General features: G+C 70.2%; 113 protein-coding genes and 1 pseudogene (1 of these 114 cut by a window edge). 51 read left to right on the top strand and 63 right to left on the bottom strand.

Annotated features, from left to right (window positions below):
* Together ISU10_RS09490 and cobA are read right to left on the bottom strand one after the other, a co-directional pair.
* On the bottom strand, positions 1–520 hold the 5' portion of the coding sequence (locus tag ISU10_RS09490; RefSeq protein ID WP_194696138.1) for a TrmH family RNA methyltransferase. The gene continues 284 nt to the left of window position 1, outside the view; the window shows 520 of its 804 coding nt (coding positions 1–520); its start codon is at positions 518–520; the stop codon falls past the left edge of the window.
* The gene (cobA, locus tag ISU10_RS09485; RefSeq protein WP_194696137.1) at positions 513–1,757 is read right to left on the bottom strand and encodes a uroporphyrinogen-III C-methyltransferase; all 1,245 of its coding nucleotides are present in this window, start codon (positions 1,755–1,757) and stop codon (positions 513–515) included. Before cobA ends, ISU10_RS09490 begins: the two co-directional genes overlap by 8 nt.
* 69 nt (positions 1,758–1,826) lie before the next feature.
* Here cobA and ISU10_RS09480 point away from each other — a divergent pair, with 69 nt between their 5' ends.
* From ISU10_RS09480 to ISU10_RS09465, 4 genes are read left to right on the top strand one after another with little or no spacing between them, the layout of a single operon-like run.
* Positions 1,827–2,354 carry a YbhB/YbcL family Raf kinase inhibitor-like protein gene (locus tag ISU10_RS09480; RefSeq protein ID WP_194696136.1) on the top strand — a complete coding sequence of 176 codons (528 nt, stop codon included), beginning with the start codon at positions 1,827–1,829 and terminating at the stop codon, positions 2,352–2,354.
* 9 nt (positions 2,355–2,363) lie between these two features.
* Positions 2,364–3,167, top strand: coding sequence for an ABC transporter permease (locus ISU10_RS09475; RefSeq protein ID WP_370865059.1), 804 nt, complete (start codon positions 2,364–2,366; stop codon positions 3,165–3,167).
* Positions 3,160–3,981 carry an ABC transporter permease gene (locus tag ISU10_RS09470; protein ID WP_370865057.1) on the top strand — a complete coding sequence of 274 codons (822 nt, stop codon included), beginning with the start codon at positions 3,160–3,162 and terminating at the stop codon, positions 3,979–3,981. The genes ISU10_RS09475 and ISU10_RS09470 overlap by 8 nt, the downstream gene beginning before the upstream one ends.
* On the top strand, positions 3,981–4,952 hold the full coding sequence (locus tag ISU10_RS09465) for an ABC transporter ATP-binding protein (RefSeq protein ID WP_194696135.1): 972 nt from the start codon (positions 3,981–3,983) through the stop codon (positions 4,950–4,952). The genes ISU10_RS09470 and ISU10_RS09465 overlap by 1 nt, the downstream gene beginning before the upstream one ends.
* Before the next feature lie 325 nt (positions 4,953–5,277).
* Here the strand turns inward: ISU10_RS09465 and ISU10_RS09460 are convergent, their stop codons facing one another.
* The 8 genes from ISU10_RS09460 to ISU10_RS09425 all read right to left on the bottom strand — a co-directional run bounded on the left by ISU10_RS09460 (position 5,278) and on the right by ISU10_RS09425 (position 17,646).
* Positions 5,278–6,462, bottom strand: coding sequence for a VWA domain-containing protein (locus ISU10_RS09460; protein ID WP_194696134.1), 1,185 nt, complete (start codon positions 6,460–6,462; stop codon positions 5,278–5,280).
* The gene (locus ISU10_RS09455; protein ID WP_194696133.1) at positions 6,455–8,725 is read right to left on the bottom strand and encodes a DUF5682 family protein; all 2,271 of its coding nucleotides are present in this window, start codon (positions 8,723–8,725) and stop codon (positions 6,455–6,457) included. The genes ISU10_RS09460 and ISU10_RS09455 overlap by 8 nt, the downstream gene beginning before the upstream one ends.
* 3 nt (positions 8,726–8,728) lie before the next feature.
* Positions 8,729–9,832, bottom strand: a complete 1,104-nt coding sequence (locus ISU10_RS09450) for an ATP-binding protein (RefSeq protein ID WP_194696132.1) — start codon at positions 9,830–9,832, stop codon at positions 8,729–8,731.
* A complete protein-coding gene (locus tag ISU10_RS09445; protein WP_194696131.1) occupies positions 9,829–11,235 on the bottom strand; it encodes a DUF5691 domain-containing protein in 1,407 nt (468 codons plus the stop codon). Before ISU10_RS09445 ends, ISU10_RS09450 begins: the two co-directional genes overlap by 4 nt.
* Positions 11,232–12,548, bottom strand: a complete 1,317-nt coding sequence (locus ISU10_RS09440; RefSeq protein ID WP_194696130.1) for an SWIM zinc finger family protein — start codon at positions 12,546–12,548, stop codon at positions 11,232–11,234. The genes ISU10_RS09445 and ISU10_RS09440 overlap by 4 nt, the downstream gene beginning before the upstream one ends.
* Positions 12,549–12,642: 94 nt before the next feature.
* Positions 12,643–15,102, bottom strand: a complete 2,460-nt coding sequence (locus ISU10_RS09435; protein ID WP_194696129.1) for a GcvT family protein — start codon at positions 15,100–15,102, stop codon at positions 12,643–12,645.
* Positions 15,095–16,033, bottom strand: a complete 939-nt coding sequence (locus ISU10_RS09430) for a choline kinase family protein (RefSeq protein WP_194696128.1) — start codon at positions 16,031–16,033, stop codon at positions 15,095–15,097. Before ISU10_RS09430 ends, ISU10_RS09435 begins: the two co-directional genes overlap by 8 nt.
* Entirely contained in the window at positions 16,030–17,646 is a 1,617-nt protein-coding gene (locus ISU10_RS09425; protein ID WP_194696127.1) for an amino acid permease, read from the bottom strand. The genes ISU10_RS09430 and ISU10_RS09425 overlap by 4 nt, the downstream gene beginning before the upstream one ends.
* Positions 17,647–17,809: 163 nt before the next feature.
* Here ISU10_RS09425 and ISU10_RS09420 point away from each other — a divergent pair, with 163 nt between their 5' ends.
* The 7 genes from ISU10_RS09420 (at position 17,810) to ISU10_RS09390 (ending at position 24,507) form a co-directional block, all read left to right on the top strand.
* Positions 17,810–18,562 carry a FadR/GntR family transcriptional regulator gene (locus ISU10_RS09420; protein WP_370865056.1) on the top strand — a complete coding sequence of 251 codons (753 nt, stop codon included), beginning with the start codon at positions 17,810–17,812 and terminating at the stop codon, positions 18,560–18,562.
* A 7-nt stretch (positions 18,563–18,569) separates the two neighbouring features.
* Positions 18,570–19,931, top strand: coding sequence for a glutamine synthetase family protein (locus ISU10_RS09415; RefSeq protein ID WP_194696126.1), 1,362 nt, complete (start codon positions 18,570–18,572; stop codon positions 19,929–19,931).
* Between the two features lies 1 nt (position 19,932).
* Positions 19,933–21,285: an aldehyde dehydrogenase family protein gene (locus ISU10_RS09410; RefSeq protein WP_194696125.1), complete on the top strand. Its 1,353-nt coding sequence runs from the start codon at positions 19,933–19,935 to the stop codon at positions 21,283–21,285.
* 45 nt (positions 21,286–21,330) lie between these two features.
* Positions 21,331–22,110 (top strand): 3-oxoacyl-ACP reductase, encoded by a 780-nt coding sequence (locus tag ISU10_RS09405; protein WP_194696124.1) that lies wholly within the window; start codon positions 21,331–21,333, stop codon positions 22,108–22,110.
* The gene (locus ISU10_RS09400; RefSeq protein ID WP_194696123.1) at positions 22,094–22,849 is read left to right on the top strand and encodes a gamma-glutamyl-gamma-aminobutyrate hydrolase family protein; all 756 of its coding nucleotides are present in this window, start codon (positions 22,094–22,096) and stop codon (positions 22,847–22,849) included. The genes ISU10_RS09405 and ISU10_RS09400 overlap by 17 nt, the downstream gene beginning before the upstream one ends.
* Positions 22,850–22,917: 68 nt before the next feature.
* Positions 22,918–23,508: a GNAT family N-acetyltransferase gene (locus ISU10_RS09395; RefSeq protein WP_194696122.1), complete on the top strand. Its 591-nt coding sequence runs from the start codon at positions 22,918–22,920 to the stop codon at positions 23,506–23,508.
* A 30-nt stretch (positions 23,509–23,538) separates the two neighbouring features.
* Positions 23,539–24,507 (top strand): alpha/beta hydrolase, encoded by a 969-nt coding sequence (locus tag ISU10_RS09390; protein ID WP_194696121.1) that lies wholly within the window; start codon positions 23,539–23,541, stop codon positions 24,505–24,507.
* Here the strand turns inward: ISU10_RS09390 and ISU10_RS09385 are convergent.
* From ISU10_RS09385 to ISU10_RS09365, 5 genes are all read right to left on the bottom strand, one after another.
* Positions 24,489–24,674, bottom strand: a complete 186-nt coding sequence (locus ISU10_RS09385) for a hypothetical protein (protein ID WP_194696120.1) — start codon at positions 24,672–24,674, stop codon at positions 24,489–24,491. The two genes, ISU10_RS09390 and ISU10_RS09385, sit on opposite strands and share 19 nt — an antisense overlap.
* 93 nt (positions 24,675–24,767) lie before the next feature.
* On the bottom strand, positions 24,768–25,532 hold the full coding sequence (locus ISU10_RS09380) for a sulfite exporter TauE/SafE family protein (protein ID WP_194696119.1): 765 nt from the start codon (positions 25,530–25,532) through the stop codon (positions 24,768–24,770).
* A 49-nt stretch (positions 25,533–25,581) separates the two neighbouring features.
* Entirely contained in the window at positions 25,582–26,721 is a 1,140-nt protein-coding gene (locus tag ISU10_RS09375; RefSeq protein WP_194696118.1) for an SPFH domain-containing protein, read from the bottom strand.
* Positions 26,718–27,191, bottom strand: a complete 474-nt coding sequence (locus tag ISU10_RS09370; protein WP_194696117.1) for an NfeD family protein — start codon at positions 27,189–27,191, stop codon at positions 26,718–26,720. Before ISU10_RS09370 ends, ISU10_RS09375 begins: the two co-directional genes overlap by 4 nt.
* Before the next feature lie 24 nt (positions 27,192–27,215).
* Complete coding sequence (locus tag ISU10_RS09365; RefSeq protein ID WP_194696116.1) at positions 27,216–28,019, bottom strand: ABC transporter ATP-binding protein; 804 nt, start codon at positions 28,017–28,019, stop codon at positions 27,216–27,218.
* Positions 28,020–28,071: 52 nt separating this feature from the next.
* On the opposite strand from ISU10_RS09365, the gene ISU10_RS09360 reads away from it, so the two are divergent.
* Positions 28,072–28,815 carry an Rv1486c family protein gene (locus ISU10_RS09360; protein WP_194696115.1) on the top strand — a complete coding sequence of 248 codons (744 nt, stop codon included), beginning with the start codon at positions 28,072–28,074 and terminating at the stop codon, positions 28,813–28,815.
* Positions 28,816–28,862: 47 nt separating this feature from the next.
* Positions 28,863–30,095, top strand: coding sequence for a phosphoserine phosphatase SerB (serB, locus tag ISU10_RS09355; RefSeq protein ID WP_194696114.1), 1,233 nt, complete (start codon positions 28,863–28,865; stop codon positions 30,093–30,095).
* A gap of 12 nt (positions 30,096–30,107) precedes the next feature.
* Here the strand turns inward: serB and ISU10_RS09350 are convergent, their stop codons facing one another.
* The gene (locus ISU10_RS09350; protein WP_370865055.1) at positions 30,108–30,656 is read right to left on the bottom strand and encodes a SixA phosphatase family protein; all 549 of its coding nucleotides are present in this window, start codon (positions 30,654–30,656) and stop codon (positions 30,108–30,110) included.
* A 34-nt stretch (positions 30,657–30,690) separates the two neighbouring features.
* Here ISU10_RS09350 and ISU10_RS09345 point away from each other — a divergent pair, with 34 nt between their 5' ends.
* Genes ISU10_RS09345 through ISU10_RS09330 form a run of 4 tightly spaced genes read left to right on the top strand, consistent with a single transcriptional unit; the run spans position 30,691 to position 36,843 of the window.
* On the top strand, positions 30,691–31,752 hold the full coding sequence (locus tag ISU10_RS09345; RefSeq protein WP_194696113.1) for a cyanophycinase: 1,062 nt from the start codon (positions 30,691–30,693) through the stop codon (positions 31,750–31,752).
* Complete coding sequence (gene cphA, locus ISU10_RS09340; protein WP_370865054.1) at positions 31,749–34,520, top strand: cyanophycin synthetase; 2,772 nt, start codon at positions 31,749–31,751, stop codon at positions 34,518–34,520. Before ISU10_RS09345 ends, cphA begins: the two co-directional genes overlap by 4 nt.
* The gene (locus tag ISU10_RS09335; protein ID WP_194696112.1) at positions 34,517–35,857 is read left to right on the top strand and encodes a serine hydrolase domain-containing protein; all 1,341 of its coding nucleotides are present in this window, start codon (positions 34,517–34,519) and stop codon (positions 35,855–35,857) included. The genes cphA and ISU10_RS09335 overlap by 4 nt, the downstream gene beginning before the upstream one ends.
* Positions 35,858–35,898: 41 nt before the next feature.
* Positions 35,899–36,843, top strand: a complete 945-nt coding sequence (locus ISU10_RS09330; protein WP_194696111.1) for a metallophosphoesterase family protein — start codon at positions 35,899–35,901, stop codon at positions 36,841–36,843.
* Positions 36,844–36,885: 42 nt separating this feature from the next.
* On the opposite strand, the pseudogene ISU10_RS24090 reads toward ISU10_RS09330, so the two are convergent.
* The 5 genes and pseudogenes from ISU10_RS24090 to ISU10_RS09310 form a co-directional block, all read right to left on the bottom strand.
* Positions 36,886–37,128: pseudogene (locus ISU10_RS24090) on the bottom strand (cyclic nucleotide-binding domain-containing protein); the annotation flags it as partial.
* Between the two features lie 25 nt (positions 37,129–37,153).
* Entirely contained in the window at positions 37,154–38,854 is a 1,701-nt protein-coding gene (locus tag ISU10_RS09325) for a Mur ligase family protein (RefSeq protein WP_194696110.1), read from the bottom strand.
* A 50-nt stretch (positions 38,855–38,904) separates the two neighbouring features.
* Positions 38,905–39,675, bottom strand: coding sequence for an enoyl-ACP reductase FabI (gene fabI, locus ISU10_RS09320; RefSeq protein WP_194696109.1), 771 nt, complete (start codon positions 39,673–39,675; stop codon positions 38,905–38,907).
* A gap of 3 nt (positions 39,676–39,678) precedes the next feature.
* The gene (fabG, locus tag ISU10_RS09315; protein ID WP_194696108.1) at positions 39,679–40,404 is read right to left on the bottom strand and encodes a 3-oxoacyl-ACP reductase FabG; all 726 of its coding nucleotides are present in this window, start codon (positions 40,402–40,404) and stop codon (positions 39,679–39,681) included.
* 16 nt (positions 40,405–40,420) lie between these two features.
* Positions 40,421–40,633, bottom strand: coding sequence for a dodecin (locus ISU10_RS09310; protein ID WP_194696107.1), 213 nt, complete (start codon positions 40,631–40,633; stop codon positions 40,421–40,423).
* A gap of 73 nt (positions 40,634–40,706) precedes the next feature.
* Here ISU10_RS09310 and ISU10_RS09305 point away from each other — a divergent pair, with 73 nt between their 5' ends.
* Positions 40,707–41,060: a DUF3099 domain-containing protein gene (locus ISU10_RS09305; protein WP_194696106.1), complete on the top strand. Its 354-nt coding sequence runs from the start codon at positions 40,707–40,709 to the stop codon at positions 41,058–41,060.
* 98 nt (positions 41,061–41,158) lie between these two features.
* The gene (locus ISU10_RS09300; RefSeq protein WP_370865053.1) at positions 41,159–41,374 is read left to right on the top strand and encodes an acetone carboxylase; all 216 of its coding nucleotides are present in this window, start codon (positions 41,159–41,161) and stop codon (positions 41,372–41,374) included.
* Between the two features lie 30 nt (positions 41,375–41,404).
* Here the strand turns inward: ISU10_RS09300 and moaA are convergent, their stop codons facing one another.
* On the bottom strand, positions 41,405–42,400 hold the full coding sequence (gene moaA / locus ISU10_RS09295; RefSeq protein WP_194696105.1) for a GTP 3',8-cyclase MoaA: 996 nt from the start codon (positions 42,398–42,400) through the stop codon (positions 41,405–41,407).
* Positions 42,401–42,439: 39 nt separating this feature from the next.
* Here moaA and ISU10_RS09290 point away from each other — a divergent pair, with 39 nt between their 5' ends.
* The gene (locus ISU10_RS09290; protein ID WP_194696104.1) at positions 42,440–43,300 is read left to right on the top strand and encodes an SURF1 family cytochrome oxidase biogenesis protein; all 861 of its coding nucleotides are present in this window, start codon (positions 42,440–42,442) and stop codon (positions 43,298–43,300) included.
* Here the strand turns inward: ISU10_RS09290 and ISU10_RS09285 are convergent.
* The 4 genes from ISU10_RS09285 to ISU10_RS09270 all read right to left on the bottom strand — a co-directional run bounded on the left by ISU10_RS09285 (position 43,186) and on the right by ISU10_RS09270 (position 47,369).
* On the bottom strand, positions 43,186–43,941 hold the full coding sequence (locus tag ISU10_RS09285; protein ID WP_194696103.1) for an SDR family oxidoreductase: 756 nt from the start codon (positions 43,939–43,941) through the stop codon (positions 43,186–43,188). The genes ISU10_RS09290 and ISU10_RS09285 overlap by 115 nt on opposite strands.
* A 31-nt stretch (positions 43,942–43,972) precedes the next feature.
* Positions 43,973–45,808 carry an ABC transporter ATP-binding protein gene (locus tag ISU10_RS09280; protein WP_194696169.1) on the bottom strand — a complete coding sequence of 612 codons (1,836 nt, stop codon included), beginning with the start codon at positions 45,806–45,808 and terminating at the stop codon, positions 43,973–43,975.
* Between the two features lie 127 nt (positions 45,809–45,935).
* Positions 45,936–46,181: a hypothetical protein gene (locus ISU10_RS09275; RefSeq protein WP_194696102.1), complete on the bottom strand. Its 246-nt coding sequence runs from the start codon at positions 46,179–46,181 to the stop codon at positions 45,936–45,938.
* Between the two features lie 123 nt (positions 46,182–46,304).
* Positions 46,305–47,369: a VanZ family protein gene (locus tag ISU10_RS09270; RefSeq protein ID WP_194696101.1), complete on the bottom strand. Its 1,065-nt coding sequence runs from the start codon at positions 47,367–47,369 to the stop codon at positions 46,305–46,307.
* A gap of 129 nt (positions 47,370–47,498) precedes the next feature.
* On the opposite strand from ISU10_RS09270, the gene ISU10_RS09265 reads away from it, so the two are divergent.
* Together ISU10_RS09265 and ISU10_RS09260 are read left to right on the top strand one after the other, a co-directional pair.
* Positions 47,499–48,116 carry a dihydrofolate reductase family protein gene (locus ISU10_RS09265; RefSeq protein ID WP_194696100.1) on the top strand — a complete coding sequence of 206 codons (618 nt, stop codon included), beginning with the start codon at positions 47,499–47,501 and terminating at the stop codon, positions 48,114–48,116.
* 100 nt (positions 48,117–48,216) lie between these two features.
* Positions 48,217–48,909: a DUF5995 family protein gene (locus ISU10_RS09260; protein WP_194696099.1), complete on the top strand. Its 693-nt coding sequence runs from the start codon at positions 48,217–48,219 to the stop codon at positions 48,907–48,909.
* On the opposite strand, the gene ISU10_RS09255 is transcribed toward ISU10_RS09260, so the two are convergent.
* Both ISU10_RS09255 and ISU10_RS09250 read right to left on the bottom strand, forming a co-directional pair.
* Positions 48,906–49,691, bottom strand: a complete 786-nt coding sequence (locus tag ISU10_RS09255) for an enoyl-CoA hydratase/isomerase family protein (protein WP_194696098.1) — start codon at positions 49,689–49,691, stop codon at positions 48,906–48,908. The genes ISU10_RS09260 and ISU10_RS09255 overlap by 4 nt on opposite strands.
* Before the next feature lie 74 nt (positions 49,692–49,765).
* A complete protein-coding gene (locus tag ISU10_RS09250) occupies positions 49,766–51,364 on the bottom strand; it encodes an ABC-F family ATP-binding cassette domain-containing protein (protein WP_194696097.1) in 1,599 nt (532 codons plus the stop codon).
* 82 nt (positions 51,365–51,446) lie between these two features.
* Between ISU10_RS09250 and ypfJ the strand changes: the two genes are divergently transcribed.
* Positions 51,447–52,406: a KPN_02809 family neutral zinc metallopeptidase gene (gene ypfJ / locus ISU10_RS09245; protein WP_194696096.1), complete on the top strand. Its 960-nt coding sequence runs from the start codon at positions 51,447–51,449 to the stop codon at positions 52,404–52,406.
* A 4-nt stretch (positions 52,407–52,410) separates the two neighbouring features.
* Here ypfJ and ISU10_RS09240 read toward each other — a convergent pair whose 3' ends face one another.
* The 3 genes from ISU10_RS09240 to ISU10_RS09230 are packed head-to-tail and all read right to left on the bottom strand — an operon-like array spanning position 52,411 to position 55,824.
* Positions 52,411–53,325, bottom strand: a complete 915-nt coding sequence (locus ISU10_RS09240) for a phosphotransferase (RefSeq protein WP_194696095.1) — start codon at positions 53,323–53,325, stop codon at positions 52,411–52,413.
* A gap of 10 nt (positions 53,326–53,335) precedes the next feature.
* Positions 53,336–54,922 carry an ABC transporter permease gene (locus tag ISU10_RS09235; protein ID WP_194696094.1) on the bottom strand — a complete coding sequence of 529 codons (1,587 nt, stop codon included), beginning with the start codon at positions 54,920–54,922 and terminating at the stop codon, positions 53,336–53,338.
* Complete coding sequence (locus ISU10_RS09230; protein ID WP_194696093.1) at positions 54,919–55,824, bottom strand: ABC transporter ATP-binding protein; 906 nt, start codon at positions 55,822–55,824, stop codon at positions 54,919–54,921. The genes ISU10_RS09235 and ISU10_RS09230 overlap by 4 nt, the downstream gene beginning before the upstream one ends.
* Positions 55,825–55,878: 54 nt before the next feature.
* Here ISU10_RS09230 and ISU10_RS09225 point away from each other — a divergent pair, with 54 nt between their 5' ends.
* Both ISU10_RS09225 and ISU10_RS09220 read left to right on the top strand, forming a co-directional pair.
* Positions 55,879–56,400, top strand: a complete 522-nt coding sequence (locus tag ISU10_RS09225; RefSeq protein WP_370865052.1) for a GbsR/MarR family transcriptional regulator — start codon at positions 55,879–55,881, stop codon at positions 56,398–56,400.
* Between the two features lie 78 nt (positions 56,401–56,478).
* Positions 56,479–57,507, top strand: coding sequence for a glycosyltransferase domain-containing protein (locus ISU10_RS09220; RefSeq protein WP_194696092.1), 1,029 nt, complete (start codon positions 56,479–56,481; stop codon positions 57,505–57,507).
* Between the two features lie 186 nt (positions 57,508–57,693).
* Here ISU10_RS09220 and ISU10_RS09215 read toward each other — a convergent pair whose 3' ends face one another.
* Complete coding sequence (locus tag ISU10_RS09215) at positions 57,694–58,302, bottom strand: acVLRF1 family peptidyl-tRNA hydrolase (RefSeq protein WP_370865051.1); 609 nt, start codon at positions 58,300–58,302, stop codon at positions 57,694–57,696.
* Between the two features lie 71 nt (positions 58,303–58,373).
* Between ISU10_RS09215 and ISU10_RS09210 the strand changes: the two genes are divergently transcribed.
* Positions 58,374–59,195: an HAD-IIA family hydrolase gene (locus tag ISU10_RS09210; protein WP_194696091.1), complete on the top strand. Its 822-nt coding sequence runs from the start codon at positions 58,374–58,376 to the stop codon at positions 59,193–59,195.
* A 33-nt stretch (positions 59,196–59,228) separates the two neighbouring features.
* Here ISU10_RS09210 and ISU10_RS09205 read toward each other — a convergent pair whose 3' ends face one another.
* From ISU10_RS09205 to ISU10_RS09170, 8 genes are read right to left on the bottom strand one after another with little or no spacing between them, the layout of a single operon-like run.
* Positions 59,229–59,609: a metal-sulfur cluster assembly factor gene (locus ISU10_RS09205; protein WP_194696090.1), complete on the bottom strand. Its 381-nt coding sequence runs from the start codon at positions 59,607–59,609 to the stop codon at positions 59,229–59,231.
* On the bottom strand, positions 59,606–60,076 hold the full coding sequence (gene sufU / locus ISU10_RS09200) for a Fe-S cluster assembly sulfur transfer protein SufU (RefSeq protein WP_194696089.1): 471 nt from the start codon (positions 60,074–60,076) through the stop codon (positions 59,606–59,608). The genes ISU10_RS09205 and sufU overlap by 4 nt, the downstream gene beginning before the upstream one ends.
* Before the next feature lie 3 nt (positions 60,077–60,079).
* Positions 60,080–61,336: a cysteine desulfurase gene (locus tag ISU10_RS09195; RefSeq protein WP_194696088.1), complete on the bottom strand. Its 1,257-nt coding sequence runs from the start codon at positions 61,334–61,336 to the stop codon at positions 60,080–60,082.
* Positions 61,337–61,389: 53 nt separating this feature from the next.
* Positions 61,390–62,157 (bottom strand): Fe-S cluster assembly ATPase SufC, encoded by a 768-nt coding sequence (gene sufC, locus ISU10_RS09190; protein WP_194696087.1) that lies wholly within the window; start codon positions 62,155–62,157, stop codon positions 61,390–61,392.
* Positions 62,154–62,516, bottom strand: coding sequence for a non-heme iron oxygenase ferredoxin subunit (locus tag ISU10_RS09185; RefSeq protein WP_194696086.1), 363 nt, complete (start codon positions 62,514–62,516; stop codon positions 62,154–62,156). Before ISU10_RS09185 ends, sufC begins: the two co-directional genes overlap by 4 nt.
* Positions 62,516–63,655: a Fe-S cluster assembly protein SufD gene (gene sufD, locus ISU10_RS09180; protein WP_194696085.1), complete on the bottom strand. Its 1,140-nt coding sequence runs from the start codon at positions 63,653–63,655 to the stop codon at positions 62,516–62,518. The genes ISU10_RS09185 and sufD overlap by 1 nt, the downstream gene beginning before the upstream one ends.
* Positions 63,655–65,073 carry a Fe-S cluster assembly protein SufB gene (sufB, locus tag ISU10_RS09175; RefSeq protein WP_194696084.1) on the bottom strand — a complete coding sequence of 473 codons (1,419 nt, stop codon included), beginning with the start codon at positions 65,071–65,073 and terminating at the stop codon, positions 63,655–63,657. Before sufB ends, sufD begins: the two co-directional genes overlap by 1 nt.
* Positions 65,070–65,819: a helix-turn-helix transcriptional regulator gene (locus tag ISU10_RS09170; protein ID WP_194696083.1), complete on the bottom strand. Its 750-nt coding sequence runs from the start codon at positions 65,817–65,819 to the stop codon at positions 65,070–65,072. Before ISU10_RS09170 ends, sufB begins: the two co-directional genes overlap by 4 nt.
* A gap of 156 nt (positions 65,820–65,975) precedes the next feature.
* Here ISU10_RS09170 and ISU10_RS09165 point away from each other — a divergent pair, with 156 nt between their 5' ends.
* Positions 65,976–66,623 carry a collagen-like protein gene (locus ISU10_RS09165; protein WP_194696082.1) on the top strand — a complete coding sequence of 216 codons (648 nt, stop codon included), beginning with the start codon at positions 65,976–65,978 and terminating at the stop codon, positions 66,621–66,623.
* A 42-nt stretch (positions 66,624–66,665) separates the two neighbouring features.
* Here ISU10_RS09165 and ISU10_RS09160 read toward each other — a convergent pair whose 3' ends face one another.
* Positions 66,666–67,514, bottom strand: coding sequence for an ABC transporter permease (locus ISU10_RS09160; RefSeq protein ID WP_194696081.1), 849 nt, complete (start codon positions 67,512–67,514; stop codon positions 66,666–66,668).
* Positions 67,511–68,518 carry an ATP-binding cassette domain-containing protein gene (locus tag ISU10_RS09155; protein WP_194696080.1) on the bottom strand — a complete coding sequence of 336 codons (1,008 nt, stop codon included), beginning with the start codon at positions 68,516–68,518 and terminating at the stop codon, positions 67,511–67,513. The genes ISU10_RS09160 and ISU10_RS09155 overlap by 4 nt, the downstream gene beginning before the upstream one ends.
* 95 nt (positions 68,519–68,613) lie before the next feature.
* Between ISU10_RS09155 and ISU10_RS09150 the strand changes: the two genes are divergently transcribed.
* Genes ISU10_RS09150 through ISU10_RS09130 form a run of 5 tightly spaced genes read left to right on the top strand, consistent with a single transcriptional unit; the run spans position 68,614 to position 73,522 of the window.
* Positions 68,614–70,968 carry a xanthine dehydrogenase family protein molybdopterin-binding subunit gene (locus ISU10_RS09150; protein WP_194696079.1) on the top strand — a complete coding sequence of 785 codons (2,355 nt, stop codon included), beginning with the start codon at positions 68,614–68,616 and terminating at the stop codon, positions 70,966–70,968.
* A 12-nt stretch (positions 70,969–70,980) separates the two neighbouring features.
* On the top strand, positions 70,981–71,139 hold the full coding sequence (locus tag ISU10_RS09145; protein WP_194696078.1) for a hypothetical protein: 159 nt from the start codon (positions 70,981–70,983) through the stop codon (positions 71,137–71,139).
* 51 nt (positions 71,140–71,190) lie between these two features.
* A complete protein-coding gene (locus ISU10_RS09140; RefSeq protein ID WP_194696166.1) occupies positions 71,191–71,874 on the top strand; it encodes an ABC transporter ATP-binding protein in 684 nt (227 codons plus the stop codon).
* On the top strand, positions 71,871–72,656 hold the full coding sequence (locus ISU10_RS09135; RefSeq protein WP_194696077.1) for an ABC transporter permease: 786 nt from the start codon (positions 71,871–71,873) through the stop codon (positions 72,654–72,656). The genes ISU10_RS09140 and ISU10_RS09135 overlap by 4 nt, the downstream gene beginning before the upstream one ends.
* Positions 72,647–73,522 (top strand): COX15/CtaA family protein, encoded by an 876-nt coding sequence (locus ISU10_RS09130; protein ID WP_194696076.1) that lies wholly within the window; start codon positions 72,647–72,649, stop codon positions 73,520–73,522. Before ISU10_RS09135 ends, ISU10_RS09130 begins: the two co-directional genes overlap by 10 nt.
* Here ISU10_RS09130 and ISU10_RS09125 read toward each other — a convergent pair.
* Both ISU10_RS09125 and ISU10_RS09120 read right to left on the bottom strand, forming a co-directional pair.
* Positions 73,497–74,333, bottom strand: coding sequence for a class I SAM-dependent methyltransferase (locus ISU10_RS09125; RefSeq protein ID WP_194696075.1), 837 nt, complete (start codon positions 74,331–74,333; stop codon positions 73,497–73,499). The genes ISU10_RS09130 and ISU10_RS09125 overlap by 26 nt on opposite strands.
* 35 nt (positions 74,334–74,368) lie before the next feature.
* Entirely contained in the window at positions 74,369–75,160 is a 792-nt protein-coding gene (locus tag ISU10_RS09120) for a glycosyltransferase family 2 protein (RefSeq protein WP_194696074.1), read from the bottom strand.
* A 70-nt stretch (positions 75,161–75,230) separates the two neighbouring features.
* On the opposite strand from ISU10_RS09120, the gene ISU10_RS09115 reads away from it, so the two are divergent.
* Positions 75,231–76,718, top strand: coding sequence for a hypothetical protein (locus tag ISU10_RS09115; RefSeq protein WP_194696073.1), 1,488 nt, complete (start codon positions 75,231–75,233; stop codon positions 76,716–76,718).
* On the opposite strand, the gene ISU10_RS09110 is transcribed toward ISU10_RS09115, so the two are convergent.
* The gene (locus ISU10_RS09110; protein ID WP_194696072.1) at positions 76,715–77,671 is read right to left on the bottom strand and encodes a heme o synthase; all 957 of its coding nucleotides are present in this window, start codon (positions 77,669–77,671) and stop codon (positions 76,715–76,717) included. The two genes, ISU10_RS09115 and ISU10_RS09110, sit on opposite strands and share 4 nt — an antisense overlap.
* Positions 77,672–77,822: 151 nt before the next feature.
* Here ISU10_RS09110 and tkt point away from each other — a divergent pair, with 151 nt between their 5' ends.
* The 6 genes from tkt (at position 77,823) to pgl (ending at position 86,043) form a co-directional block, all read left to right on the top strand.
* Positions 77,823–79,946: a transketolase gene (gene tkt, locus ISU10_RS09105; RefSeq protein WP_194696071.1), complete on the top strand. Its 2,124-nt coding sequence runs from the start codon at positions 77,823–77,825 to the stop codon at positions 79,944–79,946.
* Between the two features lie 24 nt (positions 79,947–79,970).
* Complete coding sequence (tal, locus tag ISU10_RS09100; RefSeq protein WP_194696070.1) at positions 79,971–81,077, top strand: transaldolase; 1,107 nt, start codon at positions 79,971–79,973, stop codon at positions 81,075–81,077.
* On the top strand, positions 81,074–82,765 hold the full coding sequence (locus ISU10_RS09095) for a phosphoglucose isomerase-related protein (RefSeq protein WP_370865044.1): 1,692 nt from the start codon (positions 81,074–81,076) through the stop codon (positions 82,763–82,765). Before tal ends, ISU10_RS09095 begins: the two co-directional genes overlap by 4 nt.
* Positions 82,762–84,309 (top strand): glucose-6-phosphate dehydrogenase, encoded by a 1,548-nt coding sequence (zwf, locus tag ISU10_RS09090; RefSeq protein ID WP_194696069.1) that lies wholly within the window; start codon positions 82,762–82,764, stop codon positions 84,307–84,309. Before ISU10_RS09095 ends, zwf begins: the two co-directional genes overlap by 4 nt.
* A 76-nt stretch (positions 84,310–84,385) precedes the next feature.
* Positions 84,386–85,294 (top strand): glucose-6-phosphate dehydrogenase assembly protein OpcA, encoded by a 909-nt coding sequence (locus ISU10_RS09085; RefSeq protein WP_194696068.1) that lies wholly within the window; start codon positions 84,386–84,388, stop codon positions 85,292–85,294.
* Positions 85,291–86,043: a 6-phosphogluconolactonase gene (pgl, locus tag ISU10_RS09080; protein ID WP_194696067.1), complete on the top strand. Its 753-nt coding sequence runs from the start codon at positions 85,291–85,293 to the stop codon at positions 86,041–86,043. Before ISU10_RS09085 ends, pgl begins: the two co-directional genes overlap by 4 nt.
* Positions 86,044–86,508: 465 nt before the next feature.
* Here the strand turns inward: pgl and ISU10_RS09075 are convergent, their stop codons facing one another.
* The 11 genes from ISU10_RS09075 to uvrA all read right to left on the bottom strand — a co-directional run bounded on the left by ISU10_RS09075 (position 86,509) and on the right by uvrA (position 98,955).
* Positions 86,509–86,868, bottom strand: a complete 360-nt coding sequence (locus ISU10_RS09075; protein ID WP_194696066.1) for an RNA polymerase-binding protein RbpA — start codon at positions 86,866–86,868, stop codon at positions 86,509–86,511.
* A gap of 54 nt (positions 86,869–86,922) precedes the next feature.
* On the bottom strand, positions 86,923–87,159 hold the full coding sequence (gene secG, locus ISU10_RS09070; RefSeq protein WP_194696065.1) for a preprotein translocase subunit SecG: 237 nt from the start codon (positions 87,157–87,159) through the stop codon (positions 86,923–86,925).
* A gap of 93 nt (positions 87,160–87,252) precedes the next feature.
* The gene (gene tpiA, locus ISU10_RS09065) at positions 87,253–88,041 is read right to left on the bottom strand and encodes a triose-phosphate isomerase (protein ID WP_194696064.1); all 789 of its coding nucleotides are present in this window, start codon (positions 88,039–88,041) and stop codon (positions 87,253–87,255) included.
* A 4-nt stretch (positions 88,042–88,045) separates the two neighbouring features.
* Entirely contained in the window at positions 88,046–89,257 is a 1,212-nt protein-coding gene (locus tag ISU10_RS09060; protein WP_370865040.1) for a phosphoglycerate kinase, read from the bottom strand.
* Positions 89,258–89,259: 2 nt separating this feature from the next.
* Positions 89,260–90,255: a type I glyceraldehyde-3-phosphate dehydrogenase gene (gene gap / locus ISU10_RS09055; protein ID WP_194696063.1), complete on the bottom strand. Its 996-nt coding sequence runs from the start codon at positions 90,253–90,255 to the stop codon at positions 89,260–89,262.
* Positions 90,256–90,357: 102 nt separating this feature from the next.
* Positions 90,358–91,344, bottom strand: coding sequence for a DNA-binding protein WhiA (gene whiA, locus ISU10_RS09050; RefSeq protein ID WP_194696062.1), 987 nt, complete (start codon positions 91,342–91,344; stop codon positions 90,358–90,360).
* A gap of 26 nt (positions 91,345–91,370) precedes the next feature.
* Complete coding sequence (locus ISU10_RS09045; RefSeq protein WP_370865037.1) at positions 91,371–92,351, bottom strand: gluconeogenesis factor YvcK family protein; 981 nt, start codon at positions 92,349–92,351, stop codon at positions 91,371–91,373.
* A gap of 7 nt (positions 92,352–92,358) precedes the next feature.
* A complete protein-coding gene (gene rapZ / locus ISU10_RS09040) occupies positions 92,359–93,258 on the bottom strand; it encodes an RNase adapter RapZ (RefSeq protein WP_370865035.1) in 900 nt (299 codons plus the stop codon).
* A 2-nt stretch (positions 93,259–93,260) separates the two neighbouring features.
* Complete coding sequence (gene uvrC / locus ISU10_RS09035) at positions 93,261–95,267, bottom strand: excinuclease ABC subunit UvrC (protein WP_370865033.1); 2,007 nt, start codon at positions 95,265–95,267, stop codon at positions 93,261–93,263.
* A 44-nt stretch (positions 95,268–95,311) separates the two neighbouring features.
* Positions 95,312–95,770: a QcrA and Rieske domain-containing protein gene (locus tag ISU10_RS09030; protein WP_194696061.1), complete on the bottom strand. Its 459-nt coding sequence runs from the start codon at positions 95,768–95,770 to the stop codon at positions 95,312–95,314.
* Positions 95,771–95,967: 197 nt separating this feature from the next.
* Positions 95,968–98,955, bottom strand: a complete 2,988-nt coding sequence (uvrA, locus tag ISU10_RS09025) for an excinuclease ABC subunit UvrA (RefSeq protein ID WP_194696060.1) — start codon at positions 98,953–98,955, stop codon at positions 95,968–95,970.
* A gap of 67 nt (positions 98,956–99,022) precedes the next feature.
* On the opposite strand from uvrA, the gene ISU10_RS09020 reads away from it, so the two are divergent.
* From ISU10_RS09020 to ISU10_RS09000, 5 genes are all read left to right on the top strand, one after another.
* Positions 99,023–99,739, top strand: coding sequence for a maleylpyruvate isomerase family mycothiol-dependent enzyme (locus ISU10_RS09020; RefSeq protein WP_194696059.1), 717 nt, complete (start codon positions 99,023–99,025; stop codon positions 99,737–99,739).
* A 2-nt stretch (positions 99,740–99,741) separates the two neighbouring features.
* Positions 99,742–100,413 carry an MBL fold metallo-hydrolase gene (locus ISU10_RS09015; protein WP_194696058.1) on the top strand — a complete coding sequence of 224 codons (672 nt, stop codon included), beginning with the start codon at positions 99,742–99,744 and terminating at the stop codon, positions 100,411–100,413.
* Between the two features lie 64 nt (positions 100,414–100,477).
* On the top strand, positions 100,478–100,717 hold the full coding sequence (locus ISU10_RS09010; protein ID WP_194696057.1) for a ribbon-helix-helix protein, CopG family: 240 nt from the start codon (positions 100,478–100,480) through the stop codon (positions 100,715–100,717).
* 3 nt (positions 100,718–100,720) lie between these two features.
* Positions 100,721–101,104, top strand: a complete 384-nt coding sequence (locus ISU10_RS09005) for a type II toxin-antitoxin system VapC family toxin (RefSeq protein WP_194696056.1) — start codon at positions 100,721–100,723, stop codon at positions 101,102–101,104.
* Between the two features lie 4 nt (positions 101,105–101,108).
* Positions 101,109–101,597 (top strand): GyrI-like domain-containing protein, encoded by a 489-nt coding sequence (locus tag ISU10_RS09000; protein WP_194696055.1) that lies wholly within the window; start codon positions 101,109–101,111, stop codon positions 101,595–101,597.
* Positions 101,598–101,601: 4 nt separating this feature from the next.
* Here the strand turns inward: ISU10_RS09000 and ISU10_RS08995 are convergent, their stop codons facing one another.
* Positions 101,602–101,955, bottom strand: a complete 354-nt coding sequence (locus ISU10_RS08995; protein WP_194696054.1) for an SRPBCC family protein — start codon at positions 101,953–101,955, stop codon at positions 101,602–101,604.
* A gap of 87 nt (positions 101,956–102,042) precedes the next feature.
* Between ISU10_RS08995 and ISU10_RS08990 the strand changes: the two genes are divergently transcribed.
* Genes ISU10_RS08990 through ISU10_RS08970 form a run of 5 tightly spaced genes read left to right on the top strand, consistent with a single transcriptional unit; the run spans position 102,043 to position 107,028 of the window.
* The gene (locus ISU10_RS08990; protein WP_370865029.1) at positions 102,043–103,878 is read left to right on the top strand and encodes an amylosucrase; all 1,836 of its coding nucleotides are present in this window, start codon (positions 102,043–102,045) and stop codon (positions 103,876–103,878) included.
* A 22-nt stretch (positions 103,879–103,900) separates the two neighbouring features.
* Entirely contained in the window at positions 103,901–104,599 is a 699-nt protein-coding gene (locus ISU10_RS08985; RefSeq protein ID WP_194696053.1) for a hypothetical protein, read from the top strand.
* Positions 104,596–105,150: a LemA family protein gene (locus tag ISU10_RS08980; protein WP_370865027.1), complete on the top strand. Its 555-nt coding sequence runs from the start codon at positions 104,596–104,598 to the stop codon at positions 105,148–105,150. The genes ISU10_RS08985 and ISU10_RS08980 overlap by 4 nt, the downstream gene beginning before the upstream one ends.
* 4 nt (positions 105,151–105,154) lie before the next feature.
* Positions 105,155–106,366: an NAD(P)/FAD-dependent oxidoreductase gene (locus ISU10_RS08975; RefSeq protein ID WP_194696052.1), complete on the top strand. Its 1,212-nt coding sequence runs from the start codon at positions 105,155–105,157 to the stop codon at positions 106,364–106,366.
* On the top strand, positions 106,363–107,028 hold the full coding sequence (locus tag ISU10_RS08970; protein ID WP_370865026.1) for a class I SAM-dependent methyltransferase: 666 nt from the start codon (positions 106,363–106,365) through the stop codon (positions 107,026–107,028). Before ISU10_RS08975 ends, ISU10_RS08970 begins: the two co-directional genes overlap by 4 nt.
* On the opposite strand, the gene ISU10_RS08965 is transcribed toward ISU10_RS08970, so the two are convergent.
* The 3 genes from ISU10_RS08965 to ISU10_RS08955 are packed head-to-tail and all read right to left on the bottom strand — an operon-like array spanning position 106,975 to position 110,072.
* Complete coding sequence (locus tag ISU10_RS08965) at positions 106,975–108,099, bottom strand: prenyltransferase (protein ID WP_194696051.1); 1,125 nt, start codon at positions 108,097–108,099, stop codon at positions 106,975–106,977. The two genes, ISU10_RS08970 and ISU10_RS08965, sit on opposite strands and share 54 nt — an antisense overlap.
* Before the next feature lies 1 nt (position 108,100).
* A complete protein-coding gene (locus tag ISU10_RS08960) occupies positions 108,101–108,817 on the bottom strand; it encodes a class I SAM-dependent methyltransferase (protein WP_194696050.1) in 717 nt (238 codons plus the stop codon).
* Positions 108,804–110,072, bottom strand: a complete 1,269-nt coding sequence (locus ISU10_RS08955) for a glycosyltransferase family 4 protein (protein WP_228500279.1) — start codon at positions 110,070–110,072, stop codon at positions 108,804–108,806. Before ISU10_RS08955 ends, ISU10_RS08960 begins: the two co-directional genes overlap by 14 nt.
* A 25-nt stretch (positions 110,073–110,097) precedes the next feature.
* On the opposite strand from ISU10_RS08955, the gene ISU10_RS08950 reads away from it, so the two are divergent.
* Positions 110,098–110,703: a TetR family transcriptional regulator gene (locus ISU10_RS08950; RefSeq protein WP_370865025.1), complete on the top strand. Its 606-nt coding sequence runs from the start codon at positions 110,098–110,100 to the stop codon at positions 110,701–110,703.
* 28 nt (positions 110,704–110,731) lie between these two features.
* Here ISU10_RS08950 and ISU10_RS08945 read toward each other — a convergent pair whose 3' ends face one another.
* The 3 genes from ISU10_RS08945 to ISU10_RS08935 form a co-directional block, all read right to left on the bottom strand.
* Complete coding sequence (locus tag ISU10_RS08945; RefSeq protein WP_194696048.1) at positions 110,732–111,718, bottom strand: NAD(P)/FAD-dependent oxidoreductase; 987 nt, start codon at positions 111,716–111,718, stop codon at positions 110,732–110,734.
* Positions 111,719–111,780: 62 nt separating this feature from the next.
* Positions 111,781–112,275 carry a hypothetical protein gene (locus ISU10_RS08940; RefSeq protein ID WP_194696047.1) on the bottom strand — a complete coding sequence of 165 codons (495 nt, stop codon included), beginning with the start codon at positions 112,273–112,275 and terminating at the stop codon, positions 111,781–111,783.
* Complete coding sequence (locus tag ISU10_RS08935; protein ID WP_194696046.1) at positions 112,275–112,781, bottom strand: Rv1363c family protein; 507 nt, start codon at positions 112,779–112,781, stop codon at positions 112,275–112,277. Before ISU10_RS08935 ends, ISU10_RS08940 begins: the two co-directional genes overlap by 1 nt.
* A 51-nt stretch (positions 112,782–112,832) precedes the next feature.
* Between ISU10_RS08935 and ISU10_RS08930 the strand changes: the two genes are divergently transcribed.
* On the top strand, positions 112,833–113,519 hold the full coding sequence (locus ISU10_RS08930; RefSeq protein WP_370865024.1) for an ion channel: 687 nt from the start codon (positions 112,833–112,835) through the stop codon (positions 113,517–113,519).
* Positions 113,520–113,662 lie beyond the last annotated feature (143 nt).

Here is a 113,662-nt window from a genome sequence, read left to right as displayed (position 1 = left end):
GCAGCGCGAACACCGCGCCCATGGCGACCTTGATCGAGCGCCGGTAGAGCGGGTCCGCACACCGTGGCGAGAGCAGCACGGCGTCGAAGCCCAGGGCCGCACCCGAACGAAAGATCGCACCGACGTTGGTGTGGTCGACGATGTCCTCGAGCACCAGCACCGAACGCGCGCCGGCGAGCACCTCCTCGACGGTACGCAGCGGCGTACGTCGCAGCGAGGCGAGCGCGCCGCGGTGCACGTGGAACCCGGTCACTCGCTCGGCGAGCTCCTCGCTCACCACGTAGCAGGGGGCGTCCGAGGCGGCCAGCACGTCGGCGAGTCCGTCGAGCCATCGGGGTGCCATCAGGAACGAGCGCGGCGCGAAGCCGGCCTCGACCGCACGGCGTACGACCTTCTCCCCCTCCGCCAGGAACAGGCCGTGCTCGGCCTCGAGGTGCTTGCGCAGGTTGACGTCGCGCAGGTCGCGGTAGTCGGCCAGCCGCGGGTCGGTGGGGTCGGAGACCTCGACCAGGTCAGCCATGCGGCGCGAAGTACTCGGGATGGGCCACCCGCACCACCTCGCCGACGACGATGATGGCGGGCGCTCGGACGCGTTCGGCCGCGATCTGCTCGCCGAGCGTGCCGAGCGTGGCGAGCACGGTCCGCTCCGCGGGCATCGAGCCGTCGCACACGACGGCCACCGGGGTCGCGGTGTCGCGGCCACCCCTGACCAGCGCCTCGGCGATGGCGGCGGCGTTCTCGACGGCCATCATCAGCACCAAGGTGCCGGTCAGCCTCGCGACTGCCTCGTAGTCGACCAGGGAGTCGTGGTGATCCGGCGGCACGTGCCCCGAGACCACCGTGAACTCGTGGGTGATGCCCCGGTGGGTGATGGGGATGCCGGCCAGGGCGGGTACGGCGACAGGGCTGGTCAGCCCGGGCACCACCGTCACCGGCACCCCGGCCGCGCGACAGGCCAGCACCTCCTCGTAGCCGCGGCCGAACACGAAGCTGTCACCACCCTTGAAGCGCACCACGCGCTTGCCCTCGAGGGCCCGCGCCACGATCAGCTCGTTGATCGCCTCCTGGGCGGTGAAGCGTCCGCGAGGGATCTTCGCCACGTCGACCAGCTCGGTCGTCGACGGCAGCTCACCCAGCAGCTCACGTGGCGCTAGGCGGTCGGCCACGACGACATCGGCCTGCATGAGGGCCTTCCTGCCCGCCACCGACACCAGCTCCGGGTCGCCCGGTCCGCCGCCGACCAGCACCACGCCGGGCGTCCTGTCGCGATGGTGGGGCGCCGCGATGGCACCCTCGCGCAGGCCCTCGAGGATCTCGTCGCGGATCGCCGCGGATCGCTGGGGATCGCGGTTGCTCTCCTCGTTGCTCAGCACTGCGACGGTCACCCCGGAGGACCGCCCGACCGCAGGCGTCCACGCCGACGCGGCAGTCGCGTCGTCGGCACGCACGCAGAAGACGCGTCGGGACTCGGAGGCCATGCTCACCGCTTGGTTCGCGTCGTGGTCGTCGGTCGCCGCGATGACGTACCAGGTGCCGTCGACGTCGGAGTCCTCGAACGCGCGCTGCTGCCAGGCGATCTCGCCGGAGTCGGCCAGCGCCTCGATGGCCGGCGTCACCTCGGGGGACACCACCGTCACGACCGCACCCGAGGCCAGCAGCGCCGGCACCCGGCGCTGGGCGACGTGCCCGCCACCGACCATCAGCACTCGCCGACCGGTCAGCCTCAGGCCCGAGGGGTACGGGGGATGCGCGTCCACGGGCCTATCGTCGCCGATGCGTCGGCGGGACCCGCGCGTCGGGACCAACCGCCGGACTAGGTTGACCGGGTGAGCCTAGATCGACCCGTCACCCCAGACCCCTATCCCCTGCTCCCGACCGTCGGCACCTTCCCCGTCAGCAGCGACGACGTCAGCGACGGTGCGCCCCTCAAGGACGACCAGGTCGCCGACAAGGGCAACACCTCGCCCCACCTGTCGTGGAGCGATGCACCTGAGGGCACCAAGAGCTTCACCGTCACCTGCTTCGACCCCGACGCCCCCACACCGTGCGGCTTCTGGCACTGGGTGCTGGTGGACCTGCCGGCTGACATCACGTCACTCGAGGCGGGGGCTGGCGCCGAGGGCGCGAGCCTGCCGGGCAACGCGTTCATGCTGCGCAACGACGGCGGCCAGCACGCGTTCATGGGCGCAGCGCCGCCGCAAGGCGACCAGGTGCACCGCTACTACTTCGTCGTCCACGCCGTCGGCGAGGACTCCCTCGGTGTCGACGCCGACGCGACGCCGGCACAGGTCTCCTTCAACCTCGCGTTCAAGACGCTGGGCCGCGCCATCGTGCACGGCACCTACCGGCACTGACGCGCCCCCGTGGCCGGCCTCTACCTCTCGGTGGCGACGCGCGCCTTCCGGCGCTACTCGACCTACACCGCGGCGACGCTGGCCGGGATGTTCACCAACTGCGTCTTCGGCATCATCTTGTGCTTCGTCTACCAGGAGCTCTGGAGCCTCAAGCCGCATGCCGGCGGGTACGACGTCAAGGAGGCCATCACCTACGTGTGGCTCGGCCAGGCGATGATCATGACCGTCCTGGTGTGGGGCGGTGGGCCCACCAACGACCTCGCCAACCGGATCCGCACCGGCGACGTCGCCCTGGACCTCTACCGTCCGGTGCCGCTGATCGGCTGGTACGCCGCGCAGGACCTGGGCCGGGCCGCCTACCACCTGCTGGCCCGTGGGATCGGCCCGACGCTTCTCGGGGCGCTGCTGTTCGACATCCGGTGGCCCGGATCCCTCGGCGCTTGGCTGGCGTTCGCCGTCAGCCTCCCGCTGGCCGTGCTGGTCAGCTTCGCGATCCGCTTCCTCGTGGCCAGCACGGCGTTCTGGCTGCTCGACTCCTCGGGCCCGGCCACGGTCGCCTGGATCACCGCCGCCTTCCTCAGTGGTCTCACCGTCCCGCTCGTGCTGTTCCCGGGCTGGACCCGCGACGTGGTGCTGACGCTGCCGTGGGCGACCTTCATCCAGATCCCCGCCGACATCTGGCTGGGCCAACGCAGCGGCTGGCACGCCGTCGAAGGTCTGGTCCTGGGCGCTGCCTGGGCCGGCGTACTGCTGCTGGTGTGTGCCTTCGTACTCCGACGGGCCACAGCCAAGGTGGTGGTGCAAGGTGGCTGAGACGCTCGCCGGTGCCGCGGCTGCCAACGTGCGCGCCTACCGCGACATCGGCCTGATGTGGACGCGGGCCGCCATGGCCTACCCGGCGTCGTTCTGGATGATGGCGTTCAGCGGCTTCGTCGTCGGCGGGCTCGACTTCGTCGGGATCTGGATCATGTTCCACACCGTCGACTCGCTCGGTGAGTGGAACCTGCGCGAGATCGCGTTCCTCTACGGCGCCAGCGGCTTCGGTCTGGCGTTCGCCGACATGCTCGTCGGACGCGTCGAGCGCCTCGGCGACCTGATCCGCACGGGCCGTCTCGACGCGATGTTCCTCAAGCCGTTGCCCCTCCTGCTGCAGGTGTGCGCCGACGAGTTCGCCCTGCGGCGCCTGTCGCGGATCCTGCAGAGCGTGGTCGTGCTCGGCGTCGCCTGCACCTTCGTGGCCTGGTCGCCGGTCAAGGTCCTGGTGACGCTCTCGATGATCGCGTCCAGCTCGGTGATCTACCTGGCGATCTTCGTCGCGTTCGCGTGCATCCAGTTCTGGACGATCGACGCCAACGAGGTCGCCAACGCCTTCACCTACGGCGGCAACGCGGTCACGCAGTACCCGCTGAGCATCTACCCTCGCGAGGTCGTGACCGGGCTGACGCTCGTGGTGCCGCTCGCGTTCGTGAACTGGTACCCAGCGCTCTACGTGATCGGCAAACCGGATCCCTACGGATTCCCGGACTGGCTGCGGTTCGCATCGCCGCTCGCCGCCGTGGTGCTGATGGCACTGGCTCTGCTGGTCTGGCGGACCGGCGTTCGCCACTACACCTCGACAGGAAGCTGATGACCTCGACGAGCTCGGCCGACGGCAGCCTGATCCAGGTCCGCGACCTCCACCGCACGTTCACGGTGCGCCGCAAGACCAGCCGGTTCCGAGGCGTGCGCGACGAGGTCGTCGCGGTGCACGACCTGACCTTCTCGGTCGAGGTGGGCGAGATGGTCGGCTACATCGGCCCCAACGGCGCGGGCAAGTCGACGACCATCAAGATGCTGACCGGGATCCTGGTGCCGACCGATGGCTCGCTGAGCGTCGCCGGCCTGGACCCCAGCAGGCAGCGCACCGAGCTGGCCCGGCACCTCGGCGTCGTCTTCGGACAGCGCACGACCCTGTGGTGGGACCTGCCGCTGCGCGACTCGTTCGCGGTGCTGCAGAAGATCTACCGGACCTCCCCCGAGCGGCACCGCGCCAACCTCGCCGAGTACGTCGAGCTGCTCGACCTCGGCGACCTGCTCGACACCCCCGTGCGCCAGCTCAGCCTGGGCCAGCGGATGCGCGGCGACATCGTCGCGGCCCTCCTGCACGACCCCGAGATCCTCTTCCTCGACGAGCCGACCATCGGGCTCGACGTGATCAGCAAAGGCCGCCTGCGGGAGTTCCTGCGCACCCTCAACGCCGAGCGGCGGACCACCCTGATGCTCACCACCCACGACCTGCAGGACATCGAGGCCCTCTGCGACCGCGTGATCGTGATCGACCACGGCACCGCGGTCTTCGACGGCCCGCTCGCCGACCTGCACACCCAGGGTGGCTCCACGCGCACCCTCGTCGTCGACCTCGTCGACGAGGCCCCCGCCATCTCCGTGCCCGGAGCCGTCACCCGCCGCGTCGAGGGCCCGCGTCAGTGGCTCTCCTTCCCCGCCGACGCCAGTGCCGCACCGATCGTCGCCGCCGTCGCCGCGGCGTACGACGTCGCGGACCTCTCCATCCAAGAACCCGACATCGAGGACGTCATCCGAGAGATATATCAGCGGTGAGCGATGGATCCGTCCGGGTCATAGCGCGCAGACATGCGAGCGGAGCGAGCCAAGATCACGTGATCAGGCAGCTCTGCGGACGGTGACCACAGGTTCCGTCTGCGCGCGTCCCTTGGTCTGCACGACGACGCGCAGACATGCGAGCGGAGCGAGCCAAGATCACGTGATCAGGCAGCTCTACGGACGGTAACCACAGGTTCCGTCTGCGCGCGTCCCTTGGTCTGCACGACGATCGAACGAGCGAAGCGATGTGAGGAGGAGGAAGACCAAGGGTCATAGCACGCAGACATGCGAGCGGAGCGAGCCAAATGGCACCGTGCCGCGATCACCCGACAACCAGATCGTTTGATGCGGCCCAGGCCGAGATGTCGCGGCGTTCGATGGCGGCGGCCATCAGGTCGGGGAAGAGGTCGGGGGTGCAGGCGAACGCGGGGATGCCGATGCCGGCCAGGGCGGCCGCGTGCTCGGCGTCGTAGGCCGGCCGTCCGGAGTCGCTCAACGCCAGCAGCGCCACCATCGTCACGCCGGAGTCGGCGAGCGACGCCGAGCGCCGCAGCATCTCCTCGGCGATGCCGCCCTCGAACAGGTCGCTGATCAGGACCAGCACGGTGTCGGCGGGACGCTCGACGAGAGACTCGCAGTAGGCCAGGGCGCGGTTGATGTCCGTACCTCCCCCGAGCTGCACCCCGAACAGCACGTCGACCGGGTCCTCGATCTCGTCGGTCAGGTCGACCACCTCGGTGTCGAAGACCACCAGCCGCGTGCGCACCGACCTCAGCGAGGCGAGCACCGCTCCGAACACGCTGGAGAACACCACCGACTCGGCCATCGAGCCGGACTGGTCGATGCACAAGATGATGTCGCGCTCGACCTGATGCGTGCGGCGGGCGTACCCGACGAGCCGCTCGGGTACGACGGTGCGGTGCTCGGGCTGGTAGTGCCGCAGGTTGGCCGCGATCGTGCGCCGCCAGTCCACGTCGCGCAGCTTGGGCCGGCTGGTGCGCGCCGACCGGTCGAGCGCGCCGGTCACGGCCTGAACCGTGCGCGACCGGAGTCGCTCCTCGAGCTGGTCGGTGACGGCGCGCACGACCTGGCGCGCAGTCTCACGCGACCGCTCGGGGATCGCGCGACCCAGTCCGACGAGGGTCGTGACCATGGCGACGTCGGGCACCACCGACCGCATCATCTCGGGCTCGAGCAGCAGCTGTCGCAACCCGAGCCGCTCCATGGCGTCGACCTGCATCACCTGCACCACGCTGGTCGGGAAGTAGCCGCGGATGTCACCGAGCCAGCGCGAGACCCTGGGCGCGGACCCGCCGAGCCCGGCCCGACGCTCCCCGTCGTAGAGCGCCTCGAGCGCGGCATCACGCTTCTGGTCGTCACCGCTGAGGCCCGAGCCGCGGCCCGCCTCCGCCGACCCGAGCTGCTCCTCGACCTGGCTGCCGAGCACCAGCCGCCAGCGGGTGAGCCGGTCGCGCGACGCGTCGTCCTCGCGCGCATCCTCAGTCACGCGTCACCCCCCACCCCAGCAGGGCAGCGACGCGCTCGACGGCCGGCATCGCCAGCTCCAGGTCGTAGGCGCTCTCCTCTGCTCGAACCGGACCCGAGCCGCCACTGAGGCGGCGTACCTGCTCGGCGATCGAGCGGCGCTCGGGCGGCTGGTGGCGCGAGAACGTGCGGCGCAGCAGCGGCAGCAGGTCCTCGAAGACGTGCTCGGCGATGCCGGCCACCCAGGCATCGACGATCGGCAGCAGCGCCGGGTCGTGGATCAGCAGCACGGACTCGCCGGCGAGGAACCCGTCCAGCCACGCCGCGCCGTCGGCGGCAGGGGCGCCGACGGAGAGCCTTCGGCTCATCCGCGCCGCTGCATCTGACTGGTCGAGGCGACCGGCGTCGAGCAGCAGGCGGTCGACCCGGCCGGCGACCGAGCCGTGCACACCGTCGCGCGCGGCCACCGCCACCAGCCCCGCGGTCCAGCGCTCTCGCAGCTGCTCGTCGTCGAGCAGCGACACCCCGCGGTCGGCGCCCTCGATGCCCGTGCGTACGGCGCTCGCGGCGTCGTCGTCGAGCGCGTTGCAGGCTGCGGGCAGGCCAACTGCGGCTCGCACGACCAGCGCCCTGAGCACCGACGCCACTCCGGCGACGTCTACGCCGCGCACGTCGCCGTAGCGGATCGTGCGAGCCAGCGGCTCGACCGCGTTGAGCATCGCGAGCACGTCGTGCTGCTGAGCCGTGCGCTCCTCGAGGCTCGCGACGACCGGCACCAGACCATCGGGCAGATCGGCCACCAGGCAGGCTCCGACCAGCCGGGCCAATGTGGCCAGGTCCTCGGACCTCTCCGCCTGCTCGGCGACCTTGGCCGACGCAGCACTCTGGATGGTCGTGCCGTACAGCCCCGCCTCGATCACCGACACGGCCAGCTCCGGCCTCCACTCGAGGTCCCAGGCCTCCTTGAACGTGCCGGTCGTGCCGCCGGCATCGGCCCCCGCCCCCCAGTCGACCCCGAGCAATCGCAGCCGGTGCAGCAGCACCGAGCGCGCGAGCTGGCCGGGTCGACGCAGGTCGAGCACCACCATCTGGCTGCTGGCCTCGGGCTTGAGGCGGACGGAGCGCTGCTGGCGCGCCAGGTCAGCGGCCAGCGGCACCATCGGCGCCCCGTCGGGGACGGCGCCCAGCTCGTGTCCGACGACCAGCGAGTCGTGGACCAGTCGCAGGGGCACACGCGACCCCTCGCACAACACGGACTCCGCGGCGTCATCGAGCTCGGAGAGTCCCACCGAGGGCCGACCGCGGACGGCCGCCAGGGTCGTGGCCAGCCGCGATGCCTCGACGATCGATGCGGTCGACGCGTCGAGCTGCTGGCCGCGTAGCTCGCGCGCGACCCGCACCAGCCAGGTCGTCGCCAGGGAGTCGTCGGGCGATCCGGGGTCCTCGTCACGGCTCCAGTGGTCGAAGAGATGCTGGTACCAGCCTGGTGAGGTCACCCCGGCGCCGTACCCGCTGCTCAGCGCCAGCCGTCCGGAGGTCCACGGCGCCCAGGTCGCGGCGACCTTGGTGCGTGGCAGGTTCTTGAGCAGGTCGGTGTCGCGGGCCACGGGAGGGTACGTCGCGGGGTCGAGCGCCGGCGCATGGTAGGCCCCGCACACGAAGGCGACCCGCTCGAAGCCCTCCTTGAGTGCCGTGCGTACGGCGCGACGCATCGCGGCCTCGCGCCGGGCGTTCTCGACCACGTCGCCGTCGTCGGGCGGTCGGTCATCGGTCTCACGCACGGCGGCCATCGCCTCGCTCACTGCAGCGAAGCGCTCGAGCGAGGACGAGCTGCGGTGCTCGACGGCGTCCTCCCACCACCGCTCGGGGTCGTCGTAGCCGGCCGCTGCGGCCAGCAGCCCGATCGGGTCGGGGCGCGGGCCGTGACCGGGTGCGGTCTGGTCCCCCTCGGGCGGATCAGCGAGCTGGTGGGTCACCGGCAGGTCGGCGAACCGGACCGGTACGTCGTGCGCCAGCGCCCAGCGCACCGCGACCCACTCGGGCGAGAAGGAGGCCAGCGGGTAGAACAGCGAGCGCCTCGGCTCGTCGACGGCGTACACCAGCCCCGCGACGGGCGGTCGCATCTCCGGGTCGCCGAGCAGGCCGACGACCTGGTCCAGCTCGGGTGCCCCCTCCACGAGCACCAGGTCAGGACCCAGCTCGTCGAGCGCGTGCGCCACCGACCGGGCCGAGCCGGGCCCGTGATGGCGGATGCCGAGTGGCCACACCGACTGCTGGACGGGCATGGGTCAGCCGAGCTCGCGGCACGCCCGGTAGAGGTCGTTCCACTCGCGCCGGTCGCGGACCACCGTCTCGAGGTACTCCTGCCAGACGATGCGGTCCTGCACGGGGTCCTTCACGACTGCCCCGAGCAGCCCTGCGGCCACATCGGCGGCCCGGACCGTGCCGTCCCCGAAGTGGGCGGCCAGTGCCACGCCGTTGGTCAGCACCGAGATCGCCTCGGCAGTCGACAACGTCGCGGTGGGCGACTTGACGGTGGTGCGCCGGTCGGTCGTGACACCGCTGCGCAGCTCGCGGAAGACCTGCACCACTCGCTGCACCTCGGAGAGCGACTCGAGATCAGGGGGCAGCGACAGGCTCGCGCCGATCGCCGAGACCCGGCCGCGCACGATCTCGACCTCCTCCTCCAACGTGTCCGGCAGCGGCAGCACGACGGTGTTGACGCGCCGCCGCAGGGCGGACGAGAGCTCGTTGACGCCCTTGTCGCGGTTGTTGGCGGTGGCGATCACGTTGAAGCCGGGCTTGGCCTGGACCTGCTCGTCGAGCTCGGGAACCGACAGGCTCTTCTCGGAGAGGATGGAGATCAGCGCGTCCTGCACGTCGGCGGGGATGCGGGTCAGCTCCTCGACCCGGACCAGCGCGCCGGTCTCCATCGCGCGCATCACCGGGCTCGGCACCATCGCCGCACGGCTGGGGCCATCGGCCAGCAGGCGCGCGTAGTTCCACCCGTAGCGGAGCGCCTCCTCGGCGGTGCCGGCCGTGCCCTGCACGACCAGGGTCGAGGACCCGCTGATGGCGGCAGCGAGGTGCTCGCCCAACCAGGTCTTGGCCGTACCCGGCACCCCGAGCAGGAGCAGTGCACGGTCGGTGGCGAGCGTCGCGATCGCGATCTCGACGAGCCGGCGCGACCCGATGTACTTCGGCTCGATGGCCGTGCCGTCGGGCAGCTGTCCGCCGAGCACGTAGAGCGACACCGCCCACGGGGACAGCCGCCAGCTGGGCGGACGCGGCCGGTCGTCAGCGACGTCGAGTGCGGCCAGCTCGGCGGCGTACTGCTGCTCCGCATGCGCCCGGAGTACGTCGGGGCTGGTCGCGGTGGACGGGTCGCTCATCGGAGGGCCTCGCTGATCGATCGGTGGAGGGAGTGGTACTGGAGCACGTCGCGCAGGGCGGTGTGCAGCTGCCTGTCGTCACCCTGCTTCATGGTGCGCTCGACGGCCGGCATCGAGTCGGGGTGGAGCGCGACCGGCAGGGTGTCGCGGAGCATCCGGACGGCATGGCCTGCGTCCTTCTCGCGACCCATGGCGGCGAGCACCGCGCTGCTCGTGCGCGGGCCCCATGGCCGCGGCAGCTGCTGGACCTCGTGCGCCGTCGTCACCAGCGACCTGTGGCCCAGGCGAGCCGCCATCCGCTCGTCGCGCTCGACCTCGGGCAGCACCGCCATCAGCCGCGTGTCGTGCCGGAGGTCGAGCAGTGCCCGCGCCCACTCGACGTTGCCGCGACCGGCCGCAGCATCGCTCAAGGCGATCACGAGCGACTCCTCGAAGCCCTTGAGCAGCGAGACGACCTTGGCCGGGCCGCCTCCCACGATCTCGGTCCACACACTCAAGGGGGCACCCCTGACGACCTGGTCGCGCCAGCGGGCGCGCTTCGACCCCTGCCCGCGCAGCTCCACGAGTCCGTCGCGGACCGCCGCAGGGTCGGGATCGTCAGGCAGGAGGATGTCGAGGCGCTTGCGCAGACCTCCGGAGTACGTCAGCAGGGGGCGAAGCCGCTCACCCATCCGCGCAGCACGGGCAGACCCGGGCAGCCGGTCAAGCAGTCGCTGGGCCTCCTCCCGCACCGCCTTGGCCCGGTCGTCGAGGCACCGTTCCAAGAACGGCTCGTCGTCGGGTCCGAGCCCGACGACCAGTCGAGAGACGGCAGCCGCGCGGTCCTGCGCACCGTCGGTGTCCCAGGTCTCGGCGATACGAGCCCGAATGCCGTCGGGTCCCTCCCGCCGCTCCGGCCCGGCCCCCAGCCACCGCCAGTCCGGGTTCCGCACGGCCAGCCAGGCACCGCGCTCCCCCACGGCCCCGGCGATGGCGAGACGTACGGCCGACGGGCGGGCACCGCCCACCTCCAAGAGCGCGGGCAGCAGGCGTGGGGGCACCACCCGGTCGACCTTCGCAGCCGCTTCGAGCCAGTGGACCAGCAGCAGGTCACGCGCGGCAGCACCCACAGGCACCTGCGTCAGCAGCAGCTCCAGGATCTGCACAGCCGGCGACGGGGCGGGCGCCAAGGTCTCCTCCGGCGCGGGCTCGTCCACCTCCGGTTCGTGCACCGCCACCGCACCCGCGCGGCGTACGGCGTCACCCAGGGCGGCGGCCTCGAGCAGGCCCTGCTCACGGCCGGTGCGAGGAGCGGAGAAGGCTGCCAGCTCGGCGGGGAGGGCGGGGACCTCCCGGCGCGCGGTGCCGACCAGGGCGGCCGCGCGCACGGTCTCCCACCACTGCTCGACGCCCGGCGCGCTCACAAGGCGACCAGCCGGTCGTCGACGCGCAAGGTCAGCGGCCGGAACCGCCCGCCCGACAGCTCCCCGAAAACGTCTGCCGGGTGGCCGCCGGTGATCGCGAGGAGCGGCCAGAGCGAGGTGTCGTCGTCCACCAGGTCGAGTCGGTGTCCGGTGCGGTCGACGACGCAGGGCCGGTCCCCGGCCATCGCAGCGATGTCCGCCAGGACGACGGGGACATGGTCGATCCACGGCGTGCCGGCCAGCCGCTCGGCACGCGACGCCTGGGCTGCCTGGACGGCAACCGGGTCAGGCAGCACTGAGTCGGACCTGGTCACGACGGGGTCCTCGGCGAACAGGGCCCGACGCGGCGTCGTGCCCGGGTATCGACTGACCGTTGCCGACACGACGGTGCCCGCCAGCTGGGGCGTCGCCATCGGGGTCGGCCCGGCCGCGAAGTCGAGTACCACCAGCAGCTCTCCACTCGCCTCGTCGCGCAGCCAGGTGCGCTGCTGGCGGAGCCTGCCATCGTCGGTGCGGTGCCCGCCGAGGACCAAGAAGGTGCCCGAGAGGCTGTCGGCCGCCCTCACCTCCGCCGTCGGCTGCGCCCACCCGAGGTAGGCGCGGAGGTCGGCCATCGCGTCGGCATCGAGCGAGTCGCGGATCGTCCAGGCCCGGGTGGCGGTCCACCACCGTCCACAGGCGGCCAGCAGGTGGTCTGCCCAGTCGCCGCGACGGTGCACCTCCGAGCCCATGTCGCGCACCTGCTGCGCCAGCCCGGGCAGCTGGGCGTCGACCAGGCGCGCGGCAGCCGTGTCCCACCAGGAGTAGGGCTGCTGCCTCGCTGCCGCCGTCCCTGCCCGGACGAGGTCGAGCAGCCAGCGTCCGAAGTCGTCGAGCCCGGCGGTCATCAGGGCAAGTCGCTCGTCGAGGCGCTTGGCCCGGGCCACCGGGTCGGGGGATCTCTCCTCGCTCGCCTTGCGGGTCTCGGTGCGCTCGGCGCGGGCAGCGCGCTCTTCGACCCACTCCTGTGCGAACCCGGCCGCCTTGCCGACCTCGGCGACGTCACCCGAGCCCCTGACCCACAGCAGCAGCAGCGCCAGCGCGTGCTTGCACGGGAACTTCCTGCTGGGGCACGAGCACCGGTATGCGGGCCCGGCGAGGTCCACGCTGACCTGGTAGGGCGACTTGCCGCTCCCCTGGCACTTGCCCCACACCAGGATGTCCGTGCTCCCGGTCTCCGACCACAGTGCCGGGTTGAGCAGCTTGCGGGCAGCCGTCATCGAGGAGTCGTCCGGCGCGACCTTCGTCACCTGCGCCTCGGTCCAGCGGGCCATCGCGGCCCTATCCAAACATCCCTGCCGGCGTACTCCCGTGCGTTTGACGGGTCTCTCGGCGACTTTGACCCGTCAACTGCACGGGAGTACACCGCTAGAGCGGCGCCTTGAGGGTCGCGGAGATGGGCAGACGTACGCCCGCGAGGTCGACCTCGAAGCCGCCTTCGGCGAGCCAGGAGGCGGTGACGGGCTCGTCGCGGCGGAGGTAGGCCAGGCCGACGCAGGAGCCGACGGTGGCGCCGTACGCCGCGCTGGTGACCTGGCCGACCGGCTCGCCGTGGCGGAGCACCAGCTCGCCGCCCCACAGCATGGCCTCCGGGTCCGCGACGACGAACGAGACGAGGCGGCGCCGTGGACCGGGCCGGCGGAGGCGCTCGCGGCGCTCCTCCAGGGCCGCGCGGCCCAAGAAGTCCTGGGGGCGTCCGTGCCGGTCGAGCCTGTCGAGACCCGTGGCGAACAGCAGCCCGGCCTCGATCGGCGTGTAGTCGGGGGTCAGCTCCCGGCCGAAGGCGCGGAATCCCTTCTCCAGACGCAGCGACTCGATGGCCGAGTAGCCCGCATCGGCGAGCCCGAGCGCGGCGCCGTGCTGGTGCAGCGCGTCGTACACCCCCACCGCGTCGTCGTTGCGGACCAGCAGCTCCCAGCCGAGCTCGCCGACATAGGTCATCCGCGTACCGCGGACCCGGGCGCCGGCGAGACGGAACGTCTGGCTCGTCGCGAAGCCGAACCCGTCCTCCGAGAGGTCTGCGTCGGTGAGTCGGCCCAGCAGCTCACGGGAGCGCGGACCCATCACGCCCAGCACGGCGAAGTCACCCGACAGGTCGTCGACATGCACCTCGGCGCCGTCCTCGACGTGCTCCTCGAGCCACGCCAGGTCGCGGACGGTCGTCGCGGCACTCGAGACGACCAGGAACTCGTCGTCCGCTGTCCTGGTCACCGTCACGTCCGACTCGTAACTGCCCCTCTCGTTGAGCCATGGTGTGTAGACGGCCTGGCCCACAGCCACGTCCACGTCGTTCGCGCAGATCCGCTGGAGCGTGCTCAACGCGCCTGCGCCGCTGACGGCGTACTTGCTGAACGAGGTCTGGTCGAAGACCGCGACAGCCGTGCGGCAGGCGACCTGCTCGGCGTTGCTCTGCTCGACCCACGCCGGCTTCGACCAGCTGTAGTCGAGCGGCGGGCCGAAGTAGAGCGGTCGCTCCCAGCCGTTCCGCGTGCCGAAGGTCGCCCCCGCGGCGGTGGTCCGCTCGTGGAGCGGGGAGAGCCGCACGTCGCGTGCGGTCTCGGGCTCGCGGTTGGGCCACGGCACGGCGTAGTGGAGGCCGAGGATCTCAGCGACCCGGCTCCGCAGCCAGGTCTCGTCGGAGGCGTACGGCGAGAAGCGGCGTACGTCGACGCTCGTCAGGTCCATCGACGGGGCGCCCTCGACGATCCACTCGGCGAGGGCGCGACCGGCACCGCCTGCGCTCGCGATGCCGACGGAGTTGAAGCCTGCCCCGACGAAGTACCCGCGCAGGCCGGGCGCCTCACCGAGCAGGAACTGGTTGTCGGGCGTGAAGCTCTCGGGTCCGTTGTAGAACTTCCGGACGCCGGTGTGCTCGAGGGCCGGGATCCGCTCGAGGGCCGAGTCCATCAGCACCGAGAAGTGCTCCCAGTCCTCCTCCAGCAGCTGGAACTCGAAGGGGTACGGGATCTGCGAAGGGGACACCCACGGCTTGGCGACGGGCTCGAACCCGCCCACGACGAGCCCGCCCACCTCCTCCTTGACGTAGATGTAGCCGTCGGGGTCGCGCAGGATCGGCAGGTCCGGATGCACGCCGTCGACCTGGTCGGTGACGACGTAGAAGTGCTCGGCTGAGTGCAGCGGCACGGTCACACCGACCTGGTCGCCCAGCGCCTTGGCCCACTGGCCCGCGCAGTTGACGACGACGTCCGCCCGGATGTCGCCGGCGTCGGTGCGCACGCCAGTCACCCGACGCCCACGGGCGGTCTCCTCGATGTCGACGCCAAGCACGCGCACGTGCTCGCGGATACGCACCCCGGCCGACCGGGCTCCCTTGGCCAGGGCGAGGGTCAGGTCGGTCGGGTTCGCCCGGCCGTCCTGGGGAAGCCAGATCGCGCCCCGCAGGTCGTCGATCGCGATGGCCGGCCACTTCTCCTGGGCCTGCTCGGGCGTGAGCATCTCGGCTTCCAGGTCGAAGGCAGCAGCAGTCGCGACCGTGCGCCTCAGCTGCACCATCCGGTCCTCGGTGCGCGCCACGATCAGGCCGCCGCACTGCCGGTACCCGGTCGAGAGTCCCGTCTCGGCCTCGAGTCCTGCATAGAGCTCGGTCGAGTACTGCACCAGCTTGGTGCCACTCTCGCTGGCACGCAGCAGCCCCACCAGGCCGGCGGCATGCCAGGTCGTGCCGCACGACAAGGTGCCCTGCTCCAGCAGCACGACGTCGGTCCAGCCGAGCTTGGCCAGGTGGTAGGCCGTCGAGCAGCCGATCACCCCGCCGCCGATGATCACGACCTGCGCGCGGTCCGCGAGGCCGGTCGAGCCCTCACTCATCAGAGGCCTCGACAAGCTCGACCGGCGAGGGTTCGGCCACCCTGTCGAGCAGGACTTCGAAGCCGTCGCTGGTGAACCGGCGCGCGGCCTTCTCGAACCTCTCCATGCCCCAGCCGTGGAAGTCGAAGTCGAGAGGGCTGGTAGCCGACTGGATGAAGCCCCACAGCGCCCAGCCGTACTCCGAGCACAGCGACTGCGCGTCGACCCGGGCGCGCAGCGCGGGATCGGGATCCTCCCCTGCCCAGGCGGCGACCAGCTCGTCGATCTGCTCGCGCGCAAGGTCGCACTCGGTAGCCGTGTTGCCGAGCTCGAAGGCGGGGTCGTTGTTGCCGGAGTACTCGTAGTCGATGAGCCACACCTGCTCACCGTCGTCGATGTAGTTGCCGGCGAGCAGGTCGTTGTTGCAGGGCACCGTGACCGCGGGACGTGCGGCGAGCGCGCGGCGTACGCGATCCCACTGCGGCGCGAACGCGTCGTACTCGTCCGGCAGCGCGAACCCGTGCTGGCGCACCAGCGCCAGGTACCCGGCCTGCCGCGTGAACATGTCGAAGTCGTTGACGAACCTCGGCCCTGCCTGGAGACGACGGATCGCATCGGCCGCCCGGGCGATGACGCCGGGTCCGCAGATCGTCTCGTTGGTCAGCGCGCCCCCCGGCAGGAACGTGATGACCAGCATGCCCAGGTCAGGCCGGTAGTCCACGACCTGCGCGCCGACGCCGGCCTCCGCGGCCGACCGGGTGTTCGCATGCTCTGCGTCGCGGTCGATGCCGAGGAGCCCGGCGTCGCTCTGGGTGAGCCTGACGACGTAGTCCCCTGTACTCGTCGTCACGCGCACGTTCCGGTTGGTCAGCCCGCCCGGCAGGTCCACGACGGTGCGCGGACCTGCCAGGACGGGGACCTGGTCGAGCAGGCTCTCGACGTCGTCCGTCACTCGATCGAGTCGAGGACGGCCTGGTCGACCGTCTGCTTGGGACCGGTGAACCAGTTCTTGGCAGAGACGTTCCACCAGATGACCAGTGCGATCAGGGCACCGACGGTGACGATCGGGGCGTAGTTGACGAACTTCCACGAGAAGTCGTCGCTGAACGGCACCGCTCCGGGCACGAACGGCATCATCAGGTAGAGGGAGACGATGATGATCTCGGCCACCGCGATGGGGTTCATCCACCTGTACTTGGCCCCGTTGTTCCACGAGCCGACCTCGAACTTCTCGCCGTGGGTGAAGCGCAGCCAGATCGGGATCGCGAAGGCCAGGTAGAGGCCGATCACCGCGATCGAGGTGACGGCGTAGAACGCGATCGGGATGATCAGCGGTGCGTCCGCGGTGCCGATGTTCACCTCGATGAGCGCCGGCAGGGTCACGATCGCCGCCCAGACGGCCACGAACATCACCGCGTTGGCCGGCGTGCGGTTGGCGTTCAGCGCCGCCCACCGCTTCGAGCCCGGGATGGCCCCGTCCCGGCTGAAGGCGTAGGTCATCCGCGAGGCCGACGTCATGCACGAGGTCGCGCAGAAGAACTGCGCCGACGCCGAGATGAACAGCACGAAGCCGCCCCAGTTGGTGCCCATCGCGGTGTTGAAGATGTACGCCACGCCGCCCGCACCGACTCCGGCGTTGTCCGGGTTCCCGCTGCCGTCGTTCGGGATCGCGAAGACCACGCAGAGCAGCAGGATGTAGCCGCCGACCACGGAGTAGAGGATCGAGCGCCAGATGCCCTTGGCCGCGGCCTTGGACGCCGACGCGGTCTCCTCGGACAGGTGGGCCGAGGCGTCGAACCCGGTGATCGTGTACTGGGTCAGCAGGAAGCCGAAGGGCACGATCGCGAACCAGAACGCGAAGTTGTTCGTTGCGCCGTCGCTGAATCCCGAGTTGTTGAAGCGCTCGGTGAAGACGTAGCTGAACGACTGGTGCTGGTCGGGGATGAAGATCAGGATCAGCACGATGACGCTCGCGCCGACGACGTGCCACCACACCGAGACGTTGTTCATGATCGCCATCAGGTGGCTGCTGAAGATGTTCAGCACGGCGGCGCCGGCGAGCACCAGCAGGAAGATCCAGAAGACCCGCTGCAGTGAGTAGCCGTCGGCCCAGCCGGTCGACCAGGTGCTGATGGTGAGGTCGATGAATGTCGCGCAGCCGTAGGACACACCGGCGGTCACCGCGATCAGGCCGATGAGGTTCAGCCATCCGGTGAAGAAGCCGGCACGGGGCCCGCCCAGCTTGGCCGCCCACCAGTAGATGCCACCGGATGTCGGGTAGGCCGAGACGAGCTCGGACATGGTGAACCCGATGATCAGGATGAAGACACCGAGGATCGGCCACGACCACGAGATCGAGATCGGGCCGCCGTTGTTGAATCCGGCCCCGAAGTTGGTGAAGCAGCCGGCGAGGATCGAGATGATCGAGAACGAGATCGCGAAGTTGGAGAATCCTGACCACGAGCGGTGCAGGTCCTGGCTGTAGCCGAGCTTGGCGAGGTGTTTCTCGTCCTCGGTCAGCACCCGGGCATCCGGGTGATCGAGCGGTTCGTGGGCTTCTGGCATCGGGCACCTTCTCTGCGCGCACAAGACGGACGGACCGAGACGTTGGGAGGCTAGACCTGCGGTCCTCTGCTTGTGAAGATCCCCGGGCAAGTTCCGGCGAATTGGTATGAACTCAGACCTTTACCCACTGTCGCATGCTTCGGCGTAGTGCCAGACTCGCCCCGTGCTGCCCTCGCCGGGGGCCGGTCCCACGACCGGTCACGACCTCACCGAGGCCGTCTTGCGTCCGGCTCGCGGCTATCACGCGTTCGAGGCCTGCGTCGAGCAGCTGGCCGCGACGATCCGCCTCGGCGTCTACCCCTTGGGAAGCACCCTGCCCAGCGAGCGCGAGCTCTCCGAGCGGCTCAAGGTGTCCCGCTCGACCTTGCGCGAGGCGATGGCCGCGCTGCGGGAGGCCGGCCTCGTCGAGACGCGGCGTGGTCGCGGCGGGGGCACGGTCGTCACGTTGAAGCCGCGCACGCCGTCTGCCCGCGCCGCCGCCCGCATCACCGAGGGCAAGCGCCAGGACTGGCTGGACTCCCTGGTGTTCCGTCGCATCGTCGAGCCGGGAGCAGCGAGCCTGGCTGCCCGGGCCACGCTCGACGAGGGCGCGCTTGCCCAGCTGGACGAGGCACACGAGGACGTGGCACGCGCCCGACGGCCCGCGGAACACCGGCAGGCCGACTCCCGCTTCCACCTCACGATCGCCGCCCTCACCGGCTCTCATCGGATGGTCGAGGCCGTCACCAGTGTCCAGGCGACGCTGCACGAGATGCTGCTGGCGATCCCGGTGCTGGAGGCCAACATCCACCACTCCGACCGACAGCACGCCTCGCTCGTGCGGGCGATCAGGAGGGGGAACCACGACCGTGCTCGCGCGGTCATGGAGGAGCACTGCGACGACACCGCCGCGCTGTTGCGCGGCCTGCTGGGCTAGGAGAGAGATGACCCCACCCAACGACCGCTTCCTGACGCTCGAGCGACTCCGCCGGATGATCGACGAAGACGACATCGACACCGTGATCATGGCCTTCACCGACATGCAGGGGCGACTGCAGGGCAAGAGGTTGCACGGCCGCTACTTCCTCGACGTCGCGCTCGAAAGCGGCACCGAGGGCTGCAACTACCTGCTGGCCGTCGACATCGACATGAACACCGTCGGCGGCTACGCCATCTCGTCGTGGGAGCGCGGGTACGGCGACTTCGAGTTCGTGCCGGACTGGGCGACCCTGCGGCAGCTGACCCACCACCCGAAGACCGCCATGGTGCAGTGCGACCTGGTGTGGCTCGACCACGCCCCGGTGCTCCAGTCCCCGCGCACGGTGCTCAAGCACCAGCTCGAGCGCGTCGCCGGCAGAGGCCTGGTCGCGCTCGCCGGTACGGAGCTGGAGTTCATCGCCTTCGACACCTCCTACGAGGAGGCGCACGACCTCGGCTGGCGCGACCTCACGCCCGCCAACCAGTACAACATCGACTACTCCATCCTCGGCACCAGTCGCGTCGAGCCACTGCTGCGCGACATCCGCAACCACATGTACGCCGCCGGGCTGGATGTCGAGGGCGCCAAGGGTGAGTGCAACCTCGGCCAGCACGAGATCGGCTTCCTCTACGCCGACGCCCTGACGACCGCCGACAACCACAGCGTCTACAAGACCGCCGCCAAGGAGATAGCCGCCCAACGCGGGCAGTCGATCACCTTCATGGCCAAGTACAACCAGCGTGAGGGCAACTCCTGCCACATCCACCTCTCCCTGCGCGGCGAGAACGGCGACGTGGTCTTCTGGGAAGACGGCAAGCGCACCCCGCTCTACGACCAGTTCATCGCCGGCGTGCTCGCGACCTTGGAGGACTTCACGCTCCTCTACGCGCCCAACATCAACTCTTACAAGCGCTTCGCCGCCGGCTCCTTCGCCCCCACCGCCGTGGCGTGGGGTCTGGACAACCGCAGTTGCGCGGTCCGGCTCGTCGGCCACGGCAAGAGTGCCCGGATGGAGAACCGGCTGCCCGGCGGAGACGTCAACCCCTACCTCGCACTTGCCGCGATGCTCGCGGGCGGACTGCACGGCATCGAGAACGAGCTGCCACTCGAGGACGCTCTCGTCGGCAACGCCTACGAGTCCGACAAGCCGCACGTCCCGCACACCCTGCGCCACGCTCGCGACCGGTTCGCGGCGTCCGATGTCGCCCGTTCGGCGTTCGGCGACGAGGTCGTCGACCACTACGTCAACATGGCCGACGTCGAGCTCGCGGCCTTCGACGCGCACGTGACGGACTGGGAGCTGGCCCGCACCTTCGAGCGGATGTGACATGACGACACTGATCAACCCGACGACCGGAGCCGCACTGCGGGAGGTCCCGTCCGCGTCTCTCGACGACACCGACACAGCCATCGAGCGGGCCCAGGAGGCGTTCGTCTCCTGGCGAGCGCTCGCGCCGGGCGAGCGTGCGCGGCTGCTCCGCTCGTTCGCCGCGATCGTCGACGCCCACAACGAGGAGCTGGCCAGGCTCGAGGTCGAGAACTCCGGCCACACCATCGGCAACGCCCGCTGGGAGGCCGGCAACGTCCGCGACTGCCTCAACTACTACTCGGCCGCACCCGAGCGGCTGTTCGGCCGACAGATCCCGGTCGCCGGCGGCGTCGACGTGACGTTCCGCGAGCCGCTGGGTGTCGTGGGGATCATCGTGCCCTGGAACTTCCCGATGCCCATCGCCGGCTGGGGTTTCGCACCCGCGCTGGCCGCCGGCAACACGGTCGTGCTCAAGCCAGCCGAGATCACGCCGCTCACCGCCATGCGGATCGCTGAGCTCGCGATCGAGGCCGGGATCCCCCAGGGCGTCTTCACCGTGCTGCCCGGCCAGGGCTCCGTCGTGGGCCAGCGCTTCGTGAGCCACCCGCTCGTGCGCAAGGTGTGCTTCACCGGCTCGACCGAGGTCGGCAAGCAGATCATGGCCGGCTGTGCCGACCAGGTGAAGCGGGTGACGCTCGAGCTCGGCGGCAAGAGCGCCAACGTCGTCTTCGCCGACGCCGACATCGCCAAGGCGGCTGCCACGGCGCCGTACGCCGTGTTCGACAACGCCGGTCAGGACTGCTGCGCCCGCTCGCGGATCCTGGTCGAGCGTTCGGCGTACGACGAGTTCGTCGGCCGTCTGGAGACGGCCGTCCAGCAGATGAAGGTCGTCGACCCCTCGCTCGACGAGAGCGAGATGGGACCGATGGTCTCGGCCCGGCAGCGCGACGCCGTGCAGGGCTACATCGACGGCGCGACGATCGCCTTCCAGGGCACCTCGCCCGGGGGCGACGGGTTCTGGCTGCCGCCGACGGTGGTCGAGTCGAAGGCCACCGACGAGCCGGTCTGGCGCGAGGAGGTCTTCGGGCCAGTCGTGGCCGTGATGGCCTTCGACGACGAGGAGCAGGCGGTCGCGCTGGCCAACGACACCGAGTACGGGCTGTCCGGCTCGATCTACACCCGCGACCTCGGGCGGGCCCTGCGCGTCTCGCGGGCGATCGAGTCCGGCAACCTCAGCGTGAACTCCCACTCGAGCGTCCGCTACTGGACGCCGTTCGGCGGGTTCAAGCAGTCGGGCCTCGGACGCGAGCTCGGCCCCGACGCCCCCAACGCCTTCACCGAGGAGAAGAACGTCTTCTTCAGCGATGACTGACCGTCGGTCGAGCTTGTCGAGACCCAGGAACTGAAAGAGGAACAGATGGCAGGACGTATCGAGGGCAAGGTTGCCGTCGTCACCGGAGGCTGCTCCGGGATCGGGCTGGCGACCTCACGCCGCTTCGTCGAGGAGGGCGCGAAGGTCGTCATCGGCGACATCAACACCGACCGGGGCGCCGAGGTCGTCGACGAGCTCGGCGGGCCGGACGTGGCGACCTTCGTGCAGGTCGACGTCACCGACAAGGACCAGGTCGACGCGCTGTTCAAGACGGCCAAGGACACCTATGGCTCGGTCGACATCGCCTTCAACAACGCCGGCATCAGCCCGCCGCAGGACGACTCCATCCTCGACACCGACCTCGACGCGTGGGACCTCGTGCAGCGCGTCAACCTCACCAGCGTCTACCTGTGCTGCAAGGCGGCCCTGCCCTACATGCTCGAGCAGAAGTCCGGCTCGATCATCAACACCGCTTCCTTCGTGGCAGTGATGGGCGCGGCCACCTCCCAGATCTCCTACTCCGCCTCCAAGGGCGGCGTCTTGTCGATGACGCGCGAGCTCGGCGTGCAGTTCGCGCGCGAAGGCATCAGGGTCAACGCGCTCTGCCCCGGACCCGTGAACACTCCCCTGCTCAAGGAGCTGTTCGCCAAGGACGCGGAGCGCGCGGCGCGACGGCTCGTGCACGTCCCGATGGGGCGCTTCGGCGAGCCGGAGGAGATGGCGAACGCCGTGCTGTTCCTGGCCTCCGACGAGTCGTCGTTCATGACGGCCAGCACCTTCCTCGTCGACGGTGGGATCTCCGGGGCCTATGTCACTCCACTCTGACCCCGGCGCCCCGGGCACCCGCCCCGTCATCGGGCTGAGCACCTATCGCGAGGAGGCCGCCTGGGGCGTGTGGCGCCAGCGCGCCGACGTGCTGCACGCCGAGTACGCCGATGCGATCGTCGCCGCAGGCGGTGTTCCCGTCCTGCTCCCGCCCGCGTCCGGTTCGTTGGCGTCGGCTCGCGCCGTCGTCTCGCGGCTCGACGGCCTGGTCATCTCGGGCGGTGCCGACGTGGACCCCTTGAGGTACGGCGACGAGCCGCACGAGCGCACGACGGCGTGGCGCGAGGACCGCGACGCGTGGGAGCTCGCCCTGCTGTCGGCCGCCGACGAGATCCAGCTTCCCGTGCTGGGCGTGTGCCGGGGCATGCAGCTGATGGCCGTGGCAGCCGGCGGAGCGCTCGACCAGCACACCCCCGACGTCGTCGGTCACGAGGAGCACTCCCCCGGCGCCGACGTGTTCGGGCGGCTGAAGGTCCGCACGCTCGAGGGATCGCGCGTGCGCGACGCCGAGGGCGAGTCGGTGGAGGCACTGTGCCACCACCACCAGTCGGTGCGCTCCCACCCCGGGTTCCGGGCCACGGCGTGGTCACCCGACGAGATCGTGGAGGCCATGGAGGCGCCGGGCGACCGGTTCTACATGGGCGTCCAGTGGCACCCGGAGATGGGTCGCGACATCGCCTTGTTCAGCGCGTTGGTGGACGCCGCTTCCTCGGGTCGTGTGCCCCAAGGAGCGCTCTAGCGCTCCCTCAGGCACACGACCCAGCCGGCGCTCGGTTCATCGGCACGAGCGAGCGACACAATGTCGGCATGCTTCGCCAGGCCTTGCGCAGGGACTTGCCGATCGTGGTCGACATCTGGGTCGACGCCTTCGGGAGCGACCCGTTCTTCCGCTGGATCGCACCCGACGAGGCCGACTGGCGCGCCTTCGGTCCAGGTTGGATGACCTTGGTGAGCGACCTGTGCTTCGAGCGCGGTCACACCTATCTCGGCGGCGACGTAGCCATCGCGTGGATCCCGCCCGACATCACCCTGGCCGGGCCGGACGCCTTCGAGCGGGGGCGATCGCTCATCGCCTCCCACGCAGGAGAGGAGGTTGCCGACCTGGCACTCGCCGCCATCGTCGACTCCCGGACCTACGAGCCGGAGGCCCCCCACTGGACGCTGCAGTACGTCGGCATCCGCGGCCGCGCGACTGGTCGCGGTCTCGGCGCGGCCGCACTGGCCCCGCAGCTGGCGGCAGCCGACCGTGACGGCCTCCCCTGCGCGCTGACCTCCACCAACGGACGCAACGTCAGCTTCTACGAGCGGCACGGATTCAGCGTCGTCGCCGAGGTGGCGACCCCTCGCGACGAAGCCGTGCTGCGGCCGATGCAGCGGTCGCCGCGAGGCCTGCTCTGAATCGTGGCGCCCCGGCGGCAGACTGGGGACATGAGCCGTCGAGACGAGACCGCACCCGTCGACGAGCTCCTCGGGCCGCCGTACACGGCCGAGACGATTGCCTTCGCCGACGACGACCAGGGTCCGGTCGTCACCACCCTGGTGCGCCGTGCCGCCGGATCTGCGACGTCGAAGGCCGTCGTCTACGTCCATGGCTTCAACGACTACTTCTTCAACAAGGAGTACGCCGACTGGTGGGTGGCTCGCGGCTACGACTTCTACGCGATCGACCTGCGTCGCTACGGCAGGAGCCTGCGCGAGTGGCAGACGCCCAACTTCGTCACCGACATCCGCGAGTACTTCGACGACCTCGACGCGGCCTGGGCCCGGATCACCGAGCGCGACGCCCACGACCACGTGGTCGCGACGGCCCACTCGACCGGCGGGCTGACCCTGGCGCTGTGGGCGGACGAGGGGGCGCCGCATCTCGCGGGCGTCGCGCTCAACGCCCCCTGGCTCGACATGCGCGGCTCCCTCTGGCTGCGCACCGCCGCTACGGTCCTGGTCAAGCAGCTGGGCGGGCGCCAGCCGATGCGCGAGATCCGGCGTGAGATCACGACGATCTACGGCGAGAGCCTGCACCGCGACCATGCCGGTGAGTGGGACTACGACCTCAAGCTCAAGACCCTCGAGTCGTGGCCGGTGTACGCCGGATGGCTGCGAGCCATTCGCAACGCCCACGCCGAGGTGCACGCCGGCCTCGACATCGACTGCCCGGTGCTCGTGCAGAGCTCGGGCGCCACTGTCGACGTCCGGGCGCTGGGCGAGGAGGTGCACGGCAACGACATCGTGGTCGACGTCGCCCAGATCCGGCGTTGGTCCACCGCGCTCGGCCGACATGTCACCTACACCGGCATCGACGGCGCCATGCACGACGTCTTCCTCTCGCGTCCCCCCATCCGCGCGCGTGCGTACAGCGAGCTCGGACGTTGGCTGGATGCCTACGTCGACCACCCGTGAAGCACTACGTCCTGCTCGACCACGACGGCGTGCTCGTGGACACCGAGCTCTAGTACTTCAGAGCCGGCCAGCGCGCCCTGGCCGACATCGGTCTGACCCTGGACCAGGAGCAGTACGGTCTGGCCTCCGCCGTGGCGGCGGGCATCGACTGCGCAATCGTCCGTCACGAGTTCACCCGGACGCAGGACTTCTCCCGGGCGAGGCATCGGATCGAGGCCCTGACGGACCTGAAGGACATCGTTCGCGGCGCGGAGTGACGCTCAGGGCCAGAGCAGGGTGACCAGGGCGGTGAGGCCGACCGCGACGATGACACCCCGCAAGACGGTGGCCGGCAGTCGTCGCCCCACGGTCGCACCGAGCTGACCACCGATCACCGAACCGACGGCGATCAGCCCGGCGACCGCCCAGTCGACATCGGCGACCGCGATGAACACCACGGCGGCAACGGTGTTGACCACCAGTGAGAGCGCGTTCTTGGTGGCGTTGTGCCGCTGCAGGGTGTCGACCACCCCGATCCCCAGCACCGCCACGAGCAGCACGCCCTGCGCGGCGCCGAAGTAGCCGCCGTACACGCCCAGCAGCAGGATCGCCGGCCACAGCCACGCCGCGCCGTGGTCGGGCAGCCCGCCGCGGTCCTCGGCTCGCGCCGCGACCCAGCGCTGGACCCGCGGCCCGATGATGACCAGCAGCACGCCGAGCCCGACCAGCGCCGGGACGATGGCGTCGAAGGCCTCGCTGGGCAGCCACAGCAACAACCCGGCGCCGACGGCCGCACCGATCAACGACGCCGAGGACAGCCGCACCACCCGGGAGCGCTGCCCGGCGAGCTCGGCTCGGTATCCCAGGACGCCCGACAACGTGCCGGGCACCAAGCCGATGGTGTTGGACACGTTGGCGGTCACCGGGGGTACGCCGAAGGCCAGCAGCGTCGGGAAGGTGATCAGCGTGCCCGACCCGACGACGGCGTTGATGCCGCCCGCGGCGACCCCTGCGAGCAGGATCGCCACGATCTCGAACGGGGTCACTGGCGACCTTCGCCGGGCGAGCTGCGAGCTTGCGAGCCTCGGGACTGCGTCACTGGGCAGGCGGCGCCGGCGGCGGTGGTGGCTGCTCCGGGGACTCGCTGTCGACGATGTCGCCCGGCGCAGGAGTCGAGCCCGGGTGCGCGGCGTGCTCTGCCTCGGCGATGGCCTCCTCGACGGCCTTGTTGGTGCCGGCCAGCTCGCGGTCAGCGCCGGTGGCGAGCCGCTCTTCGGAGCCGTAGTCGGCCACCCGGTGGCGCACGCCCTCGGACTTGAGCGGGATGCCGGCGACCTCGTGAACCGCGGAGCCCAGCCCCTCGAGAGCCTTGGTGATCTCGCTGGGGATCACCCACACCTTGTTGGCGTCGCCCTCCGCGATCTTCGGCAGCATCTGGAGGTACTGGTAGGCCAGCAGTGACTGGTCGGGCTGTCCGTCGTGGATCGCCTGGAACACGTTGGTGATGGCCTGCGCCTCGCCTTGGGCCCGCAGGATCGCCGACTCCCGGTTGGCCTGGGCTCGGAGGATCACCGACTCGCGGTCGCCCTCGGCGTTGAGGATCATGGACTGCTTGTTGCCCTCGGCGGTGAGGATCGCGGCCTGCCGCTGGCCCTCGGCGGTCAGGATGACGGCGCGCTTCTCACGGTCGGCGCGCATCTGCTTCTCCATCGAGTCCTTGATCGACGGCGGCGGGTCGATGCCCTTGAGCTCGACCCGGTTGACGCGGATGCCCCACTTCCCGGTGGCCTCGTCGAGCACGCCGCGAAGGCCGGAGTTGATCTGGTCACGACTGGTCAGCGTCTCCTCGAGGTCCATGCCACCCACGATGTTGCGCAGGGTGGTCATGGTGAGCTGCTCGATGGCCTGGATGTAGTTGGCGATCTCGTAGGTCGCTGCGATCGGGTCGGTCACCTGGAAGTAGATGACGGTGTCGATCGAGACCACCAGGTTGTCCTCGGTGATCACCGGCTGCGGCGGGAAGCTGACCACCTGCTCGCGCAGGTCGATGAGGTAGCGGACCTTGTCGACGAACGGCACCACGATGTTGAGGCCGGCGTTGAGCGTCTCCTTGTACTTGCCGAAGCGCTCCACGACACCCGCGCGCGCCTGCGGGACGATCCGCACCGTCCTGGCCAGCACCAAGATGACGAACAGGACGAAGACGACGAGAAAGCCCAGCAGGATCGGGTTCATGTGAGGCTCCCTGGTAGCTCGGGGTTCACCGGATGGACGAAGACGGTCGCGCCCTTGATGGCGTAGACCTCCACAGTCTCCCCGGCCTTGATGGTCAACGAGTCGTCGTAGGGCTGGGCCGTCCAGATCTCACCGGCGAGCTTGACCCGTCCGGGCGCCAGGCTGGTGACGTCCTCGGTGACCATGGCCTGGCGACCGACCAGCTTGCCGTGGCCGAGCTGGAGGTCGGGACCGCCGTGCAGCTTCTTGACGAGGTTGGGCCGCACGAGGGCCAGCATCGCGACGGACGCGCCGCCCGCGATGAGGATCTGGAGCACGATCGGGAGGCCGATCCCGGCGGTGATCGCGCCGGTGATCGCGCCCACGGCGAGCATCAGGAGGATCAGGTCGAGGCTGGCGAGCTCCGCCGCGCCCAGAGCGATCGCCAGCGCGAGCCATCCGGCCCACAGGTGGTCTCCCAGCCACTCCATGCGGCAACCCTATCCGGCGGGGGGCTAGGCACGATGGCGTCGGGCGCGGCGCCGGGCGGCGTACCGACCGGCCTCGTGGGTGAGCACGAGTGGCATCCGGAACGTGGCGGTCAGGTTGGCCTCGGTGATCACCTCGTCCATCGGGCCGGCGGCGACCACCTGCCCGTCACGCAGCAGCATGGCGTGGGAGAAGTTGGGCGGGATCTCCTCGACGTGGTGGGAGACCAGCACCGTCGCCGGCGACGACCGGGCACTGGCCAGCAGCGAGAGCGTCGAGACCAGGTCCTCTCGTCCGCCGAGGTCGAGTCCGGCCGCCGGCTCGTCGAGGAGCAGCAGCTCCGGGTCGGTCATCAGCGCGCGCGCGATCTGCACGCGTTTGCGCTCGCCCTCGCTCAACGTCCCGAACGTGCGGTCGCCCAGCCGCTGGGCCCCCACCTCGTGCAGCAGCTCGTCAGCGCGCTCGTAGTCGAGGTCGTCGTAGGTCTCTCGCCAGCGACCCACGATGCCGTAGCCGGCCGACACCACGACGTCGAGCACCTTCTCGTGGCGAGGGATGCGTTCGGCGAGGGCTGCGCTGGTCACGCCGATGCGCGGTCGCAGCTCGAAGACGTCGACGGTGCCGAGCACCTCTCCCAAGATGCCGACCACCCCGTCGGTCGGATGGATCATGGCGGACGCGACCTGGAGCAGCGTCGTCTTGCCGGCGCCGTTGGGACCAAGGATCACCCAGCGATCCGGCTCCTCGACCCGCCAGGAGATCGAGTCGAGCAGAGTGGCCTGTCCCCGCCTCACCGTCACATCGGCGAACTCGAGGACGGCGGCGGACATGCGGCCAACCGTAGCGAAGGCGACGTCCGGCAACGGCGTATCCTCGCCGCCCGTGACCACCACCCCTCACCCGACGACTCTGCCTGCATCCGGGCGACTCGCGTGGTGGGGCACCGCGTGGCTGCGCGGCAAGGTCGTCGCCGACCTGGCCGTGGACGCGATCATCGGGGACGACGCCACGCACCGCGTCGTCGGACACGGCGGCGACCAGAGCCCCGAAGGCCTCGCGACGGCCCTCGGCGGGCTTCGGTCCTCCGGGGTCGAGCACCTCGGCCTCGCCCTGCCCTCCGAGGGTGACCTGGCAGGCCTCGGCGGTCCGCGCGAGCTGAACCACGCCGCCCTGGAGGCCGGAGAGGCCGTCGTGGCCGGCGAGCGCGCACTCGTGCCCCGCCGAGAGGGCGCCGTCATCTTCTGGCTGGAGTACGACGCCCGCCCGCGCCAGCTCGACGACGTCGGCGAGGCCGACCGCCGTCTGCGCCGTGACCTGCTCGCGGCGGCCGAGCGGCTCGCCGCCCTCGACGTGGCCCGCTGGCGGCCCGAGGTCGCCGACGAGCTGATGAACCTGCGCCACACACCCCGGCTCGACGCGCCACCAGGCACACCACCGCGGTGCGTCGAGCTCGCGGCCCGCGCCCTCCAGGCTGCCGCGATCGTCGAGCTCGCCCTCGACGACGACGGCGGCTCGGTGAGCGCCGCGGACGCAACAGCACGACGTACGGCGTTGCGCGACCTCGCCAGAGCCGCGCGGCACGCCCTGGTCGCGGCGTGCTCGCCCGAGGTCTGGCCTCCTGGCTGAGACACCACCGGGGCCGCGCACCCGGCGGGCACTAGCCTCGTGCCGAGATGACCGACGTACCTCCCGCGGAGACACAGCTACCCGAGACCCTGCTGATCACGCTCGTCGGCAAGGACCGTCCGGGCGTGACCTCGGCGATCTTCTCGGTGCTGGCCGAGTCCGGGGTCGAGGTCGTCGACATCGAGCAGATCGTGCTGCGTCGCCGGCTGATCCTCGGAGTCCTGGTGACCGCCCCGCGGGACTGGAAGAGGTTGCGCGACAAGGTGGAGGCCACCGCGAGCGCGCTCGGCATGACCGTCGACGTCGACCGCGGCACCGGCGACAACCGGCAACGTCTCGACGGGCGTTCACACGTGACCGTGATCGGGGCGCCGCTCAAGGCCCGCGCGTTCTCCGCCGTGGCCGGCAGGATCGCCGACACGGGCGCCAACATCGACCGCATCGAGCGGATGGCTCGATACCCGGTGACCGCGATCGACCTCCACGTCTCGGGCGCCCACACCGAGACCCTGCGCTCGGTGCTGTCGGTGGAGGCCGCCACCCACGGTCTCGACATCGCCGTGCAGCCGGCCAACCTCAGCCGGCACGGCATGCGGCTGATCGTGCTCGACGTCGACTCCACCCTGATCCAGGGCGAGGTGATCGAGATGATCGCCGCTCACGCCGGGGTCGAGCGCGAGGTCGCGGCCGTGACGGATGCGGCGATGCGCGGCGACCTCGACTTCGAGGCTGCCCTCGTCGAGCGCGTCGCCAAGCTGGCGGGCCTCGAGGCGACGGTCCTCGACGAGGTCTACGAGTCGATCGTGCTCACCCCGGGGGTGCGCACGATGGTGCGGACCTTGCGCCGGCTCGGCTACCGGTTCGCGATCGTGTCCGGTGGCTTCACCCAGATCACCGACCGGTTGGCCGACGACCTCGGGATCCACTACTCACGGGCCAACGAGCTCGAGATCGTCGACGGGCGACTCACCGGTCGCATCGTGGGCGACGTCGTCGATCGTGCGGGCAAGGCGGCCGCGCTGCGCCAGTTTGCCGCCGACGTCGGCGTGCCCCTCTCGGCCGTCGTGGCGATCGGCGACGGTGCCAACGACCTCGACATGCTCAACGCCGCGGGCCTCGGCATCGCCTACAACGCCAAGCCCGTCCTCCAGCAGGCCGCCGACACGGCGGTCAACGTCCCCTACCTCGACGCGATCATGTACATCCTCGGCATCTCCCGCGAGGAGATCGAGGCCGCCGACGCCGCCGATGGCGTCGTGACTCCGGCCCCGCCCGTCTGAGCGGGGGTCGCGTCAGCCGCGCCCGACGTAGTAGCCGACCAATGTCGCGCTGGCCTCGTCGAGGTCGCGCCACTGTCCCTCGTAGGCGAAGAGCGCGACGGCGCTGGTCGGGTAGCCGGACATCATCTCCGAGGCGACCTCGGGATCGCCCTCTCCGTTGTCGAGCAGAGAGGCGAGGTAGGCCATCGTCGGGTTGTGGCCGACGACGAGGATCGCGCTCGCCTCGGCGGCCGACTCCCGCAGCAGGTCGAGGGCGGTCTCCGGCCCGGCTCCGTAGAGGACCTGGGACAGTCGCGGCTCGAGGTCGTAGCCGCCGGCCGCCGCCACGCTGCGCCAGGTGCCGACCGTGCGATGCGCGGCCGACACCAGCGCCAGGTCGGGCACGAACCCCTGCTCGGCCAGCCAGGAGCCGGTGTCGGCGGAGTCGTGGCGGCCGCGCTCTGCGATCTCGCGCTCGAAGTCGGTGCGACCGGAGGGTTCGGCCTTGCCGTGGCGCATCACCGCGATGCGACGGCGCCTCGGCGCTCCGGCGGGACCGTCCGCACTCCCCTCGTCCTGCACCCGTCCACTCTCGCACCGGCTAGCCTGCGGTGTCATGCCGCCGACCGACAGCCGGGCCGACAACCGGGCCGACAACCGGGCCTTTGGCGCGTCCAGCCACTCGTCCGGGCCCGGACCGCTCCTCGTCATCGGCGGAGCCGAGGACAAGCTGCGCAAGCGAACCATCCTCAAGGAGTTCGTCGCCGCCTCCGGGGGCGCGGACGCACGGATCGCCCTGATCCCGACCGCGTCGTCGCTCGGCGACGAGGTCGTCGAGGTCTACGACGCGTTGTTCCGGCGGCTGGGTGCCGGCGAGGTGGTTCCGGTGCGGCCGGACAGCCGCGAGGAGGCCCACGATCCCGACCTGGTCAAGGCCGTGGGCGAGGCGACCGGGATCTTCATGACCGGCGGCAACCAGCTCAAGCTGTCGGCCGTCATCTGCGGCACCCCGCTCGGCGAAGCGATCGTGGAGGCACACCTCAGGGGCGCGGTGGTGGCGGGCACGTCCGCGGGAGCCAGCATCCAGTCCTCGCACATGGTCGCGTTCGGTGTCGGTGGTGCCACCCCCAAGCAGCGGATGACCCAGGTCGCCGCCGGGCTCGGGCTGGTGCAGAACGCCGTCATCGACCAGCACTTCGACCAGCGCAACCGCTACGGCCGCCTCTTGATGATCGTGGCCCAGTCGCCGCAGCTGCTGGGCATCGGCGTCGACGAGGACACCTGCGCGGTGATCAGACACGACGACATCGACGGCTCGCCACGTGAGGTGCTCAGCGTCATCGGCCGCGGCTGCGTGACGATCCTCGACCCTGCTCGCATCGTCTCCAACGCCTACGAGGCCAAGCGCTCCTCGCCGCTGCTGGCGAGCGGCGTCGTGCTCCACGTGCTGCCGGCCGGATCGTCGTTCGACCTGAGCAGCCGCAACCTCGTCCCCCAGGCCCCCATGATCGACCCGGAGGACGCCGCCGAGATCGCCGAGGCCCAGCACGACATGCGCCAGCTGGCGCGCGACATCGCCGCCGGCGACGCGAGTCCGGCTGCTCTGCGTAGACGACTGGCCCGCACTCGCACCAAGATCGGACCCAACGCCGACCCCCTGGAGGGACCCGCCTCGTGACCGAACGCCCCACGCCGGACCTGACCATCCTCGAGACGCGGGTCTACCGCGGGGCCAACATCTGGTCCTACGAGCAGGCCATCCACCTCGTGGTCGACCTCGGTCGGCTGGAGGACCACCCGACCAACACGCTGCCCGGCTTCACCGAGCACCTGCTGGAGATGCTCCCGGGACTGACCAACCACTCCTGCTCGCGCGGTCGCAGGGGAGGCTTCGTCGAGCGTCTCAACGAGGGCACCTGGCTGGGCCACGTCGCCGAGCACTGTGCTCTGGCACTCCAGCAGGTCGTGGGCCACGACATCCGCCGCGGCAAGACCCGGCAGGTCAAGGGACGCACGGGCGTCTACAACGTCGTCTACGGCTACGCCGACGAGCAGGTGGGTCTCGCGGCCGGGCGCCTCGCCGTACGCCTGCTCAACCATCTCGTGCAGTCCGACCCGGAGTTCGACTGGGAAGCCGAGCTCGAGAGCTTCATCCTGCGTGCCGAGCGCACGGCGTTCGGGCCCTCGACCCAGGCGATCCTCGACGAGGCCGTGTCGCGCGACATCCCTTGGATCCGGCTCAACCAGTACTCCCTGGTCCAGCTCGGCCAGGGCGTCCATGCCAAGCGGATCCGGGCCACCATGACGAGCGCGACCTCGGCGATCGCCGTCGACGTCGCCTCCGACAAGGACCTCACCACGCGGCTGCTCGGCGCCGCTGGGCTCCCCGTGCCCAAGCAGGAGTCCGTGCGCAGCGTTGAGGGCGCCGTGGCTGCGGCGAAGCGGATCGGGTTCCCCGTCGTGGTCAAGCCCCTCGACGGCAACCACGGTCGTGGCGTGTGCCTGGACCTGCGAGATGAGGACGCCGTCCGCGAGGCCTACCTCGTCGCCAAGGAGCAGAGCCGGCGCGGCACCGTGATCGTCGAGACGTTCGTGACGGGCAAGGACTACCGCTGCCTGATCGTCGACGGCCGCATGGTCGCGATCGCCGAGCGCGTCCCCGCCCATGTCGTGGGCGACGGTACGTCGAATGTCGAGCAGCTCGTCGAGCTCACCAACGCCGACCCGCGACGTGGTGTGGGCCACGAGAAGGTGCTCACCCGCATCAAGGTCGACGCTGGTGCCAAGGAGGTGCTCGCCGCCCAGGGCCACACCCTCGAGTCGGTGCCCGACAACGGCGAGATGGTCAAGCTCGCCCTGACCGGCAACATGTCGACCGGTGGCATCTCGATCGACCGCACCTTCGAGGCGCACCCCGAGAACGTCGAGATCGCCGAGGAGGCCGCCCGCATGGTCGGCCTCGACATCGCGGGCATCGACTTCATCTGCCCCGACATCACCGAGCCCGTGCGCGAGACCGGTGGTGCGATCTGCGAGGTCAACGCCGCGCCCGGCTTCCGGATGCACACCCACCCGACCATCGGCGAGCCGCAGTTCATCGCCAAGCCCGTGGTCGACATGCTCTTCCCGCCTGGGGCGCCGAGCAGGATCCCGATCATCGCGGTCACCGGCACCAACGGGAAGACCACGACCAGCCGGATGGTCGCCCACATCTTCAAGGGCATGGGCCGCAAGGTCGGGATGACCTCGACCGACGGCGTGGTCATCGACGAGCGCCTGCTGATCCGCGCCGACGCCTCCGGGCCGCGCAGCGCCAAGATGGTCCTGCAGAACCCACGCGTCGACTTCGCGGTCTTCGAGGTCGCGCGTGGCGGCATCCTGCGCGAGGGTCTCGGCTACGAGCGCAACGACGTCGCCGTCGTGCTCAACGTGCAGCCCGACCACCTCGGCCTGCGCGGCATCGACACCGTCGAGCAGCTCGCCGATGTGAAGGCGGTGCTGGTCGAGGCGGTCCCACGTGACGGGCACGCCGTGCTCAACGCCGACGATCCGCTCGTGCGCGAGATGCGTCGTCGCTGCTCGGGCCAGGTCGTCTGGTTCTCGATGGAGGAGCCGGGCTCGCCGGCCCGCGAGATGATCGAGGCCCACTGCCGCCGAGGCGGGAAGGCGCTGGTCCTCAACCCTTCGGACCGCGGCGAGATGATCGTGGTCAAGCACGGCCGGCGCGAGATGCAGTTGGCGTGGACACACCTGCTCCCCGCGACGTTCAGCGGGCGGGCCCGGATGAACGTCCAGAACGCCTTGGCCGCCGCGGCAGCCGCCTTTGCCGCAGGTGCGCCGCTCCACGACATCCGCCAGGGCCTGCGCACCTTCTCCACCAACTACTACCTGGCCCCCGGACGCCTCAACGAGGTCGATGTCAACGGCGTCAACGTGATCGTCGACTACTGCCACAACGCCCCGGGCATGAAGATGCTGGGCGACTTCGTGGACCGCGTCGGCGAGTCTCTCTCGCACGACCTGGCCCGGCCCTCCCGCATCGGCGTCATCGCCACCGCGGGCGACCGTCGCGACGAGGACATGCGCGAGCTCGGCGACATCGCCTCGCGCCACTTCGACGTCGTGATCGTGCGCGAGGACCAGAACCGCCGCGGCCGCAAGGCCGGCGAGGTTGCCGGCCTGGTCGTCGAGGGCGTCAAGAGGGGCATGGTCGACGGCGCCCGGTGCAAGCAGGTCGAGGAGGTGCACGACGAGATCAAGGCCGTGCGTCATGCGATGGCCCGCGCCAACGTCGGGGACCTCGTCGTCTTCTGCGTCGACAAGCACCCAGCGGTGATGGCGGAGCTGGAGAACTGGTCGCAGCAGGCCTACGCCGGCGCCGGCGCCTCTCCCGACGCACCCACCGCCGACCCCGACTACGTGCCGGCGGAGACGACCTCGTCGTGATCGAGCAGCGCCTCGGGGAGCTCGCGCAGGAAGCGTCGGTCCCCGGCGCCGTGCTCGGCGTCTGGGACGGCAGCGAAGCGACCATCACGCCGTACGGCGTGGTCAGCACGCGCACCGGCCAGCCGACGTCGGCCGACAGCGTCTTCCAGATCGGGTCGATCACCAAGACCTGGACCGCCACGATGGTGGCCCAGCTCGTGGAAGAGGGGTGGCTGTCCTACGACGCGCCGGTCGCGGACCTGCTTCCTGGTGTGCGCACCGGGAGGGACGACGCCTCGGACCGCATCACGATCCGGCACCTGCTCACCCACAGCAGTGGGCTGGACGGCGACGTGTTCGACGACACCGGGCGCGGCGACGACGCCGTGGAGCGCTACGTCGAGCTGCTGGCCGACGTGGAGCGGACCTTCGAGCCGGGTGCGGCCTACTCCTACTGCAACAGCGGCTTCGTGCTGCTCGGCCGGATCATCGAGGTGCTCGACGGACGCACGTGGGAGGAGTCCCTGCGCGAGCGGCTGGTGAGGCCGCTCGGCCTGACCAACACCGTGACCCTCCCGGAGGAAGCGATCCTCCGATCCGCTGCGATCGGGCACCACGGACCGCCAGACGTCGTGCCGCACAGCACCTGGACCCTCCCGAGGGCGATCGGCCCCGCCGGCCTGATCACCTGCTCGGCCGCCGACCTGCTGGCCTATGCCCGTCTGCACCTCGACCGTGGTGCCGGCCTGCTCAGCGAGACCGCCGTCCTCCAGATGTGGGAGCAGCAGCTGCCGATCCCCGAGCAGCTCGGTGGGATCGGGCTCTCGTGGCGCGTCGCATCCTGGAACGGCGAGCGCGTGTTGGCTCACGACGGCGGCACGGTCGGCCAGATCGCCAAGCTGCGGCTGCTCCCGGACCGCGGCTTCGCCCTCTGCCTGCTGACCAACTCCGACAACGGCGAGGCCCTGGCCGAGCGGCTGCTCCCCGAGGTCCTTGCCGAGCTGGCCGGCGTCACGGCGCCAGACCTGCCGGTCCCGGACCCCGCCATCGAGGTGAGTGGCCTGGAGCGGCACGTAGGTCGCTACTCGCGGCGAGGTGTCGACTTCGACGTCGAGCAGGACGCCGAGCGGGGTGACGCCGAGCAGGGCGCCGGGCTGCGGGTCACCATCCGGCCGCACTTCGGGATCGGCGGCCTCGACGAGGTCGAGACGGTGACCATGCTGCCGACCGACGCGTCCGGCGACCGGTTCGCCGGGCGTCCTGCCCCGACCGAGGCCTGGTGGCGGATCGCCTTCGCGACCCTGCCCGACGGACGTCCTCAGCTGTTCTCCTCAGGACGAGTGGCTCCCCGGGTATGAAACCCGTCCTACCCGCGCGACGCGTGAGGGAGGATCGGCGCATGCGCATCCTGGTCGTGTCGGACCTCCACTACCGGCTGCCCCACTTCGACTGGCTCGTGGACAACGCAGCCCGGGCCGACGTGGTCGTGATCGCGGGCGACCTCGCCGACGTGGTCAGCCCGGTGCCCCACGACGTGCAGACCGTCGTGATCGCCAAGTACCTGCGGCGGATCGCGGAGCACACGACCTTGCTGGTGGCCTCGGGCAACCACGACCTCGACGGCCCCGGCTGGCACGGCGAGCAGATGGCCACGTGGCTGCGCCGCATCGGTCACGGCGACCTCCACGTCGACGGCGCCTCGGTCGACGTCGGCGACACCAGGTTCACGGTGTGCCCCTGGTGGGACGGCCCGATCACCCGCGACGAGGTCGGCGTCCAGCTGGCCGAGGCGGCCCGCACACGCCCGGCCCACTGGGTCTGGATCTACCACGCACCTCCCGCCGGCACCCCGCTCTGCCACGACGGCCGACGTACGTTCCCCGACCACGAGCTTGCCGAGTGGATCGGGCAGCACCAGCCCGACTACGTGATGTGCGGGCACATCCACCAGTCTCCCTGGGCGACGGACGGCTCCTGGAACGCGCAGATCGGGAGGACCTGGGTCTTCAACCCCGGCAAGATGATCGGCAACACGCCGGCTCACATCACCCTCGACACCGACGCCGGCACGGCCGACTGGTTCGGCATCACCGACCGCGACAGCCTGGTCCTCGCCTCAGGCTGCGCCCCGGCCGGGTCAGTGGGTGTGGTCGCCCTCGGGGTCGCGAGCCGAGCCCGTCTGTGGCTTGGGCCCCTGGTGGTGCACCAGCTGGTCGAGGATCGCGTCGACCATGGCCAGGTGACCGCCGGCATCGGCGAACTGCTGCTTCACGTCGACCAGGTACTGCGTCAGGCCGTCCAGCCTCGAGGCCGTCGTGCGCAGCACGGCCAGCGCCGCACCTGACTGCTGGGTGAGGAAGGTGAGAGGGTCGGCTATCCGCCGCACGGTGACCTCACCGATGGCGCGCACGGTCGCCGTCGCAGGTCGCTGGAGAACCGCTGACATCTCGCCGAAGACCGCCCCAGGCGAGTCGACCCGGGCGAAGGGGACGCCGTCGTGCTCGATCTGGAGCTCGCCCGACACCAGCACGAAGATGGGTCCCGGCGCCGCACCCTCCTCGACGAGGACCTCGCCTTGGGCCAACGTGGTCTCGGGGTAGCCGGTGCTGAGCTCGAGCAGGTCGGTCATGGGCTCCAGTGTGTCTCTCCCGGGATCAGTCGCCGCGCGCCGCCCGAACTTTGGCAGCCAGTGTCGCCGGGTCGTCGGCCGTGCCACCTCGGGCGGCGATCCAGTCGTAGGCCTCCTGACGCTCGGCGTGACACATCAGGCCGACGACGTCGCCGGACCGTGCCTGCTCGACCAGTGCCGCCAGCGACTCGACCTCGGTGTCGTAGGACGCCACGTCGGTCATGCCCACCCGCTCCAGGCCAGCCCGGAACAGGCCGTCCATCTCCTGCTGGTCGCGGCCCCGCAGGTACTTCTGCTTGTGGCCGATGGCCACGACGTCGGCGCCCATGCCCGCGATCTCGCCGAGCCGCTCGAGCAGCTCGTCCTGCCGGTCTCCCACGGCACCCAGGCCGAGCAGGATGCGCGCACCGGGCCGACGTACGCCGTTCATGATCTCGAACATCGCCTCGAGCCCAGCCTCGTTGTGGGCCAGGTCCATCACCACGGAGAACGTGCCGGCGGGGTTGTTCACGGAGAAGAAGTTCATCCGGCCCGGGTTGTGCTCGGCATCCGGCCTGAACGTCCTCAGCCCCTCCACCACCGCCTCGACCGGGATGCCGATGGCCAGGGCCGCGGACGTCGCGGCGAGCGTGTTCTCGACGTTGAACCGCGAGAGCCCCGCGAGTGTCATCGGTACGTCGACCAGCTCGACGACCGGCAGTGCGTCGGAATGCGGGGTGAGCACCGAGACCCAGCCGTCGATGACGCTGGTGGCCCGGCCGCCATGATTGAGGATCTCTCGGACGGCCGGTGAGTCGGGGTCACGGGAGAACACCCACGGGCGGGCGCGGATCACCTGGCGCATCGCGAAGACCCGCGGGTCGTCGGCGTTGAGCACGGCCCAGCCGCTCTTGCGGGTGATGTGGGGCACGACCGCCTTGACCTCCGCGAGCTGGTCGAGGGTGTCGATCCCCTGCAGCCCGAGGTGGTCGGCGCTGACGTTGGTGACGACCGAGACGTCGTTGCGGGTCAGGCCGATGCCCTTGAGCAGGATCCCGCCCCGCGCCGTCTCGGTGACGGCGAGCTCGATGCCGGGATGGGCCAGCACCCGCCCGGCGCCGCTCGGACCGGAGTAGTCGCCGGCCTCGACCTGCACGCCGTCGATGTAGATGCCGTCAGTGTTGGACCAGCCCACGTGCTTGCCCCACGTGCGCGCGATGTGCGCGATCATCCGGCTCGTCGTGGTCTTGCCGTTGGTGCCGGTGACCGCGACGACGGGGATCTTGGGGGTGATCGTCGTCGGGCCCGAGCCGTCGGGGCTGTCGGCCACCCGCTGGGCCGCTCGCCCGACGACCTCGTCCACCTCGGCGCCGGGAAGCTCGTCGAGGACCTCCGCCACCGCCCGCCCCATCTCCTGGGCCCGCTCGCGGTGACGCCAGGGGTAGGCGACGACGAGCTGGTGCGGGTCGCTCGTTGTCCGCACGCGTACGGCGAGCCGGCTGGTCCCCGACTCATGAGCCACCGAACGCACCAGCCGGGACACGGCACGGGCAGCGAACCGCTGGCGGAATCCGCTGCCCGGCTCCCCCGGCCGAGCGTTGCGCAGCCCGATCCGAGCGGCGAACCGTCTCGCCTTGTCGGTCGGCACGTCGGCCAGGCCCGAGATGTCGAGGGTCAGCTTGATCGCCGCTCGCGGGAAGTACAGGTTGGGCCCTTCGAGGACCCGCAGCTCGACGAGGGACGTCACGCCCGGCACGCTAGCGGAGCCTCCGGACGGGCGGCGAGGCCGAACGGACCTCAGGCACCCATCGCGTGGAAGCCGCCGTCCACGTGCACGATCTCGCCCGTCGTGGCGGGGAAGAAGTCGGAGAGCAGGGCCACGACCGCCCGGGCGGTGGGTGTCTGGTCCGTCTCGTCCCACCCCAGTGGCGCGCGCTCCTTCCACATCGACTCGAGGTTCTCGAAGCCGGGGATGGCCTTGGCGGCCAGGCTCTTGATGGGGCCGGCCGACACAAGGTTCGCGCGGATCCCCTCGGGGCCGAGGTCGCGGGCCAGGTAGCGGTTGGTCGACTCCAGCGCCGCCTTGGCCACGCCCATCCAGTCGTAGGCCGGCCACGCGATCGTCGCGTCGAAGGTCAGCCCCACGATCGAGGACCCGCTCGACATCAGCGGACGGCACGCGGTGGCCAGCGACTTCAACGAGTACGCCGAGACCTGCACCGCCTGGGCGACGTCGGGCCAGGGTCCGTCGAGGAACTTGCCGCCCAAGATCGTCTCGGGGTTGCCGTAGGCGATCGAGTGGACGACGCCGTCGAGGCCGTCGACGTGCTCGCGCACGGCGTCGGCGAGGCCGGCCAGATGCTCGTCGTCGGTGACGTCGAGCTCGAGCACCGGGGGCTCGCTCGGCAGCCTCTTGGCGATCCGCTTGGTGATCCCGAGTGCTCGGCCGAAGTTGGAGATCAGCACCGTCGCGCCCTCCTCCTGCGCGACGCGTGCGACCGAGAACCCGATCGAGCTGTCCATCGTGACGCCCGTGACGAGGATCCGCTTGCCTTCGAGAATGCCCATGGTTCAGTGCCCCATTCCGAGTCCACCGTCGACCGGGATCACTGCCCCGGTGATGTAGGCCGCGCCGTCTGACGCCAGCCAGGTGACCGTCGCAGCGATCTCGTCGGTCGAGCCGTAACGACCCAGCGGGACCTGCGCCTTGTACTGCGCCTTGAGCTCCTCGCTCAGCGCATCGGTCATGTCCGTCTCCACGAAGCCCGGGGCGACGACGTTGGCGGTGATACCGCGGCCGCCGTACTCGCGGGCGATCGAGCGTGCCATCCCGACCAGGCCGGCCTTGGATGCCGCGTAGTTGACCTGGCCCCCCGAGCCGAGCAGGCCCACGACCGAGGAGATGAAGACGATCCGCCCGCGCCGGGCGCGCATCATCTTCGACACCGCACGCTTGGCCAGTCGGTAGGAACCGGTCAGGTTCGTGTCGATCACCGAGGACCAGTCGTCCTCCGACATCCGGACCAGCAGCGTGTCGGCGGTGATCCCGGCGTTGGCGACGAGCACCTCGACGGGACCATGGGCCGCCTCCACCTCCGCGAACGCCGCCTCGACGGCCTCGGGGTCGGTGATGTCGCAACGTACGTCGAGACAGCCGTCGGGAGCTCCCCCACTGCGGGTCGTCACGGCGACCCGGTCGCCGAGGGCCACAAACGCCTCGGCGATGGCCCGGCCGATGCCCCGGTTTCCGCCGGTGACGAGGACCGAACGTCCGGACGTCTCCTCTGGGTCGCTCACGCGCCTGACGCTAGCGTCAGTCGTCCTCGAGCCGGAAGCCGACCTTCATGCCGACCTGGAAGTGCTCGACCGCGCCGTCCTTGACCTGGCCACGCACCTGGGTCACCTCGAACCAGTCGACATGCCTCAGGGTGCGTGCGGCCCGCTCGATGGCGTTGCGCACCGCCTGGTCGATCCCATCGGGTGAGGTGCCGACGATCTCGGTCACGCGGTAGGTGCGGTTGGACAAGGGACCTCCCGGGGCAGGCCCGGCCGCTCGGGCCAGGCGTGGAGCGCCCAGGCTACCGACGTACAGTGGAGGAATGGCCCGGCACCCAGGCCGGCATCCCGTGGCTCGGCACCACACCGGTGAGGCAGTTCGCATCACCACGGTCGGCGCGAGCCGTGCGGAGGACATCGCAGCCCGACAGAAGCGCTACCTCCTCGCGATGGGCATTCGCACGGTGTGCTTCGTGGCCGCCATCGTCGTGACGATCACCTGGCTGCGCGTGCTCCTCATCGTCGCCGCATTGGTGCTGCCCTACATCGCCGTGGTGATGGCCAACGCCGGCGCTTCGAAATCCGAGGAGATCGGGCTGGTCCACGGCGCATCGACTGCGCGCGAGCTCCCAGAAGGGCCGGGATCGGCCGCCGATTCCGGTCCGGACCACCTTTGACAAGTGGCCAAAGCGTGCGAGACTTCTCCCGAAGTGCCGGACAGCTTCCCCCGTGGCTGTCCGGCACTTCTTGCTCTCTTGCCAGGAGGTCAGACCGCGTGAGCACCCCCGTCTGCTCCGCGAAGGGCTGCCAGGAAAGCGCCGTCTGGGCGCTGGTCTGGAACAACCCCAAGCTGCACACCGCCGACCGACGCAAGTCCTGGCTCGCGTGCGACGGGCACCGCGAGCAGCTGGCGTCCTTCCTCGGTGCCCGGCAGTTCTTGCGCGAGGTCGTGCCGGTCGCTGAGGCACCCGACGACCCCGGGCCTTCCTGACCGACGAGTCAGTGTCCGAGGCGACCGGGGTCAGCCGCCGATGGCAGACATGGGCCGGTCGGGCTGGAGGAACGTCGGGTCGTCGATGCCGTGGCCCGCGCGCTTGGTCGCCATCGCCGCCACCCAACGATCGGCGATCTCCTCGTCGGTGGCGCCGGCGCGCAGCGCCCCGCGCAGGTCGGACTCCTCCCGCGCGAACAAGCAGTTGCGCACCTGCCCGTCGGCCGTGAGACGCACCCGGTCGCAGTCGCCGCAGAAGGGTCGCGTCACCGAGGCGATGACGCCGACGGTCGCCGGACCGCCGTCGACCAGGAACAGCTCGGCTGGCGCACTCCCACGGGGCTCGACCGCCGGCGACAGCACGAACTCCTTCTCGAGGCTGGTGAGGATCTCCTCGGCGGTGACCATCTCGAGCCTGCTCCAGCTGTGCTGCGCATCGAGGGGCATCTGCTCGATGAAGCGCAGCTCGTAGCCGTGGTCGAGGCACCAGCGCAGCAGCTCGGGGCCCTCCGCGTCGTTGAGCCCGCGCAGCAACACGGCGTTGATCTTGATCGGGCCCAGGCCCGCCTCGGCGGCGGCCGCCAGACCCTCGACGACGTCGTGCAGCCTGTCGCGGCGGGTCACGGCGTGGAACGACTCGGGCCGGACGCTGTCGAGGCTGACGTTGATCCGGTCGAGTCCGGCCTGCCTGAGCGCGTGAGCGGTGCGGGCCAGGCCCAGCGCGTTGGTGGTCATCGAGATCTCGAGGTCGGGCGAGACGGCCCGGGTGCCGGCCACGATGTCGACGAGGCCGCGGCGCACGAGAGGCTCGCCACCGGTGAAGCGAACCTCTCGGATGCCGAGCAGCCGGACCCCGATGTCGATCAGCCGGACGATCTCGGTATCGGTGAGCACGCTCTCGTCAGGCAGCCACTCGAGGCCCTCCGCAGGCATGCAGTAGGAGCACCGGAGGTTGCATCGGTCGGTCAGCGAGACCCGCAGGTCCGTCGCGACGCGACCGAAGCGGTCGCCCAAGGTATGTGGCACCCGGCCAGTCTAGGTGGCGGCCCCGGATAGCCTCGCGGCGTGCGATCGCTCCGGTTCCTGGTGAGCAGACGCTGGCTGGTCTTCTTCCTGGTCGTCGTCGCGCTGGCCTATGCCACGTGGTGGCTGGGCCGCTGGCAGTTCCATCGGCTCGACGACCGCAAGCACGACAACGCGGTGGTCGAGCGCAACGAGCACGCCGACCCCGCGCCGGTCGCCGAGGTGCTCGCGCCCGGCCGCGAGGTGGACGCCGACGACGAGTGGCGCACGGTCACGGCGACCGGGACCTACCTTCCCGACGAGACCGTCATCGTGCGATACCGCACCCGCGACGGCTCCTCCGGCGTCGACGTGGTCGTGCCGCTCCAGACCAACGCCGGGCCGGCCCTCCTGGTCGACCGGGGCTGGCTGGCGACCCAGAACAGCGGCGCCGTACCCGAGGACGTACCTCCTCCCCCGACCGGTCAGGTCACCGTCACCGGATACGTCCGCGTCGACGCCACCGGAAGCTCCGCACGCGTGAGCGACGGGTCGACCCGCTCGATCTCGAGCGAGCAGATCGGGCCGGCGATCGACCGGGAGGTGTACGGCGGGTTCGTCGACCTCGCAACCGAGGACCCGGCCGCCGCGACACCGTTGGAGCTGGCCGAGCTGCCCGACCTCGGTAACGGCCCGCACTTCTTCTACGGCCTGCAGTGGTGGTTCTTCGGGGTTTTGGCGGTCTTCGGGTTCTTCTACCTGGCCTACGACGAGTGGCGCGGAGGCCCGACGCGAGGTCCGCGGGCGCGTCAGAGCGTGCGCAGCAGCCCGCCGTCGACCGGCAGCATCACACCCGAGACGTACGACGCCGCGGGTGAGAGCAAGAAGGCCGCCGCACGCCCGAACTCCTCCGGCTCGCCGTAGCGACCCAGCGGGATCTGCGCCTCGGACTGGGCACGGGCGGCCTCCGCGTCGCCGGTCGAGGCATCCAGCTCGGCGACGCGGGCGGTTGCAAGCCGGCCGGGCAGCAGCCCGTTGACGCGCACCCCGCGAGGTCCCTGCTCGTCTGCCAGCGTCTTGGCGACCATCGCCAGGCCCGGCCGCAAGCCGTTGGAGATGGCCAGCCCGGGCAGCGGCGAGCGGACCGACGACGACAGTACGAAGGCAACCGACCCGCCCGGCTCCAGCTCAGCGCACACCTCACGCGCCACGCGTACGGCGCCCAGGAAGACCGACTCGAAGGCTCGCGACCAGTCGGCGTCGGACGTGCTGGTCACCGTGCCGACCGGCGGACCACCCACGGAGATCAGTACTCCGTCGAGCCGGCCGAACGACTCTCGAGCCGCACTGATGAGTCGCGCCGGCGTCGCCGGGTCAGCGTTGTCAGAGGCGACCGTCACGGCGGACTCGCCCAGCGCTCCCGCCGCCTCGGCCAGGGACTCCTCGCTCCGACCCGAGATGACGACCTTGGCGCCTCCCGCGACCAGCACGTCTGCGGTCGCTCGACCCAGCCCGCGGGCTCCCCCGGTCACGATGTAGACCCGGTCAGCGAGGTCGAGATCCATGCGCTCGACCCTAACGCGGCCGATGGGTCGGTCAGGAGACGAGGTCGTCGAGGAACTGGGTGCGGTAGAGGTCGGAGTAGAGGCCGCCCTCGGCGAGCAGCTCAGCGTGGGTGCCGCGCTGGACGACCCGACCCTGGTCGACGACCAGGATCTGGTCGGCCTGGCGAATGGTCGAGAGCCGGTGGGCGATCACCAGGCTGGTGCGTCCGGAGAGCGCGGCCACCAGCGCGCGCTGTACGGCCTGCTCGGACTCGGAGTCGAGGTGGGCGGTCGCCTCGTCGAGGACGACGACCGACGGCGCCTTGAGGAGGAGCCGAGCGATGGCCAGGCGCTGACGCTCGCCGCCGGAGAGGCGGTAGCCCCGGTCGCCCACCACGGTGTCGAGGCCCTCGGGCAGGGACCGGACCAGCCAGGCCACCTGGGCAGCCTCGAGCGCGGCCCAGATGTCGCGGTCGTCAGCCTCGGGACGTGCGTAGAGCAGGTTGGCGCGGATGGTGTCGTGGAACATGTGGGCGTCTTGGGTGACATAGCCGACGACGTCCTCGAGCGACTCCAAGGTGACGTCGCGGACGTCGTGGTCGCCGACGCGGACGGCCCCCGACGCGACGTCGTAGAGGCGCGCGACCAGGTGGGTGATCGTCGTCTTGCCCGCGCCTGAGGGACCGACGAGTGCCACCATCTGGCCCGGCTCGGCGACGAAGCTGACCTCGCGCAGCACCTCGCCCGTGTCGGCCGACTCGGTGCGGGCCACAGCCTCCAAGGAGGCCAAGGAGATCTCCTCGGCTCGTGGGTAGCGGAAGGACACGTGGTCGAACTCGACCCGGGAGGCGGTGGCCGGAAGCTCCACGGCGTCGGGCTTCTCCTTGATCGAGGACGGCAGGTCGAGCACCTCGAAGACCCGCTCGAAGCTGACCAGCGCGGTCATGACGTCGATGCGGACGTTGGAGAGGCCCTGGAGCGGCCCGAGGAGCCGCAGCAACAAGGTGGTCAGGGCCAGCAGGGTGCCGACCGTGAGCTCGCCCTGGATGGCGAGGTAGCCGCCCACGCCGTAGACCATCGCGGTCGCCAGGGACGGCACCGTCATCATCGCGGCGCCGAAGATGCGCGTGATCAAGGAGATGCGGATGCCGAGGTCGCGAACGCGGGCGGCCTTGCCGGCGAACAGGGCGTCCTCGTCGGCACGCCGTCCGAACAGGCGCAGCAGCATCGCGCCGCCGACGTTGAACCGCTCGGTCATCACGTTGCCCATGTCGGCATTGCCGTCCATCTGCTCCCGGGTCAGGCCGGCGAGCTTGGCGCTGACCATGCGCGAGGTGAGGAACAGCAAGGGAAAGAGCAGGAGGCAGGCCAGCGTCACCTGCCAGCTCAACGCGATCATCGCGACGCCGACCACGACGACCGAGATCGCGTTGGAGACCGTGCCCGACAGCGTCGAGGTGAACGCCCGCTGGGCGCCGATCACGTCGTTGTTGAGCCGGGAGACGAGCGCTCCGGTCTGGGTGCGGGTGAAGAACGCGAGCGACTGGCGCTGGACGTGGGCGAACACCTGGGTGCGGAGGTCGTAGATCAGGCCCTCGCCGATGCGGGAGGACAGCCAACCGCCGATCACCGCCAAGACCGCCCCGAACATCGAGGTGGCCGCCATCAGGAGCGCCAGCTCGACGACGAGCGAGACGTCCTTCTGCAGGATGCCGTGGTCGACGATGCGCTGGACCAGCAGTGGCGAGACGACGACCAGGCTGGCATCGACGACGGTCAGTGCCAAGAAGACCGAGATCAGTCTGCGGTGGGGCCGGGCGAACCCGAGCACCCGGCGCACCGTGCCTCGATCGACCCGGTTGGGGACGTCCTTGCGATCGGTGCGCATGTGACGCCACACCTGGCCGTAGCCGCTGATGCCTGACAAGTCGTGCCCCTCGCTCTTGCTGGCCCAACGCCAGCAGCGAGGGACATTGTTCCGCGGGGCACCGACAGCGCCCTGCCAACAGCGACGATCAGGCGGCGCGGTGCTGGGTCAGACGCCGCAGCCGGGCGCGCAACCGCGAGTCCGGGCGGCCCTGGCGCTGCAGCGGCAGGAGGTGGGTCAGGCCCTCGTGCTCGGCCACCAGCTGCGTCACCTCGACGTCGTAGGCCGTGGCCAGGCTCTCGGCGCGGGTGAGGTCATCGGCAGCGACGGCCGCGTTGACCCCATCGACGTAGCGCGCATGCAGAGCATCGATTCGATCGACAAGTCGGGTCATGCCACCAGTGTCCCGGACAAATTGGATCGATCCAAAGTGGCGCGTGTGTGATGCTGCCGACAGCCCCTCCGCGCGCGATGAGAAGGGTGGACTCTGACTGGGCGCCCGCATCGTCGAGCGACATCACCCGTCGTCGATCTCGAGCTCCAGCCCGGCCACGGCGTTGGACAGACCGCGGTGGCGACGGGTGAGGTAGGCGCCGGCACCCGAGGCGACGGCCAGCACCCCGAGCACCACCTGAGCAGCCGTCACGGTCACCACCGCGAGCACCACGAGGGGCGCGACGCCGGTCAGCAGCTTGACGAGACGACGGGCATACGACGCCGGCGTCGTCCGCAGGTCCACCACCAGCTCCCCGAGCGTCTTCCCGGCGATCAGCACCATCAGCGCCTCGACCAGGAACGGCACGCCCGCCCGCAGGGCGACCATCGAGCCGGAGTCGGTCGCCGGGTGCTCGTCGAGCACGAACACCCCGTATCCGCGCCAGAGCGCCGCTGCTGCCGTGCCGCCCAGCACGACGAAGAGAACATCGCTGACCGTCGCGGCAAGCCGTCGCCCCACCGACACCGTCGCCGGCAACGCACGGCGAGCGGTGCCCAGACGGCGGTGCCTGCGGGCGGCGTACGGATAGGACACGACCGCACCGAGGAAGGCTCCGAGGGTGTTGGTGAGCAGGTCGTCGACGTCGAAGAGCCGGTAGGCGCACGGGTAGACGCCCCACACGCCGGTCAGCTGCGTGACCTCGATGAGGAGGGAGACCGCCAGGCCCAGGCCGGTCGCCACCGCCACACCGCGGTGGGTGATCAGTCGCACGAACGGGCCGAACGGGAGGAAGAGCACGACGTTCAGCACGACCTGCAAGAAGGCTTGGTTGCGGAGCAGCTCACCTGGCGTCCCGAGACCGCCGTAGCCAGCTTGCTCTGCTGCCCGACGGATGTCGTCGGCGAAGGCCATCAGCCGGGTCTGGGCATGCTGGCAGGCGTAGTCGCCGACGTCGGGCAGTGGCAGCAGCGTGTAGGTCCACAGCGCCACGCCGTAGACCGCGGCGCCGACCAGGACGGCGAGGTCGCCCGGTCCGAGACGGCCGTCGCGTCGGTACTGGACGGCCGCCACCGGGATGAACAGCAGCACCGCGACGACGGAGCCGAGAAGCAGAGCGACGACCGCGTTGGTCCCCTGGTCGCCCACGGTGCGAGAGCCTAGGTCGTCTGTCGCATCCGGGAGCTGACCCTGGAGCCAGAACGGACCTCCCGGCCAGCACGTCCGCCAGCCACCCTGGAGTCGATGAGTCGAGGCCGGCCGGGCAGTCTGAGGTACATGAGCCGCACCACCTGCCACGTGACCATCTCGCTCGACGGCTACCTCGCCGGGCCCGACCAGACGCTGGAGAAGCCACTCGGGATCGGCGCGGAGGACATGCACGCCTGGATGTTCCCTCCGGACGGCGCGCCGCTCCAGCCTGGTGACGTGGCGGCGCGCGAGCACCTGGCCAAGCCACGCGGCGCCTACGTGATGGGCCGCAACATGTTCGGCCCCGTCCGGGGCGGGTGGGAGACCTGGGACGGCGAGTGGCGCGGCTGGTGGGGCGAGGAGCCGCCCTACCACGCACCCGTGTTCGTGCTCACCCACCATGAGCGCGAGCCGATCGAGATGGCCGGAGGTACGACGTTCCACTTCGTGACCGACGGCTTCGCTGCGGCGTACGCCATGGCAACCGATGCGGCCGGGGACCAGGAGGTGCTCATCGCCGGCGGTGCCAGCACCATCAGGCAGGCCTTCGCGGCCGGCGTGCTCGACGAGATCTTCCTCGACATCTCCCCTGTTCTTCTCGGAGCTGGCGAGCGGCTGCTCGACGGTGTCCGGGACGTCCGGCTCACTCCGGTCGAGGTCGGCCACTCACCGTTGGCCACCCACGTTCGCTACGAGGTCGGCTGAGCTGGCGGGCAAGCCGATTCCGGGCACGGCGCAGCAGATCGGGCCCACGGTGCTACGGCGAACATCCTCTGACAGCCGTGGTTCCGCCTACGCTGAGCCAATGCCCATCACCGGCTGGGACCAGGCGGCGTCCATCGACGACGTCCTCGAGCGGATGGCGGCCATCGACGCGGCACTCCCACGTCACGACGGCGTGGCGTACTTCAACCGGATGTACTGGGAGGTCACCAAGCTCGTCGACGCAGCAGTGGACGCGAGCACCTTCGAGGCCGGGGAGTTCCTGGCCCGCCTCGACGTGCACTTCGCCAACCTGTACTTCGCGGCCTACGCCGCCGATGCCGATGGCACGACGGTGAGCCCGGCCTGGGCGCCGCTCTTCGAGTCGCGCGGGAGGGACCGCACGCTGCCGATCCAGTTCGCCCTGGCCGGCATGAACGCCCACATCTCCCACGACCTCCCCCACGCCGTCGTCGCCACCTGCGCCGAGCTGGACCGCCAGCCGGTCGAGGACTGCCCGGAGCACCACGACTTCACCCGCACCAACGAGGTGCTCGCGGATGCCCAGGAGAAGATCAAGGACTGGTTCTCCACCGGAGTGATCGCGACCATCGACCGCCTCGGAGGCCGGGTCGACGACGGCTTCGCCACCTTCGGCATCCACGTCGCCCGGGCGGCGGCCTGGAGGACATCCGAGGTGCTCTGGGAGCTGTCTGCCAACGAGCGCCTCGACCGCCTCTTCCGGGAGGGCCTGAGCCGGTCGGTCGAGCTGACGAGCAGAGGGATCCTGCTCTAGCGAAGCATCGCGGCGAGATCGCGGAACCGGCGTACCTGCGCCTCGCGCTCGAACCTCCGTTGCTCGTCGAGGGAGCGACCACCGGCAGCCAGCAGCAACGCCTTGGTCTCGCGTACGGCGCCGGGCATGGCCGCGGTCAGGGCGGCCACGAGATCGGCCACCGTGGCGTCGAGCTCGGCCGCCGGCACCACCACGTTGGCCAGCCCGATCCCCGCGGCCTCGGCCGCGGAGACCATCCGGGCCGTGGCGCAGATCTCGAGCGCCCGGGCATAGCCGACGGCCGCCACGAGCGGCTTGGTCCCGGTCAGGTCCGGCACCAGGCCCAGAGCGGACTCCTTCATGCACAGCTGGGCGTCATCGGTGAGCACCCGCAGGTCGCACGACAAGGCGAGCTGGAAGCCGGCACCGATGGCGTAGCCCTGGACAGCGGCGATCGACACGAACCGCGGGTCACGAAGCCAGGTGAACCCGCGCTGGAAGTCCGCGACCCGCGACGCGGCCTCCTCGTCGTCGAGAGCGAGCAGCCCGGCCACCGTCTCGCCCTCACCGGCCGCGCCGGGATCGAGCATCGCCCGGTCGAGTCCGGCCGAGAACGACGACCCGCTCCCCCGCACGACGACGACGCGGACGTCGTCGGGTACCTGCTCGCCGATCGCGGCCAGCGCGCGCCACATCTGCGGTGTCTGGGCGTTGCGCACCTCTGGCCGGTCGAGGGTGACCGTCGCGACGCCGTCGCGGACGTCGTAGGCGAGTCCGGCGGCGGCGAGCTCCTCGGGCGTCATGGGCGCGAGTATCCCCGATTCGTCAGCACGCCCTCCGCTGGGTGCACCCGCACGACCGCTGACGAAGCGGGCTTCTAGGCCAGGGACACGAGGTCGGCGTACGACGGGTTCCAGAGGTCCTCGACGCCGTCGGGCAGGATCAGCACGCGGTCGGGCTCGAGGGCGTGCACCGCGCCTTCGTCGTGGGTGACGAGCACGATGGCCCCGGTGTAGGTGCGGATAGCAGCCAGCACCTCTTCGCGCGAGGCCGGGTCGAGGTTGTTGGTCGGCTCGTCGAGCAGCAGCACGTTGGCGCTCGAGACGACCAGGATGGCCAGCGCCAGGCGGGTCTTCTCGCCACCCGACAACACGCGCGCGGGCTTCTCGGCGTCGTCGCCGCTGAAGAGGAACGAGCCGAGCACCGACCGCGCCTCGGTGTCGGTGAGCTGGGGCGCCGCGGAGTGGAGGTTCGCGAGCACCGTCTGCGAGGTGTCGAGGGTCTCGTGCTCCTGGGCGTAGTAGCCGAGCCTCAGGCCGTGGCCGGGCACCACCTCGCCGGTGTCGGCCTGGTCGATGCCCGCCAGGATGCGCAACAGCGTGGTCTTGCCGGCGCCGTTGAGTCCGAGCACCACCACACGAGAGCCCTTGTCGATGGCCAGGTCGACGTCGGTGAACACCTCGAGCGAGCCATAGGACTTCGACAGCTCGCTGGCGGTCAGCGGGGTCTTGCCGCACGGCGCGGGCGACGGGAACTTGATCCGGGCGACGCGGTCGGCTCGCCGCTCGCCCTCGACACCGGCCATCAAGCGCTCGGCGCGGCGCATCATCGACTGCGCCGCCTGCGCCTTGGTCGCCTTGGCCCGCATCTTGTTGGCCTGGTCCATGAGCGCGTCGGCCTTGCGCTCGGCGTTGAGCCGCTCGCGCTTGCGTCGCCTCTCATCGGTCTCGCGCTGCGAGAGGTAGGCCGACCACCCCATGTTGTAGACGTCGATCTCACCGCGGTTGGCGTCGAGGTGCAGCACCTTGTTGACCGTCGACTCCAGCAGCGCCGTGTCGTGGCTGATCACCACGAGGCCGCCCTTGTGGGCCTTGAGGAACTCCCGCAACCACACGACCGAGTCGGCGTCGAGGTGGTTGGTCGGCTCGTCGAGCAGCAAGGTCTCCGCACCGCTGAAGAGGATGCGGGCCAGCTCCACCCGTCGGCGCTGGCCGCCCGAGAGCGTGCGCAGCGGCTGGCCGAGCACACGGTCCTCGATGCCCAGGCTGTGGGCGATCTGCGCGGCCTCGGACTCCGCGGCGTAACCGCCACCGGCGTGCAGCTCGGCGTCTGCTCGCTCGTAGCGGCGCATCGCCCGCTCGCGGACCGACGGGTCGTCGCTGCCCATCTCGGTCTCGGACTGACGCAGCCGTCGGACGACGTCGTCGAGGCCGCGCGCCGAGAGGATCCGCTCGCGCGCGAGCACCTCGGGATCACCGGTGCGCGGGTCCTGCGGCAGGTAGCCGACCGAGCCGGATGCCGTGACCGACCCGGACGCCGGCTGGCCCTCGCCGGCGAGGATCTTGGTGAGGGTGGTCTTGCCGGCACCGTTGCGGCCGACCAGGCCGACCTTGTCGCCCGGAGCGACCCGGAAGGTGACGTCCTGCATCAACAGCCTCGCCCCGGCACGCACCTCGAGGTGTTGGGCGGTGATCATCAGGCTGGCTAGTGTATGGGCGGTCCACACCGGCGACTCAGGCGGCCGGTGGACGCGGTCACAGCCGGACAGGAGAGCGACGATGCGCTTCAACCCCAAGGCCCGGCTCGATACCTCCCGGATGCGCGATGTCGGCCGATCCGGTGGTGGCGGCGGCGGCATGGGCGGTGGCGGGATGCGGATCCCGATCCCCGGCGGCACCAAGGCCGGCGGCGGCATCGGTGGCGTGCTCATCATCATCTTGTTCCTGGTGCTGACCCAGTGCGTGGGCGGCGGCACGGGCGGCACCTCGCTGCCCGACACCGGCCTCGACACCTCGCGGATGGCCGGCACCGACACGGGGCGCTACGCCAACTGCAAGACCGGACAGGACGCCCAGGACAGCCCCGACTGCGCCCGCGTGGCCGTCGAGAACTCCCTGACCGACTTCTGGTCCAAGGCGCTGCCGGACCAGAGCGACACCGCCTTCCAGCCGATCAGCGCGATGCAGACCTTCAGCGGAGGCACCTCGACCGGCTGCGGCGACGCCACCGCCGAGGTCGGGCCGTTCTACTGCCCGACCGACAGCACGATCTACCTCGACACGACGTTCTTCGAGCAGGTGCTCCAAGGCCAGCTCAACGGTCCGGCCGGTGACTTCGTGGAGCCCTACGTCCTGGCCCACGAGTACGGCCACCACATCCAGAACCTCCTGGGCACCATGGGCCAGGTCCAGACCCAGCGCGGCCCCAACAGCGACGCCGTGCGCCTGGAGCTGCAGGCCGACTGCTACGCCGGCATGTGGGCCAAGAACGCCACGACGACCGGTGACGCCTCGGGCGAGGCGCTGATCCTGGGTCTGACCCAGCAGGACATCCAGCAGGCCATCGAGGCGGCCAAGTCCGTGGGCGACGACCGCATCCAGCAGCAGACGACCGGCCGCGTCAACCAGGAGCAGTGGACCCACGGCTCTGCCGCCGCCCGGGTCAAGTGGTTCCAGGTCGGCTACTCCAAGGGCACCCTGCAAGCCTGCGACACCTTCTCCCCCGCCACCGTCGAGTAGACCCTCAGGCGAGCAGCGCCTCGAGCTCGTCGGCCACCCGCTCGAGGGCCCGGAGGTACGGCGCGACGCTGGGGTGGCGGAACTTGGCCGCCAGCGCGCCCTCGCCGCCCGCGACCCGGGCCAGGGCCCACTCGGCGCGGCTGACGGCGGTGTACGACGCGACGATGCGGGCGCCGAGCCGCACCTGGTCGACGGTGGCGACCTCGCGACCCGACTCGGCCATGCCCAGCACGTAGGCGTCCAGCAGCGGCTCCGGAGCCTCACGGGCACCGGCCATGTGCAGCCCGAGGTCGGTGCCGACAGGACCGATGCCCAGGGCCTGCCAGTCGATGGCCACGACCAGCTCACCGTCACGACCGCGCAGGTTTCCGGCGCCGACGTCGCCGTGGTGCGCGACGGCGGGCAGCGCGTCGTACAGGCCGAGGAAATGCTCGCGGCGGTGCCAGAGGCTGTCGGCCAGATCGGCGGCACTGGTGCGGGCCAAGGTCGGCCAGCCGCCCCGGCGCTCCACCCTCGCCAGCCGGGAGCGCAGCAGCCCGCGCGCCAGCCACGGTCGCTCCCCGAGGTCCGCGGCGGCGAACCTGCCGAGCGCGTGTGCCACGAACAAGCCGTTGATGCCGGCGTCCTCTACCCACTCCGAGGTGAGCGTGATGCCGGCGTCGTCCTCCTCCACCCCGCTCACCGGACCCACGACTCCGGGAGTGGCCCGATTGAGGCCGGTGTCGGCGACGTCGGCCTCACGCCGCCAGTAGGCGAAGTGGGTCGGGTCCTGCAGCTCGGGAGGGTCCCCGGGCTGGGGCCTGGCCAGGCGCTTGATCGCGAGCGGCTGGCCGCCCCGCTCCGTGCGCCACACGCCGACCGTGGAAGAGCCGGCGCCAGCGGGCACTGAGACCCACCCCGGCTGCGGCTCCCAGGTCATGTGGCGCACGCTAACCGATGTCGCGCTCCCGGTAGCGCCACCACGCAGTGACCGTCAGCGCGGCCGCGATGGCTGTGAGCCAGATGGTCGGTGTCGCCGCGAAGGACTCGACCGGCATCGCGGGCAGGTGTGTGTAGGGCGAGAGGCCGGTGACGGCGTCCGGCAGCTTGAGCAGCTCGCCCACCTGGCCGATCGCGAAGCAGGAGGCGAGCAGCGCCCAGGCGACCACGGCGAGTCTGCTGCCGAAGGCGTGCAGCAGCAGAGCCGCGGCCGCCACCACCCACACGGCCGGCGACTGTGCCAGCGCCGCGCCGGCGAACCTGCCGAGGTCGCCTGCGCCTCCACCGGCCTGCATGCCGAGCCCCAGCGCCGCCCCGGCGCCGGTGACCAGCAACAGCCAGCTCGCGCCACCGAGGGAGATGACCGCGGTGGCGACGAAGGTGCGCGAGCGAGTGACGGCGGTGGCGAGCACCTGCTCGGTGCGCCCGTCGCGCTCGTCACCGGCGCCGTGACCGACGACGGCGATCGCGAAGCACGTCACCACGACGGCAGCGATGGAGAGCACGGCGGCGACGAGCGCATCCTGCAGGGCTCCCACACCACCGAGACTCTCGATCACCTGGCGACCCGCATCGGTGTCCAGCAGGTCACCGACTCCTGGTGCGATGGCGCCCATCACCAGTCCGAGCGCTGCCACACCGACCGTCCAGGACGACACCATCGTCCGGTGCACCCGCCAGGTGAGAGCGAAGGCGTCGGCGAGCCTGGGTGAACCGTGTGCTGGACCCGGCCGAGCCGCAAGCACCCCGGAGCCCAGGTCGCGACCGTGCTGGAGCATCCGTGCCGACACCACCAGGCCGGCGCCGAGAACGGCGTACAGCAGGAGGACCCACCAGCGAGGCTCGGACCACGCGCGCAGCCGGGTGCTCCACCCGAACGGCGACAGCCACGACACCCACTCGGGTCCGGTGTCGCCCACCACCCGCAAGCCGAACAGCACCGCGATCCCGGCGCCCGCGAGTGCCGCGCACGTCCGAGCACTCGCCGAGAGCTGGCACGCCACGGCGGTCAGGCCGATGGCCACCCACGACACGCCCACCCAAGAAGCCGCGAACCCGATCGAGCCGACCACGGGCAGGCCACCGACCACACAGGCGACGGCCGCCAGGATCCCGAGCGCCGCGGCCACCGATCCGGACTCGAGGACCGCGGCCGCCAGCTGGGCGTCGCGCCCGACTGCCGTGGCACCCAGCAGCTCGGCCCGCCCCGACTCCTCCTCGGTGCGGGTGTGCCTGCGGACCAGCACGAGGAAGAGCAGCGCGACGAACGCGGCGTAGAGGACGGTGAGCTTGGTCATGGCCAGCTCGCCCTCGCTCCTCACGTCGAGGATCGGGCCGTAGAGCGCGACTATCGCCGGGCTGCTGTTGATCGCCTCGGCCGCCTGGACCCGGTCGGCCGCCGTCGGGTAGATGCTCACGGTCGCCGAAGCCGAGGCATAGACCACCACGACCAGGAGCAGCACCCAGACGGTCACGAACACGCGGTCGCGCCGCAGGGCCGCCCGCGTGAGCGGCCACGTGCCGGCGTAGGCGTTCATCGAGTGACCGTCGCCTCCGGCCGGTAGGCCTCGAGGAACAGCTCCTCGAGGGTCGGTGGCGCACTCGTCAGCGACCGGACCCCGGCCGCTGTCAGTGCGGCGAGAACATCGCTCATCGCCTCTGGGGCCACCGAGCAGGTGAGGGTCTGGCCCTCCACGCGTACGTCGGTCACGCCCGCCAGCAGCGACAGGTCCGGAGGTGTCCCCGCGACCTCGGCGACGACCCTGCTACGCCTGAGGTGACGCAGCTCAGCCAAGGTGCCGGACTCGACGGCGCGGCCGGATCGGATGATCGTGACGCGGTCGGCGAGCCGTTCGACCTCGCTGAGGATGTGGCTGGACAGCAGAACGGTGGTGCCGGCCTCGACGCGCTCGGCCAGGCAGTCGGCGAAGACCTGCTCCATCAGGGGATCCAGGCCCGAGGTCGGCTCGTCGAGCACGAGCAGGTCGACCTCAGCGGCCAGGGCCGCGACGAGCGCGACCTTCTGCCTGTTGCCCTTGGAGTAGGCCCGGCCACGCTTGGTCGGGTCGAGGTCGAAGCGCTCGAGCAACGCCCCACGAGCCGTGCTGGCCGGCTCCACGCCACGCATCCGCAGCAGCATGTCGATGGTCTCGCCGCCGGAGAGGTTCGGCCACAACGCGACGTCACCGGGCACATATGCCAGCCGCCGGTGGATCGCCACGCCATCGGCCCACGGGTCCAGCCCGAACACGGTTGCCGTGCCAGCGTCGACCCGCAGCAGGCCCAGGAGCGCCCGGATCGTGGTCGACTTGCCGGCACCGTTGGGTCCGAGGAAGCCGTGCACCTGACCGCGCGCGACGGAGAGGTCGAGGCTGTCCAGGGCCCGAGTGCCGCCGAAGTCCTTGACCAGGCCGTGGACGGCGATGACAGGTTCGGTCACGGCCTGAGCCTACATATCATTCAGTATTTGTTGAATCTTGTTACACTCCGGTTCGTGCCTGACCGGTCACAGGCCACGGTGGCGGCCACCTTCGTCGAACGCATGGGCGGAGCGCTGACCGATGCAGGGCTTCCTCGTCTCCCCTCGCGGGTCTTCGCAGCTCTGGTCGTCGACGAGGACGGCAAGATGACAGCAGCCGAGCTGGCGACAACGCTGGCCGTCAGCCCTGCCGCAGTCTCGGGGGCGGTGAACTTCCTCGGCCAGATCGGGTTCTTGCACCGCGAGCGCGAGCGCGGCTCCCGCAAGGACGTCTACGTCGTCGACGACGACGCCTGGCTGGGCGCGATGATGCGCAAGGACCAGACCTACGCGCCGTTGATGGCAGCCCTCGACAACGCCCTCGAAGGCCTCGGCGAGAAGGACCCCGCGGCTCACCGGCTGTGGCTGATGCGCGAGTTCCTGGCGTTCGTCGACGCTGAGATGGACGGCCTTGCCGAGCGTTGGCAGCTGAGACGCCGCGAGCTCGAGGAGGACGTGCCGCACGACACGCCGGGCAGCTTCGACGTGGCGCACTGACCTGACGGCCTGCTCCCGGTACGTTGCGATCGAGCGGTCAACACCGCGACTCGGGCTGTGCAACCTAGGAGTCGCCCCATGGCCCAGCACGTGGCCCGGAACGTGTCGCAACACGTGGCGGAGCAGGTGGCTGAGCTGGTGGCCGAGCACGTCGCCCGAAGCCAGTCACAGCACTCGGCCGAGACGCCCAAGCACGCCCGGCCGCGCCCGCGTCACGCCAGCCGCATGGTCGTCTTCACCGCCGTCCTCGACGAGAAGCAGCCGCTGCGCGAAGCCCCGGTCGCTGCGGAGTCCGACGCCGACTTCGTCTGCCTGACCAACGACCCCACCCTGCGCAGCGATACCTGGCAGGTCGTGCCGGTCGACCTGCGCATGCCCACCGATCCCGTGCGCAGCGAGCGCTTCCTCAAGATCGTCGGTCACCCGGTGCTCGAGGGATACGACCGCAGCCTCTGGGTCGACAACGCGGTCGAGCTGCAGGCGCCCCCCGAGTCCTTCGTCGACGACTGGCTGGAGGACGCGGACGTTGCCGCTCCGGTGCACACGTTCTACCGAAGCCTGCTCGAGGAGGCCGAGGCCAGCGTCGAGCGCGGCAAGGACGACCACCTGCGAGTCTTCGAGCAGCTGGCCCACTATCTGCGGGCCTGGCCCACAGCAGTCGAGGCCAACCCGCACTGGACCGCACTGCTCGCGCGCCGGCGTACTCCCGAGGTCGATGCCGCGATGCAGACCTGGTGGGAGCACGTCCTGCGCTACTCACGCAGAGACCAGATCTCCTTCGGCGTGGCGATGGCCGCGAGCGATGTCCGTGTCGGCTCGGTGCCGCTGCCCAACCTGCGTTCACCCGTGCACCGTTGGCCGGACGGTCGAGCAACGCGCGCCGAGGAGGCCGTCTCCGAGGCTTCGCCAGCGCCTCAGCCCGAGGCGCCTGCGGGCGGCGAGGTCGCTGTCACCGACCCGATGCGGCTGCGTGCCGAGATCGAGGCCGTGCTCGAGGAGGACAAGGACCCGCACGCCTGGGTGTGGGACCTCGAGGCACGGATGACGGCGGCCACCGAGAACGTCCGCAGGCTCCGCGACCAGATCCAGCGGCACCGCAGCTCCTAGCATCCGGGCGCGTCATCGCCACCGAGGAGCCGCACTACCTGCTCCGCATGTCCGGCGGCGACGAAAGCGGATCCGGTGACACGACCTTCACCGAGTGGGACTCACCCGTCGATGCGGAGCCGCCGGCGACGTCGGAGGTCTTCGTACCTCCCCAGGACTGATCGGGCCGAGGCCGCCTGGCCGGGATCAGCGGTTCACGACGAGCACCCGCACCGATGCCGCGTCGCGCACCGCCTGGTCCAGCACCGCCCGCTTGGGGTCCGGCACCGACAGCCACGGGGCGAGGACCACCAGGCCGGACAGCCGCGGGTCGGCCAGCACCTCGTCGACCGCGGCACGGTCGCCTCCGGTGACCACGGGGCCGGGGCGCAGGATGCGGGCTGCGTGCTCGGCGGCGGCCTCGAAGGCCTGACGGGCCTGGTTGCCCCGACGCCGGGCGAACCGCTGCTGGCTCTGGCCGCCGGCCTTGGTTCGTCCCTGCACGTGACGTTGGCCGATCTTGTGCTCGGCCAGCTCCATGCCACACAGGCGGGCCACGGCGAAGCCGCCCTTGCGCACGAGCAGGATCCCCCACTCAGCGGGCGCCACGACTGCCTGCGCGAACGACGCAGGCTCGGCCGGCCCGTCGTACTCCGCATCGAAGGGCAGCCGCGCGGTGAAGGTGGAGCCGTCGGCCGCCGTACCTCGCAGCCCACCGCCGTCAACCGCGCAGACGGTCGCTCCGTGCCTGGCCTCGAAGTTCGCCGCCCAGCGCACGAGGCGCTCGGCCGGCACCGAGACCGTCACGTTGTCCACGAGGTCCGTTCTACAGGGCCCCTGGCACGTGCCGGCGCTGGCACTGCGCGGCGGCTGCCAGGATGGTGCCCATGTCCGCACGTGACGACGGCTCCCCCCGCCCGGTCGAGACCTGGCTGACCGACATGGACGGCGTCTTGGTCCACGAGGAGGTCCCGATCCCGGGGGCGACGGAGTTCATCGAGGCGCTCAAGGAGTCGGGGCTCCGCTTCCTGGTGCTGACCAACAACTCGATCTTCACGCCACGCGACCTGCGTGCACGCCTCCTGGCCAGCGGCATCGACGTGCCCGAGGAGGCGATCTGGACCTCCGCCCTGGCCACCGCGCAGTTCCTTGCCGACCAGCGTCCGCACGGCTCGGCCTACGTCGTGGGCGAGGCTGGTCTGACCACGGCACTGCACGACATCGGCTACGTAATGACCGACCGCAACCCCGACTACGTGGTCCTGGGCGAGACCCGCACCTATTCCTTCGAGTCGATCACCCGCGCGATCCGTCTCATCGACGACGGCGCGCGGTTCATCGCCACCAACCCCGACGCGAGCGGGCCGAGCCACGCCGGCAAGCTCCCGGCAACCGGGTCCGTGGCCGCCCTGATCCGGACGGCGACCGGCCGGTCGCCGTACTTCATCGGCAAGCCCAACCCGCTGATGATGCGCAGCGCCCTCAACCGGCTGGAGGCGCACTCCGAGACCACCGTGATGATCGGTGACCGCATGGAGACCGACATCATCAGCGGCCTCGAAGCAGGGCTGCGCACGGTGTTGGTCACGACCGGCTCGACGCGCCCCGAGGACATCGAGCACTTCCCCTACCGGGCCACCCGGGTCGTCGACTCGATTGCTGACCTCGTGGAGTTCGTGAAGGCCCCTTCGCTCTCGGTCGACGGGTGAACATCCTCAGCACGGGTGCCGAGGCGGCCGGCGTCAGACGTTGAAGCCGAGCGCCCGCAGCTGGTCGCGACCGTCGTCGGTGATCTTGTCGGGGCCCCACGGGGGCATCCAGACCCAGTTGATCAACACGTCGTTGACCAGTCCCTCGAGAGCGGTGTTGGTCTGGTCCTGGATGACGTCGGTCAGCGGGCAGGCCGCCGAGGTCAGCGTCATGTCGATGACCGCGTTGGTGTCCTCGTCGAGGTGGATGCCGTAGACCAGGCCGAGGTCGACGACGTTGATGCCGAGCTCAGGGTCGACGACGTCCTTCATCGCCTCGGTGACGTCGTCGATGGTGGTCGTGCCTGCACCGCCCTGTCCAGCCTCGGGTACGTCAGGGAGATCGCTGTGGTCGATCTGGGGGTCGGGGGTCATACCTTGCCTCCGGTGGTCTCGAGTGCTTGTGCGGTGGCGTCTTTCCAGGCCATCCACGACAGCAGCGCGCACTTGACGCGCGCGGGGAACTTGGCGACGCCGGCGAAGGCGATGCCGTCCTCCAGCGTCTCCTCGTCGGGCTCGACGGTGCCCTTGCCCTGCATGAGGGTCAGGAACTCCTGGTGGATCTCCATCGCGTCGGCGACCGGCTTGCCGATCACCAGATCGGTGAGCACGGACGCCGACGCCTGCGAGATCGAGCAGCCGAGCGCGTCGTAGGACACGTCCTCCACGAGCTGACCGTCCGGGCCGTCGGACAGGTGGACGCGCAGCGTCACCTCGTCACCACAGGTCGGGTTCACGTGGTGCACCTCGGCCTCGAAGGGGTCGCGCAGGCCCTTGTGATGAGGGTTCTTGTAGTGGTCCAGGATGATCTCCTGGTACAGCGCGTCGAGCTCGGTAGACATCGATCAGCCCAACCTGAAGTACGAACGGGTGTATTCCAGCGCGTCGACCAGGGCGTCGATCTCGCCAGGGGTCGTGTAGAGGTAGGACGACATCCGGCAGGATGCCTGCACGCCGAACCTCGCGTGGGCCGGCTTGGCGCAGTGGTGGCCCGCCCGAATGGCCACCCCCCGCGAGTCGAGCACCTGAGCCACGTCGTGGGGGTGCACGCCGGCGAGCTCGAAGGAGATCGCTCCCCCGCGCGACGCGGCATCGAGCGGGCCCAAGACGGTGAGTCCGGCGACGGAGGCGAGGCCCTCGAGCGCGTAGCCCGTGATCGCCTGCTCGTGCGCGTGCACGGCCTCCATGCCGAGGTGCCCCAGGTAGTCGACGGCCGCGCCGAGCCCGACCGCCTCGACGATCGGTGGCGTGCCGGCCTCGAAGCGGTGCGGCGCCTTGGCGTAGGTCGACCGCTCCATGGTGACGGTCTCGATCATCTCGCCGCCGCCGTGGAAGGGCGGAAGAGCGTTGAGCAGCTCCGGCTTGCCCCACAGGACGCCGATGCCCGTCGGGCCGACGGCCTTGTGACCGGTGAACCCCAAGAAGTCCGCGCCCGATGCGATGACGTCCACCGGAAGCTGCGGCACTGCCTGGGCGGCATCGACGATGACCACGGCGCCGACGGCGTGGGCCTTGTCGGCGATCTCGCGGACCGGGTTGACCGTGCCGAGCATGTTGGAGACCCAGGTCAGGGAGACGACCTTGGTGCGCTCGTTGATCAGCTCGTCGATGTCGGACAGGTCGAGTCGGCCGTCGTCGGTCAGCCCGAACCAGCGCAGGGTCGCGCCGGTGCGCTCGGTGAGCAGCTGCCACGGGACGATGTTGGAGTGGTGCTCCATCTCGGTGATGACGATCTCGTCGCCGGGCCCGACCCGCAGGTCACCCTCGGCCCAGGCGAAGGTGTTGCTGAGCAGGTTGAGTGCCTCGGTGATGTTCTTGGTGAACACCACGCCCTCGCGCTCGGGCGCGCCGATGAAGGCCGCCACCTTGTCGCGAGCCGCCTCGAACGCCTCGGTCGACTCGGCGCCCAAGGTGTGCATGGCTCGCGCGATGTTGGCGTTGTGGCGCTCCAGGTGGTCGACCATCGTGTCGATGACGACCTGCGGCTTCTGGCTGGTGTTCGCCGAGTCCAGGTAGACCAGCGGCTGCCCGTCCGCAACCGTTCGCGCCAGGATCGGGAAGTCCTTGCGGATGATGTCGAGGTCGGGCAAGAGGCCTTCCATCAGGACTCCTTTCGGCTTACGGGGTTTTCGCGACGGTTGCTAGCGCAACCTTCTCAACCAGCGGTGACGGCGGCCTTGACGTACTTGTCGTAGCCGTTGGCCTCCAGCTCCTCGGCCAGCTCGGGGCCGCCCTGGTCGGCGATCCGGCCGTCGACGAACACGTGCACGAAGTCAGGCTGGATGTAGCGCAGGATCCGCGTGTAGTGGGTGATCAGCAGAACCGCCTTGGCGTCCTTGGCGCGGAACCGGTTGACACCCTCGGAGACGATCTTCAGCGCGTCGATGTCGAGTCCGGAGTCGGTCTCGTCGAGGATCGCCATGCCGGGGTCGAGCAGCTCCATCTGGGCGATCTCGTGGCGCTTCTTCTCGCCGCCGGAGAAGCCCTCGTTGACCGAGCGCTGGCCGAAGGTCGCATCCAGGTTGAGGTTGGCCAGCGTGGCGTTGACCTCCTTGACCCACGTGCGCAGCTTGGGAGCCTCGCCGTCGATGGCGGTCTTGGCCGTGCGCAGGAAGTTGGAGACCGACACGCCCGGCACCTCGACGGGGTACTGCATCGCCAGGAACAGCCCGGCGCGTGCCCGCTCGTCGACGGTCATGGCCAGCACGTCGTTGCCGTCGAGGGTCACGGTGCCGGAGGTGATGTCGTACTTCGGGTGACCGGCGATCGAGTAGGCCAGGGTCGACTTGCCGGACCCGTTGGGGCCCATGATCGCGTGGGTCTCGCCGTCCTTCACGGTCAGCGTGACCCCCTTGAGGATCTCCTTGTCCCCGTCGTCGGTCTTCACCGACACGTGCAGGTCGTTGATCTCGAGGGTGCTCATCTCGGGGTTACTCCGTTCAGGAAGGTCTCGACGTCCACGTAGACGTCTGCGGTGCCGTCCTCGTTGGGGCGTACGTCGACGGGGAAGGTGGCAACCGGCTCCGTCGCCGGTAGTCCGGTGGGCTTGCCGGTGCGCAGGTCGAAGCGCGACCCGTGCAGCCAGCACTCGACGGTGCAGTCCTCGTCGGTGATCTCGAAGTCGCCCTCGCTGAGCGCGATGCTGGCGTGGCTGCACATGTCCTCGATCGCGAGGACCTCGTCGTGGTGGCGCGCGAGCGCGACGTCCTGGCCGTCGACGGTGACGCCGAGGGCGGCGTCGTCCTTGATGTCTGAGAGGGCGCAGGCGCGGAGGAAGGCCATCAGTCCTCCTTCAAGACGTTCTTGGAGAGCTCTGCCTCCACCGTGGCGGCCAGCTGCTCCTCGAGCTCGGGCACCGCGATGCGGCGGATCAGGTCGTTGAAGAAGCCGTGCACGACCAGACGCCGTGCCTCCTTCTCCTCGATGCCGCGCGAGCGCAGGTAGAACAGCTGCTCGTCGTCGAACCGGCCGGTCGCCGAAGCGTGACCCGCGCCCGCGATCTCGCCGGTCTCGATCTCCAGGTTGGGCACCGAGTCGGCCTGGCAGCCGTCGGTGAGCACGAGGTTGCGGTTCTCCTCGTAGGTCTCGATGCCCTCGGCCTCCTTGCGGATCAGCACGTTGCCGATCCACACGGTGTGCGCGCCCTGGCCCTGCAGCGCGCCCTTGTAGGTCACGTGGCTGCGGGTCTTGGGGGCGTTGTGGTCGACGAACAGGCGGTGCTCGATGTGCTGGCCGGCGTCGGCGAAGTAGAGGCCGAGCATCTCGATGTCGCCGCCCGGGCCGGAGTAGGTCGCGGTGACGTCGTGGCGGACCACGTCACCGCCGAAGGTCACGGCGACGTGCTTGAGCGAGGCGTCGCGACCCACCAAGGCGTGCTGGGTGGAGTGGTGGACGGCGTCGTCGGACCAGTCCTGGAGGGTGACGAACGTCAGCCGGGCGCCGTCGCCCACAGCGACCTCGACGTTCTCGGCCAAGGTTGTCGAACCCTGGAAGCGCACCACGACCGTTGCCGTGGCGTGCGCCCCGACCTTGACCAGCAGGTGACCGGAGGCGGCCTCGGCGACGCCGGTCCCGGTGAAGTTGATGAAGACCGGTTCGGCCACCTCGGCCTCGGCGGGCACCTCGACTGTCAGGACCCGCGTGGTGTCTTGCCACACGCGCGCGCTGATGCGGTCGGTCGGCACCAGCCCGCTGAGTCCTCGGTCCGAGTGGGCCACCGGACGGTAGCCGACAGCGACGCCCTCGGGCGCCTCCGTCTTCACGTCGTACTCGGACCCGGTCAGGGGTGCGGAGTCGTGCAGGCCGCGCAGGCGCTTGAGCGGCGTGAACCGCCACACCTCCTCGCGGCCGGTGGGCACCGGGTGGTCGGCAAGGTCGAAGGAGCCCACCGGGTGCAGGTGGGAGGAGACGTCCAGACCCATCAGCCGACGGCCCCTTCCATCTGCAGCTCGATGAGGCGGTTGAGCTCGAGGGCGTACTCCATGGGGAGCTCCTTGGCGATCGGCTCGACGAAGCCGCGCACGATCATCGCCATCGCCTCGTCCTCGGCCATGCCACGCGACATCAGGTAGAACAGCTGGTCCTCGGAGACCTTCGAGACCGACGCCTCGTGGCCCATCGAGACATCGTCCTCGCGGATGTCGACATAGGGGTAGGTGTCCGACCGGCTGATCTGGTCGACGAGCAGCGCGTCGCACAGCACGTTGGACTTCGAGCCGTAGGCACCCTCGTTGATCTGGATCAGCCCGCGGTAGGACGTGCGCCCGCCGCCGCGTGCCACCGACTTGCTCAGGATCGAGCTGGAGGTGTGGGGCGCGGCGTGCACCATCTTGGCCCCGGCGTCCTGGTGCTGGCCCTCGCCCGCGAACGCGATCGACAGCGTTTCGCCCTTGGCGTGCTCGCCCATCAGGTAGATGGCGGGGTACTTCATCGTCACCTTGGAGCCGATGTTGCCGTCGACCCACTCCATGGTCGCGCCGGCCTCGCAGGTGGCGCGCTTGGTGACCAGGTTGTAGACGTTGTTGGACCAGTTCTGGATGGTCGTGTAGCGGCAGCGGCCGCCCTTCTTGACGATGATCTCCACGACCGCGGAGTGGAGCGAGTCGGAGGAGTAGATCGGGGCGGTGCAGCCCTCGACGTAGTGCACGTAGGCGCCCTCGTCGACGATGATCAGCGTCCGCTCGAACTGACCCATGTTCTCGGTGTTGATCCGGAAGTAGGCCTGCAGCGGGATGTCGACCTGCACGCCCTTCGGCACGTAGATGAACGAGCCGCCCGACCACACGGAGGTGTTGAGCGCTGCGAACTTGTTGTCACCGACCGGGATGACGGTCGCGAAGTACTCCTTGAAGAGCTCCTCGTGCTGCTTGAGAGCGGTGTCGGTGTCGACGAAGATGACGCCCTGCTCCTCGAGGTCCTCGCGGATCGAGTGGTAGACGACCTCCGATTCGTACTGCGCGGCGACGCCGGCGACCAGGCGCTGCTTCTCGGCCTCGGGGATGCCCAGCTTGTCGTAGGTGTTCTTGATGTCCTCGGGGAGCTCCTCCCAGGACGTCGCCTGCTTCTCGCTCGAGCGGACGAAGTACTTGATGTTGTCGAAGTCGATGCCCGACAGGTCCGAGCCCCACGTCGGCATCGGCTTGCGGTGGAAGAGCTTGAGGCCCTTCAGGCGCAGGTCGAGCATCCACTGCGGCTCGCTCTTCTTCGAGGAGATGTCGCGCACGACGTCCTCGTTGAGGCCGCGCTTGGCGATCGACCCCGCCTCATCGCTGTCGGACCAGCCGAACTCGTAGCCCTTGAAGTTCTTGAGCTCGGGGTTGAGGTCTTCGATCGACGTCACGTCGTGACCTTCTCTCTCTTCTGGTTGGTCGAGCCTGCGTTGTCGGTGGCCGAGCCTGTCGCGACCACATCTCTCGGCGCGGGGATGCTCGTGGTGCACACCCCGTCGCCGTGGGCGATGGTCGCCAGCCGCTGCACGTGGCGGCCCAGGACCCGGCTGATCGCCGCCGTCTCGGCCTCGCACAGCTGGGGGAACTCGTGGGCGACGTGGGAGACGGGGCAGTGCTGCTGGCACAGCTGCTCGCCGCCCAGGTGACCCATCAGCGGAAGCTCGCGCACCCCGGCGACGTAGCCCTGGTCGGTGAAGACCTGGGCCAGCGCCTCGGCCGGCGTGAGCCCCGGGTCCGCGGCCAGCACGGCTGCGAAGCGCTCCTCGATGAACGACATGCGTCGCTCGGCGAAGGCCCGGACGGCGTCGTCGCCCCCCGTCTCGGCCAGGAAGCGGATCGCCTGGACGGCCAGGTCGTCGTACTGCTGGTCGAACCGGTCTCGTCCGGCTTCGGTGATCGCGAAGACCTTGGCCGGGCGACCGCGACCCCGGCCGTCGTGGGGTCTCGGCTCGCGGGCTTCGAGCGCGCCGTCGGCCACGAGGTGATCGAGGTGGCGGCGGACAGCGGCCGGAGTGAGGTCGAGACGGGCGGCGAGAGCAGCCGCGGTCGATGGACCCTGCTCGAGGATCGATCGGGCCACGCGCTCGCGGGTCGGCTGACCCAGCTCCCCGAGATCGTCGGGCGTCTCGAATTCCACAACGTCAGTGTGCCGTTATTGATTCGACCGATTCAAGTAAGGCTCGCCTTACCCGACGCCCGCTGCCACCAACTTGCCCGAGTGCCACCACTTCGCTGCGTCGACGGTCCTTGCCCACCTTAAGGTCCGCGCGACATCACTACTTGGGGGTAACTCATGCGCATCATCAACGGCAACCGCTACTCGGTCGTCACCTCGACCCTGGCCCTGGTCATCGCCCTGGGCGGGACGTCCTATGCCGCCGCCAAGGTCACCGGCGACAGCATCGCCGACGGCACGGTGACGACTGCCGACATCAAGGACAACAACCTGCAACTGCAGGACTTCTCGGCCACCGCCCGCGACGGCCTCAAGGGCGACGTCGGCCCCACCGGCCCGCAGGGCGACCAGGGTGAGGTCGGTCCGGCAGGTCCGAGGGGCACGGCCCGGGCCTTCTCGGCCACCATCAGCGGGTCCACCACAGCACCGGAAGGCACCGCCGAGAGCGTGCTCGATCTGCCACTGGACGCCGGGTCCTACGCCCTCAGCGCCAAGGTGCAGGCGACCGACTACGGCACCACGAGCCTCGAGTCCTACCTCGACTGCGATCTGGTCTACACCCAGGGACCGGACCTGATCACGGTGGACATCTCCAGCACAGACCAAGATGAGACCTCCCGCCGCAACATGCTGGTGACGCAGGGAGTCATCACGGTCGAGGAGCCCACCGTCGTCTCGCTGCTCTGCCGCGGACAGGACACCGCGTTGGACAACCGCAGCATGATGGCGACAAGCGTCGACTCGACCACCAAGATCGAGGAATAGCCCTTCACCCTCAAGGCGCTGCCCGACTGGCCCCCCTCACGCTCACCCCTGGGTGCGCCGCCGGAACGCGCGCAGCGCCAGCGGCGCGCACACCGCCGTGATGACGACGACCCAGATGATCGTCGACAGCACGGGGTGCTGGAGGGGTAGTGCCAGCTCGTGCTTGGCGGGGGGCAGCGGGGTCCCCCACAGCTCACGCACGGCCAGCACCAGCGAGGAGATGGGGTTCCACTCGGCGAACCACCGCAACACCGTCGGCATGTTCTCGGCGGGGGCGAAGGTGTTGGCCAAGAAGGTGATGGGGAACATCGTGGCGAACATCAGCCCGTTGACCGCCTCGACCGACCGCATCGACGAGCCGACCAGGATGCCCACCCAGATCATCGCGAAGCCCCAGGCCAGCAGCAGCACGTAGGCGAGCACGGCCTCGAAGAAGCCGTCGTGGATGCGCCAGCCGATCGTGAGTCCGGTCAGCGACATGATCACGATGCCGATGCTGGAGTGGAGCAGGCTGGAGATGCTGCGGCCCACCAGGACCGCAGCCGGGTGGATCGGCAGCGACCGGAGCCGATCGACGATGCCCTTGTCGATATCGGCGGTGAGGCCGACCGCGACGATGAAGGAGGCGAAGGCGATGGTCTGGCTCATGATGCCGGCCATCAGCCAGTCGCGGTATTCGCGAGGGTCGCCGCCGCTGATGGCGATGGAGCCGCCGAACACGAACGCGAACAGCAGCACGAACATGACCGGCTGGATGGTCACGTCGAGCAGCATCTCGGGCATCCGCTTGATGTGGATCAGGTTGCGACGGGTGATGACCAGGGACTGGCGGAGCAGTCCGGTGTCGCGGATCTCGGGTCGCGAGATGCTCTGGGACTGGGTGGTCGTCATGTGGAGACCCCACTGAGGTTGTCGGCGTCGTCGGCCCGGCCGTCGTCAGGAGGCTCTGCGGCCTCCTCGGCACGATGGCCGGTGAGGTGGAGGAACACGTCGTCGAGGCTGGGCCGCTTCAGGCCGAGGTCGTCGAGCTCGATGCCGGAGCCGTCGAAGGCGCCGGCGATGCGCGTGACGTCGGCGAGCCCGTTGGCCGGAGCAGTCAGCTGCCGGGCGTTGGCCTCCACGTGCACCTCCTCGACCAGGGTGCGCAGCAGCCTCTCGGCCTCGCCGAGGTCGTCGGCGTGGGAGACGGTGACGACGAGGGCGGCCTTGCCGGACTGGTCCTTGAGCTCCAACGGCGTGCCCTCGGCGATGACGTGGCCCCGGTCGATGACCGCGATGCGATCGGCCAGCTGGTCGGCCTCCTCGAGGTATTGGGTCGTCAGCAGCAGCGTCGTGCCGTCGCTGACCAGGCCGCGCAGCACGTCCCACAGCTCGACGCGACTGCGCGGGTCGAGGCCGGTGGTCGGCTCGTCGAGGAACAGCACCGGGGGCGTCGCGATCAGGCTCACCGCCAGGTCGAGACGACGCCGCATGCCGCCGGAGTAGGTCTTGACGACGCGGTCGCCCGCGTCGCTGAGCGAGAACCGCTCCAACAGGTCGCCGGCAGCCTGGCGCACGTAGACGGAGGTCAGGCCGTAGAGGGAGCCGATGAGATGGAGGTTCTCCCGGCCGGTCAGCAGCTCGTCGACCGTCGCCGCCTGGCCCGTCAGACCCATGCTCTTGCGGACCATGTCGGGCTGCTCGATCACGTCGTAGCCCGCGACGCGCGCGGTGCCGCTGGTGGGCGTGGTGAGCGTGGTCATCATCCGCACGGTCGTGGTCTTGCCTGCGCCGTTGGGGCCGAGCAGGCCCAGAACGCTGCCCTCCGGCACCGACAGGCTGACGCCGTCGACAGCCAGGGTGTCGCCGAAGCGCTTGACGAGGTTGTCGGCCTCGATGGCCGGTCGCGAGCTCACCTGCAGGAGGGTATGCGGCTGCGCCGACACCGGCCCAACGACGTGCGGCCCGCCCGTACGGAGGCCGCCTCCGCTCCGGCCGTAGGCTGACGCGTATGCCAGGTGGAACGTCGTTGTTGGGCACCCAGGTCCGCCGCGTCGAAGACCGCGAGCTGCTGCTGGGCCGAGGCACGTTCGTCGACAACGACCGCAGACCGGGCCTGACCCACGCGATCTTCGTGCGCAGCCCCTACGCCCACGCCACGATCACGGGGATCGACACCACCGAGGCTCTGCGAGCACCCGGCGTGCTCGCGGTCTACGTCGCCGCCGACCTCGGTGACGGGCCGCTGAAGTCGTTCGCCGACGTGAAAGAGGACTGTCCGCGGGGCGCCCTCGCGACCGCCAAAGTGCGCTTCGTCGGCGAAGCCGTCGCCCTGGTGGTCGCCGAGACCCGGGCTCAGGCCGTCGACGCCGCCGAGCTCGTCGACGTCGACTACGACGACCTGCCGGCCGTCACCGACCTCGAGGCCGCGGTGGCCCCGGGCGCACCGCTGCAGTTCGAGGACCTCGGCACCAACGTCGCCATCCGCCGCCAGGACAAGGACCGCTCGGACCCGTTCGTCACCGCCGACCACGTCGTGCGCGTGCGGATGGTCAACCAGCGCATCGCGGTGGCGCCCATCGAGGGCCACGCGATCCTCGTCGACCCGACGCCTCGAGAGGAGGGGCCCGAGCAGGTCACGGCCTGGGTCTCCACCCAGCACCCCCACATGTCGCGCGACCTGCTGGCCGACGCGCTCGGCCTCGACAAGGAGGCCGTGCGCGTCGTCGCACCCCACGTGGGCGGCGCCTTCGGCGGCAAGGCGGGCATCGGCACCGACCACGCGGCCGTCGCGCTCGCCGCGGTGAAGCTCGGCCGCCAGGTCAAGTGGACCGAGACCCGCAGCGAGGCGATGCTCTCCATGCACGGCCGTGGGCAGGTCCAGTACGCCGAGCTCGGGCTGACCAGCGAAGGCCGCATCGTGGGGCTTCGGATCCGCGTGCTCGGCGACTGCGGCGCCTACGCCGGGTTCGGCGGCGCGCTGGCGGTCGGTCCGACCTACCGGATGGCCCAAGGCGTCTACGACATCCCCGAGCTGCGCTTCGACGGCGTCGGCGTGCTCACCAACACCTCGCCCGTGGGGGCGTTCAGGGGGGCCGGCCGTCCGGAGGCCGCCGCCTGCATCGAGCGCCTCATCGACGTCGCGGCCGACGAGCTGGGCATCGCCCCCGAGGAGATCCGCCGGCGCAACTTCATCGGGCGCGACGCTTTTCCCTACGAGACCCGCACGGGCGCGACCTACGACGTGGGCGACTACGACCTCGTGCTCTCCGAGGCCCTCCGCGTCGCCGATGTCGGCAAGCTGCGCGAGGAGCAGCAGCGACGCCTCGACGCGGGAGAGCGCAAGGTACTCGGCATCGGCTTGGCGACGTACGTCGAGATCACCGGGTTCGGCGGCACCGAGTACGGCCAGGTCGTGGTGCACGCCGACGGCACCGCCACCGTCAGGTCCGGCACCTCGGCGCACGGACAGGGCCACGCCACCAGCTTCTCGATGCTCGCCGCCGACAGGCTGGGCATCCCGCTCTCGGCGATCACCTACGAGCAGTCCGACACCGCGCTGATCCCGACTGGCGGCGGCACTGGCGGCTCACGATCGCTGCAGCTGGGCGGCAACGCCGTCGCCAAGGCAGCCGAGGAGCTCCGCGAGAAGGCGCTCGAGCTGGCAGCGCGCATGCTCGAGGCGGCGCCCGCGGACGTCGTGCTCGACGACGGCGAGTTCACGGTCGCCGGCGTGCCCGGCGCCGGCGTCACCTGGCAGCAGCTGGCCGCCTATGCCCACGAGCACGAGGGCGGGCTGACGGTCGCCACCGACTACCGGCTTCCGAGCGCGACGTACCCCTTCGGTGCGCACGTGTCGGTGGTCGAGGTGGACCTCGACACCGGCCTGGTGGTGACCCTGCGGCACATCGCGGTCGACGACTGCGGCCGCATCCTCAACCCCCTCCTCGTCGCCGGCCAGCAGCACGGCGGCGCCGTGCAGGGCATCTCCCAAGCCCTGTGGGAGGCGATGGTCTACGACGACCACGGCACGCCGCTGACCTCGACGTTCGCCGACTACGTGCTCCCGACGGCGGCCGATGCCATCACGATGGAGACCAGCAACACCGAGACGCCCACGCCGGTCAACCCACTCGGCGCCAAGGGCATCGGCGAGTCCGCGACGATCGGGGCGACGCCGGCCGTGCAGAACGCCGTCGTCGACGCGCTGAGCCACCTCGGTGTGCGCCACGTCGACCTGCCCTGCACGCCCGAGCGGGTCTGGCGCGCCATCAACGGGCTGGCGCCTCCCCTGTGGCGGGAGCCGCCCGAGGTGTTCGGCGAGGATCCTGCAGGCGACGACGAGCCGGCGTACGTCGAGGCCTGAGGCCCCCGGGCCGTGGCCACCCGGTCGTGGCAGGAGTCCCATCTGCGGCGTGAGCGTCGCTTCCTCTGCGGCGTGCACTTCGTGCGCAAGCGCGCGTCATCGTTGCTGTTCGGGGTCGGCGAGGACGCCGAGATCGTGGCCGCGTCGGCCGCCTCGGGGGTGCCTTCCTAGACTTCGGGCGTGCCCGCGCCTTCTCCTGCCGTCGACGTCCGCGGGCTCGCGATGCGCTACGGCGCCGTGACGGCCGTCGACGGGCTCGACCTGACCATCGACACAGGCACGATCACCGCGGTCCTCGGTCCCAACGGAGCCGGCAAGACCACGACGCTGGAGACCTGCGAGGGCTACCGACGCCCACAGGCCGGTTCGGTCCGCGTGCTCGGTCTCGACCCGGTCACCCAGCGTCGCGAGCTGCTCCCCCGGATCGGGGTGATGCTCCAGCAAGGCGGCGCGTGGAGCGGGGTGCACGCCATGGAGATGCTGCGCCACGTGGCGGCCCTGCACTCCCATCCGCTGGACGTCGACCTCCTCGGAGAGCGACTCGGGCTCGGTGACTGCGGGAAGACCCCTTACCGACGGCTCTCGGGAGGCCAGCAGCAGCGCCTCGGCCTGGCCATGGCCGTCGTCGGCCGCCCGGAGCTGGTCTTCGTCGACGAGCCGACCGCCGGCTTGGACCCGCAGGCCCGACGCACCACCTGGGACCTGCTCCGCGAGCTGCGGACGTCCGGGGTCACCGTGGTGCTGACGACCCACTACATCGAGGAGGCCGAGCGACTGGCCGACCGCGTCCACATCATCGACCGCGGACGGCTGGTCGTGAGCGGCACGCCTGCCGAGCTCACCGGCAACGGCGTACGCCGGCTGGAGGATGTCTTCCTCGACAACACCGGGAGGCCCCTCGCATGAGCCTGGCCGGTCACTTGGACCTCTCCCCCGCACCGGGTGCGGCACCGCTCGCGACCCAAGTCAGGGCCCAGGCGGCGATGGAGCTGCGCCTGCTGCTGCGCAACGGTGAGCAGCTGCTGCTCGCCGTGGTGATCCCCGTGCTGGTGCTGGTCGCGGGAGTCGTCGGCGCCGACCGGATCGGGCTCGACCTGGCCCACCGAGCCGTCGACGAGCTGACCCCGGGCGTGCTGGCGCTGGCCATCTTGTCGACGTCCTTCACGTCTGTCGCGATCGCCACCGGGTTCGAGCGCCGCTACGGCGTCTTGAAGCGCCTGGGCGCCACTCCCCTGCCACGCGCCGGCCTGCTCGCCGCCAAGGTGGTCGCGCTGCTCGTGGTCGAGGCGATCCAGGTGGTGGTGCTCTCGTGCGTGGCCCTCCTCCTGGGCTGGTCGCCCACGCCGGGGGTGGTCGGCGTGCTCGCGTTCGTGCTGGCCGCCGTGGCCGGGACGGCCGCGTTCGTGTCCCTGGGACTCCTGCTTGCCGGCACGCTGAGAGCCGAGGCGACGTTGGCGGCGGCCAACCTCATCTACTTGTTGCTGCTCGCCGGGGGCGCCGTCGTCCTGCCGAGCTCGTCCTACGGCGGGTTCGGCGAGGTGGCCCGGTGGCTACCCTCCGGGGCGTTGGGCGACGCCGTGCGCCGGGCGTTCCTCGACGGTGCCCTCGACGGACGGGCCCTGGTCTGCCTGTTTCTCTGGGCTGCGGCCGCAGGGCTCCTGACAGCCCGGACGTTCAAGTGGGAGTGATCGGGGCGATCATCGCGGCGCTGGCTCCGCGAGTGCGCCTGTTCGCGTGGGCGACGCTGGTCGCCAACGTGGTGCTGGTCGTGACGGGCGGAGCGGTCCGACTGACCGACTCCGGCCTCGGCTGCCCTACCTGGCCCCGCTGCACCGACTCGTCGTTCACGCCCCACCGCGAGCTCGACCTGCACTCCGCGATCGAGTTCGGCAACCGGATGCTGACGTTCGTGCTCGTCGCGGTCGCTGTCGCGACGCTCCTGGCTGCCTGGGCCAGCCGACGCCGTGACGTCCGCATGATCGCCCTGGTGCTGGCCCTGGGCATCCCCGCCCAGGCGGTGATCGGCGGCATCACGGTGCGCACCCACCTGAACCCGTGGGTGGTGTCCTTCCACCTGCTCTGCTCGCTGGCCATCATCGGGCTGGCAGTCCTCTTCTTGCACCGGCTGGCCACACCCGATCCGAGACCTGTCGCACGGGGTGCGGTGGTCACGCTGGCCTGGGTGACGTTCGCATCGGCGTGGGTGGTGCTCTACCTCGGCACGGTGGTGACCGGCTCGGGCCCTCACGCAGGCGACGAGAAGGCCCCTCGCAACGGGCTCGACCCGCTCCAGGTCAGCCAGCTGCACGCCGACTCGGTGTTCTTGTTCCTCGGCCTGACCGTCGGGCTGTACTTCGCCGTGCGGGCCTCGGGAGCGACCGCACGACCGCTGCACGTCCTGGTGGGAGTGATCCTCGCGCAGGGCGCCATCGGCTTCGTCCAGTACTTCACCGACCTGCCGATCGTGCTGGTCGGGTTCCACATGCTCGGTGCCGCACTCGTGTCGGCAGCGGTGACCTGGGTGCTGGTCAGCCTGCGAGAGCCCCTCGGTTGACCTCTCCCTCGTCCGACTGAACGCGAGACGGGTCGTCCGACGGGTCACCCAGAGTGCCCTCGAGGATGAGGCCGGACGACGTCAGCGGGAACACGTACTGGAACAGTCGGAGGATCCGGTTGAGCATCCCGACGGTCGGCTTCGCGCGGCCGGAGAGCCTGCTGACGAACAGGTGTGGGTCGTAGTAGTACGGCGTGATCCTCACCTCGCGCAGCGGGATGCGCCCGGCGAGGGTGACCAGGGTGCGGAACGAGTAGACGTGGATGTGGTCTGGATGGGCGTTCTCTCGGCGCAGGAGGGCCAGGACCACGTTGATGATCGAGGTCGTGTTGGGCGTCGTGGCCAGCAGCCGTGTCCCCGGTGCCGCGTGGGCCAGGCCGTTGAGCCAGCCGATGGTGTCGTGGGTGTGCTCGATCAGCTCGCCGGCAACGACCAGGTCGGGCTTGAAGTCCTGCACGATGTCGTCGAGCTCCTCGACCCGCCCATAGACGATCCGGGTGCCCAGGTCGGTGTCGATGCCACCGGTCTTGCGGACCTTCTCGGAGGCGTCGACACCGAGCACGTCGCGGGCCACGTCCGCGATCTCGGCGTGCAGCCAGCGCCACGAGTCGTCCTGCCGCCGGTCGACCTCCGTCTCGTCGTAGGCGCTGAGGTCGAGCACCCTGCGTCCCTGGCAGCTCTCGCGCACGTAGGCGTAGCGGTCCACCGGATGCGGCACGGCCAGTGGTTGGAGAGGGCCTGCGTCGTCCTCGTGGGAGAGACTCGCGCCGCCGGCGATGCCGGCTGCGAACACGGTGCTTCGGATGCTCACGGTCCCGAGACCTTTCGTGAGAGACGGGTGGAGCTCTAGCCGGTGCGCGACACGCCCACCGCGTCCGCGGCGGCCTCGTCGGGCGGGTTTGCGCGAGATGCGGAGGTAGCAGTGCGCGCCCATTGACGCAGGGCACGCGCCACGAAGACCACGAAGCGGCCCGAGGGCAGGAGTCGGGCGCCGAACCCCGACGATCCCGTGTGGCCACCACGCCGGACCAGCCACTCCACCGGCACCTCGGCGTAACGAAGTCCGCTCGACCGGGTGACCGCGCAGATGTGGAGGTTGGGCGTCGGCGAGGACTCCGGTACCTGCCCGAGCAGCCAGCTCAGCGTGGCCGCCCGGTAGACCCTCAACGGGGTGTTCGCGTCGCGCGGCAGGCGGCGACAACGCGCCCAGACCAGCAGCCGGGTGCCGGCCGAGACGATCGCGCGGTAGACGGGCTCCTTGCGACCGGACCGCACTCCCTCGACCACGTCGTAGTCGTGCTCGGCGCCGACGCGGGCCAAGCGGGCGAGGTCAACCCCGAGGAACTGTCCGTCGCTGTCGACGGCGACCACCTGTCGGGCCCCTGTCGCGACACCCTCGCGCAGGACGGCGAGCGTCGAGGGGCCGTGCCCGCGGTTTCGCGCTGACTCGAGCAGGCGGATCGGCAAGCCGGACCGGCTCAGCTCGACCACGCGGGCCGCGGTGTCGTCGGTGGAGCCGTCATCCTGGACGAGGATCTCGTAGTCGACGTCGGCGAAGGCCGCGCAGACCTCCTCGAGGAACTCCGCGATGCCCGCCCCCTCGTTGTAGGCAGGCATCACGACGACGACTTCGACCACCACGGCAAGGTACCCACGCGCCGCTGTCGTAGGACAATCGAGGCGACGGCCGGTTGGTAGCCTTCCGCGAGTGCCGGCCACTCGCGTCACGGCGCCGAGGGCTTTCGCGCTGATGCTCCTCGTCGTCTACGCCATCCTCTGCTGGCGCGAGCTGGGCAGCGGCCTGGAGTTCGACGAGTCCTACAACCTCGAGGTCGTCCGCAACCTCGCGGAGGGTCGTGGCTACGCCTCGAACGGGTCGGTGCAAGGCACCGGCCTGTTGCTGTTCGACCCCTTCGTGTCGACCGGACCGGCGTTGCTGGTGCCTGCCGCCGCGGCATGGGGCCTCACCGGGTCACTCGCGGTCACCCGACTTGTGCCCCTTGCCTACTTCTGCCTCTACCTCGCGGCCTCGTGGATCCTCGGACGGCGACTGGCCGGTCACGTAGGTGGCCTGGCAGCGCTCGCGTCACCGCTTCTGCTCGTCGTCGGGGTCAGGGACCTGACCACGCTGTCGCTGGTGCCGGGACGGTTCGTCGGTGAGCTGCCGGCGTGTGCCCTGCTGATGGCCGCGGCCGTGCTGCTTGCGCACCGTCGTACGACGGTAGCGGTGCTGGGCGGCTTGTGCGCCGGGCTCGCGATCCAGACCAAGCTCAGCTTCGTGACCGCCGCCGCGGTCATCGGCCTGGTGTGGCTGATCGCCGAGTACGTCGCTGCTCGTCGCCTGCGCCTCGGACGCTGGTTGCTGGTCGGCATGGCCGCGGCACTGCCGACAACCGCCTTCGAGCTCTACCGCCGCCACGTCCTGGGCGACGGCTACGCCGCCAACATCGAGGCTCTGCGAGCCTTCGTGTCCTCGCAGGCCCAGTCACCCCCTTTTCGGGCCTCCGGCGCGCGTCTCAAGACGTTCCCCGAGCTGCTGTCCGGGCCTGGCATCTGGCTGCTGGTCGGTGCGTGCCTCCTCGCTGCGGTGGTCGAGCTGCGGCGACGCCGGGCCCGCGTCGCGCCGCATGCTCGCGACGCGCAGGAGCGCGTCGAGGTGGCGCTGGCAGCGGCCGTGTTCGGCGCCGGCTGCGTCCTGGGGCTGCTGTGGCTGTTCCGGTCGATCCAGCCGAGCCTGCGGCAGGGCCTGCCCACGGCACTGCTCTGCCTGCCGGTGCTCGCGGCAGTCGTGACCAGCGTCCTGCTCCGTGCAGGGGGCCGCGACAGCACCGCCCGGGTTGCTTGCGTGGTGGTCGGCGTCGGGCTCGTCGGCGTGGTCGTCTACTCCGGGGTGCGCATCGCCGTGGGTAGCGACTCCCACGACATGCTCGAGCAGCAGCGGGCGGCCGCGCGGGTCATCGAGGAGTCGGGCACGCCGAGCCTGCCCATGGCGGGTTGGTGGACCATCCCCGAGTTCCAGGTGCTCACCGACGTGCCGCCGTCCACGACGCCCGGCGCCTCCCCGCCCACGGTGCAGGTGATGACCGCCGTGCGTGCCCTGCTCGAACGCGGCTCCCCCGACGCCCGCGCGTACAGCGACCAGTGCGCCGAGACGCTCTACTCCTCGTGGAGCGTGCTGGTGTGCCGCACCGGCTAGCGCGTGACCAGTGGGTCCAGGGCGACCGCGACGAAGAGCAGCGAGAGGTAGAGGTTGGAGGAGTGGAACAGCTCCATCGGCCGGATGCGGGACAGCTCTTCGGTGCCGACCGAGCGCCGCCACATCAGCACGGCCTGGGCGACGAAGACAGCGCCGAGCACCGTGGCCGCCACCGGGTAGAGCCAGCCGGTCGCAGCGACCGGCCAGAGCAGGAGCGAGACAGCGACCATGGCCACGGAGTAGATGACGATCTGGCGCCCGACCTCGGCGGCCGGCGCGACGACCGGGAGCATCGGGACGTCGACCCCGGCGTAGTCCTCGCGGTAGCGCAGCGCGAGCGCCCAGGTGTGGGGCGGCGTCCAGAGGAACACCACCAAGAACAGCACGACGGGCGCCCACGACAGCGAGTCCGTCACTGCGGTCCAACCGATGAGTGCCGGGAAGCAGCCGGCCAGCCCACCCCAGACGATGTTCTGGGTCGTGCGGCGCTTGAGCAGCATGGTGTAGACGATGAGGTAGAAGGCCTCGGCCAGCAGCGCCAGGCCAGCGGACAGCGCGTTGACAAAGACCAGCAGCACAACGGTGGCCAACACGCCGAGGGTGATCCCGAAGACCGTCGCAGCAGCCGGAGACACGATGTGGCGCGGCAGGGCCCGGCGGCGAGTGCGGCGCATCTGCTCATCGATGTCGCGGTCGTAGACGCAGTTGAGCGCGGAGGCCGAGCCGGCCGACAACGCGCCACCGACGACCGTGGCGACGACCAGGCCCAGGGGCGGCACACCACGGGCGGCGAAGAACATCACCGGAACCGTGGTCAGCAACAGCAGCTCGATGACCCTCGGCTTGGTGAGACCGACGTAGGCAGCCGCGATGTCGCGCCACGTGGCCGGCTGGCTCCTCGCGTCGGGTGCCGGCCCGGCAGCAGCCTCGACAGGCTGCTCGACGTGGGTCACGGGGCTCCTCGGGCGCGGGGATCACGCGGTATCTCGGACGGTAGCGGCGGGGTCGAGTCTAGACCCGGGCATGAGTAGGCTCGGAAAGGCCCGAGCGGGTACTCCCCAGGGGCGGCTCACCGCCGATGACCTGGCCACATGACTGCAACAGATGGAGAGGAAGCCTGTGGCGAATCTGGAGTGGAGCGAGACCGACGACCTGGCCGTGGACACCGTGCGGGTGCTGGCCATGGACTCGGTGCAGAAGGTCGGCAACGGCCACCCCGGCACCGCCATGAGCCTGGCGCCCGCGGCTTACCTTCTGTTCCAGAAGGTGATGCGCCACGACCCGTCCGACCCGCACTGGCCGGGCCGCGACCGGTTCGTGCTGTCGTGCGGCCACTCGAGCGTGACCCTCTACATCCAGCTCTACCTCGGCGGCTGGGGCCTCGAGCTCGAGGACCTCAAGAGCCTGCGCACGTGGGGCAGCAAGACACCCGGCCACCCGGAGTACGGCCACACCGCCGGAGTCGAGACCACCACCGGCCCGCTGGGACAAGGCGTCGGCAACGCGGTCGGCATGGCGATGGCCGCCCGCCGTGAGCACGGCCTGCTCGACCCCAACGTCGCCCTCGGCGACTCGCTGTTCGACCACTACATCTACGCCCTCTGCTCCGACGGTGACCTCGAGGAGGGCGTCAGCAGCGAGGCCTCCTCCATCGCCGGCACCCAGCAGCTGGGCAACCTGATCCTGATCTACGACGACAACAAGATCTCGATCGAGGACAACACCGACATCGCCTTCAACGAGGACGTCGCCCAGCGCTACGAGGCCTACGGCTGGCACGTGCAGACGGTCGACTGGACGCATGGCGGTGGGCAGTACCGCGAGGACGTCCCAGCCCTGTACGACGCGATCCTCGAGGCGCAGCGGGTCACCGACAAGCCGAGCTTCATCCAGCTGCGCACGATCATCGGCTGGCCGGCTCCCAACCTCCAGAACACCTTCAAGGCCCATGGCAACGCCCTGGGTCCCGAGGAGGTGGCAGCCACCAAGAAGATCCTCGGCTGGGACCCGGAGCTGAGCTTCGAGGTGCCTCCCGCTGTCATCGAGCACACCCGCCAGGCGGTGGCGCGCGGGCAGGCGGCGCGCGCCGAGTGGCAGACGGCCTTCGACGCGTGGGCGCGCAAGCCGTCCGCTGACCTCGACCTCTACGAGCGGCTGCAGACGCGCACCCTCCCGAGTGGCTGGGCCGACAAGCTGCCGACCTTCCCGGCCGACGAGAAAGGCATGGCCACGCGCAAGGCCAGCGGCTCGGTCATCAACGCGATCGCCGGCGAGATCCCCGAGCTGTGGGGTGGCTCGGCCGACCTGGCCGAGTCCAACAACACCACCATCGAAGGGGCGCCCTCGTTCATCCCGGGCGACCGCTCGACCAAGCTGTGGAAGGCCGACCCGCTCGCCGGCCGGGTGCTCCACTTCGGCATCCGCGAGCACGCCATGGGCGCGATCATGAACGGCATCGCCGTCCATGGCGGCACCCGCGTCTTCGGCGGCACGTTCTTGACGTTCTCCGACTACATGCGAGGCGCCGTCCGGCTGGCGGCGCTGATGCAGCTGCCGGTCACCTACGTCTGGACCCACGACTCCATCGGCCTCGGCGAGGACGGCCCGACCCACCAGCCGATCGAGCACCTCGCCGCGCTGCGAGCCATTCCCGGCCTCGACGTGGTCCGGCCGGCCGACGCCAACGAGACCGCGGCCTGCTGGCAGGCGATCCTCGAGCACAACGACCGACCCGCCGGCCTGGCGCTCACCCGGCAGAACGTCCCGACATTCCCACGCGGCGATGACGGCTTCAATGACACCGGCGACGTCGCCAAGGGCGCATACGTCCTGATCGACGCCCCAGGAACAGAGGACGGCGATGGGCCACCAGACGTGGTGCTCATCGGCACCGGTTCGGAGGTCCAGCTCGCCGTCGAGGCGCGCTCGATCCTCGCGGAGAAGGGCGTCCGCGCCCGCGTGGTCTCGATGCCGTGCCGCGAGTGGTTCGACGAGCAGGAGGCGTCCTATCGCGAGACCGTCATCCCGCCGACCGTGAAGGCCCGGGTCTCGGTCGAGGCCGGCGTGGCCCAGGGCTGGCGCGAGGTCGTCGGTGACCACGGCCGCATCGTCTCGATCGACCACTACGGCGCCTCGGCCGACTTCGCCCGCATCTTCCGCGAGTTCGGCGTCACGGCACAAGCCGTCGCGGACGCCGCGGAGGACAGCATCCGAGTCGCCACCAGCTGACCCCCGACACCAGGAGGAACCACCATGACCGACCGACTCCAGACGCTCAGTAGCGCCGGCGTCTCCATCTGGCTCGACGACCTGTCGCGCGAGCGCATCGAGAGCGGCAACCTGACCGACCTGGTCAAGGACCGCCACGTGGTGGGTGTCACGACCAACCCGACGATCTTCGCCACGGCGCTGGCCGACGGCGAGCGGTACGACGACCAGGTCCGCCGGCTCGCAGCCGAGGGCGCCGACGTGTCGCGGGCAACCTTTGAGCTGACCACCGAGGACGTCCGCAACGCCTGCGACATCATGCGGCCCACCTACGACGAGAACCATAAGGACGGCCGGGTCTCGATCGAGGTCGACCCCTTCCTCGCCCACGACACCGAGGGCACCGTGAAGTCCGCCCAGGACCTGTGGCGGGCCGTCGACCGGCCGAACGTGCTCATCAAGATCCCGGCCACCGACGAGGGTCTGCCCGCGATCCGGCGGGCGACCGCCGAGGGCATCAGCGTCAACGTCACACTGATCTTCAGCCTCGAGCGCTATCGCAAGGTGATGGACGCCTACCTCGCCGGGCTCGAGGACGCCAAGGACGCCGGCATCGACCTGTCCACCATCCACTCGGTCGCGTCGTTCTTCGTCTCCCGCGTCGACACCGAGGTCGACAAGCGTCTCGACGCCATCGGCACCGCCGAGGCCGACGCCCTGCGCGGCGAGGCCGCGGTCGCCAACGCGCGGCTGGCCTACGCGGCCTTCCAGGAGGTCTTCTCCGGCGACCGCTGGCAGACCCTGACGGTCGCGGGCGCCCACGCGCAGCGCCCGCTGTGGGCTTCGACCGGGGTCAAGGATGCGCGCTACCCCGACACGAAGTACGTCACCGACCTCGTCGTGTCCGACACGGTCAACACCATGCCCGAGAAGACACTGGAGGCCTTCGCCGACCACGGCGAGGTCGAGGGCGACGCTGTCACCGGCAAGGCCCAGGAGGCGGAGCAGGTCTTCGCGCGACTCGAGTCCGTGGGCATCGACTTCGACGACGTGCTCGCCGTGCTCGAGAGGGAAGGCGTCGAGAAGTTCGAGAAGTCCTGGCAGGAGCTGGTCGACACCATCAAGGGGCAGCTCGAGAAGGCCGAGCGGTGACGGCCGGCGACCCGGGAGCGCAGCCAGGCACCGCCTGGAACACCGTGGCTGGCGACCCCCTCGACGCAGATGGCGCTCACTACGAGCTGTTCTTCGGATACCGCGACGAGGCTGCCTTCGCCGCGCAGGTCCAACAGCTCGTCGACATGCGCTTCGCGAGCCGGCTGGCCGCCAAGGACCACACCCTGTGGGGCCAGGCTGCGGAGGAGGAGTCGGCCAAGCGGCTCGGTTGGGTCGACCTGTCACACACGTCGGTGCCACTCGTCAAGGCGATCACCGCTCTGCGCGACGAGCTGCACGGCAAGGGCCTGACCAGGGTCGTGCTCTGCGGCATGGGCGGCTCATCCCTGGCGCCTGAGGTCATCTGCGGGGCTGCTGGCGTGGCCCTCGACGTCCTCGACTCCTCCGACCCCGACTTCGTGCGAGCGGCCATCGACAACGACCTGGCCCACACCGTCGTGGTGGTGTCCTCGAAGTCGGGGGGCACCGTCGAGACCGACAGCCAGCGCCGGGCCTACGAGAAGGCCTTCGCCGATGCGGGCATCGACCCACGCGAACGGATCGTCGTGGTCACCGACCCGGGATCACCACTCGACCAGTCCGCCTCCGAGGCCGGCTACCGCATCTTCCGCGCGGATCCGACCGTCGGCGGCCGGTTCTCGGCCCTGACCGCCTTCGGGCTGGTGCCCAGCGGGCTGGCCGGCGCCGACATCGGTGCACTGCTCGCCGAGGCGGAGTCGATCCGTGGCGAGCTCGCGAAGGACTCGGTGGACAACCCCGGACTCCGTCTCGGAGCGCTGATGGGCGTGGCCAACCTGGCCGGGGTCGACAAGCTCGTGCTGTGCAACGCCGAGGCGGCCTACGGCGGCTTCGGTGACTGGGCCGAGCAGCTGATCGCCGAGTCGACGGGCAAGGACGGCAAGGGCGTGCTGCCGGTGATCGTGGAGTCCGCGACCGCCCCCAACTTCTCGCCCAGCTCGGCCGACGAGGTGCTCGGGAGCTTCGGGCCCGGCTGGCTGTTCGACGACGTCCGCACCAAGTCGGGATGGGGCGTGAGCGTCGATGCCTCCCTGGGTGCCCAGATGCTGCTGTGGGAGCACGCCACCGTGGTCTGCGGCGCGATCATCGGCATCAACCCGTTCGACCAACCGGACGTCGAGAGCGCCAAGGCCGCTGCACGCGGACTCCTCGACGGCGGCGGTGCGCAGCCCCAGCCGCGCTTCAGCGACGGGGCGATCACGGTCTACGCCTCCCCCGGCTGGCTCTCCGACGGGGTCAGCAACGTCCACGACGCCATCACCGAGCTGCTGGCGGGGCTCGATCACGCCCATGGCTACGTCGCCGTGCAGGCCTACCTCGACCGGCACCGCGACGCTGCCCTCGCCGACGTACGCGCGACCATCGCTGCCGCCACCGAGCGCCCGGTCACCTTCGGCTGGGGGCCGCGCTTCCTCCACTCCACGGGCCAGTACCACAAGGGCGGACCGTCGACCGGCGTCTACCTGCAGATCACCAGCCACCCCGAGCGCGATCTCGCCGTCCCAGACCGGCCCTTCACCTTCCACGAGTTCCTCATCGCCCAGGCCGTGGGCGACGGGCAGGTGCTGGCCGACAAGGGCCGGCCGGTCCTGCGCCTGCACCTGGACAGCCCGGCGCACCTCGACGCCGTACGCCAGGCGCTCCAGTGACGTCATCTCCGGACGTCGTGGGGTGGACCAACCCGCTGCGCGACGTCGAGGACCGCAGACTGCCTCGGATCGCCGGACCGTGCGGCATGGTGCTGTTCGGGGTGACCGGCGACCTGTCGCGCAAGAAGGTGATGCCGGCGATCTACGACCTGGCCAACCGCGGTCTGCTGCCACCGGGATTCAGCCTGGTCGGCTTCGCGCGACGTGACTGGGCCAACCAGGACTTCGCCAAGATCGTGCACGACTCGGTCAAGCAGCACGCCCGCACCGAGTTCCGCGAGGAGGTCTGGAAGCAGCTGGCCGAGGGCTTCCGGTTCGTGCCGGGCAACTTCGACGACGATGTCGCCTTCGCCAACCTGGCGCGCACCCTCGACGAGCTCGACGTCGTGCGCGGCACCGGCGGCAACCACGCGTTCTACCTCGCCATCCCGCCGGGCTTCTTCGGCATGGTCGTCGACCAGCTCAAGGAGCACGACATGGTCGACAAGCGGCCCGACGCGTGGCGACGGGTGGTCATCGAGAAGCCCTTCGGTCATGACCTGGCGTCAGCCAAGGAGCTGCAGAAGACGCTGTCGGAGGCCTTCCCGACCGACTCGATCTTCCGGATCGACCACTACCTGGGCAAGGAGACCGTCCAGAACATCTTGGCCCTGCGGTTCGCCAACGAGATGTTCGAGCCGATCTGGAACGCCAACTACGTCGACCACGTACAGATCACGATGGCCGAGGACATCGGCATCGGGGGGCGCGCGGGCTACTACGACGGCATCGGTGCTGCCCGCGACGTCATCCAGAACCACCTGCTGCAGCTGCTGGCCCTGGTGGCCATGGAGGAGCCGATCTCCTTCGACGCGCCCAACCTTCGCGCCGAGAAGCTCAAGGTGCTCCAGAGCATCACCTTGCCGCGCCGCCTCGACCTGACGACGGCCCGTGGCCAGTACGCCGAGGGATGGTCTGGCGGCGTGAAGGTGCCGGGCTTCCTCCAGGAGGAGGCCATCAGACCTCGGTCGACCACTGAGACGTACGCCGCCATCAAGCTCAACATCGACAACCGTAGGTGGGCAGGCGTGCCGTTCTACCTGCGCACCGGCAAGCGTCTGGGCCGGCGGGTCACCGAGGTGGCCATCGTCTTCAAGCCGGCCCCACACCTCCCCTTCTCCGCGAACGCCACCGAGGAACTCACCCACAACGCGCTCGTCATCCGGGTGCAGCCCGACGAGGGCATCACCATGCGGTTCGGCGCCAAGGTGCCCGGCACCCAGATGGAGATCCGCGACGTCAACATGGACTTCGCCTACGGCGGCTCGTTCGTCGAGGCCAGCCCGGAGGCCTACGAGCGGCTGATCCTCGACGTGCTCCTGGGCGACCCGCCGTTGTTCCCCCGTCACGAGGAGGTGGAGCAGTCCTGGCGGATCCTCGACCCGATCCTCGACTACTGGCAGCGCAAGGGTCATCGACCCGAGCAGTACGCCTCCGGTGGCTGGGGACCGGAGTCCGCCGATGCGATGCTGCGCCGTGACGGCCGCGTCTGGAGGAGGCCCTGACCATGACCCCACCCCACGAAGCCGTTCCCTCCTCCGCTTCGCTCCCCCACTCACGCCTTCGCAGGGACCCCGGGAAATGATCGAGCTGACCGACACCACCGCCTCGGAGATCTCCTCGGCTTTCATCAAGGACCGGATCAAGGCCGGCAGTCCGGCGATGGGCATGGTGCTCACGCTGATCGTGGTGACCGACGAGGACAACGCCGAGGACGCGATGACCTCGGCGCGGATGGCCGCCCACGAGCACCCCGCCCGCACGCTCGGAGTCATCCTCGGCGATGCCCGCGGCGCCTCCCACGTGCACGCCCAGGTCGGCACGTTGGCGGGCTGGACGGGTGAGACGGCGTTGATCCGGCTCCAGGGCGAGGTGGTCAAGCACGCCGACTCGGTCGTCTTGCCCCTGCTGCTGCCCGACTCCCCCGTCGCCATCTGGTGGGCCTGCGACCCGCCGATGGATCCTGCCGCAGACCCGCTCGGCTCGCTCGCCCAGCGCCGCATCACCGACGCCGCCGACGTCAGGCGCGGCAAGCAGCGGGCCATGCACGCCCTGTGCACGACGTACGCCCCGGGCAACACCGACCTGGCCTGGACCCGGCTGACGCCGTGGCGTGCGCTGCTCGCCTCGAGCCTGGACCAGTACCACACCAGCGTCACCTCGGCGTCGGTGACGGCCGAGAGGATCAGCCCCAGCGCCGAACTGCTGGTCACCTGGCTGACCGACCGGCTCAAGGTAGGCGTGAGCCGGCAGAGCTCGAAGGGTCCGGGGATCACCGAGGTCGTCCTCGAGACCAAGCAGGGGCCGATCCGCATCAGTCGGCTCGACGGCAAGCTGGCCACCATCTCCTCGCCCGGCCAGCCGGATCGACCCATCGCGCTCAAGCGGCTGGAGATCCCGGCCCTGCTGGCCGAGGAGCTGCGACGTCTCGACGAGGACGACGTCTACGCCGCGGTGGCCAAGGCCTTCGCGAAGAAGCGGCTGTCATGACCGATGCGACCGCGGGGCACCCCGCGCCGCCGCGCATCGAGGTCCACGTCGACGCAGCCGACCTCGCCACCGCCGTCGCAGGCGAGCTCATCTCCCGCATCGAGGACGCCCAGGCGCGCGGTGAGGAACCCCAGATCGGGCTGACCGGCGGCACCATCGCCGAGCACGTGCACCGAGAGCTGGCGCGGATGGCACCGGACTCGGAGGTCGACTGGTCGCGGGTGGTGGTGTGGTGGGGCGACGAGCGCTACGTCGCGGCGGCCTCGCCCGAACGCAACGCGGGCCAGGCGCTCGCCGCGTTCGGAGACCGGCTGCCCCTCGATCCCAGCAAGGTCCACCAGGTGCCGTCCACGGACGACGCCGCATCGGTGACCGAGGCCGCCGATCGCTACGCCGCCGACCTGCGCGCCCACGCAGCGGGCTCGTTCGAGGTGTTGATGCTCGGTGTGGGCCCTGACGGCCACGTCGCCTCGCTGTTCCCCGGCTCGGCCCAGCTCGACGTCGACGACCGGGTCACCGTCGCCGTCACCGACTCCCCCAAGCCACCCCCTGAGCGAGTCTCGCTCACGTTCGCTGCTCTGAACCGGAGCCGGTCGGTGTGGTTCCTGGTCAGCGGCGAGCAGAAGGCCTCCGCCGTCGCGCGTGCCCTCGCCGTCGGCGCCGACCTCCACGACGTACCTGCCGCCGGCGTCACGGGAGAGCTGGAGACCATCTGGTTCCTCGACCGGGAGTCGGCTGCCCAGCTGTAGCCCCACCGTCGGTTGAGGAAGGCGCGCTAGCGCCTGTCTCGAAACCCGTCGGTTGAGGAAGGCGCGCTAGCGCCTGTCTCGAAACCAGACGAGCGGATCATCGACCTGTTCCGCGGTTTCCAGACGGGACTTCGTCCGTCCTCAACCAGCGCGAAGTCCAGCGCGCCTGTCTCGAAACCCGTCGGTTGAGGAAGGCGCGCTAGCGCCCGTCACGAAACCAGACGAGCGGATCATCGACCTGTTCCGCGGTTTCGAGACGGGACTTCGTCCCTCCGCAACCAGCGCGAAGTCCAGCGCGCCTGTCTCGAAACCCGTCGGTTGAGGAAGGCGCGCGAGCGCCTGTCTCGAAACCAGACGAGCGGATCATCGACCTGTTCCGCGGTTTCGAGACGGGACTTCGTCCCTCCGCAACCAGCGCGAAGTCCAGCGCGCCTGTCTCGAAACCCGCTGGGCGCCTGATCGCGCTCAGAAGACGATGTCGCCGGCCTTGCGGCGCGAGCGCAGCAGGCTGAGTGCCTCTTCGAGGATGTCCTTGGCCTCGGCGTCGGAGCGACGCTCCTTCACGTAGGCCAGGTGGGTCTTGTAGGGCTCGATCCGCGGCGCCGGAGGCGGGTTGTCGGAGTCGAGCGAGGCGGGAAGCCCGCACTTGGGGCAGTCCCACGAGTCGGGGACCTGCGCCTCGATGGCGAAGGTCACCACCGAACGGTGCCCGTGAGAGCAGAAGTACGTCACGGCCTGACGCGGTGCTGCTTCGCCCCGCTCGGCCTCACCCATGGGACCCGCCCCGACTCGGGACCCACGGATTGCGTTGCCACCACCAGCCACTTCTTGACCCCTTGTCTAGAGCCTTGGTTGTTCAGTTGAGGAGCGTCGTGCCGTTCAGCCTTGGTAGGCCAGGAGCAGCCCGAGGGCCACGATGCAGGCGAACCAGATGATGCCGATCCCGATGGTCATGCGGTCGAGGTTCTTCTCCGCCACCGACGAGCCACCCAGCGAGCTGGAGACGCCGCCGCCGAACATGTCCGACATGCCTCCGCCGCGGCCCTTGTGCAACAGCACCAAGCCGATCAGCAGGAAGCTCGTAAGCATGAGCAGGATGGTGAAGACGAGTGTCACGAGGGGAAAGCCTACGTCACGAGGAGGTGACGGCCCGCAACGGCACCACCGGTCCAGACATCGGACGCCGACGGTGCGACACGACTACGCCAGTCACAAGACCGGCATGTCGTAGAACCGGCAGATCCCGCCGAACTCGTCGGCCTGGAGGCTGGCACCGCCGACCAGGCACCCGTCGACGTCGGCCTTGGCCATGATGCCGCCCACGTTGGCGGCCTTGACCGAACCGCCGTAGAGAACGCGCACGGCGTCCGCCGCGGCGTCGCCGTGCACCTCGCGGACACGTCCGCGGATGGCGGCGCACACCTCCTGCGCGTCGTCGGGAGTGGCGACCTCGCCGGTGCCGATCGCCCACACGGGCTCGTAGGCCACCACCAGACCGCCCACCTGCTCGGCGGAGAACCCCGCCAGCGACCCGTCGAGCTGCGCCAGGGTGTAGGTGACCTGCTGGCCCTCCTGGCGGACCGGAAGTGGCTCGCCGACGCACACGATGGGCGTCATGCCCGCGCCGAGCGCGGCCTTGGCCTTGGCGTTGACCAGCGCATCGGACTCCTGGTGGTACTCGCGCCGCTCGCTGTGGCCGACCACTACATAGCTGCAGCCGAGCTTGGCCAGCATCCCTGCTGAGACCTCGCCGGTGTAGGCGCCCGACTCGTGCGCGGAGACGTCTTGCGCGCCGTACGCGATCGAGAGCTGGTCGCCGTCCACGAGGGTCTGCACGGTCCGGATGTCGGTGAACGGCGGCACGACGACGACCTCGGCCTTGGCGTAGTCGTGCTTCTTGTCGTTGAGCGTCCAGGCCAGCTTCTGGACCAGGACGACTGCCTCCTGGTGGTTGAGGTTCATCTTCCAGTTGCCGGCCATCAGGGGGGTGCGAGACATGGGTCTACCTTTCGAGTACGGCGATCCCCGGGAGCTCCTTGCCCTCCAGGAACTCCAGGCTGGCGCCACCGCCGGTGGAGATGTGGCCGAACGCCGCCTCGTCGAAGCCGAGCTTGCGCACGGCAGCCGCGGAGTCGCCGCCGCCCACGACCGAGAGGCCTGGCACCTTGGTGAGCGCCTCGGCCACCGCCCGGGTGCCCTCGGCGAACGCCGGGGTCTCGAAGACGCCCATCGGCCCGTTCCAGAAGACTGTCTGGGCGTCGGCGAGGGCTGCCGCGAACGCCTTGCCCGACTCGGGCCCGATGTCGAGCCCGAGGCCGTCGGCGGGGATCTCGTCGGCGGGTACGACGCGGGGCTCGGGTTCGCGGTCACCGGAGGGGAACTCCGAGTCGACCACGATGTCGGTCGGCAGGAGGATCTCCACGCCCGACTCCTCGGCACGCGCGAGGTAGGAGCGGACCCTGTCGAGCTGGTCCTCCTCGAGCAGGCTCTTGCCGACCTCGTGGCCCTGGGCCTTGAGGAAGGTGAACACCATGCCGCCGCCGATGAGCAGCTTGTCGGCCTTGCCGAGCAGGTTGTCGATGACGCCCAGCTTGTCGGAGACCTTCGACCCGCCGAGCACCACGACGTAGGGACGGGCCGGATCGACGGTCAGCCTGCGCAGCACGTCGATCTCCGCGGCCACCAGACCGCCCATCGCCGAGGGCAGCCGCAGCGCGACGTCGTAGACCGACGCCTGCTTGCGGTGCACGACGCCGAAGCCGTCGGAGACGAAGGCGTCAGCCAGGTTGGCGAGCTGCGCGGCGAACGCCGAGCGCGACTCGTCGTCCTTGCTGGTCTCGCCCGCGTTGAACCGGACGTTCTCCAGCACCACGACCTGACCGTCCTCGAGCGCGGCCACCGTCGCCTGGGCGCTCTCCCCCACCGTGTCGGTGGCGAAGGCCACGTCCTGGCCGAGGAGCTCACCGAGGCGCGCGGCCACCGGGCGCAGGGAGTACTTCGGGTCGGGCTCGCCCTTGGGTCGCCCGAGGTGCGCGGTCACGATGACGCGCGCCCCCCGGTCCGCGAGCGCCTTGATCGTGGGCACGCTCGCCTTGATCCGGCCCTCGTCGGTGATGGTGTCGCCGTCGAGGGGGACGTTGAGATCCGATCGGACCAGGACCCGCTTGCCCCGGACCTCGCCCAGGGAGTCGATGCCTGCTGAGTGACCGGGCACCGTCAGAGGGTTTCGCCGACGTAGGTGATCAGGTCCGCGAGCCGGTTGGAGTAGCCCCACTCGTTGTCGTACCAGCCGACGACCTTGACCTGGTTGCCGATCACCTTGGTCAGCGGCGAGTCGAAGATGCACGACGCGGGGTCGGTGACGATGTCGGAGGACACGATCGGGTCGGTGGAGTACTTGAGGTAACGGCCGTCGGCGACCTTCTCGACCGCCGCGTTGACCTCGTCGACCGAGGTCTCGCGACCGGCCTCGAAGGTCAGGTCGGTGGCGGAGCCGGTCGGCACGGGCACGCGCAGGGCGTAGCCGTCGAGCTTGCCCTTGAGCTCCGGCAGCACCAGGCCGATGGCCTTCGCAGCACCGGTCGAGGTCGGCACGATGTTGAGGGCGGCAGCGCGGGCGCGACGCAGGTCCTTGTGGATGTTGTCCTGGAGGTTCTGGTCGGCGGTGTAGGCGTGGATGGTGGTCATCAGGCCCTTGACGATGCCGAACTCGTCGTTGAGCGCCTTCGCCATCGGTGCCAGGCAGTTGGTCGTGCACGACGCATTGGAGATGACGGTGTGCTTGTCGGCGTCGTAGAGCTCATGGTTGACGCCCATCACGATCGTGATGTCCTCGTTGGAGGCGGGCGCAGAGATGATGACCTTCTTGGCGCCGGCATCGACGTGCGCGTGCGCCTTGGTGGCGTCGGTGAAGAAGCCCGTGGACTCGACGACCACGTCCGCACCGATGTCGCCCCACTTGAGCTGGCTGGGGTCGCGCTCGGCGAAGGCCGCGATCTCCCGGTCACCGACCTTGATCGCAGTCTCGGTCGAGCTCACGTCGGCGTCGAGACGGCCCAGGATGGTGTCGTACTTGAGCAGGTGGGCCAGCACCTTGTTGTCGGTGAGGTCGTTGACCCCGACGATCTCGATGTCAGCCCCCGACGCACGGACCGCGCGGAAGAAGTTGCGGCCGATGCGGCCGAATCCGTTGATGCCGACGCGAACAGTCACAGCAGTGCTCCTCGTGGTGGATTTTTAACGATCAACAACCTAGCGAAACCCGTACGGCACATCGAGGGCGTCCGACGTACGTCCCGGCACCCGGACTCCGGCTCAGCCTTCCTCGGCGAGCATCTCAGGCGTGAGGGACGACTCGGTGTCGGGGATGCCCAGCTCCTCGGCGCGCTTGTCGGCCATCGCCAGGAGGCGACGGATACGGCCGGCGATCGCGTCCTTGGTCAGCACCGGGTCGTGCAGCTGACCGAGCTCCTCGAGCGAGGCCTGCTTGTGCTTGAGGCGGAGGTCGCCGGCCAGGCGCAGATGGTCGGGTACTTCCTCGGCGAGGATCTCCAGGGCCCGCTCGACCCGGGCTCCGGCGGCGACGGCAGCGCGAGCCGAGCGACGCAGGTTGGCGTCGTCGAAGTTGGCCAGCCGGTTGGCGGTCGCCCGCACCTCTCGGCGCATCCGGCGCTCTTCCCAGGCCATCAGCGACTCGTGGGCACCCAACCGCGTCAGCAGCTCGCCGATCGCATCGCCGTCGCGGATGACCACCCGGTCGACACCGCGTACTTCGCGGGCCTTGGCCTGGATGCCGAGCCGCCGTGCGACTCCCACCAGGGCCAGCGCGGCCTCCGGGCCCGGGCAGGTGACCTCCAGAGATGACGAGCGGCCGGGCTCGGTCAGCGAGCCATGGGCGAGGAACGCCCCTCGCCACGCAGCCACCGAGTCGCAGCCTCCACCGGAGACGACCGCCGGTGGCAAGCCGCGTACGGGCCGGCCACGCTGGTCGAGGAGACCGGTCTGGCGCGCCAAGGCCTCACCGTCCTTGACCACCCGGACCAGGTAGCGAGAGCCCTTGCGGATGCCGTTGCCCTGCACCATCGCGAACTCGGCCTGGTGCCCGTAGACCTCGGCGATGTCCTTGCGCAGCCGTCGCGCAGCAGCCCCGGTGTCGAGCTCGGCCTCGACCACGATCTTCCCGGCGACGATGTGAAGACCACCCGCGAACCTCAGCATGGTGGCCACCTCGGCCTTCCGGCAGCAGGTCTTGGTGATCTGGGTGTTGGCCAGCTCGGCCTTCACCTGTGCCGTCATCGCCATGCGGCGAATCCTGCCACGCGCGTCAATCACCCTTGCGGGCCACGGGGATGGATGCCCGGATGTTCAGGGGGGCCCATGACCACGGAGTAGGCGGCGGCGAGCTTGGAGGGATCGTGGCGAGGGGCGCCGTCGTCGGCGGCGACGTCGGCGACCACGAGGCGGGCACCGGCACTCTCCACGGCCGCGCGGAGGACGTCATGGTCTCGAACGCTGCGTACGTCGGCGAGCACGGTGTGGATCTGCAGCTCGGGCGCATGCTCGAGCAGGGCAGCGAGGTGGTCGGCCTGGTCGAACCCAGGAGTCTCACCGTCTTGCGGTGCCAGGTTGAGCACCACGACCACCCGCGCCCTCGTCTCGACCAGGGCCCGGCACAGCTCGGGCACCAACAGGTGCGCGATGACCGAGGTGAACCACGAACCAGGGCCGAGCACCACCCAGTCGGCGTCGCGAACGGCGGCCACCGCCTCGACGCAGGGGGTGGGGTCGGGTGGGTCGAGGGCCACCGACAGGATCTGCCCGCCACTGGTCGCCACGGCCACCTGCCCGCGCACGGTGGTCACGTCGTCGGGACGGTCGGGCTCCGCGCCTTTGACCTGCGCCGTCATCACCAGCGGCGTCAGAGCCATGGGCAGCACGCGACCAGCGGCGCCGAGCAGTCGACCCACCCAGTCGAGCGCCGCGACGTGGTCCCCGAGCTGCTCCCACAGCGAGACGATCAGCAGGTTGCCCGTGACGTGACCGCGCATGTCGCCCTGGCCGGCGAACCTGTGCTGCAGCACCTGGGCCCAGGTCTGTCCCCACTCGTCGTCGCCGCACAAGGCCGCCAGGGCCATCCGCAGGTCCCCGGGCGGCAGCACCCCGAACTCCTCACGCAAGCGGCCGGACGAGCCTCCGTCGTCGGCGACGGTCACCACAGCCGTCAGGTCGTCGACGACGTGGCGCAGCGCCGACAGGGACGCATGCAAGCCGTGGCCACCCCCGAGCGCGACGACAGCCGCGGTAGTCACTCCTGGGTCACTCCCGCCCGAGATCGCGATGGATGGTGGCCACGTCGTAGCCCACGTCGGCCAGCCGACGCGAGATCTCCTGGGCCATCGACACGCTGCGGTGCTTCCCGCCCGTGCAGCCGATGGCCACCGTCATGAAGCGCTTTCCCTCTGCCAGGTAGCCCAGTGCGACGCCTTCGAGCACCGGCAGGTAGGCGGCCAGGAACTGCACCGCACCCGGCTGGCTCTTGACGTAGTCGGCGACGTCAGGGTCCAGGCCGCTCTTGGGACGCAGCTTGGGCTGCCAGTAGGGGTTGGGCAGGAACCTCATGTCGGCGACGTAGTCGGCATCGATCGGGATGCCGTACTTGAAGCCGAAGCTGATCACGTTGATCTGGAGCCGGGTGGCGTCGGGGTCGCCGAAGGACTCGCGGATGCGCGAGGTGAGCTGGTGCACGTTGAGGTTGGAGGTGTCGATCACCAGGTCGGCGTCGCTGCGCAACTCGGCGAGCACGGCGCGTTCGCGGACGAGCCCGTCGAGCAGCCGACCCGTGCCCTGGAGCGGATGAGGTCGCCGGGCGGCCTCCTGCCGGCGTACGAGCACGTCGTCGTTGGCGTCGAGGAACAACAACGTGGTGTGCCGGCCCGTCGCGCCTTGGGCCAGGTTGGCGTGCAGGGACTCGAAGAACGAGCCGGAGCGTACGTCGACCACGACGGCGATCGGCTGCTCGGTGCCCCGCGACTCGTCGACCAGCCCCACGACCTGGCGCAGCAGCCCCGGCGGCAGGTTGTCGATGACGTAGAAGCCGAGGTCCTCCAGCTCCTTGGCCGCGGTGCTGCGGCCGGCCCCGGTCATGCCGGTGACGACGACCAGCTCGCCGGCCAGGCCGTCGAGCTGACCCTCGAGACGGGCCTCCTCGGTCGGCACGGCTAGCCCTCGTCGATCTCGCCGGTGGCGGTGTTCACGGAGACAGTCTTGCGGCTGGGCTGGTCGACCGCGGCCTTTATCGCCAGTGCGGTGCGTCGGCCGATGCCCGGCACGCAGGCGATGTCCTCGACCGTGGCCGCGCGGAGCTTGCGCAGCGAGCCGAAGTGCTTGAGGAGAGTCTTGCGCCGGACCTCGCCCAGTCCGGGCACGTCGTCGAGGAGGCTCTCGACCATCGTCTTGCTGCGCCGGGAGCGGTGGTGGGTGATCGCGAATCGATGGGCCTCGTCGCGCACCCGTTGGAGCAGGTAGAGCGCCTCGCTCGAGCGGTTGAGGATCACCGGATCCTCGACGCCCGGCAGCCAGACCTCCTCGAGCCGCTTGGCCAGCCCGCACACCGGGATGTCGTCGATGCCCAGCTCGTCGAGCGCGCGCTGCGCGGCGGCGACCTGGGGTGGACCGCCGTCGACGACCACCAGCCCCGGGGCATAGGCGAACTTGCGCGGCCGGCCGGTCTCGGGGTCGACCAGCATCGGCCCGCTCTCGGTCACCACCTCCGTGGACCTGGCCTGCTCGTCGAGCAGCCGCCGGAACCTTCGCGTGATGACCTGGTGCATGTGAGCCACGTCGTTCTGCCCGACCTCTCCCCCATCGCCCTTGATCACGAAGCGGCGGTACTCGCTCTTGCGCGCGAGGCCGTCCTCGAAGACCACCATGGAGGCGACGACCTCGGTACCCTGGAGGTTGGAGATGTCGTAGCACTCGATGCGCAGCGGGGCCTCGTCGAGCCCCAGGGCCACCTGAATCTCCTCGAGCGCCTGGTTGCGGGCAGTGAGATCGGAGGCCCGCTTGGTCTTGTGCATCACCAGGGCCTGGCCGGCGTTGCGGGCGACCGTCTCCTGGAGACTGCGCTTGTCCCCGCGCTGGGGGACGCGGATGCGCACCCTGCTGCCGCGGATGTCGCCGAGGAGCGCCTCGATGGTCTCGGGGTCGGGCGGCAGGTGGGGCACCAGGATCTCGCGCGGGATGTCGTCGCCGTCGGCCCCGGCGTAGAGCTGGAGCAAGAAGTCCTCGACGAGCTCGGCGGTGCCGCCTTCCTCGACGCGGTCGGCGACCCAGCCCCGCTGACCGCGGATCCGCCCGCCGCGGACGTAGAAGATCTGAACCGCGACCTCGAGGGGGTCCTCGGCGAGCGCGACCACGTCGGCGCTGGTCCCGTCGCCGAAGACGACCGCCTGCTTCTCCAGGGCCTTCTCCATGGCGCCGAGGTCGTCGCGCAACCGAGCGGCCTTCTCGAAGTCGAGCGCGTCGGACGCGGCGTACATCTCGGTGCGCACGCGCTTGATGAACGCGCCGGTGTTGCCGCCGATGAAGTCGCAGAAGTCCTCGACGATCGCCCGGTGCTCCTCAGGGCTGATGTTGCCCACGCAGGGTGCGGAGCACTTGTCGATGTAGCCGAGCAGGCAGGGCCGCCCGATCTGGCCCGATCGCTTGAACACGCCGTTGCTGCACGAACGCATCGGGAAGACCCGCAACAGCTGGTCGACCGTCTCGCGGATCGCCCAGGCGTGGCTGTAGGGGCCGAAGTACTTCGTGCCCTTGCGCTTGGCTCCTCGGCCCACCATCACCCGCGGGAAGTCCTCACCGACCGTGACGGCCAGCCACGGGTAGGACTTGTCATCGCGGTACTTGACGTTGAAGCGGGGGTCGAACTCCTTGATCCAGGAGTATTCCAGCTGGAGCGCCTCGACCTCGGTCTTGACGACCGTCCACTCCACGCTGGCGCCACTCGCCACCATGGCGGCCGTGCGCTGGTGCAGGTTGATGGGGTCTTGGAAGTAGGACGAGAGACGGGCCCGCAGGTTCTTGGCCTTGCCGACGTAGATCACGCGGCCCTTGGCGTCGCGGAACCGGTAGACACCCGGCTGGGTAGGGATAGACCCCGGCTCGGGTCGATAGCCCGGGCGGTCAGCGGCGCGCTGGACCTGGAACCGGGCCTTCGGGATGGGCACTCCTCAACCCTACGGTCGGCCACCGACGTCCGGCCCGGCCGCCGTCAGCCCAGGGTGATCGCGTCTCCGTCGACGGAGAAGTCCTCGGCGGCCAGGGGCTGGGTTGCGGGCCCGTTGACCACGGAGCCGTCCTTGATCGAGAACGCGCTGCCGTGGCAGTCGCAGTGGATGCTGCCGTCGGACACCGAGCTGACGATGCAGCCCTGGTGGGTGCACACGGCCGTGAAGCACTTGAAGTCGCCCTCGGTCGGCTGGGTGATCACCACCTGGGCGTCGGGGTAGATGGTGCCGCCGCCCACCTCGATGTCGGAGGTCTGGGCGAAGGCGTCGGTGTTGCCGCCGGGCGTCCTGCTCGTCGACCCGCCCGGCGTGTTGGGGTCGGTGGCCACCTGAGTGCCGCCGTCGCCGCTGCAGGCGGCCAGGGCGGGGAGGGCGAGGCCGGCGGTCACGGCGCCGGCGAGCGTGCGCCGGCGCAGCAGGGGGTGATGATCAGGGGCGGTCATGGCGCAGGGAGTCCTTCGTCGGAGGGCCGGATACCCGAGGCGGGGCACTAGTCAAGACACAGCCAACGTACGGGGGCGCGCGGGTCGGCCCCAGTGTCCGGTGGTACTAGCGCCGAACTCACAGGTGATCCACAGGCTTCAGCGGATACGACGGAGCACGAGGGCCGACGGATGATTCGTGATGGGGCCGTAGGCCCTCAGGCGGACTTCTTCGCCGAGGCGCGCTTGGCCGCTGTCTTCTTGACCGGTGCCTTCTTGGTGGTGACCTTGGCGGCGACGGCCTTCTTGGCCGGCGCCCGCTTGGCGACCCGGGGTTGACGGGCCTCGCGGCCCTCGAGCAGGGGTCGCAGGAACGCGCCGGTGTAGGAGTTCGCGTTGGCCGCGACATCCTCGGGCGTGCCCTCGGCGATCACGATGCCGCCGCGGGAGCCGCCCTCCGGGCCCATGTCAACGATCCAGTCGGAGGTCTTGATGACGTCGAGGTTGTGCTCGATGACCAGCACGGAGTTGCCCTGGTCGACGAGCCGGCCGAGCACCAGCAGCAGCTTGCGGATGTCCTCGAAGTGCAGACCCGTCGTCGGCTCGTCGAGGACGTAGACCGTGCGGCCGGTCGACCGCTTCTGCAGCTCGGAGGACAGCTTGACGCGCTGGGCCTCGCCCCCGGACAGCGTGGTGGCCGGCTGGCCGAGGCGGACATAGCCGAGGCCGACCTCGACGAGTGTCTTCATGTGCCTGGCGATGGCGGGGATCGCGGCGAAGAACTCGACGGCCTCCTCGATCGGCATGTCGAGGATCTCGGCGATCGTCTTGCCCTTGTAGTGGACCTCGAGGGTCTCGCGGTTGTAGCGAGCGCCGTGGCACACCTCGCACGGGACGTAGACGTCGGGCAGGAAGTTCATCTCGATCTTGATCGTGCCGTCTCCGGAGCAGGCCTCGCAGCGGCCACCCTTGACGTTGAAGGAGAACCGGCCCTGCTGGTAGCCGCGCATCTTGGCCTCGGGCGTCGAGGCGAACAGCTTGCGCACGTGGTCGAAGACCCCGGTGTAGGTCGCCGGGTTGGACCGCGGCGTGCGGCCGATCGGCGACTGGTCGACGTGGATCACCTTGTCGACGTGCTCGACGCCGGTGATCGTCTGGTGCCGCCCGGGGACGGCCCGGGAGTTGTAGATCTGCTTGGCCAGCGAGGTGTAGAGGATGTCGTTGACCAGTGAGGACTTGCCGGAGCCGGACACCCCGGTCACCGACACGAACACGCCGAGCGGGAACGACACGTCGATGTTGCGCAGGTTGTTGGCCTTGGCGCCCTTGACGACGAGCTCACGGCCGGGCGTGCGGGGTCGGCGCACGGCCGGGACGGGGATCTCGCGGCGACCGGAGAGGTAGTGGCCGGTCAGCGAGTCGGCGTGGTCGAGAAGGCCCTGGACCGAGCCCGAGTGCACGACCTGGCCGCCGTGCTCGCCGGCGCCCGGGCCGATGTCGACGACCCAGTCGGCGTGGCGGATCGTGTCCTCGTCGTGCTCGACCACGATCAGGGTGTTGCCGAGGTCCTTGAGCCGGACCAGGGTCTCGATGAGGCGCTGGTTGTCGCGCTGGTGCAGCCCGATGGACGGCTCGTCGAGGACGTAGAGGACGCCGACGAGACCGGCGCCAATCTGGGTGGCCAGTCGGATCCGCTGGGCCTCACCGCCCGACAGCGAGCCCGAGGGTCGGTCGAGGGAGAGGTAGTCGAGACCGACGTCGAGCAGGAAGTTGAGCCGCTCGAGGATCTCCTTGAGCACCCGCTCGCCGATCTGGCGCTCTCGGGCGGACAGCTCGATGGTGCGCAGGTAGTCGGCGCAGTCGCTGATCGGCAGGGCGCAGACCTCGGCGATGTTCTTGCCGCCGCTCTGCTTGTCACCGAGGGTGACCGCGACCGAGACCGGCTTGAGGCGGGTGCCCTCGCAGACCGGGCACGGCACCTCGCGCATGAAGCCTTCGAAGCGGTCGCGGCTCACGTCGGACTCGGCCTCGCGGTGGCGGCGCTCGATGTAGCGCTGGACGCCCTCGAACTCGGCGTAGTAGGCCCGCTCACGGCCGTAGCGGTTGCGGGAGACCACGTGCACCTTGGTCGGGTGGCCGAACAGCAGGGACTTCTGCCCCTTGGCCGAGATGTCCTCCCACGGCGTGTTGAGGTCGAAGCCGAGCTCCTTGCCGAGGGCGTCCATCAGCTTGAGGAAGTAGTCGGCGACGTGGGCCTGGCTCCACGGTTGGATCGCGCCCTCCCCCAGGGTCGCCTGCGGGTCGGGCACGACCAGCTCGGGGTCGACTTCCATGCGGGTGCCCAGACCGTGGCACTCGGGACAGGCGCCGAACGGCGAGTTGAACGAGAACGACCGAGGCTCGAGCTCGTCGGTGTCGATCGGGTGGTCGTTGGGGCACGACATCTTCTCGGAGAACTTCTGCTCTCGCCCCGGGTCCTTGGGGTCGAGGTCGACGAAGTCGAAGACCACCAGCCCCGCCGCCAGGTTGAGCGCCGTCTCGACGGAGTCGGTGAGCCGGCGCTTGGAGGACGGCTTGACCGCCAGCCTGTCGATCACCACCTCGATCGTGTGCTTGCGCTGCTTGTCGAGGGTCGGTGGGCTGTCGAGTGAGTAGGTGTCGCCGTCGACCCTGGCTCGCGAGAACCCCTGGGTCTGCAGCTGCCGGAACAGCTCGACGTATTCGCCCTTGCGGCCCCGGATCACCGGCGCCAGCACCTGGAAGCGCGCGCCCTCCTGCATCGCGAGCACCCGGTCGACGATCTGCTGAGGGGTCTGGCGCTCGATGGGCGAGCCACAGGTCGGGCAGTGGGGTCGGCCGGCGCGGGCGTAGAGCAGGCGGAGGTAGTCGTAGACCTCGGTGATGGTGCCGACCGTGGAGCGGGGGTTCTTGGAGGTGGACTTCTGGTCGATCGACACCGCTGGGGAGAGGCCCTCGATGAAGTCGACGTCGGGCTTGTCCATCTGACCCAGGAACTGGCGCGCGTAGGCAGACAACGACTCGACGTAACGCCGCTGGCCCTCGGCGAAGATCGTGTCGAAGGCCAGGGACGACTTGCCCGATCCCGAGAGACCCGTGAACACGATCAGCGAGTCACGCGGGAGATCGAGGGAGACGTCCTTGAGGTTGTGCTCGCGAGCGCCTCTGATGATGAGCTGATCTGCCACGTGCGCCACCCTATGACGGGGCTCCGACAGTCCTCCGATCGTTCACCCTTCGGGGCAGGATAGGCGCATGGACGACCTCGATCCGCAGGCCCAGTTCGCGCTCCTCGCCGAGGCCACCCAGCGGCTGGTCCGCACCGTGGACTCGCTCGACGACGACGACCTCGACGGGCCCAGCGGGCTCCCCGACTGGTCCCGCGCCCACGTCGTCGCCCACCTGGCCCTCAATGCCGAGGCCATGACGGGAGTGCTGCGCGGACGGATCGCGGGAGAGCCCACCACGATGTACGTCTCCGACGAGCGCCGTGCCGCCGACATCGAGGAGCTCGCGGTCGCCGAGCGAGCAGAGCTTCGCGAGCGCTTCCTGGCCGGCACCACGCTGGTCCCTGATGCCGTGGACAGGCTGCCCGACGAGTTCTGGACCGAGACGTTCGAGCGCACACCGGGGGGCCGGAGGATCCGGTTCGCGGCAATCCCCGGCATGCGGCTGCGCGAGGTCGAGATCCACCACGTCGACCTGGACGCGGGCTTCTCGCCCACGGGCTGGTCCGACGCCTTCGCGGCCCACCTCATCGACGCCATGGTCAAGCGCGCCCCGTCGCACGAGTCGTTCCGCGTCCTGGCCACCGACCTGGCCACGACGTGGGTCATCGGCGACGACCCCGACGAGACCGGCACCGCGGTCTCGGGCCCCGCCGGGGACCTGGCTTGGTGGCTCACGGGCCGTCCGCCCGCCGACTCGCTGACCTCGACTACCGGCGCGCTCCCTCCCGTGAAAGCGTGGTGAGCATGCCCTACACCGGAGAAGTCGCCCCTGGCGGTCCCGCAGACTCCCGCGAAGCCGGAGACCTGGTCATCACCAAGGTCGCGGTCGACCCCGAGACGTCCAACAACTGCTACCTGCTGCGCTGCCGGTCCACCGGCGACCAGGTGCTGATCGACGCTGCGGACGAGCCCGAGACCCTGCTCGCCCTGATCGGCGACGCGGGCCTGACCCATGTCGTCACCACCCACCAGCACTGGGACCACCACCGGGCCCTGCCGGCTGTCGTCGCGGCGACGGGAGCAGAGGTCGTCGCCGGCGAGCCCGACGCGGAGGCGATCACCGAGCAGACCGGCGTACCCGTCACCATCAGCGTCGGCGATGGCGACACGATCCCTGTCGGCTCGTGCTCGCTGAGGGTCATCCGCCTCACGGGTCACACGCCGGGGTCGATCGCCCTGGTCTACGACGACGGCTCCGGCCAGCCCCACCTGTTCACCGGCGACTCGCTCTTCCCCGGTGGCGTCGGCAACACCCGCGGCAACGCCGACAACTTCCGCACCCTCATCGACGACGTCGAGAGCAAGCTCTTCGGCACGCTGCCCGACGAGACCTGGTTCTACCCCGGCCACGGCAACGACTCCACGCTCGGCGCGGAGCGCGGTTCGGTCGCCGAGTGGCGCGAGCGAGGCTGGTAGTCGCTCGGTCGCTCGCCTTCGTGTGCCGAGCAGATGCTGACGTCAAATGTGTCATCATCAGCACATGCGTATGCACATAGAGCTCGACGACACGTTGGTGGAGGAGCTCGACGCTGTCACCGGGCCTCGCGGCCGCAGCGCGTTCGTCCGGGTGGCCATCGAGCGTGCTCTGGAGCAGGAGAAGCGATGGCGGGCATTGGACGAGGCTGCCGGTGCTCTGGCGGAGTCGGAACATGACTGGGACGGCGACACGGCGGGCTGGGTGCGTGGACAGCGCCGGGGTGACCGGCGCCGGGCGGGCTGACGGTTGCTGGCAGTCCTGGACTCAACTGTCCTGATCGACTTCCTGCGCGGGCGACCAGCCGTGACGCGTGTGGCCACGCTGCGGCTCCAGGGAGACGTTGCGGCCACGACGGCGATCAACATCGAGGAGATCGTGCGGGGGCTCCGACCCCGTGAGCAGCGGGCCGTCGACGCACTCGTCGCCGGACTCGTGGTGCTGCCGATCGACGAGGCGGCGGCCAGGACAGCCGGAGGCTGGCGACGCGAGTTCGCCGCCAAGGGCAAGACCCTGTGGCAGGCCGACTGCCTCATTGCCGCGGCCGCCGAACGACATGGAGCGCGGCTGTGCACCGGCAACCCGAAGGACTTCCCCATGGTCGACGTCGACCACTGGCCAGTGGGAGCGTGAGCGCATGAGCCCCGACGTCGAGGTCGTCACCCTCCAGCCGCAACCAGCCGTCGCCGTGCGCGTCGTGGTGCCCATGGACCAGCTGGACGTGGGAGAGACCTTCGGGGCGGCCATGGGGCGCCTCTTCCCGTACCTCGACGAGCAGGGCCTGTCCCCCGCCGCAGCGCCCTACGCGAGGTACGCCGAGTTCGGACCCGAGCGTGCCGACGTCGAGGTCGGCGTCCCGATCAGGTCGACTCCCGACGGCATGGCGCCGCTGCAGCCCGACGACGAGCTCGGCGCGACCGAACTCCCGGGCGGCGAGGCCGCGTCGTACCTCCACGTCGGCCCCTACCCCGAGCTCGGGAACGCCTACCAAGCCATCGAGACGTGGCTACAGGCCAACGGCCGCTCCCCTGCCGGCGCCCCATGGGAGACCTACGAGGTCGCACCCGACCAGGTCGACAACGACCCACAGCGTTTGGAGACGCGGGTCACGTGGCCCCTCTCGTGAGCACTCACTGGTCGTAGGCCAGCCGCAGCTCTCCGTAGACCAGTTCCCCGAGGCGACGCCGGAAGTACGACGCCTGCTCAGGCTGCGGCTCCTCGGCCCCGGTCATCACGACCTCGACCCGAGTGCCCATCCCATGGGGTCTGAGAGTGAACTCGACAAGGTCGTCGGGACGGTCCGGCCACAGCGAGGACCACACCAGCGTGATGGGCCTGTCCCCGGACACCAGGCACGGCGCGACCTCACCCGGGTAGAGCCGCACCCAGGCCCGCACGCCCGTACGACGCCGCTCGGCGAGGTCGTCCCACACCACGTGGGGCCGCGGGGGCAGGTTGCCCTTGCGGGCGGCGTACTCGACCATGGCTCGGGATCCTAGGCAGCACCGCGGGTTTCGAGACGGGACTTCGACCCTCCTCAACCAGCGGAACAGCCCGACATACTGTCCTCCGTGCGCCCCCCGAGCGAGTTCGAGACCAGGGTCGAACGCTGGCGTCACGACCTGGTCGGCTCCTTGGAACGGCTGTACGACGACCCCGTCGATGTCGCCCAGCGCCTGCTCGCCATCGCGCGAAACGCCTACGACGCCAGGCCCGACGAGCTCCACGACCTCGACCAGCGACGGCTCGACGAGCCGGACTGGTTCCAGCGCAGCAGCGCACTCGGCTACGCGGCGTACGTCGACCGCTTCGGCGCAACCTTGAAGGGTGTTGCCGAGCATCTCGACCACCTCAGCGGGCTCGGGGTCACCTACCTGCACCTGATGCCACTGCTCACACCCCGGCCCGCGCCCAACGACGGCGGGTACGCCGTCGCCGACTACACGACGGTGCGCGAGGACCTCGGCAGCAACGAGGACCTGCGTGACCTCGCCGCTGCGTTGAGGGAGCGCGGCATCAGCCTCTGCATCGACCTGGTGCTCAACCACACCGCCCGCGAGCACGCGTGGGCGGCCGCCGCCCGCGCCGGCGACGCGGAGAAGCGCGACTACTACCTCGTCTACCCCGACCGGCACCTGCCCGACCAGTACGAACAGTCGCTGCCCGAGGTCTTCCCCGACTTCGCCCCCGGCAACTTCACCTGGGACGACGAGCTCGAGGCCTGGGTCTGGACGACCTTCAACGACTACCAGTGGGACCTCAACTGGGCGAACCCGTCGGTGCTCTGCGAGTTCGCGGAGATCCTGCTGGGCTGGGCCAACGCCGGCATCGAGGTGTTCCGGCTCGACGCGATCGCCTTCCTCTGGAAGCGGATGGGGACCAACTGCCAGAACCAGCCCGAGGTCCACCACCTCACCCAGGCCCTGCGCACGGTCGCCCGGATCGCCGCACCTGCAGTGCTGTTCAAGGCAGAGGCGATCGTCGGCCCGGCCGACCTCGCGGCCTACCTCGGCACAGGAGCCCACGCCGGCAAGGTCTGCGACCTCGCCTACCACAACAGCCTGATGGTGCAGGTCTGGTCGATGCTCGCCTCCGGGGAGGTGGGGCTCGCCGCGCTGGCACTGCAGAACCTCCCGCAGCCACCCCCGACGACGTCGTGGATCACCTACCTGCGCTGCCACGACGACATCGGCTGGGCCATCGACGACACCGACGCGTGGCGGGCCGGCCTCAACGGGCACGCCCACCGGCGCTTCCTGGCCGACTGGTACGCCGGCTCGTTCCCGGGCTCGTGGGCGCGGGGGCTGGTGTTCCAGGAGAACCACCAGACAGGGGACCGACGGATCAGCGGCTCTCTCGCGTCACTCGCCGGCCGCCAGGCCGACGACCCGGCGGCCACCGCACGGATCCTGCTCGCGCACTCGGTGATCTTGAGCTTCGGCGGCCTTCCCGTCATCTGGATGGGCGACGAGGTCGGCCTCCTCAACGACCTGGGCTGGGCCGACGACCCAGCTCACGCGGCCGACAACCGCTGGGCACACCGGCCGCGGATGCCGTGGCCGGTGCCCGAGGACACCGACGGCATCCGCGAGGGACTCGACCACCTCCTGCACGTGCGCGCCTCGCTCCCCCACCTCCACGCGGCCTCGCCCACCGAGGTCTGGGACCCCCGCGACCCCGGTGTCCTGCTCGTCGTACGCCGGTCTCCGCACGGTCCGCTCCTGGCCGCCGCCAACATGACCGACCGGGCTGCCCACGTGCCCAGCGAGGTCTTCTACTGGCTCGGGATGGCCGGTGGCGAGCTCGTCGACCACCTCACCGGCGACCGGCCGCGGTTCGACGGCGACTCGATCGCGCTGGGGCCCTATGCCGCGGCGTGGCTGACCGCCGAGCACGGGAACACGTGAGCCGCATCTCTATCCTGGGCGCGTGGCCAGCTCGGTGATCCCGCTGATCTTCGTCCTGTTCGTCGTGGTGATCGTCGGAGCGGTCGTCTTCGGCTACTTCCAGGCCAAGAAGCGCCGCGAGGGCATGGCCGCCTTCGCCGCGAGCCGCGGGTGGACCTATGCCGAGAGCGACGACTCGCTGCTCGACAGGTTCGAGGGCGAGCCCTTCGGCGTCGGCCAGGACCGCGAGGCCGTCAACGTCATCCGAGGCTCGGCACACGACCGGCCGATGGTGGCCTTCGACTACAGCTACGTCACCACCAGCACCTCGACCGATGCCAACGGCCACAGCCATACCGAGCGCCACACCCACCCGTTCTCCGTGGTCGTGGTGAACATCGGCGTCGTGATGCCGGCTCTCTCGGTAGCACCGGAGGGGATGATCTCGAGACTCATCGGCCGGCTCACCAACAGCGACATCGAGCTGGAGTCCGAAGAGTTCAACCGGGCCTTCCGGGTCACCTGCCCCAACCGCCGCTTCGCCTCCGACGTGCTGCACCCACGGATGATGCAGCTGCTGCTCCAGTGGCCCGAGCTGGCCTGGCGCTTCGACGCCGACTCGCTGCTCGCCGTACGCCCCGGCAGCCACGACGTCCAGGAGATCGACGCCAAGCTGGCAGCCCTCGACACCATCCTCGACAACGTGCCCGACTTCGTGTGGCAGGAGGTGCGCGGCCAGTGAGTCCCGCCGCCTGGGTGACCGTAGCGATCGCTGCCCTTGTGCTGCTCAGCCTGCTGGTGATGTACAACCGGTTCGTCCGCCAGCGCACCCTCGTCGACGAGTCGTGGGGCGGCATCGACGTCGAGCTGACCCGCCGCCACGACCTCATCCCGCAGCTGGTCGACACCGTCAAGGGGTACGCCGCCCACGAGCAGGCCGTGCTGTCGCGCCTGGTCGAGGCTCGCGAGGCCGCCACCGCTCACCATGGCGACTCGCCTGCGCACCGCCAGGCCTACGAGGACACCCTCGCCGGCGCGCTCCACCACGTCCTGGCCCGCGTCGAGGCCTACCCGGACCTCAAGGCCAGCCAGAGCTTCCTGGCCCTGCAGGAGGAGCTGACCAACACCGAGGACCGGATCGCGGCGAGCCGGCGCTTCTACAACGGCAACGTGCGGGCCTACAACACCCGGGTGCGCACGTTCCCCTCCAACGTGGTTGCCGCAGCGTTCGGCTTCCGGACACGTGACTTCTTCGAGCTCCGCGAGGCCGCGCAGGGGGCCGTGGCAGGCTGAGGCCATGGCCCCTGACTCGACCAAGAGCGCACCCATCGTCGTCGTCGGAGGCGGGCTCGCCGCCGGCACGTTGGTCACCGAGCTTCGGGAGGGCGGGTACGACGGACCGCTCGCGGTCTACACCGACGAAGCCCACCCGCCCTACGAACGTCCCCCGCTCTCCAAGGACTTCCTGCTCGACAAGGGCCCCCTGAGCAACGCCTTGGTGCACCCCCAGGACTGGTACGCCGAGCATCGGGTCGACCTCCACACCTCCACGCCGGTCACGGCCATCGACCCTGCTCACCACCAGCTCACGGCCGCCGGCGACACCACGTCGTACTCGCAGCTGGTGCTGGCCACCGGCTCCCGCGCGCGGCACCTGCCGCTGGCCGATGACAGCGGTGCGGAGGTCCACTACCTGCGGCAGTGGGGCGACGCCGAGCGCCTGCGCGCGGCACTCACCGAGGGCTCACGTCTCGCCATCATCGGCGGCGGCTGGATCGGGCTCGAGGTCGCGAGCGCGGCCCGTAGCCACGGGGTCGAGGTCGTGATCCTGGAGATGGCACCCCAGCCGCTGCACGCGGTGCTGGGCGACGAGGTCGCCTCACTGTTCGCCGACCTGCACCGCGCCCACGGGGTCGACGTGCGCACAGGGGTGAAGATCGGCGGCATCCGCTCGACCGGCGACAGCACCGAGGTCGACGTCGACGGTGAGACCGTGACCGTCGACCGACTCCTGGTCGGCATCGGCGCCGTTCCCGACGTGTCCCTCGCCGAGGCCGCCGGGCTGACGGTCGACAAGCAGTCAGGTGGCGTGCGCACCGACTCCCGGCTCCGCACCAGCGCCGACGGCGTGTGGGCGATCGGCGACATCGCCAACGCCGACCACCCGGTGCTCGGGCGCGCCCTGCGCGTCGAGCACTGGGACACCGCGATCCAGCACGCCAAGGTGGTCGCCCAGAACCTGCTCGGCAACGACACCGAGCACGAGGCCCTCCCCTATTTCTTCACCGACCAGTACGACCTCGGCATGGAGTACGTCGGCAACCCGGGGCCCGAAGGCTTCGACCAGGTGGTTGTCCGCGGACGCACCGGAGACCACGACGGGGGCCAGTTCACCGCCTGGTGGCTGCGCGGCGGACGCGTGGTGGCCGGCATGCATGTCAACGACTGGGACGCGATCGACCACATCCGCAGTGTCGTCGGCACCGTGGTCGATGTCGCCGACCTGTGAACCCTGACTCGTCCGGGTGGCTCACCCACGCCCGCGCGGCGAAGGGCTTCATGCCCGACGACGAGGGCCTGGCGCTGCACCGGCTCGCCCTCGAGCGGCTGCCACACGGTCCGGCGCTGGAGGTCGGCACGTACTGCGGCAAGTCGGCGATCTACCTGGGTGCGGCCGCGAGTGAGGTCGGCGGCACGGTCTTCACCGTCGACCACCACCGCGGCTCGGAGGAGAACCAGGTGGGGTGGGAGCACCACGACGCCTCACTGGTCGACGTCGAGTCCGGTCGGATCGACACCCTCCCGATCTTCCGGAGCAACATCGAGCGAGCCGGGCTCGAGGATCACGTGGTCGCGATCGTCGGCCCGTCGCTGGTGGTCAGCGCCCACTGGCGTACGCCGCTGTCACTGCTGTTCATCGACGGCGGGCACGGCGAACGGCCGGCCCACGACGACTACGACGGGTGGGCGAGGTGGCTGGCGATCGGTGGGCTGCTCGCCATCCACGACGTGTTCCCCGACCCTCACGACGGTGGGCGGCCGCCGTACGAGATCTACCTGCGCGCGCTCTCGAGCGGTGCCTTCGAGGAGCGCGAGGCTGTCGGCTCGTTGCGCGTGCTACGCCGAGCGCGCGGGACGGCCGGACAGGTGATCGGAGAACCGCTCGGGTGACACACAGCCGCACTCCAGCGCGACGGGGACGAGCTGGGGCACCATCGTGTGCCCGCGCATGATGTCGGCGCCGGGCGTCAGGTCGTCGAGCGCGTCGGCTGCGAGCACCACGGCCGCGGCCGTGAAGGTCGACTGCTCGACGGGCCAGTGGGCCTCGTCGGGATAGACGTAGCCGGTCCAGTACGAGCCGTCGGCGAGCCGCAGATGCTGGATCTCGGCGAACAGGCGAGCTGCTCGTCCGCGCTCACCCATCGCCTCCAGCGCGAGGACGAGCTCGCTGGTCTCTGCCCCGGTCACCCACGGGTTGGTCGAGACGCAGCGCACCCCGAGGCCCGGCACCACGAACTCCTCCCATCGCGCGGCGATGACGGCAGAGGCCTCGTCTCCTCGCACGGCTCCGCCGAGCACCGGGTAGTACCAGTCCATCGAGAACGTGGACTTGTCGAGGAACAGGTCCCTGTGCTCGCGCAAGGCGTGACGCAGGCGTCCGCCTGTCACCTCCCACTCGGGCTGCGGCTCGTCGAGCAGGTCGGCGAGCGAGACTCCCGCCCGCAGCGCCTGATAGACGCTCGACGATGCCGCGAGCAGCGCATCCTGGTGGATCCGGCCCGGGCGATGACCGTCGCGCTCCTGGAGCCACTCCTGGGCCCAGGCGATGCCGCCGAAGGGCAGCTGCATCGAGGCCACCCAGTCGAGCCCGCGGCGCACGGCGGGCCAGCATCTCGCGACGAAGGCCGGGTCGCGGTGCACCAGCCAGTGGTGCCACAGCGCCACCGCGAGGTAGGCCGACATGTTGGTCTCGCCGCTGGCGTCCTCGACCTCGCCAGCCACAAGCTTCATCGGCCAGGAGCCGTCGGGACGCTGCCGGTCGAGCACCCAGTCGAAGGCCCGCCGCGCGGCACGCTCGTGACCGGCGACGGTCAGTGCCATCGCTGCCTCGAGGTGGTTCCACACGTCCGCGTGCGAGCCGCGGCTCCACGGGATGCCTCCGTCCGGCTCCTGCACGGCCAGGATGGAGGCGGCCGTCAGGGCGACGTCGACCGAGCTCAGGCCCGAGGCACTGCGGGTCATGTCACCGACCCGGCTTGCGGAAGTAGAGAACCAGGCTCTTGCCGATGACCGGGTCCAGCAACCGCTCGGCGACGCGGGTCGTCCGCGGTCGCTTCATGATGTCCCAGACCAGGAGGCGGTGATAGGCCTTCACGAGCGGGTTGGTGTCGTTGTCGACGCCCACCGCGCACTTCAACCACCAGTACGGCGAGTGCAGGCCGTGGGCGTAACCCTTGCCGAGCAGCTCCAAGCCGGCGTTCTGGACCTTGGTCGCGAGCTCCTTGTCGGTGTAGATGCGGATGTGACCGCCCGGGGTCTGGTGATAGTCCTCGGAGAGCTGCCAGCACACGACCTCGGGAAACCACCGCGGCACCGTGACCGCCACGGTGCCGCCCGGTCGGAGTACGCGCGCCAGCTCCTGGATCGCCTGGATGTCGGCGGGGACGTGCTCGAGGATCTCGGCGGCGACGATGCGGTCGAACTCGCCGTCGGCGAAGGGCAGTGACAAGGCGTCGCCCTCCTTGACGTCGGCCTCCGCGCCCTCGGGCACCTGACCCTCGGCTCGCATCGCGGCGAACATGTCGCGCACCTTGGCCAGCTCGTCGACGTCCTGGTCGAACGCGATCACGTCGGCGCCGCGGCGGTACATCTCGAAGGCGTGGCGACCCGCTCCACAGCCCAGGTCGAGCGCACGGTCACCCGGTCGCAGTCCGAGCCGGTCGAAGTCAACGGTGAGCACGAGCACCCCCGTTGGTCGCGCGTGCCGAGGCCATGGCTTCTTGGTAGGCAGCCACCGTCGCCGCTGCCGCGGCGCGCCAGCTGAACAGCTCGTCGACGCGCGCACGTCCGGCAGCGCCGTACCTCGCCCGACGCTGCGGGTCGTCGAGCAGACCCGCCAGGGCGGTGGCGAGGCGTTCGACGTCGCCCGGCGGCACCAGGTCGGCACACAGTCCGTCCGGTCCGACCACCTCGGGGATGCCTCCGGCGTCGCTGACCACCAAGGCAGTGCCGCAGGCCATCAGCTCGGCCGTGGGCAGCGAGAAGCCTTCGTAGAGCGAGGGCACGCACGCCACCTCGGCCGAGCCCATCACCTCGACCAGCTCGAGGTCGCTGAGACCGTGGACGAACCGCACGTGCCGCCCGATCGCGAGCCGGTCGACGATGCGCTCGGTCTCGCCCCCGGGTCGCGGCTTGGAGACCAGGAGCAGCTCGAGGTGGTCGCGTTCGGTGCGTAGCTTGGCGAAGGCCTCCAACAAGGTGGCGATGCCCTTCATCGGGGCATCGGCGCTGGCCATCGCGACGATGCGACCGGGGACGCGTGGGGCCGTCGGTGGTCGGAAGCCCTCGTCGACCCCGAGAGGGATCACCCGCACCCGGGCTGGGTCCACCCCGAAGTCGCGGACGATGTCGCGCTTGGAGGACTCCGACGGCGTGAGCACCGTGCTCGACCTCTGGGCGACCCGACGCTGCATCCGGAGGAAGCCGTACCAGCGGCGCAGCGACAGCCGACGCTGCCAGGTGGTCGCAGCCGCGAGGTCGAGTCTGCGGTCGACGGTGATCGGGTGGTGGATGGTGGTGACCACCGGCAGCCCGAGCTGCTCGATCCGCAGCACTCCGGGCGCGAGCGTCTGGTTGTCGTGCACGACATCGAAGTCGCCCAGGCGCTCACCGAGCACCCGAGCCACCCGAGTGCCGAAGACCTTCGGCTCGGGAAAGCCCGCCACGCACATGGTGAGGAACTCCTCGACGTCGAGGCGGTCGCGGAACTCACCCAGCGCCGGGCGACGGAACGGGTCCGGCTCGCGATAGAGGTCGAGACCGGGCACCTCGGTCAGGCCCACGCCTGGGTCGAGCTCGGGGTAGGGCGGACCGGAGAACACCTCGACCTGGTGACCGAGAGCGACCAGCTCGCGGCTCAGGTGCCGCACGTAGACGCCTTGCCCCCCGCAGTGCGGCTTGCTCCGGTACGACAGCAAGGCCACCCGCAACGACATAGAACGTGTTCTTATCATGAGCCCGGTGAGCGTCAGGACCTCGGCCGTCCCTCCGGCCGGCGAACCCAGGCAGCAGCGTGAGCGCCGAGCGCGCATCCTCGACGCGACCGTCGCGCTCGCCGCGGAGGGCGGCTTCGACGCCGTGCAGATGCGCACCGTGGCCGAGCGTGCGGAGGTCGCGCTGGGCACGCTCTACCGCTACTTCCCCTCCAAGGTGCACCTGCTGGTGTCGGCCCTGGCCCGCGACCTGACCACCGCCGAGGAGCTCAGCCGGCACCAGCCGCCGCTCGGGGACTCCGCAGGCGAGCGCGTGACCGCGCTGCTTGCTGCGACCACCGCGCGGATGCAGAGGGAGCCGCTGCTCACCGAGGCACTCACGCGAGCGTTCATGTTCGCCGATGCGGCCGCTCGCGACGAGATCCGGTCGGTCAGCCGGCTGCTGGTCGGCATGCTGGTCCGGGCGATCCGCCCGGACGCGGACCCCACGTCCGACGACCTCGCTGCCGCCGCTGTCATCCGCGACGTCTGGCTGGCCGCACTGGTCGGCTGGGTGACCGGCCGCACGACGGCCGCGGACGTGTCGCGTTCGCTTGAGACGGCCGTGAGGCTGCTGTTGGATCCCGCTGGTTGAGGTACAGCCCCATCATCGAGCGATCGGGTCAGCTGCCCTCGCTGCTGTGCCCCGGGAACACGTGCGCCGTCGGGTCGATCACCACGGCGGCGTTGTTGACCGCGGTGGCGGCCTCGCCGAAGCCGACGGCGATCAGGCGTACCTTGCCGGGGTACTCGGTCACGTCACCCGCTGCGAAGACGCGGTGCAGGCTGGTGCGCATCGAGGCGTCGACGACGATGTGTCGCTTCTGGACCTCGATCCCCCACTCCTGGAGCGGACCGAGGTCGGCGATGAACCCGAGAGCCGCGACGACCGCCTGGGCCGGTCGGCGCACGGGCTCGGCGCCGTCGACGCTGATCTCGACCTCCTCGACCACGCCGGTGCCGGAAGCGCCGTCATACAGCGCCGTGACCTGTGCCTTGGTGATGATCTCGACCGAGGACGCCTTGACCTGCTCGACCGTGCGCTGGTGCGCGCGGAAGGCGTCGCGGCGGTGCACGAGAGCGACCGACCGTGCGACGGGCTCGAGGTGGAGTGCCCAGTCGAAGGCGCTGTCTCCGCCGCCCACGATGACCACGTCCTTGCCGGCGTAGGGAGCGAACGAGGGGACGAAGAACTCCATGCCGCGGCCCAGCCAGCCGTCGCCGGCAGGCAAGGGCCGGGGGCTGAACTTGCCGATGCCAGCCGTGATGATCACCGCGCCGGCGCGGATCCGGGTGCCGTCGTCGAGCTCGATGGTGACGGCGTCGTCCTCGTGCTTGAGGGCGACTGCGGTGCGGTCGAGGAAGTACTCGGGGTGAGCGGTGGCCGCCTGCTCGACCAGCCCCGCGACGAGATCACGGCCCTTGACCGACGGGAAGCCGGCCACGTCGAAGATCTGCTTCTCGGGGTACATCGCGGTCACCTGGCCACCCAGCTCCGGCAGCGAGTCGACCAGGGCCACCCGCAAGCCGCGGAAACCCGCGTAGTAGGTGGCGTAGAGGCCGCTTGGCCCGGCGCCGATGATGAGCAGGTCGGTCTCGACGTCGGTCACGGCAGGGGCCCCCGGTCGACAGCGGAGTCGTTGAGCACGACCCGATCCTAGGAGGTCACGGCCTACTGGGTCTTGATGTCCGACACCAGCCAGCCGTGGTCGGCCTTGGTCATCGTCACCAGCGTCCGGTACGGCAGCAGTACCGGCTCGCCGCCTTGCTCGCTGACCCGCGAGTCGAGGAAGACCAACGCTTGCACCTCATGGTCGGTCGCGCGCACGACCGCCGAGGCCACCACCTGCGCCGCGACCTCGCGCTCACGCTCCCGGAAGGTCGGCGCCAGCGACGCGGTCGTCGCGCGGTACTGCGCCGCGAACTCCGGCGTCATCAGGGTCGTGGCCTGCTCGACCTGCTGGTCGTAGTTGCGGTAGCTGGTGGACGCGATCTCGGCCAGGTCCTGCGCAGCTGCGTCGACCGCGGACCGCGCGGTCAGGTCGCCCACCACCACCGGCCGCTCGTCGGTCACGGTCGGCGTCCCAGCCAGGAGGTAGTAGACCTCGACCCCGAGCACGGCCGCCAGCACGAGGGCGACCGCACCGAGCACCCGCCGTCCCGTCATCAGTCCACCTGCTCGATCGCCGAGGTCAGCCAGGTGCCATCGACCGCCACCAGTCGCAGGCGCAGTCGCAGGTCGCGCGCGATCGGCTCCCGCGTACGACGGTCGCTGCGGGTGCCCGTGGTAGCCACCAGCACCGTCGCGCCCGACGCGTCGACCCTCACCACGCCGGCCCACAAGACCGTGCCCTCGGTGACGACCTCGTTCGTGGTCAGACTGGCCGCGATCCGATCGGCGTCCGTGGTGTAGCGCTCCTTGAGCGGCCCGGTGGCACCAGCGGCGATGGCTGCGAGGTCCTCGTCCGCGGAGGCGTGGTCGACGTTGGCGAAGGCGGTGGCCTCCGCCTTGGCGGCGGCGAGTGCCGCGCCGTACCGCCCGTGCTGGACACCGTCCTCGGCGCGCGCGTCACGGACGTGCGCCACCTGCATGCCGCCCGCCGCGCAGGCCAACGTCAGCAGCCCGACGAGAACCCACAGCACGGCGTTCGGCCCCTCCCGGGCCTCCCTCACCCGCGCATCGTAGGCGGTGCCCCCGTCTCAGCACTGCCTAGGATGCGAACCGTGCCGACGGCCCTCGATCCCCCCAGTGACTCCTCGCGAAGGATCCTCGACGCCGTCCGGCGGCACCCCTCGGCCGTGCTGTTGACCGCCCAGCTGCTCGCGGTGCTCGCCTACCCGTTCGCCGACGGCAGCACCGTGGGTCGGGCCTTCCTCGGCGCGATGGGCACCGGCGTGGTGCTGATCGCGCTCTGGGCGGTGCGGCGTACGCCGGCCCTGGGCTGGATCGCGGTGCTGCTGGGCGGGCCTGCGATGGTGTTCAGCATCCTCGAGGCGTTCGTCGACAAGGACGCGGTGGTGCTGACCTCGGCGCTGCTGCACGCGCCGTTCTACTTCTACGTGTCCTACGGGATGATCCGCTACCTCTTCCACGACGACCGCGTCACGACCGACGAGCTCTATGCGACCGGCGCCGCGTTCACTGTCGTGGCCTGGGGGTTCGCCTACGTCTTCGTGGCCTGCCAGATCATCTGGCCGGGTTCGTTCGGAGGCGACCAGCTGCGGTTCTTCGACCTGCTGTTCTTGTCGTTCACCAACCTGACGAGCGTCGGACTCTCCGACATCCTGCCGACCATGGGCCACGCACGGTCCTTCGTGATGATCGAGCAGGTCGCGGGAGTGCTCTACGTCGCGTTGGTGATCGCCCGCCTCGTCGGGCTCACGGTCGCGCGGCAGGCGAACCGCAACTGATATGTAGGCGATTCCTGTCAAGTGGCAGGGTGAGGCGCCCGTCTCGATCGCTCGGGGCGGGCGCCTCGTGCTTCGTCGTTCGTGGCGGTGGGTGAGCGTGTCTGGCGACGCGCGGTCAGGCTGATATGCGCGGGTTGGTTACC

Source organism: Nocardioides agariphilus (genome assembly GCF_015352445.1).
Classification (GTDB): Bacteria; Actinomycetota; Actinomycetes; order Propionibacteriales; family Nocardioidaceae; genus Nocardioides; species Nocardioides agariphilus.
The sequence above is the reverse complement of the archived record's forward strand: the minus strand, read 5'-3'. Positions and strand labels throughout refer to the sequence as shown.

What these genes read in the sequence shown, in the direction of transcription:
- ISU10_RS09465 (WP_194696135.1), top strand. Translation starts at nt 3,981, where the DNA reads ATGACCTCGACGAGCTCGGCCGACGGCAGCCTGATCCAGGTCCGCGAC.
- ISU10_RS09455 (WP_194696133.1), bottom strand. Translation starts at nt 8,725, where the DNA reads ATGCCCGTCCAGCAGTCGGTGTGGCCACTCGGCATCCGCCATCACGGG.
- ISU10_RS09450 (WP_194696132.1), bottom strand. Translation starts at nt 9,832, where the DNA reads ATGAGCGACCCGTCCACCGCGACCAGCCCCGACGTACTCCGGGCGCAT.
- ISU10_RS09440 (WP_194696130.1), bottom strand. Translation starts at nt 12,548, where the DNA reads ATGGCCCGCTGGACCGAGGCGCAGGTGACGAAGGTCGCGCCGGACGAC.
- ISU10_RS09435 (WP_194696129.1), bottom strand. Translation starts at nt 15,102, where the DNA reads ATGAGTGAGGGCTCGACCGGCCTCGCGGACCGCGCGCAGGTCGTGATC.
- ISU10_RS09425 (WP_194696127.1), bottom strand. Translation starts at nt 17,646, where the DNA reads ATGCCAGAAGCCCACGAACCGCTCGATCACCCGGATGCCCGGGTGCTG.
- ISU10_RS09415 (WP_194696126.1), top strand. Translation starts at nt 18,570, where the DNA reads ATGACCCCACCCAACGACCGCTTCCTGACGCTCGAGCGACTCCGCCGG.
- ISU10_RS09410 (WP_194696125.1), top strand. Translation starts at nt 19,933, where the DNA reads ATGACGACACTGATCAACCCGACGACCGGAGCCGCACTGCGGGAGGTC.
- ISU10_RS09405 (WP_194696124.1), top strand. Translation starts at nt 21,331, where the DNA reads ATGGCAGGACGTATCGAGGGCAAGGTTGCCGTCGTCACCGGAGGCTGC.
- ISU10_RS09400 (WP_194696123.1), top strand. Translation starts at nt 22,094, where the DNA reads ATGTCACTCCACTCTGACCCCGGCGCCCCGGGCACCCGCCCCGTCATC.
- ISU10_RS09395 (WP_194696122.1), top strand. Translation starts at nt 22,918, where the DNA reads ATGCTTCGCCAGGCCTTGCGCAGGGACTTGCCGATCGTGGTCGACATC.
- ISU10_RS09390 (WP_194696121.1), top strand. Translation starts at nt 23,539, where the DNA reads ATGAGCCGTCGAGACGAGACCGCACCCGTCGACGAGCTCCTCGGGCCG.
- ISU10_RS09375 (WP_194696118.1), bottom strand. Translation starts at nt 26,721, where the DNA reads ATGAACCCGATCCTGCTGGGCTTTCTCGTCGTCTTCGTCCTGTTCGTC.
- ISU10_RS09370 (WP_194696117.1), bottom strand. Translation starts at nt 27,191, where the DNA reads ATGGAGTGGCTGGGAGACCACCTGTGGGCCGGATGGCTCGCGCTGGCG.
- ISU10_RS09365 (WP_194696116.1), bottom strand. Translation starts at nt 28,019, where the DNA reads ATGTCCGCCGCCGTCCTCGAGTTCGCCGATGTGACGGTGAGGCGGGGA.
- serB (WP_194696114.1), top strand. Translation starts at nt 28,863, where the DNA reads ATGACCGACGTACCTCCCGCGGAGACACAGCTACCCGAGACCCTGCTG.
- ISU10_RS09345 (WP_194696113.1), top strand. Translation starts at nt 30,691, where the DNA reads ATGCCGCCGACCGACAGCCGGGCCGACAACCGGGCCGACAACCGGGCC.
- ISU10_RS09330 (WP_194696111.1), top strand. Translation starts at nt 35,899, where the DNA reads ATGCGCATCCTGGTCGTGTCGGACCTCCACTACCGGCTGCCCCACTTC.
- fabI (WP_194696109.1), bottom strand. Translation starts at nt 39,675, where the DNA reads ATGGGCATTCTCGAAGGCAAGCGGATCCTCGTCACGGGCGTCACGATG.
- ISU10_RS09305 (WP_194696106.1), top strand. Translation starts at nt 40,707, where the DNA reads ATGGCCCGGCACCCAGGCCGGCATCCCGTGGCTCGGCACCACACCGGT.
- ISU10_RS09285 (WP_194696103.1), bottom strand. Translation starts at nt 43,941, where the DNA reads ATGGATCTCGACCTCGCTGACCGGGTCTACATCGTGACCGGGGGAGCC.
- ISU10_RS09280 (WP_194696169.1), bottom strand. Translation starts at nt 45,808, where the DNA reads ATGCGCACCGATCGCAAGGACGTCCCCAACCGGGTCGATCGAGGCACG.
- ISU10_RS09275 (WP_194696102.1), bottom strand. Translation starts at nt 46,181, where the DNA reads ATGACCCGACTTGTCGATCGAATCGATGCTCTGCATGCGCGCTACGTC.
- ISU10_RS09265 (WP_194696100.1), top strand. Translation starts at nt 47,499, where the DNA reads ATGAGCCGCACCACCTGCCACGTGACCATCTCGCTCGACGGCTACCTC.
- ISU10_RS09260 (WP_194696099.1), top strand. Translation starts at nt 48,217, where the DNA reads ATGCCCATCACCGGCTGGGACCAGGCGGCGTCCATCGACGACGTCCTC.
- ISU10_RS09255 (WP_194696098.1), bottom strand. Translation starts at nt 49,691, where the DNA reads ATGACGCCCGAGGAGCTCGCCGCCGCCGGACTCGCCTACGACGTCCGC.
- ISU10_RS09250 (WP_194696097.1), bottom strand. Translation starts at nt 51,364, where the DNA reads ATGATCACCGCCCAACACCTCGAGGTGCGTGCCGGGGCGAGGCTGTTG.
- ypfJ (WP_194696096.1), top strand. Translation starts at nt 51,447, where the DNA reads ATGCGCTTCAACCCCAAGGCCCGGCTCGATACCTCCCGGATGCGCGAT.
- ISU10_RS09240 (WP_194696095.1), bottom strand. Translation starts at nt 53,325, where the DNA reads ATGACCTGGGAGCCGCAGCCGGGGTGGGTCTCAGTGCCCGCTGGCGCC.
- ISU10_RS09235 (WP_194696094.1), bottom strand. Translation starts at nt 54,922, where the DNA reads ATGAACGCCTACGCCGGCACGTGGCCGCTCACGCGGGCGGCCCTGCGG.
- ISU10_RS09220 (WP_194696092.1), top strand. Translation starts at nt 56,479, where the DNA reads ATGGCCCAGCACGTGGCCCGGAACGTGTCGCAACACGTGGCGGAGCAG.
- ISU10_RS09210 (WP_194696091.1), top strand. Translation starts at nt 58,374, where the DNA reads ATGTCCGCACGTGACGACGGCTCCCCCCGCCCGGTCGAGACCTGGCTG.
- ISU10_RS09205 (WP_194696090.1), bottom strand. Translation starts at nt 59,609, where the DNA reads ATGACCCCCGACCCCCAGATCGACCACAGCGATCTCCCTGACGTACCC.
- sufU (WP_194696089.1), bottom strand. Translation starts at nt 60,076, where the DNA reads ATGTCTACCGAGCTCGACGCGCTGTACCAGGAGATCATCCTGGACCAC.
- ISU10_RS09195 (WP_194696088.1), bottom strand. Translation starts at nt 61,336, where the DNA reads ATGGAAGGCCTCTTGCCCGACCTCGACATCATCCGCAAGGACTTCCCG.
- sufC (WP_194696087.1), bottom strand. Translation starts at nt 62,157, where the DNA reads ATGAGCACCCTCGAGATCAACGACCTGCACGTGTCGGTGAAGACCGAC.
- ISU10_RS09185 (WP_194696086.1), bottom strand. Translation starts at nt 62,516, where the DNA reads ATGGCCTTCCTCCGCGCCTGCGCCCTCTCAGACATCAAGGACGACGCC.
- sufD (WP_194696085.1), bottom strand. Translation starts at nt 63,655, where the DNA reads ATGGGTCTGGACGTCTCCTCCCACCTGCACCCGGTGGGCTCCTTCGAC.
- ISU10_RS09165 (WP_194696082.1), top strand. Translation starts at nt 65,976, where the DNA reads ATGCGCATCATCAACGGCAACCGCTACTCGGTCGTCACCTCGACCCTG.
- ISU10_RS09160 (WP_194696081.1), bottom strand. Translation starts at nt 67,514, where the DNA reads ATGACGACCACCCAGTCCCAGAGCATCTCGCGACCCGAGATCCGCGAC.
- ISU10_RS09150 (WP_194696079.1), top strand. Translation starts at nt 68,614, where the DNA reads ATGCCAGGTGGAACGTCGTTGTTGGGCACCCAGGTCCGCCGCGTCGAA.
- ISU10_RS09140 (WP_194696166.1), top strand. Translation starts at nt 71,191, where the DNA reads ATGCGCTACGGCGCCGTGACGGCCGTCGACGGGCTCGACCTGACCATC.
- ISU10_RS09135 (WP_194696077.1), top strand. Translation starts at nt 71,871, where the DNA reads ATGAGCCTGGCCGGTCACTTGGACCTCTCCCCCGCACCGGGTGCGGCA.
- tkt (WP_194696071.1), top strand. Translation starts at nt 77,823, where the DNA reads ATGGAGAGGAAGCCTGTGGCGAATCTGGAGTGGAGCGAGACCGACGAC.
- tal (WP_194696070.1), top strand. Translation starts at nt 79,971, where the DNA reads ATGACCGACCGACTCCAGACGCTCAGTAGCGCCGGCGTCTCCATCTGG.
- ISU10_RS09085 (WP_194696068.1), top strand. Translation starts at nt 84,386, where the DNA reads ATGATCGAGCTGACCGACACCACCGCCTCGGAGATCTCCTCGGCTTTC.
- pgl (WP_194696067.1), top strand. Translation starts at nt 85,291, where the DNA reads ATGACCGATGCGACCGCGGGGCACCCCGCGCCGCCGCGCATCGAGGTC.
- tpiA (WP_194696064.1), bottom strand. Translation starts at nt 88,041, where the DNA reads ATGTCTCGCACCCCCCTGATGGCCGGCAACTGGAAGATGAACCTCAAC.
- whiA (WP_194696062.1), bottom strand. Translation starts at nt 91,344, where the DNA reads ATGGCGATGACGGCACAGGTGAAGGCCGAGCTGGCCAACACCCAGATC.
- ISU10_RS09030 (WP_194696061.1), bottom strand. Translation starts at nt 95,770, where the DNA reads ATGACCGCCCCTGATCATCACCCCCTGCTGCGCCGGCGCACGCTCGCC.
- ISU10_RS09020 (WP_194696059.1), top strand. Translation starts at nt 99,023, where the DNA reads ATGGACGACCTCGATCCGCAGGCCCAGTTCGCGCTCCTCGCCGAGGCC.
- ISU10_RS09015 (WP_194696058.1), top strand. Translation starts at nt 99,742, where the DNA reads ATGCCCTACACCGGAGAAGTCGCCCCTGGCGGTCCCGCAGACTCCCGC.
- ISU10_RS09010 (WP_194696057.1), top strand. Translation starts at nt 100,478, where the DNA reads ATGCGTATGCACATAGAGCTCGACGACACGTTGGTGGAGGAGCTCGAC.
- ISU10_RS09000 (WP_194696055.1), top strand. Translation starts at nt 101,109, where the DNA reads ATGAGCCCCGACGTCGAGGTCGTCACCCTCCAGCCGCAACCAGCCGTC.
- ISU10_RS08995 (WP_194696054.1), bottom strand. Translation starts at nt 101,955, where the DNA reads ATGGTCGAGTACGCCGCCCGCAAGGGCAACCTGCCCCCGCGGCCCCAC.
- ISU10_RS08975 (WP_194696052.1), top strand. Translation starts at nt 105,155, where the DNA reads ATGGCCCCTGACTCGACCAAGAGCGCACCCATCGTCGTCGTCGGAGGC.
- ISU10_RS08965 (WP_194696051.1), bottom strand. Translation starts at nt 108,099, where the DNA reads ATGACCCGCAGTGCCTCGGGCCTGAGCTCGGTCGACGTCGCCCTGACG.
- ISU10_RS08955 (WP_228500279.1), bottom strand. Translation starts at nt 110,072, where the DNA reads ATGTCGTTGCGGGTGGCCTTGCTGTCGTACCGGAGCAAGCCGCACTGC.
- ISU10_RS08940 (WP_194696047.1), bottom strand. Translation starts at nt 112,275, where the DNA reads ATGACGGGACGGCGGGTGCTCGGTGCGGTCGCCCTCGTGCTGGCGGCC.